Raw genomic sequence first — 113,339 nt, forward strand, 5'->3', positions numbered from 1 at the left:
CCTTGGTGCGGCTGACGGACTGCGCGGTGAACGCAGGTTCTTTCATGGTGACGGGTTTCTTCTTGCGGGCGTACACCATCGGAACGCCCAGCACCATGGCCGTGGCGATGGCGGGCGCGATCCCGCTGACCTCGATGGTCACGATCTTGCCCGGGTTCAGCGGCGCGAAGTGCGCGGCGAACACCTCGCCCATCTCGCGCGTCAGGTGCGGCAGGAGCTGGTGGTTCACCAGTCCGTCCACCTTGAGAATCCCGCCGGGAAGAACCTCGCCCTGCTGCCGAATCGCGTCCACGAGTGCCTGCATGCGCTGAAGTGTACCCGCTGGGGTGGGGCGGCGGCAGGCGACCCGGCCGGCGCGGCAGACTGTGGGGGTGCCTGACCTTCCTGACCTGACCCCTGCCGAGTTGACGGCCTTCGCGCAGCAGTTCGGTCTGGAGCCGTCCCTGACGCGCCTGCCGAGCGTGGGGATCGTGAACCGCGTGTACCGCGCCCGCCGGGCCGGGCAGAACGTGGTGCTGCGCGTGCCCATGCCCGGCGACGAGGAGGACACCCTGACCGAGAGCGTGGCCGTCCCGGCGGCGGTGCGGGCGGGGGTGCGCACGCCGGAACTGCTGGTGTTCGACGACAGCCGCGCCGTGCTGGACGCCCCGGTGACGGTGTACGCCTTCGCGGCGGGCCGCAGTCTGGACGGGCTGGACTGGGGATACGGGGACCCGCGCCTGTCCCGCGCGTGGCGGGAAGCGGGCCGGGCGCTGGCGTACCTGCACGCCGGGGTGCAGGAGGTCCCGGACCCGCACGGGCGGCTGGAGGTGATCCGCCCGCCCGACCCGGCGCGCACGCGGCAGCGGGTGCTGGAGGCCGGGCGGCTGAGCGTGACGGAAACCATCTGGGCGACGGACCTGACCGCGCGCCTGCTGAGCGAGAACCCGCCGCCCGCGCGGCCCGCGTTCCTGCATAACGACCTGCACGCCGGGAACCTGATGGTCCTGCCGGACGGGTCGCTCGGCGCCCTGATCGACTGGGGGGACGCCGGGTGGGGCGACCCGGTCCTGGACCTGAGTTACTCCGGGCCACTGGCCGCGCCGGACCTGCTGGCCGGGTACGAGGAGGTCACGGTCCTGGGCGTGGGCGGCCGCCTGCGTCTGCTGGCCTGCCTGCTGGACAACGCCACCCGTTACCTGACGCGGCAGCCGGAGGCGCACGAGGACAGTGAGTTGTGGTACACGCGTCCGGCCACGGCGCTGATGCAGCTTCTGCGCGTCAGTCCGCGCGTGCCGGAGTGGCAGGAGGCGCTGGTGGGCCGCCGCTGAGGCCGGTTACAGCTCGTTGATTTCGGGTCTGAATCCGACCTGCCGGATGTACTCCAGGTACTCGGGGCCGGTCAGGGCCTCGCGTTTGCCGCTCAGGGCGACGAACATGGCTTCCAGGACGTTCGTGGCGAAGTTGCGGCTGCCCATGCGGGGCGTGGTGGTGATCAGGCGTTTCACGCCGCGCGTCTTCATCCACTCGCGGTCGGCGGCGGTGATGGTCTGCGTGAGGATCGTCTTTCCGCTGAGGTCCTGCGGGGCGTAGCGTTTGGCGTAGTGGGTGTCCCCGGCGATCACGTCCGCCCAGGCGTAGTACTTGGTGCCGTTGCCCTGCACGCTGGTCTCCTGCTTGGCGCCGGTCGGGTAGAACCAGTCCTGCGGGAGTTTGGTGATGACGGGCAGGATCAGGCCCGCCACGCGCCGCAGGGACGCCAGCGAGCGCAGGGGCCGGTCGATGTTCAGGCCGAACACGATGTCCCCGAACACGATGTCGGCGCCCTGTTCGGCGAGGGCCTCGGCCATGCCGAAGCGGTCCACGGCGGAGACCATCAGGACCTTCTGCGTGCGCCAGTTCAGGACCGGGTCCAGCTGCGCGATGGCGTCGCGTTCCAGGGTGTTTTTCAGGCCGCTGCCGTCCAGCACCGGGGTGATGCGCGCCCCGGCGACCAGCTTACGGACGTTCGTGAACGTGTAGCGTTTCCCGCCGGCCAGCAGGTACAGGTCCGCGCCGCCCAGCCCGAAGGCGTCCACGCGGCCGTCGAGCGCCTGGAACATGGCGGCCATCTTGCGGGCGTCGCCGTCCGTGCCGATCCGTTCGATGATGAAGGGCTGGCCGAGCACGGTGGCGGTTTCGCGGGCGTTGCGGGCGCTGCTGCCCAGGCTGACGCTGACGACGTGCTTGTGCCCGGCGGGCGCGGGCTGCCAGCCCTGGAGGGGATCGGTCATGCGGGGCATTCTACGCGTGGGGCGGTCCGCACGTCCGGCCCAGAGGCCCCGCCCGGGCGATCAGCTCAGGCGTCCGGCGTCAGGGTCACGCGCGCTCCCGTGCGGGCCGAGGCGTACAGGGCGTCCAGCACGCGCGCCTGCGCGACGGCGTCGGCGGGAGGGTACAGCGCCGCTTCCTGTCCGCGTGCCGTGCGCTGGAAGTGCGCGACCATGCGCGCGTACCCGTTGGACGGCGGGAATTCCTCGTGGCTTTCCTGGCCGCCCACGTTCAGGTGCAGCGTCACGGGCTCGTGCGTGTGGCTGTGATACACACGGGGCACGTCCAGCGTGCCGAGCGTTCCCACGACCGTCAGGCGGCTGAAGCTGGGGTCCGTCCAGTCGAACGCGCAATCCAGGCTGCCCAGCGCACCGCCGAAATCCAGCGTGCCGCTGAGGGCCACGTCGATGTCGCCCGTTCCGGCCTGCGCCCCGGCGGGGGTCCAGCGGGCGGCGGCGGTCACGGCCTGCGGTTCGCCCAGCAGCAGGCGCATCAGGTTCACGGGGTAGGTGCCCACGTCGAACAGCGCCCCGCCGCCCTGCGCGGCGTTCCAGCGGAAGTCGTCCGGGTTGGTCATGTGGAAGCCGAACGCGCCGTGCACGGACCGCACCTCGCCCAGCGTGCCGCCCCGCACGAGTTCCACGATCCGCAGGATGTGCGGCTGGAAGCGGTACGCGAAGGCTTCGAGCAGCGTGCCGCCCGTCTGGGCCGCCGCGTCCGCGAGTTGCTGCGCCTCGGCGGCGTTCAGGGTCAAGGGCTTCTCGGTCAGGACGTGCTTCCCGGCCCGCAGCGCCGCCAGCGTCCAGGGCAGGTGCGCGTCGTTCGGCAGGGGGTTGTACACGGCGTGCACGTCGGCTGTGATCAGGTCGTCGTACGTTCCGGCGACCCTGACGCCCCACTCCTGCGCGAACGCCTGCGCCCGCGCCGATTGAGGGTCACGCACACCCACGAACGCCACCTCACCGCCCGCCTCGCGGATCGCGGGAATCAGGGCGCGGGCAATGCGGGCGGCGCCCAGCAGCCCCCAGCGGAACGCAGGTTCAGTCATACCCGCAGCCTAGCAGCGGTGGCGGGTGACGGGTGACGGGTGACGGGTGACGGGTGACGGGTGACGGGTGACGGGTGATGGTCAACCCCACTCCCCACCAACGCCCCACCGCCTCCCGCGCGCCGCGCCCCCCAGTCAGCGCTTGCTGAGCAGGTACGCCTTGGGATTGTGGCCGCCACTGGCGACCTGGAAGAGTTCGTGAGCGTTCCATTTCTGCTGGTCGGCCATGACGCGTTCGAACAGGCGGATTTCGTGCGTGATGACGCACAGGCGGCCGCGCTGGCTGGTCAGGCGGTGCATTTCTTTCAGGAAGGCGGGGTACAGGGCCTCGTTGCCGCCGTGCGTGCCGATGGCGTCGCCCCACGGCAGGTCGGCCATGACCAGGTCGAACGAGCGGGCAGGCAGGCCGGTGTGCAGGGCGTCGATGGCGGCCACCTCGATGTCGCGTCCGGCGGCGCGGATGTTCGTCTGGGCGCACGTGACGGCGTCGGGGTTGATGTCCACGCCGACCAGGGCGTCGTAGGGGCCCATCAGGGCGCGTTCGATCAGGAGGGTGCCGCTGCCGCTCATGGGGTTGAAGATGCGGTCGTTGTCGCGCTGCCCGGCGAGTTTGTGGGCGGCGTAGGCGATGGTGGCGTTCAGGCCGCCGGACATGTTGCACTCGCGCCACGCGCGGGCACTCAGGGGGCGGCGGGTGATGCGGGCCAGCACGTCCCAGCCTTCACCCTGCTGCTGCGGCAGGATGCGGATCAGGAGTTCGCCGGTTTCGGGTTCGTGCGGCAGTTGCAGCGCCGTCTGGAGTTCCTCGGCGATGCGCTGCATGACGCTGCTTTCCCGTCCGGCCGCGCCGATACGGAAGGAGGTGTGCCCGCCGACCGCGATGACTTCTTTCAGGAAGGCGGTCAGTTCCCCGAGTTGCTGGTGGCCCAGCAGGCCGCGTGGGCGGGGAACGTCCCAGCCCTGCACGCGGTACACGGCGGTCACGCTTTTCAGGCGGGTCAGGCGTTCCGGGTCGCCGGGGTACCAGAAGCGCGGGCCGCGAATGTCACGGGCCAGCGGCACGGTGTCCAGTTCGGTGGTGGCCACGTGCTCCAGGCCGGCCAGCGCCTCGAGTTCGTACTCCCGCGCCGGGGCGCGGGTGCGGTGATCGACCTTGGGTCGGCTGGTTTTCCGCCCGTAGGGCGAGGCGCGGTCTGTGCGGGCAGGTCTGGGCATAGCAGGACAGTATAGGTCGGCAGCGCGGTGGGGGTGCGCGGGGCGTAGAATCCGGCCACTCTATGACCCGCCCACCCCCGAGCCGTCCCCCTGCAGGTCCATCCGACGCGGCGCGCACTGTTCGCCGCAAGACGCTGTATTCACGCCTGAGTCCGCCGCAGCTGATCGCGCTGTCGTTCCTGCTGGCCATTCTGGTGGGCGGCGTCCTGCTGGCCCTGCCGGTGACCCACGGTCTGAACGAGGACGGCACGCGCCGCTCCGTGAATTTCCTGCAGGCGCTGTTCACATCGACCAGCGCGCTGTGCGTGACGGGCCTGAACGTCATCGATCCCGCCAAGGACTTCAACCGGTTGGGGCAGGTGATCATCATGCTGCTGATCCAGCTGGGCGGGCTGGGCATCATCACGTTCGGCACGTCGTTCGCGCTGCTGTCGCGCCGCCGCGTGAACTTCACCGAGCGGATGCGGGTGGCGCAGCAGGTGGGCGCGCTGAACGCGGGTGGCGTGCTGTCACTGATTCGCAGCATCTTCCTGTACACCTTCCTGATCGAACTGGTCGGCGCGGCGCTGCTGGCGTTCCGGTTCGTGCCGCTGGAAGGCTGGGGGCGGGGACTCTTCTACGCGCTGTTCCACTCGATCAGTGCGTTTAACAACGCGGGCTTCGCGCTGTACAGCAACAACCTGATGAACTTCGTGGCGGACCCGCTGGTGAGTATCGTGGTGGCGCTGCTGATCATCCTGGGCGGCACAGGCTTCCTGGTGCAGCTGAACGTGGTCGCGCACCTGATGAACCCGCGCCGCAACCGGCTGGCGGTGCACAGCAAACTGGTGCTGACCATGATGACGGTCCTGCTGGTGGTCGGCACCCTGACGTACCTGATCTTCGAGTGGAACAACCCGGCCACGCTGGGCCCGCTGGGCTTCGGCGCGAAACTGCTGGCCAGCTTCTTTCAGAGCGTCACGACCCGCACCGCCGGCTTCAACACGCTGGATTACGGCGCGATGGGCCTCACGACGCTGTTCATCAGTATCATCCTGATGTTCATCGGCGCGAACCCTGGCGGGACCGGGGGCGGCATCAAGACCAGCACCTTCTACGTCATGATGGCCAGCGCCTGGAGTATGGTGCGCGGCCGGCGCGACGCGACGCTGTTCCACCGCCGCATCGACACCGACACGATCCTGCGGGCCATGACGGTGGGCCTGCTGAGTATCGGGCTGGTGAACATGATGTTCATCCTGCTGCTGGCCCTCAATACCCGCGCGGACGTACGCTTCGTGAACCTGTTCTTCGAGGCGGTCAGCGCCTTCGGCACGGTGGGCCTGAGCATGAACACCACGCCGCTGCTGAACCCCGACCAGCACATCGTGCTGATCATCCTGATGTTCCTGGGGCGCATCGGGCCGCTGACGTTCGCCGTGGCGTTCAGCCGTTCGGGCTCCGGGGACCTGGTCCGCTACCCGGCCGAGAAGGACATCCTGATCGGCTGAGCCCGGCCCGCCGGACGCCCCTCCCCTTTCCCGCCTCTCGCCCACGCCCGGCAGCGGCCCCGCTGCCCGTCAGATAAGGACTTCCCATGAAAAGCAAACAATGCCTGGTGATCGGACTCGGCCGCTTCGGAACGGCGGTCGCCACGACCCTCTACGAGATGGGCCACGAGGTCATCGCCGTCGATCAGCACGAGGAGAACGTTGAGCGGGTCATGAACCTCGTCACGCACGCCGCCATCCTGGACGCCAGCGACGAACGCGCCCTGCGGACCCTGGGCGTCGCGGACTTCGACGTGGTCGTGGTCGCCATCGGCACGGACGTGCAGGCGAACATCCTGGCCACCATGAACGCCAAGAGCCTCGGCGCGCCGTACGTGGTGTGCAAGGCCATCGACGAGATGGCCCGCCGCGTACTGGAACGCATCGGCGCGGACCTCGTCATCCGGCCCGAGCATGACATGGGCGTGCGCCTGGCGCGGCAGATCGCCACGCCGAACATCGTGGACACCCTGGACCTGGGCAGCGATTACGCCGTCGTGGAAATCGAGGCGAACGAGCGCCTGAAAGGCACGCTGCGTGACCTGAACCTCACGGGCCGTTTCGGGGTGCAGGTGATCGCCATGAGCCGCGCCGGGAAGATCGAGGTCACTCCCGGCGCCGAGGACGAACTGCGCCCGCACGACAAACTGGTCCTGATCGGCACGACCCACGCGCTGGACGAACTGCGCCGCTACCTGGGCGAGTAACGCCGGCGGTGGGGAGCAGGCAGTGGAGAGTGGACCGGAGGCCAGCCACTGCCGGCTCCCCACTTCGTACGTCCTACTGCCGGCCCAGGGCCACGACCATCGCCGCCAGCAGCGGCAGGGTCGCAGCGAGGCCCCACACGGCCCCGGCGCGGGCCACGCCGGGACGCAGCAGGAACAGAAGTAGCAGCGCGGCGACGGCCAGGGTCAGCAGCAGGTACAGGGCGTTCATGCGGGCCAGTGTACGCCCCCACCCGCCGCAGTCAGGGGCTCAGCGTTGCCACTGCGTCAGCGTTGCGCCGGTATCAGCGCTATCCCTGTATCAGCGCTGCGCCTGCGTCTGGGCCTCGTCGAGCGCGGCCCTGGCGCTCATCTTTCCGCTGGTGGCCTTCTGGATGGCGGTTTCCAGCAGGGCCGTCCAGGCGGCGTAGGAGGGCGTGGTGGGGCGCGGTACGGCGCGGTTCATCTGGGCGTGCGCGGCGCGCAGCTGCGGGTTCTTCGCGTACCAGCCTTCAAGCAGGGGCACGGCGGCGCGGCGGGGGGGGGCGTAGGCGGTGGCCTGCACCCAGCTGGCCAGTCGGTCTGGGGCACTCAGGTACTGCCAGAACGCGGCGGCTCCGGCCTGCTCGGCGGCGGGGGTGCCGGCCGGGACAGCCAGGGTCGCGCCGCCCAGCGGGACGGTGCACGCGCCGACCTTCTCGCAGGGGAACGGCGCGACGCCCAGCTTGAACAGCGGGAGTTTGCGCGCGTCGGTCCAGTTGGCGACGCTGGCGAGCACGAACACGTTCTGGCCACGCGCGAAGTCGATGGCGGCGCGGGTGGCCTCGTTCAGGGTGCGGGGCTGCGCCTGAGCAGCGGCGCTCATGCGGGCCAGTTGCGTGAGAGCCTCGGTAGCGTCCGGGCTGTTCAGGCGGGGCTCCTGGCCGCTGCTGAGCGTCCCGCCGCGTGACAGGACGTTCGCCTCGAAGGTCCAGGCGTCGGCGGCGACCACCAGGGGTCGGCGGCCGCCCGTGGCGAGGGCGCGGCTGACGCGTTCCAGGTCCGCCCAGGTGTCCGGGACCTTCTGTTCGGCGTTTTCCAGGATGCGGGCGTTGAACATCAGGACCGGAACGCTGACGTTCCAGGGCAGGCCGTAGGTGCGGCCGCCCATCTCGCCGGCGCGCCACACGGCCGGGTAGAAGTCGTTTCTCAGGGCGGCGGGCAGGGCGTCCACGGTGCGGGTCAGGTCCGTCAGTTGCCCGGCGGCGGCCAGCGCGGGGAACTGCGTGAATTCCAGTTGCGCCAGGGCGGGCGCGCGGCCGCTCTTGATGGCCGCCTGGAGTTTGGGCAGCAGTTCGCGGTAGTTGCCCTGCGCGACCGGCACAACCTCGTAGGTGCTCTGCGAGCGGTTGAAGTCGCGGGCGTAGGCGGCGACGGTGTCTTTCACGCCGGTCATGGCGTGCCAGAATTCCACGCGGACCGGCGCGGCCTGCGCGGAGGCCGGGAGCAGCAGGGTCAGGGTCAGCAGGCGGGCCAGGGAGCGCATGCGCGGAGTGTACCTGCTGAGCCTGATCGGGAACTGCCCGCCGGGCTGACCGGACGCGGCGCGGGTCAGGGCAGCACGGGGTACAGGTCCACGCGGCTGCCGGGGCGCACGTCCTGCCGCGCGGCGATGCCGACGGTGGCCACGTTGCCGCTGCGGGCGCCGAGGCGGCCCAGCAGGATCACGAACTCGGTCACGTCCAGGCCCTGCACGTACTCGCTGGGCACGCCGCGCGTGGTGATGTCCAGAACGGTGTCGCGCACCAGGTCGCTCACCTGTTCCTGCAGGGCGCCGGGCGTGGCGCGCAGGTTCACGGTGGCGCGGCGGATCACCTGATTACCCCGGTACAGCACGGCGTTGGGGCGGGCGTCGCAGGTCAGGTCGACCGGGAACCCGGCGGCGCTGTTCTGCGCGGCGCGGCACTGCACGAAGGTGCTGACGTTCAGGCCGCGCAGTTTGGTTTCCAGGGCGGTGCGGGCCTGCGCGTTCAGACGGGCGCTGGGGGCTCCCCTGGCGCCGCGCGTCTGGGCGCTGCGGGCCGCGTCAGCCAGGAAGGTGTCGAGGTTACGCACGCTGGGGACCACGGCGGCGTACACGAGGTCGTTCTTGGGGTACGCGAGGTCCGTGTTGCGGCTGGCGCTCAGTTCGGCGCGGCTGCTGGAGTACTCGTCCTGCAATTTGCCCAGCGTGTCGCGCGCGGCGGCGAGGTCGCGGCCCAGCGCCTCGTTGCTGGCGCGCAGCTGGGTCTGCTGGGCGCGCAGTTGCGCCTGCTGCGCCTGAAGGGTGGTCAGTTCGGTGCGCACGCGGTCGCGGTCGCGGGCGGCGGCGTCGCGGTCGCTGGTCAGCTGGGTGCGTTCGGCCAGCAGGCGGTCGCGGGTCTGCTGCGCGGCCTGCTGCTGTTCGCGGGCGCGGGCCAGGGCGTCCTGCGCGGCGCTCAGGGCCTGCTGGGCGCTGGTCAGGGCGGCGCCGGCGTCGGCGCGCGAGGCATTCAGGTCGCTCAGCTGGGCGCTGAGGGCCGCGACCTGCGCGCCGGCCTGGGCGGTCTGGGTGCGGGCGGCCTGCTGGGCGGCCTGCGCGACCTTCTGCTGCGTGGCGGCGCGCTGCTGGGCCTGTTCGGCGGCCCGCTGGGCGGCGGCGGCGCGTTCCTGCGCGGTACTGGTTTCCTGTTCGCTCAGGGCGATGCGCGCGGCGAGGTCCACGACCTGCGCGTCGAGCGCCTGGGCGCGCTGCTGGCTGCTGGTCAGTGCCTGTTCGCTCTGCGCGAGCTTCAGGCGGCTTTCCTCGGCGCGGCGCTCCAGCGAGGTGCGGGTGGTGGTCAGGCTGCTCACGCGCCGCTGCAGGTCGGCGGCCTGCTTCCCCAGGGTCTGTTCGGCGGCGCGCGCGGCGTTCAGGTCGGCGCGCGTGCTTTTCAGGTCCCGCTGCGCGGCCTGCTGCTGTTCGCGCAGCGTCTGTGCTTCCTGCTGCGCGCGGTCGCGGTCGGCCTGGGCGCTGCTCAGGTCGGCCTGCACGCGCCCGATCTCGGTGCGCAGCGCTTCGAGCTGGGGGCGCAGCTGGTCGGCCTGGGCGATGGTGTTCACGGCGCTGCTGTTCAGGGCCAGGAACGCGGCGAGGCTGGCGGCGCTGATGCCCATGCCGGACAGCACCGCCACGAGCAGCGCGGTGGTCTTGGGGCGCAGGCCGAACAGGCGGATGTGCTTGCGGCCGGCCTTGCGGGCGATGGTGTCGGCGGCGTAGGCGACCACGCCCGAAAGCACGATCACGAAGGGAAGGAACAGCCACAGCATCTTCAGGGTCTCCGGTGGGCGGCAGCATTTACAACTGGGGTCACGTCAGGGACAGCGAGGGTCACAGTTCGAAGTCGTCGCCCAGGTAGTACTGGCGGGCGTCCTCGTCCTGCGCGAACTGGGCGGGGGTGCCCTCGAACTTCACCTGCCCGTCGAACATCAGGTACACGCGGTCGGTCAGGGCGATGGTCTCGCGGACGTTGTGATCGGTGATGAACACGCCGATGCCCCGGCGGTCGCGCAGTTCGTGGATCAGGCGCTGAATCTCGCGGATACTCTTGGGGTCCACGCCGGTGAAGGGTTCGTCCAGCAGCAGGTAGTCGGGGTCGGTGGTCAGGGCGCGCGCCAGTTCCAGGCGGCGGCGTTCCCCGCCGGACAGCTGGTAGGCGTAACTGCCCGAGAGGTGCGTCAGGCCGAACTCGGCGAGCAGCGAGTCCGCGCGGGCTTCCTGCTCGGCGCGGCTCAGGTTCTGGTATTCCAGGATGGCCAGCAGGTTGTCGCGGGCCGTGAGTTTCCGGAAGGCGCTGGGTTCCTGCGGCAGGTAACCCAGGCCCAGGCGGGCGCGTTCGTGCATGGGCAGGCGCGTCACGTCCCGGTCACCCAGCGCGATGCGGCCCGCGCCGGGGCGAATAAAGCCCACCAGCATGTAGAAGGTGGTGGTCTTGCCCGCACCGTTCGGGCCGAACAGGGCCACGATCTCGCCGGGCCGGACGGTCAGACTCACGTCGCGGACCACGGCACGGCGGCCGTAGTTCTTACCCAGGTGCTCGGCGTGCAGGACCGGGCGCTGCGCCGCGCCCGAAACGGACGTGACCGCCGTCTGAGAAGGAGTCTGGGAGGCGGGAACAGTCACGTCCGCAGCGTACCACGCGCCCCCCATGAACCCCGTGATGAACCCCGCAGGGCCGGCCGGCAGAGTGTGGGCGGGCGCGGGGAGTCCAGGCAGGGGCCAGCGGATTAGACTGGGCGGCATGTTGCTGACGATTGTCGTACTGGATTCCGTGGGTGCCGGCGAACTGCCGGACGCCGCAAGTTTCGGGGATACCGGCGCCCACACCCTGAACCACACCCTGCAGGCCGCGCCCGTGGCGCTCCCGAACCTTGCGGCGCTGGGGCTGGCACAGGTGCCGACCGTGCAGACCGGCGCGGCGACCATTCCGGCCGTGCCCGCGCAGGGGGCCTTCGGGCGCATGCGGGAGGTCAGTCCCGGCAAGGACACCAGCACCGGTCACTGGGAGTTCATGGGCGTGCAGCTGGAGCACGCCTTCCAGGTGTTCCCGGACGGTTTCCCGCCCGAGGTGATGGACCGGTTCGACGCGGCGACCGGCACCGGGCACCTGTGCAACCGCCCGTACAGCGGCACCGACGTGCTGCTGGACTTCGGTGAGGAGCACGTGCGGACCGGCCAGCCCATCGTGTACACCAGCGCGGACAGCGTGTTCCAGATTGCCGCGCATGAGGACGTGGTGCCGCTGGAGACGCTGTACGCGTGGTGCGCCGCGGCGCGCGAGATCCTGCAGGGCGAGTACGCCGTGGCCCGCGTGATCGCCCGTCCGTTCCGGGGTGAGCGGCCGTTCGAGCGCGTGAACGAGCACCGCAAGGACTTCAGCCTGATCCCGCCGCCCACCGTGCTGGACGCCCTGAAGGACGCGGGGCAGGCGGTCGTGGGCATCGGGAAGATTCCGGACATCTACGCGCACCGGGGTTTCACCGAGGAGATCCACACCGACGACAACGCCGACGGCATCGCCAGGACCCTGGATCGGATGCGCCGCGCGGCCGCCGAGGGCACGAGTGGCCTGATCTTCACGAACCTGGTGGATTTCGACAGTCGCTTCGGGCACCGCCGCGACCCGCAAGGCTACAGCGCCTGCCTGGCGCAGTTCGACGCGGCGCTGCCGGACCTGATCGCTGCCGTTCCGGCCGGGGGCGCGCTGATCGTCATCAGTGACCACGGGAACGATCCCACCTGGAAAGGCTCGGACCACACCCGCGAGTACGGTCTGCTGCTGGCGCACCGCGCCGGGGCGGCGGGCGTGGACCTGGGTGAGCGCGCCACCTTCGCGGACGTGGGGGCCACCGCCGCCGACGCGCTGGGCGCGGACTGGACCGGCCCGGGCGAGAGCTTCTGGCCGCTCCTCACGTGACGGCGCCCGGCGACCCTGCCCTGAGCGCACCGGCCGGCCCGCTGTACGCCGCGCCGGAAGCGTTCACGCTGACTCTGACGCTGGGCGGCCGCTACGCCGGCGAGCAGAACTGGACCGTTCACCCGGAACGCAGCGCCGTCGTGGCGCGCGTGCAGACCGACTTCGGTGGCGTGCTGCCCGAGATCCGGCGGGTGCAGACCAGCCGCCTGCACCCCCGGCAGTTCACCAGCCTCGGGTACGCCGAGGGGGACGGTCGGGGCCGCGCCGCCTTCGAGGTGGGCTTCGACCGGCGCAGCGGGCTGGTCACGCTCCGGCAGGGCCGCGACGAGGCCAGCGCGCCCCTGACCACCGACTACCAGGATCCGGTCAGTCTGCTGCTGTGGCTGCGCGCCCAGGTGGCGCAGGCCACCCCGCCGGACGGCGGCGACCCGGCCACGCCGGAGCGCACGCACGCACAACTGACGGGCGGCCGCGTCCTGATTCAGCGGCTGCCGGATCAGGAGATCGCGGGTGTGCCGTGCAGCGGCTTCTACCTGCGGCCCGGCAGCGCGTACGTGTTCGTCGAGCAGGCCGCGCCGTGGCGGCTGATGCGTCTGATTCAACCCACCGATTTCGGGCCGGTCGAGGCGAACGTGTCGGCCGCGCCGGGTCGCCGGGCCGCGCCGACCGGAGCGCCGGAACGCCGCCGCCGCCGCGCCTGAGAATCTGCCCCTTCTTCCCGGTTCATCTGCCCTACCGTCTCCCCTTTTTTCTGGAGTGATCATGCAAGTTCTGCAAGGCCCTGACGCCCGCCGCGCCCTGACGCGCACCTTCAATGACCTGCCCGTCCCGGACGCCGTGCTGGCCCGCATCGAGGCGACCTTCGGCGAGGCGCTGACGCCCACGCAGGTCGTGGAACGCATCGTGGCCGACGTGCGTGAGCGCGGCGACGATGCCCTGCGCGACTGGACCGAGCGGCTGGACGGCGCCCGCCCGGAAGCGCTGGCTGTCAGCGCCGACGACCTGAACGCCGCGAGCGTGCCGGCCGACCTGCACGCCGCCATCCTGACCGCCATCACCCGCGTACGGGCCTTCTACGAGCAGCAGCCCGCGCACGGGTTCCTGAACCACGGGCCCGACGGCGCGCTGGGGCAACTGGTGCGCCCGCTGGCGCGCGTGGGTGTGTACGTGCCGGGCGGACTAGCCCCGCTGATCAGCACCCTGATTCACACGGCGGTGCCCGCGCAGGTGGCGGGCGTGACGGACATCGTGATCACCACGCCGCCCGCCCGTGACGGCAGCGTGCACCCGGCCATCCTGGTCGCGGCGCGCGAACTGGGCCTCACGCAGGTGTACCGCGCCGGGGGCGCGCAGGCCATCGCGGCGCTCGCGTACGGCACGGCCAGCATTCCCGCCGTGGACAAGATCGCCGGGCCCGGCAACCTGTTCGTGGTGATTGCCAAGCGCCTCGTGTACGGCCAGACCGGCATCGAGAGTCTGCCCGGTCCGACCGAGACGCTGGTCGTGGCCGACGACAGCGCCGACCCGCGCCACGTGGCCGCCGACCTGCTCGCGCAGGCCGAGCACAACGGCGCGGAACCCGTGCTCGTCTCGACCAGCCGCGACCTGCTGATGCGCGTGCAGGCCGAACTGAACGCCCAGCTGGAGGCGCTGCCGGAACCTAACCGGGGCTGGGCGCGTGACAGCGTCTCGGCGCGCATGAAGGTCGTGCTGGCCGCCACGCTGGACGAGGCGCTGGAGCTCTCGAACCTGTACGCCCCCGAACACCTGTGCCTGCTGACCCGCGACCCCTGGAGCCTGTTGGGGCAGGTGCAGCGCGCCGGGGGCGTGTTTATCGGCGAGTACTCCATGGAGGCGCTGGGCGATTACGTGGCCGGACCCAGTCACGTCATGCCGACCGGCGGCACGGCGCGCTTCATGAGCCCCGTGAACGTGCGGGACTTCCAGAACATCATCTCGGTCGTGGGCCTGACCGAGGGCACGCTGCGCCGCATCGGGCCGGCCGGGGCGACCCTGGCGCGCGCCGAGGGCCTTGAAGCGCACGCCCGCGCCATCGAGAGCCGCCTGCCCCGCGACCCGTCGTGAGCGCCCCCGCCCTGAGCCCGGCTCCCGCGCGGGTCCTGACGCCGCTGGTCCTGCTGTGCCTGGGCACCGTGTACGTCGTGTGGGGCAGCACGTACTTCGGGATCAAGGTCGCCATCGAGACCCTGCCGCCGCTGGGCATGCTGGCCGCGCGGTTCGGCGTGGCCGGCGCGTTGCTGCTGCTGGTGCTGCGGCTGCGCGGCGCGGCCCTCCCGACCGCGCGGCAGTGGGCGGCCAGCGCCGCCGTCGGCACGCTGCTGCTGGGCGGCGGCACCGGACTGGTCACGCTGGCCGAGCGGGACGCGAGCAGTTCGGTGGCGGCCATGATCATCGCCGTCTCGCCGCTGTTCGCCGCGCTGTTCGGGCGGCTGTGGGGGGAACGCACGGGCGGCCGCGAGTGGCTGGGCATTGCCGTGGGCCTGATCGGCATCGCGCTGCTGAACGCCGGGGAACTGCGGGCCACGCCGCTGGCCGCCGCGCTGCTGGTGCTGGCGCCGCTGTGCTGGACCTTCGGCAGTCAGTGGTCCCGGCACCTGCCACTCCCGCCGGGCCTGATGGGCAGCGCCGCCGAGATGCTGACCGGCGGCGGCGTCCTGCTGCTGCTGAGTCTGCTGATGGGGGAACGCTGGGGCGTACCCAGCGCCGCGAGCCTGTGGGCACTGGCGTACCTGACGGTGTTCGGCAGCCTCCTGGCGTACTCGGCGTACATGTACCTCGTAGCGCACACCCGCCCCGCACTGGCCACCAGTTACGCCTATGTGAACCCGGTCGTGGCGGTCGCGCTGGGCGTCGGCCTGGGCGGCGAGCGGCTGGGCACGCTGGGCTGGGCGGCGCTGGGCATCATCCTGACCGGCGTGCTGCTCGTCGTGTGGCCCCACCGGGCGCCCACAGCCGGGCCGGCTCCTGAGCCCGCCGCCAGTGAGGGCGCGTGAGCGGCGACCTGCACCTGACCGACGCGCGGCCCACCGACCCGGTCAGTCTGGTCGTCCGCCGCCGCATCCGGCCCGGCCGCGAAGCGGAGTACGAGGCCCTGCTGACCGAAGCGAACGCCCTGCTGGCCCGCATTCCCGGCCACCGGGGCACCGGCGTGGTCCGCCCCCCGCCCGGCGAGCAGGAGTACACCCTGCTGGCCCGCTTCGACTCCCTGAGCGCCGCCGCCGACTGGGAGCTGTCGCCGGAACGCGCCGACTGGCTCTCACGCATCGCGCCGCTGGTCGACGAGCACGTCAGTTTCGAGAAACAACCGGGCCTGGACTTCTGGTTCACGCCGCCCGCCGCCGCCCGCCTGCGCCAGCCGCCCCGCTGGAAGATGGCGCTCCTCACGCTCGCCGCCCTGTACCCGGTCAGCGTGAGCACGTCGTGGCTGTTCGGAGAGGCTCTGAAACCCTGGCTGGGCCACTACCCCATGCCCGTGCGGGCGCTCCCGCAGATGATCGTGGTCGTGCTGTCCATGACCTACCTCGTCATGCCCGCCGTGACCCGCTGGGCCACCGGCTGGCTGCGCCGCTAGCCAGACTCCGGGCACGCAAGCAGGCGGCCCCCACCACTGGAAGGCCGCCTGCTCTGGAGTGCGTAGGGACTCAGTTGTGCTGAGCCGCCTGCCACTGCTGCACGCTGGGGGCGGCGTCGGCGCGGGACAGCAGCGCGACCAGCTGGCCGTCCTGATGGGGGGTGATCAGCAGGGTGTGCTCGCCGTACGCGAGGTGCAGGCTGCTCAGGTCACCGCGTTGCAGGTGCAGTCCGGCGGTGGTGGCGGTGGTCAGCAGGAAGCGGCTGTACTTGCCGAACGCCTCTGGAATGGCCTGCCCGGCGTGTGCGCGGGCCTGCCCGTCGGGGCCGTACTGCGCGGCGCCCACGACTCCGTTCAGGGCGACCAGCTGTTCCAGCGGGCTCAGGGCGAGAGCGGGGGCCTGCGGCGCGGCCGGCACCTCGGGAATGGCCGGCACTGCGGGAACGGGCGGCTGTACCGGGGCCTGTTCGATGGCCGGCATCCTGGTTTCTGGCAGGTGGGCGGCCGGCTGGTGCGCTTCTGGCAGGTGCGTGGCCGGGAGCGCGGCGTCTGCGGCGGGGGCCTGGGCGTTCTTGCGGGCGGCCAGGGCGGCCTGCAGGTGCGGTTCGATGGCGGGCAGCAGTTCGGTGGGCGTGAAGGGTTTGCGCAGCACGCCGCACGCTCCGGCGCTGGTGGCGTCGCGCTGGGTCACGTCGTCCACGATGCCGCTCATGAGCATCACGGGCACGTTCACGTGGCGGTCGCCGAGGGTGCGGGCCAGTTCCAGGCCGCTCATGCCGGGCATCAGGATGTCGGCCAGGATCATGTCGGGCAGCGGCTCGAGGTTCAGCAGGGCGTTCTCGGCGCTGTCGGCCATGCGGACCACGTAGCCCTGCGGGGCCAGGATGCGTTCCAGGGCCTTGCGGACGCTGACGCTGTCATCCACGACCAGGATGGTGGTTGGGGCAGGGGTGTGGGTCAGGTCGGACGGGTTCATGAGGCCTCCAGGGCAGAGTTGGGTGAGGTTGCCTGAGAGTGATCAATCTGCACGGCGGCTTCCATCAGCAGGCGGGCGGTGGGGAGTGTGATCTGTTTAGGGTAACTGTTCAGGGCGTCGGGGGAAATCAGGTGGAAGCGGAACTCGCCGGGACCCGAGACGCTCATCAGGTGCGTGGCGGCCTGCGTGGGTGGCATGGTGCCGAATTCCGCGTCGATGATCTCACCCCGGCGCAGCACGAGGTGCGCGGGTTGCGCGCCCAGGTGCAGGATCAGCAGGCCCGTCAGTTGCAGGTCCTGGGTGCACAGCAGCACGTCGGTCAGGCCCAGGGAGGTCAGGGTGCCGTGCAGGGCGGCGGCGTCCGGGTCGGCCCAGCGGGGCGCGGTCAGTTCGCCCAGGCGGGCCAGGGCGCGGGCCAGTCCCTCGGGGACGCTCAGTCCGGCGGGGACGGTCACGTCGTGCGGGCCGCCGTAGCGTTTGGGCAGTTGCGCGCCGGGAATCAGGATGATGGTCTCGGCGCTGGCCGGGTCGTCCCGCAGGATCTCGTGCAGGTCGGCGGGACTGAGGTCCTCGAGATGCGGGTCGATGATCACCAGGTACGGTTTCTCGCGTTCGATCTGCGTCAGGGCGTGGAGGCCTCCGGCGGCGGTGGTGGCGGTCCAGCCAGCCGCTTCGATCAGCGCGGCGTGCGACAGGGCGCGTGACAGGTGCGGCGAGACCACCAGGCAGCAGCTGTCGGAACCTCCCCAGGTCATGCGCTGACCTTCCCGGCGGGCAGCAGCGCGGTCAGGCGGCGTTGCAGCAGGCGTTCCTCGGCGGGTTTGGCGAGGTAGTCGCTGGCACCGAGTTCCATGGCGAGTTGCTGGTGTTTCTCACCGGCGCGGGTGGTCATGATCACGACCGGCAACCCCGTGTGGGCGGGGCTGCTGCGCACGGCGCGCAGGAGCTCGAAGCCGTTCATGCGGGGCATTTCGAGGTCGCTGAGCAGCAGGTCGGCGCGCTCGCCGGCCAGCAGGCGTTCCAGGGCTTCCTGGCCGTCGCTGGCGGTGGTGACGGTGAACCCGAAGCGTTCGAGGCTGCGGCCCACGTGGCGGCGCACGCTGAGGCTGTCGTCGACCAGCAGGATGTGCGCGGTGTCGGTGGGGGCGGCCGTGCGGCGCTCGGCGCGGCGCACACCCCGGGCGCTGGCCTGCGCCAGTCCGGCCGGGTCGAGGATCGCGGCGGGGAAGGCCCGGCCAGCCGCGTCGTTCAGGGTGGTCATGCCGCTCAGGTACTCCAGGCTGCCCAGCAGGGTCCCGGCGGGCCGCAGCACGATTTCCTCGAGGCTCAGGAACTCGTCGACCAGCAGGTGCAGGGTGCCGGCGCCGTTCTCGCCGGCCAGGGCGACGCGGGCCACGTAGCGGACGCTGGCGGGCGCCTCGCCCCACAGGTCGTTCAGGTCCACGCTGCCGGCAGGCGCCTCGCCTTCCAGGACGCTCATGCCCTGCATCTGCGAGGCGAGGATGGCCACGCGCTGCGTGCCGACGCGCATGACCAGCACGTCCGTGATCTGCTGCGCGACCGGGACGTGCAGGGTGATGGCGGTGCCCTGGCCGGGCTGGCTGCGCAGGTTCACGCGGCCGCCCATGCGGGCGATGGCGTCGCGCACGGCGTCCATGCCGACGCCGCGCCCGGCTTCCTGCGTGACCTGCCCGGCGGTGCTGAGGCCCGGCAGGAACACCAGTTGCGCGGTCTGGTCGTCAGTGTACGTGGCGAGTTCCCCGGCGCTGGCGTGCCCGGATTGCAGGGCGCGCTGGCGCAGCGCCTCGAAGTTCAGGCCGCGCCCGTCGTCCTGCACGGTCACGCTGAGGTGGCCGTCGGCCACGCGGGCGCTCACGCTGACCTGCAGGCGGCCGGGTTTGCCGTGCGCTTCGCGCTCTGCCGGGGTCTGCCCGCCGTGCACGGCAGCGTTGGTCAGCAGGTGCAGCAGCGCCTCGCCCAGCGGGCCGGCGTGCTGCGCGTCGATCAGGCTGTCCTCGCCGTGAATGGTGAGGGTCAGGTCGTCGCGGCGGCCCGCCCAGCGGTGCAGGGGCGCGGTGACGCGGCTGACCGGCAGCAGGCGGGCGCGGCTGAGTTCCACGCGCAGCTGGCGGGTCAGTTTTTCCAGGCTGGTCAGTTCGTCGCCCAGCGCGCTGATGCCCTGCGCGGTCTGGGCGCGGATCTCGGTCAGGTCGGCGCTCAGTTCGGTCACGGCGCGCGCCAGGATGTTCAGGTCGTCGTACGTGTCGAGTTCCAGCGCCCCGAAGTCCGCGAGGCGGTCCTGGAGTTGCAGGTCACCGGCCGGGCGGGCCGTTCCCGCGCTGCCCATGCCCGCGCCTGCACCCGTGCCAGTGCCCATGCTGCCGCCGGGCGTCAGGTGGGGGTTCAGGTAACGTTCCTCGAAGTCGCGCACGGTGCGCTGCACGCGTTCGTGCGCGGCGTCCAGGCTCCCGGAGAGCGCCTGCTGCCGCAGGAACAGGCCGTTCAGGCGGGCGCGGCTGGCGACCAGTCCGGCCACGTCATCCAGCATGCCGTCCAGGCGGGCGCTGTCCACGCGCACACTCAGGCGGGTTTCACTGCGGGCCGTGTCGGTCGGGGCGGCCGTGACCGGCAGGGCCGGGGCCTGACCACCCAGCAGGGCGGCCACGCTGGCGCGGTAGGTCTGCACGCGGTCCGTCTGGGAGCCCAGGCGACCCTCGGCGTGAGCCAGGACGGCCTCGGCCACGTTCAGGCCGTCCTCGAGCAGCGGCAGGGCGCGGTCCAGGGGAATGCCGTCCTCGCGGGCACTGGACATCAGGTCTTCCAGGGCGTGGCCGGTGTCCGCGAGGTCCTGCAATCCCACCATGGCGCTGCTGCCTTTCAGGGTGTGAGCCGCGCGGAACAGCGCGGTCAGGTCCGGGGTGTCCGAGTCCAGGCCCTGACGGAGCGCGGCGGTCAGTTCGGCCGCTTCCGGCCCGAAGTCCTCCCAGATGGGCGCGTTGATGACCGCGAAGGGTTGCTCCTCGCGCAGGTCGCTCAGGGCGTCGCGGGCCTTGAGTTCGAAGGGGTGGGCCTTCAGGAGCGCCGTGACGTGCTGCGGGCCGTCCTTGTGCGCGAACATTAGCCCCACGTCGCCTTCGCCCTCGCCGCGCTCGATGCGGTCGAGGGCCATGTTCATGCAGCTCACGGCCCGTTCGAGCACCTCGGTGATCTGCGGAACGGCCGTTTCGGGCAGGCTGGCGCGGCCTTCCATCAGGCGCTCGAGCAGTCCGGCCAGCGCGGCGGTCTGCGGGTAACCGTACAGGCCGGCGGTGCCCTGAAGGCGGTGGCCGAGAACCCACAGGGTTTCCATGGCCTGCAGGCGGGTGGTGGGCATCCACAGGTCGACGGTCGCGTCCTCGAGCCCGGCCGTGACGCTACGGGCGTCCTGCAGGTACGTGGCGGTCAGGTCCGCGTCCAGGGTGACCGGGTTGTAGGGAACGGACGTCATGGCTGGTTTCCTCTCAGGAAGTGAAGTGGGAGAAGCGGACGCGCGGGACCATGCCAGCGGGCGTGGTCCCGGCGGAAGCTCAGTTCGGAAGCTTGAAGCGCGACAGGCTCTGCAGCAGGTTCTGCGCGAGGTGCTGCAGTCGCTGCGCGGCGTCACGGCCCTGCTGCACGCTCTCGTGCGACTGCTCGGCGATCTGACCGATCTGGTGCACCGATTCGCTCACCTGTTCCACGCTGATCACCTGGGCGGCGGTGGCGGCGTTGATTCGTTCGGCGAACTGCGCGGCCTGCGCGGCCAGCGTGCCCAGTTCCTCGATACGCTCCCCGGCGGTCGCGGCGACGCGGTACCCCTGTTCCACCTCGCGGGTGCCGTCTTCCACGCTGGTGACGACCTCCGTGATTTCCAGCTGCACCGTGCGGATCAGGCTGGCGATGCGCGCGGTGGCCTGCGCGGAGGAGTCCGCGAGTTTACGCACTTCGTCTGCCACGATCGCGAAGCGGCTGCCGGCGGCCCCTGCACCGGCCGCCTCGATGGAGGCGTTCAGTGCCAGAAGGTTGGTCTGGCTGGACAGGCGCGAGATGGTGTCCACGATTTCCTGAATTTCCAGCGAGCGTTCACCCAGCGTCTTGATTCGGCGGGAGACGCCCTGCACCTCGCGGCGGATATTCTGCATGCCGTCCAGGGTGCCCAGCACGGCCTCGCGACCCTGCTGCGACGCCGCGAGTGCCTGGCGGGCCGAGTCGGCGCTCTGGCGGGCGGCGTCGGCCATCTCGCGGAAGCCTTCGGTCACGGTCTGCACCTGCTCGGCCACGCGGCGCGTTTCGGCGGTGGTGGTGTCCGCGCCGCGCACGATCTGGTCGGTGGTGCCCAGCATCTCGCGGCTGGCGGAAGTCACGGACGCCGAGGCTTTCTGCACCTCGCCCAGAACGGCGCCCAGCTCGTCGACCATCACGTTGATGGAGTCCACGACGTTCCCCAGCACGTCCTCGGACACGACGCCGCGGCGGGTCAGGTCGCCGCCCGCGATGTCCATGGTCACGTCCAGGAACGAGCCGATGTTGCCCTGCAGGCGCTGCGCTTCTTCACGTTCCGCGACGTTCCTGTCCTCGTTGGCGCGCAGCTGCGCGGTCGCGTTGTTGAAGGTATAGGCCATGAAGCCCAGTTCGTCGCGGGTCTGCACGGGCACCTGCACGTTCAGGTCCCCCTGGGTCAGGGCGCGGCTGGCGCGGGTCAGTTCCGAGAGGGGTTTGACGATGGAGCGCGACAGACGGATCAGCAGCGTGAACGCCAGGATCAGGGCCAGACCGACCAGCGTCAGCGCCAGCAGCAGTTGCCGTCTGGCGTTGTCCACGCGCTGCTGCAGCAGGCCGCCCAGCACTTTGGTGCCCACGTTCAGGGTGGCGGTGCCTTTCAGGGACGCGCCGTCCTCGATGCTGCTGGCGCTGATGCCGTTCAGGGTGCCCTTCTCGACCGATGCGTTCAGGTCGGCCAGGACCGGGGTCAGGGCGTCCGCGAAGGTCTGCGCGGATTTCCCGAGCGTGTCTTCCAGGGCGGGGTTCACGCGCACGGCGCGTTCCACGCTGGACTGGTAGGCGACCAGGGCACTTTCCATCTGCACGTTCAGGCGGCGGATCAGTTCCAGGTAGGCGCTGTCGTCACCGGGTTCGCGCAGGCCCGCCTCGGCGGTCAGGCCGGCCACGTGCAGGCGGGTCAGGATTTCCGGCAGGATTCGCAGCGTGGCGTCCATGGTGAAGAAGGTGTCGGCGACCGGGTCGAGCATCAGGCCCGACTGGGTCAGGGCGTCCTCGATCATGCCGCGCTGGTAGTTGGCGGTCAGGCTGCTGAAGGCCTGCACGATGCTCAGGTCGGCCTGCATGCCGATGGCATCGGGCAGCACCTTCCATTCCGTGCGGAACTCCTCGATGCGGCTGCGGTAGACAGGGTCCACCATGGTTTCCAGGGTGTCCAGCGCGGCGGTCACGGCGGCGGCGGACTTCTCGGCCCGGGCGGCATCCCCTTCGAGCGCGCTGTCCGTGAAGGCGTTCACGTTATTGCTGATGGCGCTGAGCGGCACGAACAGTTGCAGACCGCTCAGTTCGCGCTGAGCGAAGCTGATGTTGCTCTGCTGCCCGGCCAGCATGATGCTCACCAGGATGGTCAGCGGCACGCCGAAGGCCAGTGCGGTCAGCGAGAGTTTCTGACCCACGCGCAGTTGTCCCAGCCAGCCGACACGCTGATCCTGGGCGGTGCGGGAAGGGCGGGACAGTCGGGCAGTCTGGAACTGGAGTTGCATGGGTGAACCTCCGGGGGGAAGGGGCGGCCTGGGGGCAGCGGAGCGGGGGCGGGCAGGGATGGACAGCGGGGCGGCGGGGGCCGGGACGGGTAGCGGGCGTTACTGACCCAGGGAGTCGCGCAGTTCGCGGGCCAGCACGGCCGGGTTCAGCAGCGGGCCACCGGGCAGGTCGATCAGCAGGGCGCTGCTGACGGGCGGGGTGGGCAGGGCCGTGACGCCGAACACCTCGTTGACCAGCAGGGCCACGCGGTCCCCTTCAAGGCTGGTCAGGACCATCAGGCGGGGCTCGTCGGCGGCGGGCGCGCCGGTCAGGAGGGGAGCGAGGTTCACCAGTGGCACGGCGCGGCCCTGCACGGTGGTCAGGCCCAGTAGCAGTGGCTCGCCGTTCGGGAGGGGCGCGACCGGTCCCAGCTCGGCGATGGTCTGCTCTCCCGAGAGGGGCAGGGCCACGCGTTCGCCCTGAATGCGGACCAGCAGCGCGTCCGGCATCAGCCGATCAGTTTGGCGATCACGCCGTACAGCTGGTCGGGCGTGTACGGCTTGACGATGTAATCGTCGGCACCCTGACGCAGGCCCCACTTCACGTCGGTTTCGTTGCCCTTGCTGGACACGAACACGACTTTCAGGGCTTCCATGCCGGGCTGGCGGCGCAGGCCGCGCACGACCTCGTAGCCGTTGCGGCCGGGCATCACGACGTCCACCATCAGCAGGTCGGGTTTGACCTGTTCGGCCACAGCTTCCACCTGCGCGGGGTCGTTCAGGGCCGTGACGGTGTGGGCAGTGCCGTTCAAGGCGGCTTCCATGAACTTCAGGTCGGCGGGGGAGTCATCAACGATCAGGATTCGTGCCATGCAGATTCAACTTCCTTGGGGGGCCGCGCACCGGGGTGACCGGGCGCGTACCGGAAACCATTCCGGGGGAGGGGGCGAAGCGGGAGAACACACAAGCGGGAGGACGGGGAATGTGGGCGCGCGGCCCAGAAGGGGGACAGGGTGAGGTGTGAGCAGGGGGGGTTCAGTCGGCGGCGCTGCCGGCGCCGAAATCCATCTCGTCGAGATCGCCGCCGCGTCCGGCGTCCATCAGGATGCTGGTGACGGCCAGACCGATCAGCAGGAACGACACGACGCCCACGATCAGGGCCAGCAGCGAGGTGTCCACGCCACCGGAGGCCAGTCCGGTCTTCATCTCGTCGACCACGTGGTAGTTCAGGGCGGCCATGCCTGTGTAGTGCATGCCGATTACGGCGGCGCCCATCACGAGGCCCGCGCCGACCTTCACGCCCAGCAGGGCCATGCGGCTCTGACGGGTCACCCACTCGCTGGACAGAAGGCGGAACAGGAAGAACGCGACCATGCTGGCGCCCACGGCGATCAGGACCGAGGCGATCAGCGGGAACCACACGAGCTGCACTTCCGTGCCGGGCATCTGGTAGGCGGCCATGCCGGTGTAGTGCATGATCACGATTCCCAGACCGGCGACCGATCCGGCGGTGGCCAGACGGCCCAGACTCAGAGGTCCGGCGTGCAGGATGCGCAGCGCGGGGTAGATCAGCGCCACGGCGATCAGGCCGGAGAACACGGTCAGGCCCGGGTTGAAGTTGGCAGCCACGTTCACCTGGTAGGCCAGCATGCCCACGAAGTGCATGGCCCAGATGCCGTACCCGAGCACCAGGGCCTGCGCAATCAGCCAGAAGCGGCTGGCGCTCTGACTGAAGTTCTGCCCGGCGCGGCCCGCCAGTTCCAGCGAGACGTACGATGCCAGCGCCGCAATGATGTAAGACAACACGATGTAGGAGCTGTTCCACTGCGCGCTCACCATCTGAGAATGATCCATATGTCGTTCCTCCTTCGTCACGGTTGGCCCACCGTTCAACGTCTCTGAACCATAAACCCAGCGAACTCACATAAAACTTACTGATCCGGAAGGTGATCGGCGGCACAGGCAAACATGAAAAACTGCACTCTCATGATGTGCGGGCGGTCAGTCGCCATTCCGGCGGCCCCGGCCGACACGTGCCCTTCCCTCTCCCCCGCTGCGCTCCTGCCCCGCACAGGTGTGCCGCACCCGCACGGTTACGCCCCGTATGGTGACCTCATGACCTCCTTCCCCCTGACCGACAGGTTCACGGCCGCCCTGGCCCTCGCCAGCCAGTGGCACGCCGGGCAATACCGCAAGGTGCCCACCGGCGAAACGCCGGTCATTCCGTACCTGTCTCACCTGCTGGGCGTGGCATCCATCGCCCTGGAGTACGGCGCGACCGAAGATCAGGCCATCGCCGCGCTGCTACACGACGCCCTGGAAGACGGCCCGGCCAACACCGGACAGACACCCGCCCACCTGCGCGAGCAGATCGCCGGAACGTTCGGAGAGAGCGTCGCCCATCTCGTGGACGACGCCACCGACGACACCCCCGCCCCCGGCCAGCCCAAACGCCCCTGGCCGGCCCGCAAGGCCGGGTACCTGACCAGCCTGCACGGCAAGAACGCGGCCTCACTGCTCGTCAGTGCTTCAGACAAACTGCATAACGCCCGCACCATCCTCGCCGATGTCAGCGTCCTGCCCGCCGACCAGCGCGCCGCGTACTTCGACCGTTTCGGGCAGGGCCACGGAGGCACCCTCCAGTACTACCGCCTGCTCAGTGACCACTACCATGCGGCTCCCTCCGCCCACACCCAGCCACGCCTGCGCGCCCTGCTGGACGAACTCGACCTGACCGTCACCGCCCTGGAACACGCCACCGGCCTGACCAGCAACCAGACCCGCCAGCTGCCGCTGCTGCAAAGTGCTCAGGCACCCCAGTAACTAAGGCATGCGCCGTAGCCCATGCCCGAAACGAAAAACCCCCTCTGGGAGGGGGTCTGTGTGGTGTGCCCGAAGGGATTCGAACCCCTGGCCTTCTGATCCGTAGTCAGACGCTCTATCCAGCTGAGCTACGGGCACATCCTGTTGATTGCTGGCGCTCATTGCCCAGCCGAAAGAGGTTACAGGGTTCAGACGGAAATTGCAAGTAGGGTTGCGGCGTCAGGGCAGGAACACACCGCGAGCCAGAACAGCGAAACCCCCGCGCATGGCGGGGGCTTTCTGTGGTGGTGTGCCCGAAGGGATTCGAACCCCTGGCCTTCTGATCCGTAGTCAGACGCTCTATCCAGCTGAGCTACGGGCACATCCTGTTGGTGCTGTATTCAACGTGCTGGGCGTTGAATGTTGGCGAAGAGGGAGGGATTCGAACCCTCGATACCTTGCGGTATACACCCTTAGCAGGGGTGCGGTTTCAACCACTCACCCACCTCTCCAGTCCGGTTGTCATGTTTTGGCGAGGGGTGAGGGATTCGAACCCCCGGTAGGTTGCCCTACTACGGTTTTCAAGACCGTTGCCTTCAACCACTCGGCCAACCCCCCCTGCATGGCGGGGCGCGCCGTTGCTTAACTCAGGCGCGAGAGGAAGTATATGAGGGGGGGCGCGTCCTGTCAAATGCGGGTCAGGGGCGGCGGCGTAGCAGCGGCAGGGCCAGCAGGGTCAGCGCGGCCAGCGCCCAGGGCCACAACCTGGGGCGGGAGGCGCGGGCCTCGCCGCGCAGCAGGGCGCGCAGGGCGGTTTCGTGCGGGGTGGGTTCGGGGGGCGTGAGGGGGGCGGCAGGGAGGGTCAGGTCGGCGGACAGGGTGTCGGTGCGGTAGGCGTTCTCGCGGGGGTGGCCGCTGCCGGCGGCGAGGTGCAGGCCGGTCTGGCGGAGCTGGTCGGCGGGGCCGTCCTCGACCCAGGGGGTCAGGGCCAGGAAGCCGGGGCGGGGGTCAGTCAGGACGTAACTGCGCGGCTGGGGGGCCTGTTCGGGCGGGCCGGTGATGGCACTCTGGCCGTCGAAGGTGAGGTTCAGGAGGTTTCCGACGACCATGGGGTTCACGGCGTAGCGGATCTGGGCGCTGGTGCTGGTGACCTGCCAGCTGCTTTCCAGCCACGCGACGGTCTGGTCGCGGATGTGGGCAGGGTCGGGCGGCAGGCCTTCCTTGGCGGTCCAGGGGGAGCCGTTCGCGTCGGGTTGTAGCAGGACGGTGCAGCCCTGCGCTTCCAGCGTGCCGATCACGTCGGGCCGGAAGGCGTCGAGGCTGATGGCGACGCCCAGGTTCCCGGCGGGTGTGGGGAACACGCGCATCTCGCGCAGGTCGCCGGGGGTGAGGTCCACGCCGCCCGCCTGCTCGTCGGGGGTGAGGTGGACCTTGTCGGTCACGCCGATCAGGTCGCCGCTGGGGTCGAGAAGGACAGTCTGGTTGGTCAGGATGCCGGGCGCGCGGGTCAGCTGGCGGCCGCGCAGGCGGTAGCGGGGCGTGGGGGCGCTGCCGCAGCAGAGGTACACGCCGTACTCGCGGGCCAGGTCGCGGCAGGTGTGCAGGTACAGGGCGGTGTTCTCGTCGATTCCGGCAAGTTGCAGGGCGCGGATGGGTGACACGCGTTCGCGCAGCAGGATGGGCAGCGTGCGCGGCAGCCTCGCCAGGAACAGGGCCAGCGCCACGCGCTCAAAGGTGCGCAGTCGCAGCGCCCAGCCGCCGCCGCGCAGGACCAGCGGCAGACCGTTCAGTTCGGTCAGGACGACCAGGGTGGGGTGGTCGGCGCTCAGGTGCGGGCGGGCGGATTCCAGCTGGGCGCGCATCCAGCGGCGGAAGGCGTCGGCGTCCGTGAAGTCGCTGGCGTGCCATCTGGGCTGCACGGCCACGGCGCGCACGACCCGGTCCGGGGCGGTGGTGGAGTGGGAGGTCATGTGCCGTTCAGGGTAGCGGGCGGCGCGTGAGATCGCAGCAGGATTGCGCTGTGCGGGGCCGGGCGGAACCCGTAGCATGGAGGGCGTGAGCGGCGAGGCGTCCGGGGCAGACTTCAACAGTCTGGTCTTCACGTGTCTGGGGGACGCGGCCCTGAGTGTGAGCACGCCGCGCGCGCGGGCGCTGCTGGCGGGCCTGCGAGACACGCCGCTGCCGGGGGTGCTGGAGGTCGTTCCGGCGCTGATGAGGCTGACCGTGCTGTTCGATCCGCTGAGGCTGGACGCCGGGCAGCTGGAGGCGGCGCTGCGCGGGCGGCTGGCGGGATTGCGGGAGCAGCCGGACGGGCCGGGCGCGGGCGGCGCCGCGCGGACGCTGGTGGTGCCCGTCGTGTTCGGCGGGGCGGGCGGCCCGGACCTGGAGTGGTGCGCGGCCCACGCCGGGCTGACCGGGGAGGCGTTCGTGTCGGCGCTGTGCGCGCAGAAGCTGGAGGTGGCGTTCCTGGGGTTCACGCCAGGATTCGCGTTCCTGACGGGCCTGCCGCCGTCACTGCGGATGCCGCGCCTGGACGCGCCGCGCGGGCGGGTTCCGGCGGGCAGCGTGGCGCTGGGCGGGCCGTGGGCGGGCGTCTATCCCAGCGGCACGCCCGGCGGCTGGCGCATCGTGGGCCACACGGACCTGAGTCTGTTCGACCTGTCGCGGCCCGAGCCGGTGCCGTGGCGGGCCGGGGACCACGTGCAGTTCCGGGCGGTCATGGCCAGGAGCGCGAGGTGATTGAGGTGATCCGGCCGGGCGTGCAGTCCACCGTGCAGGACGCCGGGCGGCGCGTGCGGGCGCTGGGCGTTCCGGCAGGCGGCGCGGCGGACGCGGCGGCCCGCCGACTGGCGAACGCCCTGGTCGGGAACGCGCCGGAGAGTCGCGCGGCGGGGCTGGAGGTCACGCTGTCCGGCCCCACGCTGCTGTTTCACGCGGCGGCACTGGTCAGCCTGTGCGGCGCGCCGTTCGAGGTGGCGCTGCTCGGCGCGGACGGCGCGGGTCGGCCCTTCGCGCCCTGGCGGGCCGTGCCGGTGCAGGCTGGTGACCGACTGAGCATCGGGGGTACCCCGGCGGGCGCGCGGGCGTTCCTGGCGGTGCGGGGCGGGCTGGACGTACCAGAGGTGTTCGGCAGTCGCGGCACGGACCTGCGCAGTGCGTTCGGGGGCGTGCAGGGGCGGGCGCTGCGGGCGGGGGACCGACTGGCGTGGTCTCCCCTGCCCGGGGTGAGGCCCGCGCGGGCGTTCGTGTCGCCGGAGCTGCGCACGCCGGTCGGGCCGGACCACACGCTGCGGGTGCAGGTCACGCCGGACGCCACGCCGGACCTGCTGGACGCGCTGACCGGGCAGACGTTCACGGTGAGCGCGCAGGCGGACCGCATGGGCGCGCGGCTGTCCGGGGTGGTCGCCGCGCCGCACGACCCGGCGCGCGCCAGTGTGCCGAACGTGCCGGGCATGGTTCAGCTGCCGCCAGACGGACAGCCCATCCTGCTACTACCGGACGCCGGCACGCACGGCGGCTACCCCACGCCGCTGGTCGTGATCAGCGCGGACCTGCCCCGGCTGGCGCAGTTGCGGCCCGGTGACCGCGTGACCCTGCGGCCCGTCACGCCCGCACAGGCCCGCGCGGCGCTGTGGGCGCACGAGCGGGGGCTGCGGCAGGCCGAGTGGGCGCTGCGGCACTGGTACGCGGGGGCCGGGAGCGCTCCTCTATGCTGCGCCCATGCAGATTGATCTGAACGCGGACCTGGGTGAGGGCAGCGCGCACGAGGAGGCGGTCATGGCGTCCGTGACGAGCGCGAACATCGCGTGCGGCGGGCACGCCGGGGACACGGAAACGATGCGGGATTCGCTGCGGCTCGCGGCGCGGTTCGGGGTGGCGGCGGGCGCCCACCCGGGCTTCCCGGACCGCGAGGGCTTCGGGCGGCGTGAACTGCACTTCCCGCCGGCCGAGGTCACGGTTTTCGTGCGCGAGCAGATCGAGGCCCTGAAGGCCGTGGCGGCGCGCGAGGGCGTGCAGCTGTGTCACGTCAAGCCGCACGGGATGCTGTACAACATGGCCGCGCGTGACCCGGCGCTGGCGCGGGCAGTCGCGCAGGCGGCGGCAGACAGCGGCATAGGGCTGTACTTCGGACTGGCGGGCCAGGACAGCGTGATGCTGCGCGAGGCTTCCGCGCTGGGCCTGCGGGCGCTGGGCGAGGGCTTTGCGGACCGGGGGTACGCACCGGACGGGACCCTGTGGCCGCGCGGTCAGGCAGGCGACCTGCTCGGCGCGGCCGACGCGGCGGCGCAGGGCGTGAGGATTGCGCGCGAGGGCCGCACGCGCGCCGTGACCGGGCAGGACATCGCCGTTCCGGCCGGAACGCTGTGCCTGCACGGCGACGGCCCCGAGGCAGCCGCCCTGGCGAGTGAGCTGCGCCGGGCGCTGCAGGAGGCGGGCGTGCAGGTCGCCGCCCCAGCCTGACATGCCGACAGGCGTGACCTCCCAGACGGGGCAGGTCTGCCGGCCGGGCTTAAGAATGTGGGGGGGATGAGGCGGACTGTCAGGACAGAGTGAGAGTTTGCCTGCTTCACTGTCAGGCAGCATGAGACGCCCGCCTCTTTCCCCCAGGGATTCCCTGACTGCCAGTCAGGTGGGCGGCGTGGCCCGCGACAGCCTGGACCGCCGCGCCCTGAACCGCCGCCTGCTGGGGGTGGTGCTGGCCGCGCTGCTGCTGAAGATGCTGTCCCTGCCCATGAGCAGTTTCGAGCGGGCGGCGCTGCCGCTGCTGGCGCTGCTGATGGCCGGCGTGGCCGCCAGCACCCACAATGCCCGGGTGCCGCTGCGGACCCTGCACCTGACCACGCTGCTGGGGGCCTGGGCGTACCTGCTGGGCAGCCTGTGGTTCGTGCTGTTCCGCGTGCCTTCAGAGTTGCAGCTGGTCAACCTGAGTGGCATGGGGCCGTGGATCACGGTGCTGATCGCCTCGCACCTGTGGCTGCTGGGCCGCCAGGACAGCAGGCTGCTGAACCTGCTGGGGCTGGGCGGCGTGGCGGGCCTGACGCTGGTGTACGTCGCCGGGCACGGTGCCTGGGCGTCCCCGATCGTGGGGATGGTCGTGCAGACCCTGCTGGCGTCCACAATTCTGCTGGTCGGGCAGCACAGCGCGGTCCTGCGCACGCTGGGCAATCTGCGGCGGGACCTGCTGGGCGGCGGTCTGCCCGGCGAGCACGATCCGCTGACCGGTCTGCCGGGCCGCCAGGGAACCGAGGACGCGCTGGTCCGCGAGTTCCAGCGGCGGCCCGAGGGCCTCAGCGTGGCCGTGATCGGCGTGGACGGACTGGGAGCCCTTCAGGAGCAGTACGGGCTGGGGTTCACCGAGCGGCTGGTGGCGCACCTGTCCCGCGTGACGCTGGGCGTGGTGCGGGATCAGGATGTGCTGGGTCGCCTGGGGGCAGATCAGCTGGTGATGGTGATGCGCACGCCGGACGCCCGCGCGGCCCGCGCCGCCTGCGAGCGCCTGCGGGTGCGCATCGCGTCCCGTCCGCTGGAGGGCGTGAACCTGACGGTCAGTGTGGGTGTGGCGTTCTACGCCGAGCATGCCGACCCGCAGGCGCTGTGGCAGGAAGCGCAGGACGCGCTGGCATCGGTGCAGGGCAGTTCCCAGAACCGCGTGGCGCTGGGCGTGTGGCACGCGGCCGGTGCGGACGACCGCCCGGATCAGAACGGGAGCGCGCCGCAGGTCTTCCCCGCCTGACAGCAGAGCGGCGCTGAAGCTTGCTGGGGTAATGGAACGGCCCGGTCGTCCGTTCCAGTGGGGTCCGGGTCAGTCTTCGCTGATCGTCACGCCTTTCCAGAAGGCGATGCGGCCAGTGATCTGCCGGGCGGCGTCCTTGGGTGTGGGGTAGTACCACGCGGCGTCGCGGTTGTCCTGCCCACCGACCCGCAGGGTGTGGTAGCTGGCCTCGCCCTTCCAGGGGCAGGTGCTGTGGGTGTCGCTGGGAATCAGGTAGGCGGGGTTGACGCTGTCGGCCGGGAAGTAATGGTTGCCTTCCACGACCACGGTATCTGCGGACTGCGCGATGACCTCTCCGTTCCAGGTGGCTTTCATGCCGCTCAGGGTAGGGGGCCGGGGGCGGGTGGACTGTCAGCGGGGCTGCGCAGTGCCGGCCGCGTGAGGATTCGGTGAAGGTTGACTTTCGGAAGCGCTTCCCTTTGAAATGAAGGTACACATGAAACGCTTCCATACGCTCGGGCGCGCTGGCGCCCTGACGGCCCTCACGCTGTCCCTGTCGGCCTGCAGTCTGTTCAAATCCCCGGTCGAAACCGCCCGCGTCTGGCAGGACGAGGTCATCTACTTCGCCATGACTGACCGTTTCGCAAACGGAAACACCGCCAACGACAACGGCCCCAACCGGGACGCCGGGGACCGCGCCGACCGTACCAATCCCCTGGCGTGGCAGGGCGGTGACTTCGCCGGCCTGAAAGCGAAGATCGACGACGGGTACTTTAAGCGCATGGGGTTCACGGCGCTGTGGATCACGCCCGTCGTGTTGCAGGTGCCGGCCATTCCCGTCGGGGACGGCCCCAACCAGGGCAAGACGTTCGCCGGGTACCACGGATACTGGGCCGAGGATTTCAGGAAGATCGACCCGCACTTCGGGACCCTGGACGAGTACCGCGCGCTGATCGACGCGGCGCACCGCAACGGCCTGAAAGTCATTCAGGACATCGTCGTGAACCACGCCGGGTACGGGGCGACCCTCACGAAAACGAACCCTGAGTGGTTCAACACGCCAGAGGACTGCAAGGCGTCGGGCAACAAGACCACGGACTGCGACCTGGCGGGCCTGCCGGACTTCAAGCAGGACCTCCCGGCCGTCACGGCGTACCTGAACGACTTCGTGAAGTACTGGCGCACCGAGACCGGCATCGACGGCCTGCGGATCGATACCATGAAGCACGTCCCGGACGCGTACTGGAAGCAGTTCTTCGCGGCGGGCGGGGCGGGCGACCCGGCGAAGATCTGGTCGGTCGGCGAGGTGTTCGACGGCAACCCCGCGTACCTGGCGCGGTTCATGGACGAACTGGGATCGCCCAGCGTGTTCGATTTCGCCCTGCACTTCGCGTTCAAGGACCAGATGAGCAGCGCCGGCGGCAACCTCGACCGCGTAGCGGACGTGTTCGCGCAGGACGGCGCGTACCGCGACCCGACGCGCCTGACGACCTTCGTGGACAACCACGACGTGCGCCGCTTCGTCAGTGAGGTCACGGAGCGGGGCGGCACCGCCGCGCAGGCCGCCGAGCGGCTGGACATGGCGCTGTCCACCATGTACTTCTCGCGCGGGACGCCCAGCGTGTGGCAGGGCACCGAGATCGCGCAGGCCGGGCTGGGCGACCCGTACGGCAACACCCTGGGGCAGGGCAACCGCGAACCCATGGACTTTGCGCGGCTGGCAGGCAGCGCCCTGGACGAGCGTCTGGGCGCGCTGGCACAGGCCCGCACCCGCTACCGCGCCCTGACACGCGGCGCGCAGCAGGAACTCTGGCGGCCGAACGGCGGCGCGCCCATCCTGGCGTACCGGCGCGTGGTGAGTGGCGTGACGGGCGCGGCCGGGCAACCGGTGGTATTCGTGGTGAACGGCGGGGATGCGCCCGTGGACCTGAGCACCCTGGGAAGCGGCGGCATTCCGCTGCTGGGCACCTTCGCGGGCGGCGCCCTGACCGAGGTGACCGGGAAGGCCAGCACCCTAAGCGTCAGCGGGGGACGGCTGACCGGCACGGTCCCGGCGCGCAGCGTGCTGGCCGTGACCGCCCAGGCTGGTGCGGGCAGCAGCGGCACCGTGAACCCGGCCCTGCCGGAACTGAGCGGCCTGAAGGTCACGGCGGGCGACGGGGCCGCCGAGCTGAGCTGGACGCCCGCCACGAACCCGGCCGTCAGCGGGTACCGCGTGTACGTGAAAGCGGCGGGCGGCAGCGAACGCCTGCTGAACTTCGCGCCCATTCCGGCCGCGCAGGCGTCGCTGCTGGCGCGCGGCCTGACGAACGAGGCCGCCACGACCTTCCGGGTGGTCACGGTAGACAGCGCCGGCACCGAGAGCCGGGGCGTGAGCGTGACCGGCACGCCCAGCGAGAAGAACACCGTGCCCGTCACGTTCAGCGTGGACGCCCGCAGCCAGGGCAACGGCCCCATTGAGCTGCGCCGCTTCGATACCGGCAGCCAGATCGAGTACCCCATGACGCAGGACACGCGCGGGCAGTGGAAGACCACGCTGAACCTCCCGCTGTTCCGCGAGGTGAAGTTCAAGTACGGAAACGATGCACCCGGCGCGAAGAACAGCGGCTACGAGGGCCCCGGCCAGGGCGACCGCAGCCTGCTGGTGCGCGGCGGCGCGGCGTCCAGCGGCACGTACGACTTCACCGAGAAGCCCGCCCCGACCACCTTCATCGAGGGCACCGTCAATGGGGGGGCCGGGCCACTGGGCGGCGCGCTGGTCGAGGCCAGCAGTCAGCCCGCCGGGGGGCAGACCGGCGCTGACCCATCCCTGAACTACGCCCTGACCTTCCCGGACGGCCGGTACGTCCTGCCCGCCCCGGCCGGAACGCACACGCTGCGGGCCAGCGCGGACGGCTTCGAGGCGGCCACGCAGGACGCGGCGGCCCCGCAGACCGGCGTGAACTTCACGCTGAGTGCCCTGAGCGGCACGGTCGTCGGGAAGTACCGCATCGACGGCAAACTGAATGACTGGACCGCCCCGAAAGCGGACGTGCAGAGCCCCGCCGCCGGGACCTTCGGCGCGGACAACAACTTCCAGAACCTGCGGATCGACAGTGACGCACAGTACCTGTACCTGGGCTATCGCTACCGCGTGGCGGGCAACTCGGCCGTCGTGTACCTGGATACCGCCCCCGGCGGCGCCGCGCAGGCTGACAGCTTCGACGCCTGGAAACGCGCCGCGACCTTCAGCGGAGCCATGGGCGGCGTGGACGCCTTCATTGCCCGCTACGAGAATCAGGCCCCGGAACTGCGGCTGGTGGGCAGCGCGGCGGCCACCAGCGTGGTGGGCAGCGGCGCGTACACCGCCGTGAGCACCGGCACCCTGCCCGAACAGACGGTCGAGATGGCCATCCCCTGGGCGGCGCTGGGCCTCAGCGGCGCGCCGGCCGCCGGCGTGAACGTGGTGGGCGGTATTTTTGGCGGGGACGGGTATGGGGCCGGGGACATCATCCCGGATACGGGCAGCACCCCGGCCGGCGCGAACAGCACCAACTGCGCGGACTCGTGCAGAGCGACCTTTACTGCTCCCGTCCGGGTGCCGTAAGGAAGCCAGGGCCGGCGCGGCCCGTACACTGAAGGAACCTGCGGGAGGTGCGGTCAACGGCCTCCCGCCTTACTTGCTCCGCCCGGGCTGACATTCCCATGACATTCCGGCGGACAATCAGGAGGATTGTCATGGTTCTATCTAAATTCATGCCCAGCAACCCCAAATTCAGCCAGAAGTTCGCTGAAGCCGCCCGCAACGCCCACGCCACCGCCACGGCGCTCGTGGACCTGCTGGAGAACTACACCGACGTGGACGCCAAGGTGCAGAAGGTCCGCGACCTGGAACACGAGGGCGACCGCCTGACCGGCGAGATCACCAACCTGCTGGCCGAATCGTTCATCGTGCCGTTCGACCGGGAAGACATCATCAGCCTGAACAACGAACTCGACGACCTCGTGGACGACATGGAAGACGCCGCGCGCAAACTCAGCCTGTACGGCATCGAGAAACCCCTGCCGCAGATGGCGCAACTGGCCCGCGTGGTCGAGCAGCAGTGCGCGCTGCTGGCCCAGGGCATGCCGCTGATCGAGAACAAGGGACAGCTGGGCGAACTGGCCCGCATCGCCCGCGAGATCCGCGCGCTCGAAGACCAGGGCGACACCATCAGCGACGAGGTCCAGCGTCACCTGTACGACGGCGTGAACGACGTGCCGGGCATGATCCGCGCCATGCGCGGCGGCGAGATCGTGGCCCTGATCGAGGACGCCAGCGATCAGGCGCAGCGGGTCGCCAAGACCGTCGAAAGCATCCTGCTGAAGAACGCCTGAGCGCTGGGACCGGACTGTTATGGATCCCCTGCTGATCGGCTTTCTTCTGATTATTTTCCTGGCGCTGGCCTTTGATTTCATCAACGGCTTTCACGACACCGCCAACGCCATCGCCACATCGGTCGCCACGAAAGTCCTGACGCCCGCGCAGGCCATCACCATGGCCGCCGTCCTGAACGTGGTGGGCGCGCTGGCCGGCACAGCCGTCGCCAAGACCATCGCCACGTCCATCGTGCCGCAGGAGTACGCGACCCTGCAACTGACCGGCGCGGCCCTGCTGAGCGCCATCGCCTGGAACCTGTTCACCTGGTGGAAGGGCCTGCCCAGCAGCAGCAGCCACGCGCTGATCTTCTCGCTGGTCGGGGCCGGGGTCGCTGCCGGCGGGTGGGGCATCATCATTCCCAAGGGCGTGCAGAAAACCGTGACCGGACTGTTCACCAGCCCGCTCCTGGGCTTCATCGTGCCGATCCTGCTGATGACGCTGCTGTCCTGGCTGGTGCTGCGGCACATGCGGCCCCGCACGGTGACTGGCACGTTCCGCTGGTTGCAGATCGGCTCGGCGGCCTTCATGGCCTTCAGTCACGGCGGGAACGACGCGCAGAAGGCCATGGGCATCATGACCTTCGCCCTGAGCGCCTACCTGGGCACGCAGGTCGAGCAGGTGCCGCTGTGGATCATCCTGTCGGCCGCCACCGCCATGGGCCTGGGCACCAGCATCGGCGGCTGGCGGATCATCAAGACCATGGGCTTCAAGGTCGTGGACCTCAAACCCGTGGACGGCTTCGTGGCCGAGGCCAGCGCCGCCGCCATCATCTCCGGCGCGACCGCGCTGGGCATCCCGGTCAGCACCACGCACACCATCAGCACCAGCATCATGGGCGTGGGCACCACCAAAGGCTTCCGGAAGGTCAAGTGGCAGGTCGCCGGGCGCATCATGCAGGCGTGGGTGTTCACGATTCCCGTGTGCATCGCGCTGGGCTGGCTGTTCCACAAGGCGCTGCTGCTGCTGGGCTAAGTGCCGCCTACCAGAAGCTGAAGTTGGGGGAGGACGAGCGCCGTGCGTGCGCCGTTCTCCCCCACTTCCTTGTAGCACCCTTCGGAGCTCAGCGTGGGATGCGTTCGCTCTGGCCGGGGGTGGCCTCGCCACGTAGCAGGGCCGCCAGGACCTCGGCGCCGCGCACCACGCCCAGCGCGGGGCGGCTGAACAGGGCGTTCGCGTCCACGGCCCACACCTGCCCCAGCGGCTGCTGCGGGTCCAGGGCCCGGGCGAACGCGACGTTGTCGCCCAGGCCGTACCCGCAGCACATGACGACCGTCACGTCGGGCCGCAGAGTCTCGATCTGCCCCCAGCTGGCGCGGCCCGAGTCGGTGCCAGCCGCGCCCAGCACGTTCACGCCGCCGGCCCGCTCGACCTGCCCGGGCACCCAGTGACCGCCGTAGAAGGGCGGGTCCGTCCATTCCAGCGTCAGGACGCGCGGCGCGTGCGTGGCGGGCGGCACGGCGTCCCAGCGGGTCTGGGCCTGCGCGGCCAGCGCCCCGGCGCGTTCCGGCACGCCAGCCGCCATCCCGAGCGCCCGCAGGTCGTCCAGAATGCCGCTCAGGTCGCGGCCCTCCAGGCTCAGGACGTTCGCGGCGGGCAGGCAGCCCGGCAGGTACCGCACGGCCGCCTCGATGGTGCCGGGCGTGACGGCGCAGACCTCGCACACGCCCTGAGTGACCACCAGATCCGGGTTCAGAGCGTCCAGCAGCGGTCCGTCCACCTGATACAGCGCGCGGCCCTCGCGCACGGCGTCACTGACGGCCCGGTCGATCTCTGCCTGCGGGGCGGCGCTGTCCACGATGGACCGCGTGAGGACCGGCAGTCCCCGCGCCTGCGGGTGGTCGCAGGAGTGACTGACGCCCACCACCCGCCCGCCCAGACCCAGGTCGAACAGCAGGTCGGTGGCGCTGGGCAGCAGGCTCACGATCCGGGCGGGACCGGACGGCAGGCCGGGCGCTGTGGCGGGCTCGGAACGGGTCATGTGCGTAGCGTAGAGCATCCGCTACGGGCGCAGGGCAGCAGGTGACGACCCTCCTCCGGACAGCGGGCAGGGCCCCCGCGCTGCCGTCCGGGGGCCCTGCTGTCTCGCTGTCTCTCTGTCACTCACGTCTGCCTGCACGCTCTGGCCTTCCCTGCCTCCCGGAGGCTACCTGTCCGGTTCCCGCTCAGGGAAGGGGGCTCAGGGGCGGGTGGTGGTGCTGCTGCCGCTGGCGTCCACGTCGAGGTTCAGGGCGCCCGACAGGCCGCCGATCAGGCTGGCGCTGCCCGTGCCGTCGCTCCCGGTGTTGCTGCCGCTGGCGCTGCCGCCCAGCAGGCCGCTCAGGGCGCCGGACAGGCCCACGTTCAGGCTACCCTCGCTGCTGGTGCTGCCGCCGTCCCGGTCGGTCGTGGTGGTGCTGCCACTGGCGTTCACGCCCACGTTCAGGGCGCTGTCGACCGCGCCGAGCAGGCTGGCGCTGCCCGCGCCGTCACTGCCCTGGGTCTGGCCCGCGAGGACCGTGCCCAGTCCGGCGCCGAGGTTCACGCCGACGCTGCCGGTGCTGCTGCTGGTCTGAGCCGAGGCAGCACCGGCGATCAGGGCGAGGGCGGTCAGGGCGGTCATCATCTTGGTCTTGATCATGGTGGTTCCTCCTGAGACAGATGATGCGCGGGCCGTGTGGCACGACCTTGAGAGGATCGCGGTGGCCCTTGTGGCTTGCGCCGCCCGCTCTCATGACGGCCGGGGCAGGCCGGGCGCCGGAAAGAACGTGTGGCACGCTCACTCCCGCTGACCCCGTACCGCGCACCCGTCTGAGAGAACCGTTTATTTCCGCGCTGCGCGGTGTTTTCAGTGATCCGATCCGGCTCGGACCGCATACGCACCCGCAGAGGAAGAAGGTGCGGGGCCAGTCAGCGGCTGGCCCAGAGTTCCACGAGGCCGCGCAGGGTCAGGGTCTCGTCGTAATGGTCGATCTCGCGGCAGATGCCCTCGATGGTGCGGGCGAAGCCGCCGGTGGCGATGGCAACCGCCGGGCCCGGCAGTTCCGCGCGGATGCGGCGCAGCAGGCCGTCCACCATCTCGGCGTACCCGAAGACCAGCCCCGATTGCAGGGCGTGCGTGGTGTTGCGCCCGATGGCGGTCTGCGGGGCCTGCAACGTGATGCGCGGCAGTTTCGCGGCGCGGCTGAACAGCGCGTCGGCGCTGACCTGCGCGCCCGTGGCGAGCACGCCGCCCAGGAAGCGGCGGCCCCGGCCGATCACGTCGAAGTTGGTGCTGGTCCCGAAATCTACGACCACGGCGTACTCGTGGGTGCTCATGTAGCGTTCCGCGCCGAACAGGTTGCACAGGCGGTCCGCGCCGACCGCGTCGGGCTGGTCGAGTTCCACGTTCACGTCCGGCAGGTTGGTGGCGCTGACACTGAACGCCTCGACCATGAAGTGCCGGCGCAGCGCCAGCCCGTAGTTCTCACCGACGGGCGGCGCGACGCTGCTCAGCACGGCCGAGCGGGGTGCACTGGCCCCGGCCAGCGTGAACAGCCCGTGCAGTTGCAGCGCGAGGTCGTCGGGCAGCACGTCGCGGTTGGTGCGTACGCGCCACGTGTGCGTGAGGTTCAGGCTCTCGTCCGCGAGGCCGATGACGGTGCTGGTGTTGCCGATATCCACGGCCAGAAGGGGAAAGGCGGGCACGCCCCGCAGTGTAGAGCAGCCCGGCGCCGCCCGGCACGCACTGCGCGGAGGTTCGCGCATGAGGGACGGCGGGCGGGGCTGCGTTCACGCCGCTCATGCGGGAGCGGTAGCCTGGGCTTCCACACAACCCGATCACACACCCCGACATCCCCCTCTTCTTTCCCCCACCGGAGGTTGTTTCATGGACGCTGCCCTGCTGTCTGCCCCGCTCGTGCCGCCCACCGCCGCCCTGAGTGCCCGCCCGCCCGTCCCGCCCGCCGAGGCGCAGCGCCTGCGCGACCTGGACCCGCAGGCGTACTGGCTGCACGTGGCGCAGGAACTCACCTGGGACACGCCGCCCACCACGGCGCTGGACGGCACGCTGGGCGATTTCCGGTACTTTCCCGGCGCGACCGGGAACGTCAGCGTGAACTGCCTGGACCGTCACCCGCCAGAGCGCGTGGCCCTGCGCTACGAGCGGGAGGACGGCCTGCGGGAAACCTGGACGTACGGCCAACTGACGGACGGGGCGGCCCGCTTTGCCGCCGCCCTTGAGGACCTGGGCGTGGAGCGCGGGGACCGCGTGGCCATCTACCTGGGGAACGTGCCTGAGGCGTTCATCGCCATTCACGCCTGCTACCGCATCGGGGCGATCTACTCGGTGATCTTCGCGGGCTTCAGTGCCGCCGCCGTGCGCGACCGCCTGGAGGACGCCCGCCCGAAGGTGGTGGTCTGCACGGACGCCACGCTGCGGCGCGGGAAGGTCGTGCCGCTGAAGGCCACGCTGGACGAGGCCCTGACCGGCCTGCCGCCCGCACAGGTGATCGTGGCCCGCCGCGTGAATGCCGATCACCCCCTGCGCGCCGGTGAACTGGACTTTCACGCGCTGCTGGACGCCACCACGCGCCGCGCCGACCCGGTCATGCTGGAGGCGAACGAGCCGGGGTTCATCATCTACACCAGTGGCACGACCAGCAAACCCAAGGGCCTGGTGCACGCCGGGCTGGGCTTCCTGACCGGCGCGTACGCGAACGTGAAGTGGGCCCTGAACCTGCATGGGCAGGACACGTACTGGTGCACCGCCGACGTGGGCTGGCTGACCTTCCCGATCTTCGCGCTGGTGGGAGGGCTGGCGCACGGGGCGACGCACGTGATCTACGAGGGCAGCATCGACACGCCCACACCGGCCCGGCCGTACGAACTGATCGCCGCTTACGGCGTCACGAAGGTCTTCACGGCCCCCACCGCACTGCGAATGCTGCGCCGCGCCGGGGACGACGCCCTGCGCGGCCACGACCTGAGCCGCCTGCAGCTGATCGGGCTGGTCGGGGAACCCCTGGACCCGGAAACGTGGCACTGGGCGCACGACACGCTGGGAGCCGGGAACGTGTTCATCAACAACACGTACGGGCAGACCGAGACCGGCACCGCCTGGGCCGCCAGCATGGTCGGCCTGACCCCCACCCGGCCCGGCGCGTGCGGGCACCCGCTGCCCGGCTACCGCGCCCGGATCGTGCGGGACGACGGCCATGAGGCCGCGCCGGGCGAACTGGGCGCCCTGACCCTGACCGAGCCGTTCCCGTGCCTCGCGCGGACCGTGTGGGGCGACCACGACCGCTACCGCGCCACGTACCTGAGCGACCACCCGGGCGCGTACGCCGCCAGCGACGCCGCCCTGATCGACCACGACGGGCAACTGTGGGTGACGGGCCGCCTGGATGACGTGATGAACGTCGCCGGGCACCGCATCGGCACCATGGAGATGGAAGCGGCGCTGATCACGCACCCGGCCGTGTCCGAGGCGGCCGTGGTCGCCATGCCCGACGACGTGAAAGGCTCGGTGCCCGTCGCGTTCGTCGTGCCGCGCGGCGACGCGCAGGGCAGCCCTGAACTGCAACGCGAACTGGCCGAGGCGGTCGTGAGGGGCGTGGGAGCCATCGCGCGGCCCACCCGCGTGATCGTCACGCCCACCGTGCCCCGCACCCGCAGCGGCAAGATCATGCGCCGCGTCCTGCGCGACCTGCTGATCACCGGTCAGGCGGGCGGCGACCTGAGCAGCCTGGAAAATCCCGACGCCATCGACACCGTGCGGGCGCTGCTGGAGGGGGCTGTGGGGCCTAGGCCGTAGGAACAGCCGCAGAGGCAGTGGGAAGTGAAACGGGCGACCGCCTCACTTCACCACTGCCTGCAACCTACACCTCGCTCAGCTGAAATCCCCGAGTTTCACGGGGATGGAGTACGCGCAGCTGGTGTCGGCCTCGGTGCGCAGCAGGAGATTCACGGTGTCGCTGGCACCCAGCCCGGCCTTCAGGGGTTCGAAGTAGTACACCAGGGTGCCGCTCCAGGTGCCGCCCTCCTGCTTGAAGTCGTTCACGTAGGTGCTTTTCACGGGGGCGACGAGTTTGCCGTCCGCACCTTTTAGGCGCACGAGATACGCGGCGCGGGCTTTCTCGCTGGGGAGGCCCTGCACGGCGACGTCGATGCGCAGCTGACCGTCCGGGAGGCGTTTGCTGGTGAATTCCTCGCTCAGGGCGTCTTTCACGCTGAGGTTCCTGAAGTTGTCGCGGGCGTCCTGCGCGGCGAAGAACAGCTGGTCGGCCTGTCCGCTGGCGGTCAGGGTGACGGGGCGGCTGCCCTTCGCGTAGTCCTGCGGGGCGGCCAGCCAGTCGGTCACGCAGGCGGCGCCGCCGTCGAAGGCGGTCACGGCGTCAGGGCCGGCCTCGAACTGGCCGTCTTTGACCTTCAGGCTGGTGATCAGGTACGTGGGGACCGGGTCGCGGCGGCCGTACGCGCCGTCAATGACGTTCCTGACGGTGGTGTCTTCCAGTTTCGGAACCCAGGCGTGGGCGGGCGCGGCCAGTAGCGCGGCGAGGGTCAGGGACAGGGTCAGGCGAGCGGGTGTGCGGATGCTCATGGGGACCTCCGGGAGAACGTGGGACACAGTGGGGCTGCGTACCGGGCATGAGGGCAGGTGAACGTGACGCGCACCTGACCGGGTTCAGGTTTTGAGGTACACGACGCGGCAGGCCTGCCCGGCCGACCGGAACTGCGCGGCGGCCTCGGCCGGAAGGGTCACGTCCGTGTACACCTTCGAGGTGGGCGCGAAGCGGTTGGGTTGAATGCGGGCGGCCTTCACGCGGGTGATGTTCTTGAAGGCGGACAGTTCCGCCTCGCTGGTCACGTAGGTGTGCAGGTTGCCTTCCTGCACGAGGCTGCTGCTGACACCCTTGATCAGCGCGGCGTCCGGCCAGACCTGCGCGCCGCCCTCGGCGTACACGATGCTGGTCATGTCCCGCTGGAACGCCCCGAGGCCGCGCACGTCGATCACGACCGTGCAGGTCAGGGGCCGCGTTTCGCTGGCCGCGCCGCCCCCGCCACGCGCGACCGTTCCGGCCGCAGCGGCAGGCGCCTCGGACGCGCCGGTCCCGCCGGGGCCGCTGCGGGAAGCTGCGGCGGGGGCCGGGCCGTCCGCGCCGGGCGTGCTGTCGCTGCCCGTGCCGGACGCCCCCCGGCTGCCCTGCGCCGGGGCGGGGGCCGATCCGCCACCTGCCGGTCCGTCACCTGCTGCGCCGCCCGGCGTACGCGGAGCCGCGCTGGCTGCCGGAGTGCTGTCCCCGGCCGCCGGGGACGGAGTTCGCGCCGCCGCGCCGCCAGCGGGCTGGGTGGCCCCCGCCGGATCTGGAGCGGGAGTGGGTCGGGCAGCCTGGGCCGGTGCAGCGGCCGCCGGGCTGGCTGCCGGAGCCGTGGGGGTCGCCGCGACGGGAGCCGCCGGGGCCGCCGCCTGCGTGGGAGCCGGGGTGGTCGTGGGCCGCGCGGACGCCTGCGGGGCACTGCCGGTCGCGTTGCCGCTGTCGGCAGGCCCACTGGCCTGCGCGCGGCTGGGCGCGGCTGGGGCGGGCGCAGTGACGGGCGACGCGTCCGGCAGCGTGGCCCGGGCGGCACTCTCGGCCGGCGTGCCAGTAGGGGCCGGGCGGGACTGCGGGCGGGCCGGGATGGCCGTCGCGGTCGCCGGGTCCGGCGCAGCGGTGGGCCGGCCGGCCGCAGCGCGCGGCGCGGCGTCGGCGCTGCTGGCAGAGGCACTACTGGCGGACGCGGCGTCCTCCCGGCGTGGCAGGGCCGCCACCGATTCGGCCGCCACCGATTCAGCCGGGGCCGCACGAGCAGGCGTGCGGGCCTGCACGGCCGCCTCCGGCGTCTGCGGGTCCGGCGTCGTCACGGCCGGGGTGCGGGCAGGGGCCGCCGGGGCCGGGGCCTCCGGAATGGTCGCCTGGGCACCCGTGGCCGCAGCAGGAACCGGGTCGGATGGCGTGTCCGCCTGCGCTGATGTCTGGGCAGCCACCGGGGCAACCGGTTCGACCGGAGCCGGGGTGATCGGCTCGGGCGCGGCCTGCGCCGGGGTTCCCTGTACTGGGGTTCCCTGTGCCGGGCTGGCCGCCGGGGTCGGCGTGAGGTCGGGCGTGGGGGCCGGGTCTGCCGGGCCGGGTTGGGCGGGTTGCGGGGTGGCCGGGGCCGGACTGGCCGCGCGGGGCGCCTCAGCAGGCGGCGCGGACTCGGGTGGGGCCGGGTCGGGTGTGGCGGCCGGGGTGGGCGCTGGCGTCGGCTGCGGAGTGGGTTCCGCTTTCGCTTCTGGTTTCGTTTCCGGCTGGGACGGCGTCTGCCGGGGGTTCGTGGTTGCTCTGGGCGTGGGTGCTGGCGCGGGGGCCTGCGGAATGGCGGGCGTACTGAGGGGCGTGCTGGCAACTGGTGCGGCCAGCGTCACGACTTCCATGGGGGCGGTCGTCAGGTCTGGCGGCGCGGCGGGCGGCAGGGGCTGGGGGCGCAGCAGCAGCAGGCCGGTCAGCAGGGCCACGTGGACGGCGGCGGCCACCACGCCCGCCCGGACCTGCTCGCGCCGTTCGGGTGAGGACCGGCCGGGGTGCGGGGCGGTGGTCACGGCGCGCCCTCCCCCGCCGCGCCGCCGGGCTGGGTGCCGAGCGCCAGGCGGGAGCCTCCGGCCTGCTTGATCTCGTCCATGACCCGCACGACCGTGCCGTAATTGCCGCGTTCGTCGGCGCGCAGGCCCACCACTCCGCCCGAGGCTTTCGCCAGGGGCTCCAGCGCGCCGCGCAGGCGGGTCAGGGTGGTTTCCTGGCCGTTCAGGAACACCTGCCCGGTGCGGCTGACGCTCACGATGGGCAGGTCCGGGGTTTCCTGCACGGTGCTGCTGGCGCGCGGCAGGTCCAGCGGCAGGGCGTTGTGCCGGGCGCCCAGGTTGCTGGTCAGGAAGAAGAAGATCAGCAGCAGCAGCACGATGTCCACCATGGGCGCGAAGTCGAAGGTCACGGTGTCCGTGTCCTCCCGGAAGCGGCGGCGGGCGGCGCTCACGCGGACCCCACGGCGCCAGCCCTCACGGCGTTCCGCCGAAGCTCAGCGCGACGTCCGGCAGGGGCGCAGCCGGCACGGCCGGGCGGGCCGCCGGCACGGGGCGGGTCAGCCAGCCCGGCAGGTCCTCGCGCACCTGTTCGGCCTGCAGGGCCAGCCGGTCGGCTTTCAGACGCAGGGCGTTGCGGCACACGTACGCGATGATCGCCACGGCCAGCCCGGCCGCCGTGTTGACCAGCGCCTCGCTGATCCCAGTGCCCAGCTGCGCGGGCGTGGGGTTGGTCGTCTGACTGAACACCAGGAACGACCGCACCATGCCGATCACGGTGCCCAGCAGGCCCAGCAGCGGGCCGATCTGCGCGGCGGTGCCCAGTGCGCCCAGGCCGGCGTACAGGCGGGCGTCCTCGGTCAGCAGCGCGGACTGCATGGCGGCCTGCGCGGCCTCAGCGCCGCGGTCGGCGCGGGCCAGTCCGGCCCGCAGGACCTGCGCGGCCGGGCTGGGGTGGGCGGCGCGGTCCACCTCGGCCAGCGCGGCGGCCGGGCCGCTCTCGGCGGTGACGGCGCGGGCGCGTTCGATCAGGGTGCGGGCGTCCGCGCCCAGGCGGGAGAGTGCCTGGGCGCGGGCGGCACTCAGGTACACGACGTACACGGACAGGGCCAGCAGGACCCACAGCAGGGGTCCGGCGGCGCGGAGGAGATCAATGACGTTCATGTGCCCCACGGGTAGCACGCAGGGGCGTGGCAAGCGTGAAAGGGGCGTGCGCGGGCCTCATGAGGGGGGCAGGGCGGGTGCGCGGGGCGTTCACGGGGGTGGCGCGTGTGGTTCTCCGGCCATCACCGGTCGGGCGGGGGCTTCCCCCCGCTCCCACGCCCCAGTGTCGCCCGGCGCCGCATCCCGCCTCCCGCGCGCCGCGCCCCCGCAGAATCCGCAGTGAATCACTCGACTTTAAGGGGCGATGCGGGTAAAATAGGCCCGTAAGTAGGAATCATTCCTAACAAAACCCCCTGATTCCCCAAGGAGCCCGCATGACCCACCAGCTCGAAATCCGCAACCTGCACGCCACCGTCGGCGACACCGAAATTCTCAAGGGCATCAACCTGATCGTCCCCCGCGGCGAACTGCACGCCATCATGGGGCCGAACGGCAACGGCAAGAGCACCCTCGCCAAGGTCATCGTCGGCGACCCCGAATACACCGTCACGCAGGGCGAAGTCCTCGTGGACGGCGTGAACATCCTGGAAATGGAACCCGACGAACGCGCCCGCCTCGGCGTGTTCCTGGCCTTCCAGTACCCCGTCGAGATCCCTGGCGTCACCATCGCCAACTTCCTGCGCCTCGCCATGCAGGCCCGCAAGGAAGAAGGCGAAGAGGTCAGCTTCACCGAGTTCTACGGCAAGCTCCAGAGCGCCCTCAAGACCCTGGAATGGGACGAGAGCATCGTCGAACGCTACCTGAACGCCGGCTTCTCGGGCGGCGAGAAGAAACGCAACGAGATCCTCCAGATGCTGATGCTGGAACCCAACTACATCATCATGGACGAAACCGACAGCGGCCTCGACGTCGACGCCCTGAAGATCGTCTCCAAGGGCGTGAACTCCATGCGCGGCCCGAACCTCGGCGGCCTGATCATCACCCACTACCAGCGCCTGCTGGACTACATCGTCCCTGACAAGGTCCACATCATCCTCGACGGCAAGGTCGTGCAGACCGGCGGCCCCGAACTCGCCAAGAAGATGGACACCGAAGGCTACGACTGGGTCAAGGAACTCGCCACGGCATGAAGATGCAGAAGGCTGAAGGCAGATGGCTGAGGGCCAGAAGCGCTTCAGCAGCAGCTCAAGCCGCGCCTGCGCCATCTGCCTTCGACCATTTGCCATCTGCCCCCTGAAGGAGCACCCCCATGACCATTAATCCCGAAGTCAACGAGATCAACAAAGAGTACGAGTACGGCTGGAGCAACCCCGAACGCTACGCCGTGAAGGCCCCCAAGGGCCTGCGCCGCGACGTGGTCGAGATGATCAGCAAGGCCAAGGACGAACCCCAGTGGATGCTGGACTTCCGCCTGAAGGCGCTGGACATCTTCTACAGCAAGCCCATGCCCACCTGGGGCGCGGACCTGAGCGGCCTGAACCTCGACGAGATCTACTACTACATCAAGCCCGAGGGCGCGAACGCCCGCAGCTGGGATGACGTGCCGGACGACGTGAAGCAGACCTTCGAGCGTCTGGGCATCCCCGAAGCCGAGCGCGCCGCGCTGGCCGGTGTGGGCGCACAGTACGAGTCCGAGATGGTCTACCACAACCTGAAAGAGGAGTGGGAGAAGCTGGGCGTGGTGTTCCTGAGCATCGAGGACGGCCTGAAAGAGTACCCGGACCTGTTCCGCGAGCACTTCGCCACCATCGTGCCCCCCGAGGACAACAAGTTTGCGGCCATCAACTCCGCCGTGTGGTCGGGCGGCTCGTTCGTGTACGTGCCCAAGGGCGTCAAGGTGGACATCCCCCTCCAGACGTACTTCCGCATCAACGCCGAGAGCAGCGGCCAGTTCGAGCGCACCCTGATCATCATCGACGAGGGCGCGCAGGCCCACTACATTGAGGGCTGCACCGCCCCCGCGTACTCCAGCGACTCCTTCCACTCCGGCGTGATCGAGATCGTCGTGAAGGAAGGCGCGCGCTTCCGGTACAGCACCATCCAGAACTGGAGCCACAACGTCTACAACCTCGTGACCCAGCGCGCCGCCGTGTACGGCAACGGCGTGATGGAATGGGTGGACGGCAACCTGGGTAGCAAGGTCACCATGAAGTACCCCGCCTGCTACCTCCTCGAAGAAGGCGCGCGCGGTGAGGTGCTGAGCATCGCCATGGCCGGCCGCGGCCAGCACCAGGACGCCGGCGCGAAGATCGTGCACTTCGCCCCGAACACCAGCGGCACCATCGTGTCCAAGAGCATCAGCAAGGACAGCGGCCGCAGCTCCTACCGTGGCCTCGTCAAGATCTACGAGGGTGCCAAGGGCAGCCAGACGAACGTGGAATGCGACGCCCTGCTCCTCGACGACGAGGCTCGCACCGACACGTACCCGTACATCGAGATCGAAGAGAAAGACGCCCGCGTCGGCCACGAAGCCACGGTGTCCAAGATCAACGACGAGCAGATCCTGTACCTCCAGAGCCGCGGCCTGAGCGAAGACGAGGCGGCCGGCCTGATCGTGCGCGGCTTCATCGAACCCATCGCGAAAGAACTCCCGCTGGAGTACGCCGTGGAACTGAACCGCCTGATCGAACTGGAAATGGAAGGCAGCGTCGGTTGATCTCCCTTCGCCTGCCGGACCGGCCATGACGCGCCGGTCAGGCAGGCAGACGGATTCCATCACCGCTGCCGCAGGGCGACCCCTCCGCCCCTCCGGGGCACCTCCCCTCAAGGGGAGGCTTGGTGTGCCCTGGCTCCCCTCGAGGGGAGCTGGCCGCGCAGCGGACTGAGGGGTTCCCCCCGCTGGAGCAGTCGTGCTCCCTGGGGATGCCCATAACAACGTAATCAAGGAGGTTTCATGACGACATTCAATGATCAACTGGCGCAGGTGCAGGGGCCGGAGTGGCTGAGCGCGAAGCGCAGGGAAAGCCTGGAGCTGTTCACGACGCTGGACGTGCCGCAGGAGAGCGTGGAGGCGTGGAAGTACACGCGCGTGGACGTGGATTTCGACGCGTTGCGCCCTCACGGGAAGCGGGATGTGGTGTCGGACGTGTCGGCGTTGCCGCAGAGCGTGCAGGACCGCCTGACCGGCACGGACGTGGGTGCGTTCCTGGTGCTGGACGGGCCGGACGTGGTGTACCGTACGGAACTTCCGGCGGAACTGACGGCGAAGGGCGTGATTTTCACGGACCTGAAGTCGGCCGTGGAGCAGTACGCAGATAAAGTGCAGCAGTACCTGTACAGCGTGGTGCCGGCGGAAGTGCCGGACGATACGACGATTGCTGCGCCGGGCACGACTCCCAGCAAGAGCCCGGATCCCAGCGAAGGGAAGTTCTCGGCGCTGGCGGCGGCCCTGTGGACGAACGGTGCGTTCGTGTACGTGCCGCGCGGCGTGGAGGTCGAGTTGCCCCTGGGTTCGTTCCGCGTGATGAGTGACGCCGGGACGTACACCGCGACCCGCACGCTGGTCGTGGCCGAGGAGAACGCGCAGGTGACGTTCATCGACGAGCAGGACAGCGAGGCGCTGCCCGGCACGTACGCGATCGGCGCGGTGGAACTGGTCGTGAAGGACGCCGCGCGCGTGCGCTACGTCAGCATTCAGAACTGGGGCGAGGGCGTCACGCACATTCAGCGGCAGCGTGGGGACGTGGGCCGCGACGCGACCCTGAACTCCCTGGTCGTCACGATGGGCGGCACCCTGAGCCGCACGGAGATGCAGTCCTACCTGCGTGGGCAGGGGTCTAACAGCGAGATGCTGGCCCTGTACTTCGCGAACAAGGATCAGCACTTCGATCACTACACCCTGCAGCATCACGCCGCACCGAACGCGTACAGCGACCTGCTGTACAAGGGCGTGAACAACGATTCTTCCGTCGGCGTGTTCAGCGGCATGATCAAGGTGGACCTGGGCGCGCAGAAGACCGACGCGTACCAGAAGCACCGCACCCTGATGCTGTCCAGCGACGCGCGGAACTTCAGCGTGCCGCAGCTGGAAATCAACGCGAACGACGTGCGTTGCAGCCACGGCAGCACCACCAGCCCCGTGGATCAGGAGGCGCTGTTCTTCCTGCGTTCGCGCGGCATTGCCCGCGAGGTGGCCGAGAAGATGCTGGTCACCGCGTTCCTGGAGGACGTGCTGGGCCGCGTGCCCCTGAAAAGCGTCGTGAAGTACATCGAGGGCATCATTGCCCGGAAGGTCGGCGCGGCTTAAGCGTCCCGTTTCCGGCGGCGGTCAGTTCCTGTGGGAGCTGACCGTTTTGCCTTGCTGTGCGGATGTGCCCTGCTGCCGGGCCCGGCCGTCACCACTTGCTGCCGCCGGAGTTGTCGCGGCTGGAGCTACTGCGGCCGCTGCTCCAGCTGCTGCGTTCACTCTTGCGCAGGCTGGACGGGCCGCTGGCCTGTCTCTGGGTACCACTGCGGGCTATGACTGCCAGGGAATTGGCCTCCTGAATCTCCCGTTCCTTCTCCTCGGCGATGTAGACAGCGAAGGTTTCCTCAGTGTGCACGGCGGCGTACAGACGGTCGTAGCGGGTCTGAATCATGGCCGCAGTGGCGAGGTCGTCCAGTCCTTCCTGACGCCACTGCTTCAGTTGACTGTTCAGGTAGGTCAGGCGGGCCAGGAAGGGCTGCGCCTGAGGCCCAGTCTGCTGCCGGGCCTGCCGGAGTACCTCATCAAGCTGTGCCTGTAGCGCGCTCGTGCGTTCGGTGACTTCCGTGATGCGCCGCTCCCGCCGGACGCGTTCCGCCTGAAGGTAACGCTTGAATGCGCGGAATCCGACGGGCGCTCCCCAGGCGAGAAAGACGCCCACCGCCACCCACGCGTACCGCCACGGTGATGGGGCCAGCGCCGGCCCGTCCAGGACAGGTGGCTGGTTCTCCTGCAAGGCCCGTTCCAGTGAGGCCAGCGACTCCGGGTCCGCGAATCCCAGACTGGGTGCCAGGGCACGCGCCCGTACCAGCGCGGCGCGTGCGGCGTCCCACTCGCGGGCGAAGGCCTCGGTCATGGCCAGCAGGTAGTACGCTTTGGGGTCGTCCCCCTCGGCCAGCAGCACGTCGGCCAGCAGGCCCCGCGCGGCGGCCGGGTCGCGCAGCATGACCTGCTCTATACGGCCGGGCGACTCGAAGGGCACGCCGAGTTCCTGCTCGTCCCACTGCGGCAGGGTCTGGGCGCGGCTCAGGGTCACGCGGGCCTCCGGGAGTCTCCCCTGCCGGGCCTGAATGCGGGCCAGCAGCAGCAGGGACCGCGCGGATTCCGGGTGGGCGGCCGACGCGGCGCGGGCGGCCGTTTCCGCGTCGGTCAGGCGGCCCGCGTTCATCAGGACGATCACCTCGTCCGGCGTGAGCAACTTCGCGGCCACCTGAACGCTCCGGGCCACCTGCGCGGCCTGTGGCGGTGGCACCAGGGTCACCCCGGCGCCGGGCAGCACGAGGGCACCCGTGAACAGGAGAGTCAGGATGAGCTGGGGCAGGCGCTTCACGCTCCGTACTGTACGGCCCGCCGGGCCCGCACGCCGCCTACACTGACGGAATGCGCGCCTCTGTTCCCGGCGGACTACTTCAACCCTCGTCAGCCCGATGAGACTTTTGCCGCCCAGGCAGAAGCGTTTGCCGGGCGGGGGTGGTCGGTGTCCACCTGTGCCCTTGATGGTGACCAAGTGTTCCGGCCGGCGCTGATGCCGGGCGAGACGGTGCTGTACCGGGGTTGGATGCTGGACGGTACCGGGTACCGGGCATTTGTGGATGCCGTGGAGGGGGCGGGTGCGTGGGTGATGACCTCGCCAGAGGCGTATCTGGCGGCGCATCGCCTTCCGCGCTGGGCGCCGCTCCTGGAGGACGTGACGCCGGAAACGGTGTGTTTCACGGACCTGAGCGACCTTTCGCCCCAGTTAGAGCAGCTGGGCTGGGACGGCTTTTTTGTGAAGGACTTCGTGAAGTCACTGAAGACCGGCGCGGGCAGCGTCATCACGCGCTCTGATCAGATCGGGGAACTGCTGGAGCGCATGGCGCACTTCCGGGGGCAGATTGAGGGTGGGGTGTGCGTGCGCCGCGTGGAGGATCTGGACCCGGCGTCGGAGGCGCGGTTCTTCGTGAGGGCGGGCCGGGCGTTCAGCGCGGACGGTGCGAGGGTGCCGGAACTGGTTCGCCTTGTGGCGGGGCGCATCCCATCACCTTTCTTCTCTGTGGATATCGCCCGGCGCGCGGATGGTGTGTGGCGCGTGGTGGAGGTCGGGGACGGGCAGGTGTCTGATCTGGTGGGCTGGACGCCGGAGCAGTTCATGACCGTGTGGGAAGGCGCGTGATCCTTACAGTTCGATCTCGCCGTCTTCCTCGCCCCACCAGTTCACGCGCCGGGCTTTCACTTCGATCATGGTCAGGCCGGGCGTGTCCAGGCCTTCTTTGAACCACTGCGTGAGCTGCTCCTGCCAGTGCTCCTGCATGGCGTCGCGGTCGGTGGTCAGGGTGGCTTCGCCCTGCACAGCCACGAACAGGAATTCCTTCTCGGCGCGGAAGTTCAGTTGCACGTGCTTGTTCTTCCCGATGTCCCTGGCGGTGCGGGAGTCCGCCCAGGTGAAGAAGTAGCTGGTGCCGTTGTACTCGACCTCGCCGTTGTTGCTCATGGGTCTGGAGGCGAGGCGGCCGTAGCTGGTGACGGTGGTCATCAGGCACAGGTCCAGGCCGCGCATCTTGCGGGCCAGCTGGGTCATCTTCTGGTTGGGCATGCCTGCCACGCTACGCGGCTGGGTGTGGCGGGTGGTGGGGCGGGATTCATGGAGCGGCGAGGCGGCCTTCATGCGGCCTTGCGCGGCCGGTGCGTTTGCGGGTGTGCGTGCACTTTGTGGGGGCAGCGCGGGGTATCAAGGGCGCATGCGACTGAATCACCTGAACCTGAGCGTCACGGACGTGCCGGGCACCGTTTCACTCATGGAAACCTTTTTCGGGTTTGCGCGTACGCCGGACATGCCGGTGAACGAGCACATGGCGTTCCTGCGCGGCCCGGACGGATTCCTGCTGTCCATGTTCCGCGCGCGGGACGTGGCGTACCCGAAGTCCTTTCACGTGGGCTTCCTTCAGGACACGCCCGAGCAGGTGCTGGCGGTGCGGGAGCGGCTGCTGGCAGCCGGGTTCACGGTGCCGGAACCGCAGCGGAATCACGGCCGCCTGACGTTCTACTTCGACGCGCCGGGCGGGTTCGTGATCGAGGTGGAGTCGTTCCTGGGGGAGTGATAAGGACTCTGATCGAATGAGTTGCAACAACCGTTTGGTCGGCGTTCGGATCAGCGCAGGCGCAGGTTGGGGGGCGTCGGGTCGCCGTCCTCTCCGGTGCCTAGTTCCAGGGTCAGGTCGTCCACCGTGCCCGGCTGCCGGGTGGCCTGCACTGTCCCCAGCCCGTCCATCAGGGTGCCCAGCCGGACGAGGTGCGCCAGGGTCAGGTTCGGTGCGCCGACATTGCTGTCCCACATCCGGGCGTGCAGGTCGCCGAACATGCCGCCGTTCTCGATCAGGATGTGCGGTGATTCCAGGTAGTACGGCAGGTGGAAGCGTTCGTTCAGGCTCCTTTCCTGCTCGCGCAGCATCTTGCGAACGGCGCTGAAGGCGCGTGAGAGCAGCATGTCAGGCGGGCCGGTCAGGATGACGGCGCGGGACGAGACGTAAGCGCCGCTGCTGCGCACGATGATCTGCACGCTGCCCCCCTGTTCGGCGGGGCTCAGGTCGTCGCGCGGTCCGGCCGGGAACTGGATCTGCACGCCGTCCAGTTCGGTTTTCAGTGAGGTGACGGTCGTCCGTCTGCGTTCAGCGCGTTCGGAAACGGCGTTCAGGAGCGCGGTCACGGCGTGCAGGGGGGTGCGGGCCGGTGCCGTGCCAATGACGGTGAAGCGTGTCAGAGAGGGGGCTTTTTTGGTCCGTGCGCCCAGTCCGGCCGCCCGCAGGCGCGCCCAGTCCTGCGGGTCGAATTCCGCCTCGGTGCTCATGGTAAGGCTCTCCAGGCCGCCCGTGACGAGCAGGGCCAGGTCGGTGTTGAAACTGTTGTTCGTGTGCTGCACGTACGACGGCCAGTCGGGGTAGAGCGCCAGTCCGTACTCCTGGCCCAGTTCGCCCATGACCAGGGCGTACAGTTGCGCGGGTGTGCCGTCCGGCGCGGTCCAGCTGGCCCGCAGCAGCCGGTCCGGTGGGAACGTCTGCCAGGGTGTGGCCGCCATGAAGCGCGCCCCGGCCTGCTGGAAGGCCCGGACGGTCGCGTCGTCGGCGTCTGTCAGGAAGGCGCGTGGGGCGTAGGCGGCCTGCTGGTCCATCAGTCCGGTCGAGACCTGCGCGGTCATCTCTGCGAACATTTCGTCGATTTCCGGCATGGCCTGCTGGTTCACCTGGATGTCCAGGTCGGTCAGCATGTCCGCCAGGACCGGGGCGAGCGCCGCGTCGGGCGTGATGATCAGGCGGGGCCGGGCGGGCACGCCGGCGCTGGTGCCGTCCAGCATGGCGTCCAGCACCCCGTCCAGCACGTCTTCCGGGCTGGCGTCGGGAATGATGTCGGTGGTCAGGATCTGCCCGGTGACGGCGTTCAGGATCAGCGTGACGCTGGGCATCCCCTCCTCGGGTGGCAGCAGGCCCGGCAACTCGCGGCTGGTCACGATCCACACGAGGTTCAGGTCCAGTGGCAGTGCGCGCAGGGCGTCGAGGTCGAAGTCCCCGTCGTCAGCGTCGAAGAACGCGGCAGCGAGCGGCGAGTCGATCCGGATGATCGCGTCGCCCGTGTCCGGTTCTACGGTCACGGGGGGGCCGTCCCGGTCCGGTCGTCCCCGGGTGGGTGTCCCGGTTTCCGACGTCCGCGCCTTCTTGGGGGTGGTCTTCGGGGCGCTGGTCTTCTCGGCTAAAGCCTTCTGGGCCGGGCTCTTCTGTGCCGAGCCTTTCTGGGCTGCGGGAGTCTTCCCGGCCTGCTCGGGTGCCTCGGCGGGCGGCCAGTCGTCGTCGTTGCCGCCCTCGTAGGCGCACACGCCCATGCGGGGTGAATTCACGACCGGAAGTTGCTCGTCCCGTGTCTGTTCGCCGTGCCGGTCGCAGTACAGCGTGGGCTGGCCGGTCAGGTCGTCGTACTCCCAGCTGTGCGCCCACCGGGCCGGGGCGCCGCACTCCTGGCAACTCAGCTCGGGCGGCAGGTTGCGGGCCAGCAGGCGCACGGTGTCCCTGGCAGTGGTGGTGACGGGTTCGCGCGCCTGCACGGTCAGTTTCAGGTTCGTGCTGCTGCCGAAATCGTAGGTGTAGTCGAAACGGTCTCCGGCCCCCAGGCCCAGCGCCTCCAGGGTCGGTTGTTTGCGTTTCCGGCGCGGGCGGAATGGATCGAAGTCGTCGTGGTCCTCCTGCGGGCCGATGGAGAACTCACTGAGGTGCCCGCAGCATTCCAGCCAGATGCCGCGCAGGAATCCGTCCAGGTCGTCCAGCGTGGCGCTGGCAGGCACCTCGACGTCCAGCCAGTACCGGGAGTTGGCCGCCGTGATCCGCAGGCGGTAGCCGTCGCGCGCTTTCACGCGGTGCAGGGGCCGCTGGGGGCAGGTGTCGTGGTGCCGGGTCATGGTGGCCTTGGTGCCAGTGAAACCGCAGGCCCGGCACATCCCACGCGACTGAGGACGACGTGCTGTCATGCGACCAGTGTAGCCGCCCGACTGAACGCCGTCTGCGCCGGAGCGTCCTGCCAGCCGGGCCCCGTAGGACGCTTCACATGATCTTCGTGGGCGCGCCTGCCTCGAACGCGATAATGCTCAGGTCGGTGATCCCCAGGGCGTGGACGGCGGCAACGGCCTCACCCACGCCGGGCAGCGCGAGGTGCGTGTGCATGTCCTGCATGGAGTCCCAGTGTTCCGTGATCAGAAAATGCCCGGGTCGTTCCAGAATCTCGGAGACGACGTACAGCTGGCAACCGCGTTCCTGACGCGTGGCCTGCGCGATCTGGGTCAGCAGGACGCGGACCTGTCCGGTGTGTTCAGTGGGGGCGCTGAGGGTGCCGTGGGAGATGATCATGGGTGAAACCTCCTGAACGTCTGGGGGATGGGTTGTGGGGTGGGTGCGGGTCTCACCATACGCCCTTTCCTGGGCGTGTATTCCGGGTGTGCGCGGGCGGCGCATACTGGGCCGCATGAGGCGGGCGGCGTGAAGGGTCGGCGTGTGCGGGTGGCGGGACTGGTGCTGGGCGTGGCGGCCGCCGTGCTGGCCCTGAGCGGGTGCGCGCAGGTGCGGTACCTGACGCAGGCGGCGGGCGGGCAACTGGACCTGTTGCGGCGGGCGCGGCCGGTCGAGGCGGCCCTGGCGGACCCGGCCACGCCGCCGGAGGTGCGGCGCAAGTTGCGGCTGGCGTCGGACGTGCGGGCGTTCGCGGTGGCGCCCGAGGCGGCGGGCGGGCTGGGCCTGCCGGATCACGGGTCTTTTTTGAAGTTCGTGGATGTGGGCCGTCCGTTCGTGGTGTGGAATGTGTTCTCCGCGCCGGAGTTCAGCGTGACGCTGGACACGTCGTGTTTCCCGGTGGCAGGCTGCGTGGGGTACCGGGGCTACTTTGCCGAGGCGGGCGCGCGGGCGTACGCGCAGGAGCGGCGCGCGGCGGGCCGGGACGTGAGCGTGGGGGGCGTGAGTGCGTACTCCACGCTGGGGTACCTGAACGACCCGCTGCTGTCCACCATGCTGGCGTACCCGGACGCCACGCTGATCCGCACAGTCATTCACGAGCTGGCGCACCCGGGCCTGTACGTGGCGGGTGACACAGTGTTCAACGAGTCGTACGCCACGGCGGTCGAGGAGGAGGGCCTGCGGCGCTGGCTGGCCGCGCACGGCACGCCGGAGCTGCGCGAGCAGGACCGGGCGGCGCAGGCGCGGCAGGCGGGGTTCGAGGCGCTGCTGCTGGACGCCCGCGCGCGCCTGGAGGCGCTGTACGCGCAGCCGGAGCTGCCCGACGCTGACCGGCGCACGCGGAAGGCGGCGCTGCTGGCGGACCTGAACGCCCGCTACGCCACCCTGAAGGACTCGTGGGGCGGGTACGCGGGGTACGACGCCTACTTCGCGCGCGGCGTGAACAACGCCTCGCTGGGCGCCGTGGCGGCGTACGCGACGATGGTCCCGGACTTCCAGGCGCTGCTGGCGAGGGTAGGTGGGCACCTCCCGGCATTCACCGAGGGGGCGCGGGTGTGCGCGCAGAGGCCGCAGGCCGAACGCGCCGCGTGCCTGCGGGGTTCCTGACGCGGACTGCCGTCTGTTTCGTTAACAACCCGGGACTACACCGGGTTGCCAACTCCACGCCCGGAATCCGTTCGGCTCCCACTCGCTCTGCGGCACAGCTCTACGAGTCCGCTCGGATTGCAGGGTTTCTGCAAACCATTCAACCGGAGTCCGTCTGACGCGTTCATGAGAGGCGACGGGTCCTGGCCAGCCGTTTGCGCGTTCCCAGGCGGTTACGGGCGTGAGGGTGCGCACGCATCCGCCTGCCGGGCCGGATGTGTTAACGCGTGCGGCCTGCTGCGCCGGGTCCGTGCGTTCTGAGGGCGGGCAGGTGAGGGCACGCTGGCTGCCCGCTGAGGCGCGTGAGGGGTTTCACGGCTGCCCCTGAGCGGAGCTGGGGGGCGCAGTTGAGCGTTCACGCAGGGAAAGCGCAGGTCCGGCCCGCATGGTAGGGGGCAGGAACGGCCGCGACTTCGCTGGCCTGTTCACTTTCCCGCACTGACCCGCTTCCGGCGGGCGCTGCCTGTCAAGAGGTGCCTCATGCGTTCCACTGAAACCACCCGCGTTGTTCCCGTCCGCTCCCGTTCCCTGCTGGGTCTGCTCACCGTGGGCCTGCTGGTCGGCGCGCCCGCCTTCGCGCAGACCGCCCCGGTCACCCCGACCCCGCCTGACGCGCCGGTCACGCAACCCGCCCCGGTCACCCCGCCCCTGCCGGACCTGGGCCTGCCCGCCACCACCCCCGCCCCGCAGGACGCCCCGCCACAGAGCGAGCCTCCCCAGAGTGAGCCACAACAGAGTGAGCCGCAGCAGGGTGAAGCGCAGCAGCCCGGCACTGAGGCGCCTACGCCGGACCCCACCAGCACGGACGGCGCTGCCCCAGTGGCCCCGGCCGACGCCGCTCCCATTTCGGCGGCCGGGGTCAGTTCTTCCTTGCCAGCGCCGGGCAGCGTGAAGGTTCCGGAACTGCCGGGCGCGGCCCTGCTGAAAACGGTGCAGACCGTCCTGGGCGAGACGCTGATCTACAGCGCGGGCACCCAGGGCGCCCTGCCGCGCACGGTCGAGGCCCTCCAGGCCGCCGGGTACTCCGTGCAGGACGGGGCCGCCACCAGCGCGGACCGCGTGACACTGCGCCGCGCCGGAGACGACCGTTCCTTCGAGCTGAGCGTGCGGGAGCAGGGCGGCATGACGGTCGTGTCCCTGGCCCGCCTGCCCGGCCAGGACAGTACGGAAGCCCCCGCTCCGGAAGCCGCACCCGCGCCCAGCGATCCTGCGGCTGAGCCTGAGACCGCGCAGCCGGACGCGGCACCGACTCCCGCCGTGAGCACGGAGGAGGCGCCCGCACCCGACAACTCAGCGCCGGACAGCCCGGTGGACGCCCCAGTGCCTGAGCAGCCCGGAGTGGTACCGCCCGCTCCGGCCCCCACGCAACCCTGATGCCGGAACACGCGGCCTGAACGACGCACACTGAACAGGGCATGACTCTTCTAGCAGTCATGCCCTGTTCAGTGTGGTGCTCTGGAGGTGGTGCCCTGGGGTCAGTACTCGATGCTCTTGACCTTGTACTTCATCTGCTTGCCGTTGTCGAGGTTGACCACGAAGGCCTCGCCTTTCTTGCGGCCCATCAGTTCCTTCCCGACGGGGCTGTCCTCGCTGACGCGCGGCAGGCTGCCACCGGTGACGGCGGCTTCGGGGGCACTGACGACCTGCACCTTCATGTCCTTCTTGGTGGTCTCGTTGCCCAGCATGACGATCGCGCCGAGTTCCACGCGGCCCTCGTTCTCGTGGTCCTCGATGACGCTGGCGCGGGCCAGGGTGTCCTCGAGTTCATCGATGCGCGCCTCGATGTTCATCTTCTCGCGCTTGGCGTCTTCCAGGCCGGTGTCCTCGGTATCCGAGCTGGTTTCCATCTGCTCTTGCAGGATGCGGGTCGCCTCGGCAAGGCGCACCATTTCCTGATCAAGGGATTTCTGAAGGCGTTCAAAACCTTCACGTGTGAGCTTCACCTGTCTGGTCGCTTGTGCCACTCTAGGCCTCCGTTGCGCCGCCGGGTGTTCCGGCGAGGACTCATGAACTGATGGGGTTGCGCTGCCAGGGTTCCGGATCGGATTGGGTAAGAATCAGCGCGCATTCTGCCACACACCCTCCCCCCTGACAACGGCGTGTCCCAGGATCAGGCGGCGCCCGGCCGCAGCGGAGGCTGAGCCGGGCGGGCCATGCGGGCGGTCAGGAACGTGAAGAAGGCGAGCAGGACGGCCAGCAGCAACAGGAACGACGGTACGGCCGGCGCGCCCCAGCGGGCGAACAGCCCCCCCAGCAGTGCCGGGGCGATCACGCCGCCCAGCGACCCGGCCACCAGTAGGAACGGCACCAGCCGCGCCGAAAGGGTACGCGTCAGCCACGCCAGGGTCGTGCCGAACACCGGGGCGAGCGCCAGCCCGGCCAGCAGGTGCGCGCCGGCCGCCAGTTCCGGGCGCAGCGCGGCGGCGGCGCACACGGCCAGCGCGGCGGCACACAGCAGCACCACCCGCGACGGTTCCCAGCGGGCCGCGAACACGCCCGTCAGGACCCGCCCGACCGTCAGCGCGCCCCAGAACCCACTGAGGATCAGCGCGGCGCCGCCCACGCCCACCTCGGTCAGGTACCGCACGGTCCACGCACCGTACCCGGCTTCCAGGCCCACGTAGCACGCGATCAGCGCGGCGAACAGCGCGAACTGCGGTCCGGGCCGCGCCGCACCCGCCTGCGCCGGGGCGGTCACGATGTCCGGCACGCCCCACACGCGGCCCGCCACGAACGTCGCGGCGCACAGGGCCACCACCACCAGGAACGGCCCGCCCAGCCGCCCCCCCAGTTGCGCGGCGTCCACGCCGGCCGCGCCCACCCCGGTCAGGCCCGCGACCAGCAGCGGCGACACCATGCTCCCCACCCCGAACACCGCGTTCACGAGGTTCACGGGCCGCGCGCCCACGCTGGCGTAAGCGGCGTTCAGGCAGGCGCTCACGCCGCCCAGACCCAGTCCGCCCACGAACGCCGAGACGACCGCCACGCCCCAGAGCGGCGCGAACACCACGCCCAGCATGCCCAGCGCCAGCACCAGCAGACTGAACGACACGCCCGCCCGCACACTGACGCGCCGCAGGGCCGCGCCCACCAGCGGCGGCGCGATGGCAGAGCCCAGGAAGTGCGCGCTGGCAATCAGGCCCACCACCGCCGTACTGACCCCGAACCGCGCCTGAAACACCGGGAACGCCGGGCCGTACATGGCCTGCAAGAGCCCCAGCGTGAAGAACGCCGCCGTTCCCACCGCCATCATGGGCAGTGAAGCCCGCGCACCCGCCTGAACCTTCCCGGAACCACTCACGCGAGGGACGCTATCACCCGCCGCGCTCCGCACCGCGCGGCCCACCTAGAGACACCCCTTAACCTTCCCGGCTCAGGGGTGCGGGGCCGTGCGGGTCAGCGGGACGTGCAGGTCAGCGGGGCAGCGCGACCAGCGCGAAGCGCCACTTGTTCGCGGCCGCGTTCGTCTCGTACCACTCGTACCCGATGCTGCCGCCCATCAGGGCGGGCAGGCCGTCGATGCGGAAGGCGATGTCCGCGTCGGCCGTGGCGGACTTGCCGAGCCAGTCGCGGTACGCGCGGACCCGTACGGCGCCCAGGCCGAAGCCCTCGGCGGGCGGCAGGCGGTACGTGAGGCTGGCGTTACTGGACCGCGCCCGGCCGAAGCCGAAGTCCCCGATGGCGGACTCCCCCATGACGAAGCGCTCGAAGTGCGAGGCGTCCAGGTTCAGGCCCGCTGCCAGCGGCACCCCGATCACGGCTGTCACGTCCGCGCTGCCCTGCGCTTTCCCCTGGGTGGGGAAGGCGTACACGCGAGCCGTGGAGTACAGGCCGGTGTTCACCTTGCCGTAGGCCCGGCTGTAGCCGCCGCTGACCTCGGTCTGGGTATACGCGGCGGTCACGTCGCCCTGCTGCGCCACCCCGACGTTGTTCAGGAACCGCACGCGGCCCTCCCAGACCTGCGTGGCGTACCCGACCGTGGCGTGCGAGTGAGACGCGCCGCCCTGCACCAGCGCGCTCCACTGGAGACCGCTGCCGGGAGCGCTGGTCAGTTCGGCCTTGGGCACGTTGTAGAACCGGCCCAGCGCGGCGCTCAGGCTGCCGAACTGCGCGGTCAGGCCGTAATCCCAGTAGGTGGGGGCTTTCAGCAGCGTGAAGCGCACGTCACGGTCCAGCGGGAGCGGCAGGTACCGCACGCCGAACCCGTCGGTGGTGGACGCGATGAACTGCGTGCTGCCGAAGCGGTTCAGGTAATCGGAGGGCAGGCGGAACCCGCTGAGCCTGGGGGCCGGAGCGGGGGTGGTGGGCTGGGCCGGGTCCGTGGCCGTCTGGGCCGAGGCGACCGCGCCCGGCAGCGCCCCTAGGCTCAGGGCCAGGGTCAGGAGACGGAACAGGGAACGGGGAGCCACAGGGGCAGGCAGGGAGACAGGAAGAAAACGCACCCGCCCATCCTGCCTGCTGACCCTGAGTGCCGTCAAAACCCCCCTCATGAGGGAGGCTCATGCGCGGGGGGCGGTGCCGGGCGGTTCAGTGGCGGATGTTGACGATGGTGACGCCGTGCCCGCCCTGGTTGGCTTCGGCGTCGTGGAAGGATTCGACTTTCTTGTCGCCCTTGAGGTACTCGCGCAGCAGGCGGCGCAACACGCCCTGGCCCTTGCCGTGCACGACGCGCAGCGGGCTTTCCTTCAGGGCATGGGCCTCCAGAACGGCGGTTCTGAGTTCCTCGACGGCTTCCTCGACGCCCATGCCGCGCAGTTGCAGTTCGTTCTGGAAGGTGCTGACGGCGACCGCTCCGGCGAAGGCGTTGCGCGGGCCGCGCGTTCTGGGGGCCGTGACCTTGGGTTCCTGTTTGAGGCGCACGTCGCGGCGTTTGACGCCGACCTTCATGACGCCGAGTTGCACGACCAGGTCGTCGCCGCGCAGTTCGAGGACCTGTCCGGCGGCGTTGTAGGCGGGGACATCCACGCGGCTGCCCACGCGGATGGGGTCGCCGCGTTCCTCCCGGACGATGGGGGCGGGGCGGGCCTTCTGCGCCGAGACGCGCAGGTCGCGGAGTTCCTGCATGACGCGCGGCCGGGCGCTGTCTTCCTGGGCGCGGGCGCGCAGGGTACGGACGCGTTCGATGGCGTCGGCGTACAGGGATTCGGCTTTCTGGCTGGCCTCGGCCAGCATCTCGTTGCGGCGCAGTTCGAGGGTTTCGCGTTCCTGGCGCACGCGGCCCAGTTCGGCCTCGGCGTCGCGGCGGGCGGCGGCGGTGCCTTCCAGCTGGGCGCGCAGGTCCTCGCGTTCGCGTTCCAGGCCTTCGAGCATGCGTTCCATCAGGCCGGCGTCGGGGCCCAGCAGATCCTCGGCGCGGCGCAGCACGTCGGCGGGCAGGCCCATGCGCTGCGCGATGGCCAGCGCGAACGACCGGCCCGGCTGGCCGACCTGCAGCACGTAGGTGGGGGCCAGGGTGTCCACGTCGAAGCCCATGCTGGCGTTCTTCAGGCCGGGTGTTTCCAGCGCGAACAGTTTCAGGGGCGACAGGTGCGAGGTGATAATGCCGCGCGCGTCCTGCGCGAGCAGCGTCTCGATCAGGGACTGCGCCAGGGCCGCGCCCTCGTTGGGGTCGGTGCCGCTGCCCAGCTCGTCGACCAGGACCAGCGTGTCGGGCGCGGCGTGCCGCAGCACGTAGCGCAGGTGCTTGAGGTGAGACGCGAAGGTACTGAGGCTCGCCTCGATGCTCTGCTCGTCGCCGATATCGACCAGCACGTCGCGCACCACGGGAAGTTTCGCGCTGGCGGCCGCGACGTACAGGCCGCACTGGTGCATCAGGACCGCGAGTCCCAACGTCTTGATGGTGGCGGTCTTGCCGCCCATGTTCGGGCCGGTGATCAGCAGCAGCTTCGTGTCGCCCAGCGTCACGTCGTTCGCGACCGGATTCTCGATCAGCGGGTGGCGCACCTCGCGCAGGTCGTAGGTGCCTCCCACGGAACTTTCCGGGCGGTTCAGTCGCCAGTCGCGGGCCAGCCGGGCCTTGGAGGCGATCAGGTCCAGTTCCCCGATGGTCACGAGCGTCATAGGCACGTCCGCGTCGCCGGCCAGCAGGCCCGAGAGTTCCGTCAGGATGCGGCGCACCTCGGCTTCCTCGTCGAGGATCAGGCGGGTGAGTTCGTTGTTCAGCTGCGTGACGGCGGCCGGTTCCACGAAGTACGTCTGCCCGGTCGCACTGGCGTCCACGATGATGCCCTGAACCTGCCCCACGCGGCTGGCCTGCACGGGCAGCACGTAGCGGTCACGGCGGATGGTCACGATGTGCTCCTGAAGCACGTCCGACCACTTCTCCAGCGTGGCGGTCAGACGCTCGCGGATGCGGCCACGCAGCGGCTCGATGCGCTTACGCAGGTCGCGCAGGCGGGGGCTGGCGTCGTCCCGCACCGCGCCGTCACGGTCCAGGGCGCTCAGGACGCGGCGCACCAGTTCACTGTGATCGCCCAGCCCGGTCGCCACCTCACGCAGCGGCCCGCGCGAGTTCACGCCGATGGCCCGCTTGACGGTCATCGCGCCGTCCAGCGAGTACGCCGCGCTCAGCAGTTCCGAACCCGACAGCACGCGGCCCTCGGCGGCGCGGGCGTGCAACTCGCGGATGTCGTGAATCCCGCCGAGGCTGAGGCTCACGCCGAACAGCGCGTCCTCGACCTCGTCGAGTTCCCGCGCGATCCGCTCCGGGTCGTCCGAGGGCCGCAGCGCACGGGCGCGCTCTGCGCCCAGCGACGTGGCACTGCGCTCGGCCAGCGCATCGAGAACACGGGGAAAATCAAGGGCGGACAGGGCGCGGGCATCGAAGGACATCTCAGCAAGGAGCATACCGGCCCCGCCCCCCCAACACCGTGCGCCGAGTGGCTTAGAAAGCCTTATCTCAATTCAGGCCAGCCCACCATTCAGGCCAGCACGCAGTTCAGGTCAGACCCGCCGCGCGTTACCCTGCACGCATGAAACTCGCCGAGGCCCTGATCGAACGCGCCGACCTGCAAAAACGCGCCGCGCAACTGGAAGAACGCCTCGTGAAGAACCTGCTGGTGCAGGAAGGCGAGGCCCCCGCCGAGGACCCACAGGCCCTGCTGCGCGAATTCGCGGAGGTCGCCGCGCGGCTGGAGGCCCTGCTGCCCCGCATTCACCGCGCGAACCTGCGCGCCACCCTTCAGGACGGCCGGACCCTGACGGACGCCCTGACCCGGCGCGACCTGCTGGACCTGCGCCTGCGGGTGCTGCGCCGCGCCGCCGCGACCGCCAGCGACCGCCCCACCCGCTACAGCAACAGCGAGGTCCGCATCCTGTCCGCCATTCCCACCCGCGAGTTGCAGGTGCAGGTGGACGCCCTGGCGAAAGAACGCCGGGAACTGGACACGCAGCTGCAACAGGCAAACTGGTTGACGGACCTGCCCGAATAAGCCCACACTGCCGGTCGGGAGCGTCCGCGCGGGCGGAGACCTACCTCGCAGCGGGGAAAAGGCTGCACCCCTGAAGACGCCGGGGCGGCGTCGCCGGACCGACCGGCCCCACCGGGCACGCCCAGCACACTGCACCCCTCACCCGGCACCGCGCACCCCTCACTCCCACGGCCTCGACGCCGGGCGCTCCCCCCAGATTCCCAGACCCCCAGCTTCCCCGCCCCCCCGCCAGCCTCCGCACGCCGGAGCGGCGGGGGACTTCACTGCCGCGCGGCGTCCAGCGTCGCCGTGAAGGCGCGCGGGTCATCCACGTGCAGGCTGACTGCCTGCGTCACCTGCGGCCGCCCCAGGAACCCGTACAGGGTGACGGGCCGCGCAAAGCGCAGCATGACGTTCGCGCGTGCCTGACGGTGCAGGCGCAGCACACCCGCCTCGCCGGGCGCGGCCGCCTGCACCTGAGCAACATCGCTCAGGGCCACGCTGCCCGTCCAGAGCAGGCCGACGTTCAGGTGCAGCCGCTCGCCCAGCACCACGCCGCGCCCCCGCAGCGCCCGCAGGTGCCCCGCGCACCACAGCACGCCCAGCGCGTTCACCAGCAGGTGCACCAGCGCCGCCCGTTCATCCCGCGCCGCCAGCATGAAGTGCACCGGCACGGCCTCCATGACGCTCAGGAAGATCAGCAGCGTGAACGCCGCGCCCGCCCCTGTGGACGACCGGAACGCCGTGCCACTCGGACCACGCGCCCTGCCCAGCAGGTGCGCCCACACGGCCCCCTCCCACGCCAGCCACGCGCCCAGGCCCGAGCGGGGCGTCACGCGCGACCACGACACGATCCGTCGCTCCAGGCCCTCCAGCCGCACCGCGCCCGCCGGGAGGGGCCGCGTCAGGCCGAACGCGACCACGCCCAGCCCCACCAGTCCTAGCGCGGCCGCCACCGGCCACCACCCGCGCGACAGCGGCAGCAGCAGCCACGCCACCAGCACACCACGCGCCAGCACCCACGCCAGCGCCTCCGGGTGCCGCTCGCCCCGCAACCTCGTGCGGGACGCGATCAGCGCCGCAGTCACCGTCAGGTCGAACAGGGCCAGCCCCACCAGCCACGGCCGCACCTCCGGCGGCACCCACTCCGCCATCAGGAACACCAGCGCCACCGTCACGCCCGGCAGCACCCACTCCGCATTCAGCCGAAACCACGCCCGCCCTGCCACCGGAACTGCCAGCATCACGACCCCCCTTCAGGACGCCCGGAAACAGGCTCCTGCACGCAGTTGAAGTACGCCCACCGTACCCGGCGAGAGGGACCGGATTGTCCCGCCAGTCAGTCCGGCGCGCCCTCCCCTTCTCCGTGCGCGTCCCTCAACTTGCGCCAGCGGTCGGCGACACGGGCCTCCCAGCCTTCGCCGGTGGGGGCGTACAGGTCGAGTTGCACGCCGTCCGGGAGGTAGTTCTGGTTGAAGCTGCCTTCGGGGTCGTCGAAGTAGTACGCGTAACCCCGGCCGTAGCCCTGCTGGCGCATGAGGGCGGTGGGGGCGTTGCGCAGGTGCAGCGGGATGGCGAGGCTGCCTCCGTCGGGTCCGGCGCCCTCGCGGACGGCGTTCAGGGCGTTCTTCCATGCCACGTACACGGAGTTGCTCTTGGGGGCGAGGGCGAGGTACACGACCGCCTGCGCCAGCGCGAGGTCGCCTTCGGGACTGCCCAGGAATTCCACGGTGTCGCGCGCGGCGATGCACAGCCGCAGGGCCTGGGGGTCGGCGAGGCCGATGTCCTCGGCGGCCATGCGCACCACGCGCCGCGCGACGTACAGGGGGTCGGCGCCGCCCTCGACCATGCGGGCCAGCCAGTACAGCGCGCCGTCCACGTGGCTGCCGCGCACGCTCTTGTGCAGCGCGGAAATGAGGTTGTAGAAGTCCTCGCCGTTCTTGTCCATCTGCGGCAGGTGCCGTCCGAACGCCTCGGTGATCGCGTCGGGCGTGACGGGGTTGGCGAGGGTGCTGGCGACTTCCAGGGTGCTCAGGGCGCGGCGGGCGTCGCCTTCCGCGAGGCGGGCGAGCAGGTCCAGCGCCCCTTCCTCGGCGGTCACGCCACTCAGGCCGCGTTCGTCGGTCAGGGCGCGTTCCAGCAGGCCGCGCACCTCTTCCGGCTTCAGGGCTTCGAGGACCAGCGTGCGGGCGCGGGAGCGCAGGGCGGGGTTCACCTCGAAGCTGGGGTTCTCGGTGGTCGCGCCGATCAGGGTCAGCAGGCCGCTCTCGACATGCGGCAGCAGGGCGTCCTGCTGCGCCTTGTTGAAGCGGTGGATCTCGTCGAGGAACAGGATGGTCTTCTGGCCCCGGCCGCGCAGGCGTTCAGCCTCGGCGGTGGCGTCCCGCACGTCCTTCACGCCCGCCGTGACGGCCGAGAGCGGAATGAAGTGCGCGCCGACCTCTCCGGCCAGCAGGCGGGCCAGGGTGGTCTTTCCCACGCCGGGCGGCCCCCACAGGATCAGGCTGCCCAGCCGCCCTGATTGCAGCACGCGCGTCAGCGGTCTGCCGGGGCCGAGCAGGTGCGTCTGCCCCACGACCTCTGCGACCGTGCGGGGCCGCAGGCGTTCAGCGAGGGGAGCGGGCGGGTCGAACAACGTCACGCCCGCAGGATACGGGCGGGCCGGTTGGGGAATTGAGGCGCGGTGCGGGGTGCGCGCCCCCCCACCCACGGCGCACAATGACCGCATGGACGAACAGACCCTCCGCCACCAGATCGAACTTGCCGACCTGCCCGCCGGGGTCCACGTGACCCAGGTGCCCGGTGCAGGCGTGGTCCTGCGCGCCACACACGGCGAGGAACGCGGCCTGGAAATCCAGCTGACCGACGACGCCGAGCGCATGTACGGCGAGGGCCCCGCCGTGGCCACCGCCCTGGCCCGACTGAAGCAGGCCGCCCAGGCAGGTCTGCCCGCCTGCCGGACGGACGGCACCTACGAACGGCTGGTGTTCGTGGGCGACTGAACCGGCCGGGCCGCTGTCAGGGTGCCAGCCATGCGGGACGATGGGTGGCCCGCGCGGAAGGCTGCGCGCCTATCCTGCCCTGCATGACGGACATTGCAGAGCGGTACATCCGGCTGGCGCACGCCATCGACGCGCACTCGGAGGGCTTCATTGACGGGTACGGCGGCCCGCAGGAGTGGGCGGTCCGGGAGGCCCGCGACCCGCAGGCCCTGATGGCGGAGGCGTCGGCGTTGCTGGCGGACGTGGCGGGTGTGTCGGAGGAGGCGCGGCGCGAGTGGCTGACCGTGCAGGTGCGGGCCATGCACACCATGACGCGCCTGCTATCCGGCGAGGCCATCGCGTACGCCGATGAGGTGCGCGGCCTGTACGACATCGAGGCGCGCCGCGCGGACCTGGGTGAACTGGACGGGGCGCTGCGGGCGCTGGACGCCGCGCTGCCCGGCAGCGGCTCCCTGGTCGAGCGGGAGGAGGCGCTGCGTTCGCGGGTGGCGGTGCCGCGCGGGGACATCCTGCGGGTCGCGGCCCCGATCCTGGCGGAGTTGCGCTCGCGCGTGTCGGCGCGCTTCGGACTGCCGGACGGCGAGGATTTCAGCATCGAACTGGTGAATGACCGGCCCTGGAGCGGGTACAACTGGCCGCTGGGGAACCTGAAACAAGAGTTTCCACAGGCGAGGGAATAGCGACCAGCACGAAGGCCCAGGAGGCAGGGGCTTGAAATTCCCCGGTCTCATGGGCCTTTATGCGAAGTGACTATGCCTCGCATCCCCAGCCTACCGCACAGCATCATCACCGCTCAGCTGAACCGGGTCACCAGCCTCAGTGGCCTCATCCCCTACAGCACCCTGTGTAAAAGTGCCATCTCCAAAGAGATGGCGCGGGACTCCTTCGCCTCCACGGAGGACTTCAAGCGTCGAGCCAGGAACGCGCCGGAGGGCGCGTTCCTGGCCATTGATTTCGTCATGGTGCCCCACGCCGGACGGACGATGGAAGGCGTGAACTACCACTACAGCGGTCAGGCCCAGACCCGTCTGGGCCATCAGTTCACCTCCGCGGCCCTGGTCAGGTTCGGTGAAGATCCAGTTCCGTTGCTGGAGCGCTTCAAGGTTTCCCAGGCCCTGCATACAGAGCGCTATCCTTACCGTACAGCGACTCAGGAAATGATCCACGTCGTCCAGGATTGCCTCGCGGCGGGCGTCCCCATGGCGGGTCTCCTCCTGGATGGGGAGTTCGGGCGGGACGCGGCTGTGACCTTCAGTCGCGAGCATCAGATTCCGGTATTGATCCGTGCCAAAGCCAATATGACCGTGCAGTTCGAGGGTGAGGGACTCACCCTCGGTGCGCTGAGTCGGCAGTTCCCTCCAGAACGCTGCCACCTGTACGCGGAGTTCGGGTGGCGTGTCCGTCGATTGTCGGTCACCCGTGAGGTCGGTGGGTTCGATGTCCTGATCGTGTGGCGCAAGGTGCACGGGGAGTGGACACGGTTTTTCCTGTTCAGCACGTTTGGTGGTGACGTCACGGTTCGCTCACTGCTGCGGGCCTGGAAGGCCCGCTGGGGAATTGAGGTGATTCACCGGTTCTTCAAGCAGAACCTGGGACTGGGACGCTGTCATTGCCGGACGATCCAGGCGCAGGAGAACTGGGTGTGGTGCGTGGTGGAGGCCTTTCACGCGGTGTTACGGGTGCGTAGGGAAGTACCGGGAATGACGTGGCGGGCCGCACAACGGCAGGCAGCTCAGAATGCCGAAAAGTACGTCCTGACCGGGATGGAGCAGGACGGCCCCCTGCTTGACGCCGCGTGACACGACATCAGCAGGGAAGTGGAAACTCTTGCTGAAAAGTCGCATCGACATCAACACGGACCTGCCGGTGCTGCTGCCCGCCCTGCCGGACCTGCTGGCGCACGAGGGGTACCCCGGCCACCACACCGAGCACGCCACCAGGGAGGCCGGGCTGGTGCGCGGGCGCGGCTGGCTGGAACACAGCATTCAACTCATCAACGCGCCGGAGTGCGTGGTGTCGGAGGGAATCGCCGTGAACGCCCTGCGGGCCGTCATGACGCCGGACGAGGCAGAGGCGTGGCTGACCGGGGAACTCGCCGCGCTGGCCGGGCTGGACGCGGACGACATCCGCGCGTTCCTGGCGGCCACGCAGGTCAAGCGGGCGCTGGGCGGCGTCAGCGGCGAGGCCGCCATGCGCCTGCACGCCGACCACGCCCCGGAAGTCGAGGTGCTGGAGTTCCTGCAAACGTACGCCCTGGCCAGCGAGGCGCGCGCCCGGCAGTCCCTGCGCTTCATCGGGAATCCCACCTTCCGGTCGTACATCTTCACGTACTCGGTCGGCGGTGACCTGGTGCGCCGGGCGACTGAACGCGGCGGCAGCGACACCTTCGCCCACCTGCTGCGCGAACCCGTCACGCCGGGGCAACTGGCCGCCATGGGCCAGTAAGGGAGGACGTGGGGAGTGGAACGGTGGCTGGCCTGCCGACCCGCTCCCCACCTCCTGCGACCCGCGCGTACCGCCTCCCCCCCTCCTGGCCGCCGGGCGCTACACTCGCGGGTATGCCGCTGGATTCAGGCTCTGTGCTGGTGGGTCGTTACGACCTGCTGGATCTGCTGGGCGAGGGTGGAAGCGCGCGGGTCTTCCGGGCGCACGACACGCTGCTGGGGCGGGACGTGGCGGTGAAGGTGCAGCACGCGCACGTGCCGCCCAGTGACCGGGAACGCTTTCTGCGGGAGGTGCGGACGCTGGCACGCCTGACGCACCCGGGCGTGGTGCCGGTGCTGGACCTGGGAACGGAACCGGAGGGTGAGCGGCCGTTTTTCACGATGCCGCTCATGACGGGCGGGCCGGTGACGGCGCTGGGGCCGCTGGAGGACGCGCCGGGGCCGCTGGGGCGCTTCCTGACGGCGGCGGCGTTCGTGTCGCGGGCGCTGCATTTCGTGCATGCGCGGGGGATCACGCACCGGGACCTGACGCCGGGGAACGTGCTGCTGGACGATTCCGGGCTACCGCGCCTGATGGATTTCGGGCTGGTGGCACTGAGTGAGCACACGCGGCAGCTGACGCGCAGCGGCGTGACGCTGGGCACCCCGGCGTACATGGCGCCCGAGCAGGCGCGCGGGGTGGGCGTGGGGCCGCTGAGTGACCTGTACGCGCTGGGCGCGGTGCTGTACCGCGTGGCGTGCGGCAGTCCGCCGTTCGTGGGGGACAGTGATCAGAGCGTGCTGTACCAGCATGTGTACGAGGCCGCGCCGGACCCGCGTGACCTGAACCCGGCCGTGCCGGACGCGGTGGCGCGGGTGCTGCTGTCGCTGCTGGCCAAGCGGCCCGAGCACCGCCCGGAAAGTGGCGAGGCGCTGGCGCACCTGTGGGCGCTGGCACGGCGGGACGTGTGGACCACGCACGTGCGCGGCCAGTACCGGGGCGGACGCACCCGGACCGGGGAGCACCCGGACGGGCCGGCGCGCGTGGCGGGCCTGCGGGAGGTCTGGAGCGTGCCACTGCCGGGCGAGGTGACGTGGCCGGCCGCCGTGATGGGCGAGGCGGACCTCGTGGCGGTAGGCACGCGTGGCGGGCAACTGGTGCTGACGCACACGTCGGGCCGTCCGTTCGCGACGTACGCCGCGCGGGATGAGGTGACGGCCCCGGCGACCTTCCAGGACGGGCACGTGCTGTTCGGCGCGTGGGACGGCACGCTGCGCCGCGTGGACCTGCACAGCGGCGCGGAAGTCTGGATTCACCGGGCGCGGGCGGAACTGACGGGCGCGCCCACGCTGTGGCAGGGGCAGGTGCTGGCCAGCAGCCGCGACGGGCACCTGTACGCGCTGGACGACGCGACGGGCGAGTTGCGCTGGGCGTACCGGACGGGCGGGCCGGTGGCGGCCAGTCCGCTGGTGTGGGCGGGCGCGGCGCTGATCTGCGACGAGAACGGCTGGCTGCACGCGCTGGACGCCCGCAGCGGCACGCCCATGTGGAAAGTTGAGATCGGGACGGTGCACGGCACCCCGGCACTCCTGCCGACCCGGCCGGGCGAGGCGACGCTGGTCGTGGCGACCTGGGAGGGCGAGGTGCACGCCCTGGCGCTCAGCGCGGCGGGCGGGCGGGTCACGCTACGCAGCGGCGAACCGACCCTCTGGACGTACGACCTGGAAGACGAGGTGTGGGCGTCCCCGGCCCTGACCGGCGCGGACCGCGAGTCGGGCGTGGCGATCCTGGCCGGGTGGGGGGGCGTGGTGCGGGCGCTGCGCCTGTCGGACGGCGAGGACCTGTGGTCGCACACCATGGAGGGCCGCGTGACGGCCAGTCCGGTCATCAGCGCCGGGATGGTCTTCCTGGCGTCCGAGGCCGGGGAGTTGCGGGCGCTGGACGTGCGCAGCGGGGCCGTGCGCTGGTCGCACCGGGAGGCGCAGGGCGTGCAGGCCACGCCACTGGCGGCGGACGGCACGCTGTACGTGGCGTTCATGAACGGCACGCTGCGCGCCTACCGCAACGCGCCGCTGGGGCCGCCGCCCAGCGCTCCGTCCGGCCTGATCTGACGCAGAGGCTGTCCGGCACATCTCTGCGAGTCCGCTCGGGTTGAAAGCTTCTGCAAACCTTTCAACCGGAGTCCGTATCACACGGGGATGACATTTGCTTTAACACAGCGGCCTACACTGAACGCAAGACAAGGGAGTGGACGGCCCCGCCGGGCCGCTCCGGCCCACCCTGGAGGAAGTCATGCCCAATCTTGGTCCCGGTGAACTGATCGTTATTCTGCTGGTCGCGCTGGTCGTGTTCGGCCCGCGCAAACTGCCCGAACTGGGCAAGAGTCTGGGCGCCGGCTTGCGCGAGTTCCGCAAAAGCACCCAGAGTCTCAAAGATGGCCTGGACGGCACCCTGAACGACGGGCCTCCTGGCGCGGCTCCGGTGCAGACCATTCACGCGCCGCAGGCCGTGGCCGTTCCGGCGGCCCAGGCGGCCGCGCCCGCCAGCGACGTGCAGCCCGCGCCGACGCCAGTTGCACAGACGCCAGCCGCGCCGTCCGCCACCGTGCAGGCCAGTAACGTGGTGCCGCAGCCGGTCGCTCCGGCGCCGGCCGTGTCGGTCGTCAAGGAGAACACGCCCGGCTGAGCCGCCAGGGTCACCGCGTCCCCACCGGGCATGCCGCGCATGGTCGTGGGGACGCTTGCTGTCAGGAGGCTCGCTGTCAGGGGCTCGGTTGTCAGGGGTTGGGTGCTGACAGCCGTGCGGCGGTGCGGCATCTGCAACGGTTCTGTCAGGCGGGTTTGCTACGCTGGCCAGCGTGAACTTTTGCACAGTCCGTGGGGGCCGCTGATGCTGGCCCGCGCCCGCAGTGTCGCGTTGATCGGCGTGGACGCCGTTCCGGTCGAGGTCGAAGTGGACGTCTCGCCGGGCCTGCCGGCCTTCACGGTGGTGGGGCTGCCGGATCAGGCGGTCAGCGAGGCGCGTGAGCGGGTGCGGGCCGCCGTGCGGAACGCGGGCCTGCCGTTCCCGGCGGCGCGCATCACGGTGAACCTCGCCCCGGCGGACCTGCGCAAGGAGGGGCCGCTGTACGACCTGCCCATCGCGCTGGGGCTGCTGGCCGCGCAGGACCTGCTGCCGGCGGCGGCGCTGGCGGGCACGCTGGTGGCGGGTGAACTGGCGCTGGACGGCAGCCTGCGGCCCATCTCGGGCGCGGTGAATCTGGCGCTGCTGGCGGCGCAGCTGGGGTTGCCGGCGCTGCTGCCCCTGGGGAACGCACCCGAGGCGGCGCTGATCGAGGGCGTACCGGTGTTCGGGGCGAGCACCCTGGCGGAGGCGGCCCGGCACCTGGGCGGCTCCCACCCGCTGCCGGTCACGCCTCCGCCGGAGGCGCAGGTGCTGGAGGACACGCTGCTGGACCTCGCGGACCTCAAGGGCCAGAGCGGGGCGCGCCGGGCGCTGGAGATCGCCGTGGCGGGCGGGCATAACCTGCTGATGGTCGGGTCGCCCGGCAGCGGGAAGACCATGCTGGCGCGCCGCGCGCCGGGTCTGCTGCCGCCCCTGACGCGCGCCGAGGCGCTGGAGGTCACGCGGATTCACTCGGCGGCGGGGCTGCTGGCGTCGCGGGGCCGCCTGAACCTGGGCGCGCCGTTCCGAGCGCCGCACCACACGGTCTCGGATGCCGGGCTGATCGGTGGGGGCGGCGTGCCCCGGCCCGGCGAGGTCAGCCTCGCGCACCGGGGCCTGCTGTTCCTGGATGAATTTCCGGAGTTCAGCCGCAAGGCCCTGGAGACGCTGCGGCAACCGCTGGAGGACGGCACGGTCGTGATCAGCCGCGCGCGGGCGACCGTGCAGTACCCGGCACGCTTTCAGCTGATTGCGGCCATGAACCCCTGCCCGTGCGGGCACCTGGGCGACCCGGAGAAGGCCTGCGTGTGCACGCCGTCCGAACGGATGCGGTACGCGGCGAGGCTGTCGGGGCCGCTGCTGGACCGCATCGACCTGACCGTGCGGGTGCCCCGCCTGACCGTGGAAGAACTGACGCGCGCGCCCGAACCGGAACCGAGCGCCCCGGTGCGCTCACGGGTGGCGGCGGCCCGCGAGCGCATGCTGGACCGGCAGGGGGGCAGGAATGCCGACCTGGGTGGACAGGCCCTGCGGCAGCACGCGCCGCTGGCCGCCGGTCCCGAGGGCTTTGCGCGGGCCGCCGCGAAACAACTGGGCCTGACCGGGCGCGGGTACGACCGCCTGCTACGCGTGGCCCGCACGGTCGCGGATCTTGCGGGCAGCCCCGACATCCGCGAGGCGCATCTGGCCGAGGCGGTCACGTACCGGCCGCGCGACCTGGGCACCGGCTGACGCGACCCGCATGGAGCACAGAAGTGAGCGGCACCGGAGATTCACCCCAGGTGCCGCCCACTTCTGTCCTGCCGGCTTATTCTTCGCTGCTGTCGCGGTTGACGGTGCCCGTGCCGTCGTCGGGGCCGCTGCCTTTCTCGATCAGGTCGGCGGGGGCCACGGCGGCGATCATGCCGGTGGTGTTGGCGTTCGCCACGGCCGGAATGACGGCCGTCTCGTCGCGGCGCAGGCTTTCGCCCTCGCGGGAGTCGTTGATGAGGTTGCCGCTCTCGCGTTCGATGTCCTCGACGCTGCGGCCCAGGGGGGTGGTGTCGTGCAGTTTGTCGGTCATGCGTTCAGTCTGCGCCGGTCACCTTCAGGCGCGGTGAGAGGCTTCCCGGGGCGGCCTTCATGCGCCGCGCGGGGCGAGGTGCCGCTGGGCGCGGTTCGGTATGCTGGCGGGCAGGGAGTCTGGCTGGCTGTGGCCGCAGCGTCCCGCACCGGCCTTCCGGACCGGTTTTACAAGGAGTGACCATGACACAGCGCCAGAGTGAACGAGCCGTGCAGACCCTGCAGGGCATTGGAATGACCGCCGCCCCCCTCACGTCCCTGGAGCGCGACGAGGCGCTGTTCGTCCTGACGGCCGACACCCTGCTGTTTCAGGACGCCGACGGCACGCGCCGCGTGACCCTGCGGGACCTGACCCGCATTCACAGCGATCAGGAGGGCACGCTGCGGGTCGAGACTCCGGCAGGCACGGCCCTGACGGCCAGTCTGCTGGGCTTCGATCCGGCGGAGGTGCAGGCGTTCTTCGGGCAGGTGCGGGACGCCACGGCCCGCGCCAAGGAGCAGCCGGTCACGCCGCTGCCGTCAGCGGACGGTCCGAAGACCTTCAGCCCGGCCGCCGCACCTGCCCCGGCCTCCACTCCGGCCCCGACTCCGGCACCGATTCCTGTGCCCACTCCGGCGCCCGTACCTACGCCGGCACCCACGCCCGCACCCACCCCGGTTCCGGTTCCCGCGCCTGCCCCGGCACCCGCTCCAGCTCCGGCCGAGCCGGTCGTGATCTCCTCCTCGACCTTCTCCCCCACCCGCGCCCAGCCGGAGAGCCGCCCGCAGCCGGACCCCCGCCCGGTGCCGGATCTCAGTAAACCCCGCCCTTCAGCGCCCGCGCCCGTGGCGGCCGAGCGGCAGCCGAACCCGGTGCCCGCTCCTGCCGCCGCTCCGGTGCCGGTGCGGGCCGAGGTGGCGGGTGTCCCCCTGCGCGGCGCGGCGTCGGCCGTGGCGGTGCTGGCGCAGCAGGCCGATGCGGTCGACGGCCTGACGGGTCGCCTGCGGGTGCTGGGCGCGGTGCTGTTCGTGGCGTCGGTGGCGCTGGCGTTCTTCCAGTTCTCGGGCGGAGAGCCGCTGGCGGCGCTGTGGACGCTGCTGGCCGGCGGGGTGGGCACCATTGCCCTCATAGCGCTGGCGGATATCGCGCGGCTGCTGGTGTCGCTGGCGCGCGCGTCGAGCGCCTCGAGCGGGGTGATGGATGTCGAGTGAGGACACCGGCGCGGCGCAGGACGCGCGTGACCTGCTGATCCGCACCGTGCAGATCGCGTCGCTGTCCGGGCAGGAGGGGCCGGTGGCGGACTTCCTGAGCGGTTGGATGGCCGCGCGGGGCTTCACAGCGCGGGTGGATGAGGCCGGGAACGCCGTGGGCGAGCGTGGCAGCGGTCCGCTGACCGTGGCGCTGCTGGGGCACATGGACACCGTGCCGGGCGAGATTCCGGTGCGGGTGGACGAGGCGGGCGTGCTGCACGGACGCGGCAGTGTGGACGCCAAAGGACCGCTGTGCGCGTTCATGGCGGCCGTGGCGACCCTGCCGCCCGGGGCGCTGGCGGCGGCGCGCTTCGTGGTGATCGGCGCGACCGAGGAGGAAGCGCCGAGCAGCCGGGGCGCTCGGCACATCCGGGAGGTCCTGCAGCCCGACGTGGTCCTGATCGGCGAGCCGAGCGGCTGGGAGGGCCTGACGCTGGGCTACAAGGGCCGGCTGGTCGTGAAGGCCGGGGCGCAGCGCGAGAACTTCCACACGGCCGGCGAGGGCAGCAGCGCCGGGGACGACCTGACCGAGGCGTGGTTCCGCGTGCGCGCCTGGGCGGCCACGGCGGGCGAGGCGGGCGGCGTGTTCGGCGGGGTGCAGGCAACCGTGCAGGACATCACGGCCGGCACGGACGGCCTGACGCAGCAGGCGCGCGGCACCTTCGGGTTGCGCCTGCCGCCCGCCGTGAGCCCTGAGGAGGCCGAGGCGACCATCCGCGAGTTGCTGGCCGACCTGGACAGCGTGACCCTGACCTTCACCGGCCATGAGAGCGCCGTGCGGCATGCCAGGGACAACGCGCTGACGCGGGCCATGCGGGTCGCGATCCGCGCGCAGGGTGGATTGCCCGTGTTCAAGGTCAAGACCGGCACGAGTGACATGAACGTGGTGGCCGCGCACTGGCCGGTGCCCACGCTGGCCTACGGGCCGGGCGACAGCGCGCTGGATCACACGCCCGAGGAACGCCTGGATCTCGCGGAGTACGACCGCGCCGTGGCCGTGCTGCGTGAGGCCCTGACGCGACTGGCGACCGGCTGGACGGCCAGCGTGGGCACGGACGTCCGGCCGGACTGACGGACCGGTCAAGCCGGAATGTCTTCCGGTTTTTCTCACGTCAACGGCGGCGCGGCACGTCACGCTGCCCGGTGACCCATGGACCCCATCCTGATCCTGCTGATTCTGTTCGTTGCCGCGCTGGTGCTGTTCGCCACCGAGTGGCTCCCGGTGGACGTGACCGCGCTGGGCCTGCTCTCGGCGCTGCTGCTGCTGGGCCTGCTCAAGCCCAGGGAGGCCTTCGCGGGTTTCGGGAGCGACACGGTCCTGACCCTGGCCTCACTGTTCATCCTGACGCGGGTGCTGCTGCGCGCCGGGGTGATCGAGTGGATCGGCGTGACCCTGGCCCGCCGTTCCAGGAACGCCACGGCCACGCTGCGCGCCCTGCTGGGCACCGTGGCGGGCGTCAGCGCCTTTACCAGCAACACCGCCACGACCGCCGTGTTCCTGCCGGTCGTGGCGGGCATGTCCCGCCGCGCCGGGATTCCCGCCAGCCGCGCGCTGATGCCCCTGGCGTTCGCCAGCATCCTGGGCGGCACGGTCACCGTGATCGGCACGAGTACCAACCTGGTGGTGTCGGGCGCGCTGCCCGGCGCGGGCCAGAAACCACTGGGTTTCTTCGAGCTGGCCTGGGTGGGGTTGCCGGTCGCGGTGGTTGGCCTGGCGTACCTGTTCTTCATCGCGCCGCGCCTGCTGCCCGCCCGTGACGCTCAACTGGAAGAGTCGTTGCGGGCGTACCTCGCGGACCTGACGGTCGTGGCGGGCAGTCCGCTGGCCGGGCAGACCCTGCGGGAAACCGGACTGGGCCGCGATCACGGCCTGACCGTGGTGGCCGTGCGGCGCGGCGAACAGGCCACGCAGTACGGCCCGGGACCGGACTTCCGGGTGCAGGAGGGCGACACCCTGACCGTCGAGGGGCCCACCGAGCGCATCCTGGCCGGCAAGAGCACGCTGGGCGTGATCAGCAAGAGCGAGCAGAAACTCGGGCAGGACGAGGGCGGCGCGGTGCGGCTGGTCGAGGCGGTCGTCATGCCCGGCTCGCCACTGCTGGGCCGCACCCTGAAAGAAGCGCGGTTCCGCGAGCGGTACGGGGCGTCCGTGCTGGCCCTGCACCGCCGCGCGCGGAACGTCGAGCGGCTGGGCCGCCTGCGCATTCAGGTGGGCGACGTGCTGATGGTGCAGGGCGGCGCGGACCGCATCGATTCGCTGGGCGAGCATCTGGTCGTCCTGGGCGACCTGACCGAGCGGCAGCGGGACCTGCGCCGCGCGCCCCTGGCCCTGCTGCTGTTCGGCGGGGCCGTGATCCTGGGCGGGCTGGGCGTCGTGCCGCTGGCCGTGGCGGTGGTCGTGGCGGTCGCCCTGAGCCTGATGTTCCGCCTGATCACGCCCGAGGAAGCGTACGGGTCGGTGGAGTGGCCGGTGATCATTCTGGTGGCGTGCATGCTGGCCTTCGGCACGGCCTTCGAGGACAGCGGCGCGGCCCGAGCGCTGACCGGCGCGCTGGCCGGCGTGCTGGAACCGCTGGGACCGTACGGACTGCTGGGCGCGCTGTTCCTGGTGACGGTGCTGCTGACGCAGCCCATGAGTAATCAGGCGGCGGCGCTGGTCATGCTGCCGCTGGCCATCGGGACGGCCAAGGCGCTGGGGTACGACCCGCGGCCCTTCATCATCGGGATCACGGTGGCGGCCAGTAACTCGTTCATCACGCCGCTGGAACCGTCGTGCATGCTGGTGTACGGGCCGGGGCGGTACACCTTCATGGATTTCGTGCGGGTCGGGTCAGGCCTGACGGTCGTGACCTTCGTGGTGGCCCTGCTGATTATTCCGCGCGTCTGGCCGTTCTGACGGCGCCGCGCTGACACTCCCGCGCACTAGGCGGAGGCGGAGAGGTTGACCCCGTCCGCCCCCGTGCTGTGCGTGCGCCTCTGTACGGCACCGGCCCACGCTGCCCCGGTTGAACCTGACGCCGGGGTCTCTGCTGCGGTTCAGATGAACAGCGGCGCGTCGGGGTCGTCGGGCAGGGGGCGGCCCTTGCGGGCCATCAGCGCGGCCGTGGTGCCGATCCCGATGATCGCGCCCAGGGCTACCACGATCAGTGCCCAGGTCATCAGGACGTGCGATTGGTCAGGATTGCGGTCTGAAACCATGCACGCAGCATATCAGCCCCGCGCGGCACGCGGTCCGGCCGGGTCCGGGGGGCCTGAACGCCGGGCCGCCTCTATCCCCGGTCGGTGGCTGCCGGTGGGGTGCGCGGTTCGCTGGTCGGGGTGGTGGGGGTGGTGGGGGCGGGCGTGCGGGGCAGGCGGCTCCAGAGCGCGGCGATGGCCACGGCGCCCAGCGCGGCCAGGGTGATCAGGCCCAGGCGCGGCCCGAGCGGGCCGGTGCGGCTGATCAGGCTGCTGGCGATCAGGGCGCCGGGGGGGCCCATGCCGACCAGCACGAAGGAGTACAGGCTCATCACGCGGCCGCGCAGGGCGTCGGGGATGGTGAGTTGCACGCTGCTGTTCGCGCTGACCAGCAGGGTCAGCATCCCGAACCCGCAGGCGGCCAGGACCGGGAACGCCAGGGCCGGGCCGGGCGTGAAGGCCAGGGCCACGGCGCTGAGGGTCAGGATGACCGCCCCGATCCGCAGGTTCCGCAGCGGGTTGGGGCGGCTGGCCTGCCACAGCGCGCCGGCCATCGCGCCGATGCCGAACGCGGCGGACAGCGCGCCGAAGGTGGCCTCGCGCGCGTCAAACACCACGCGGGCGTAGTAGGGGATGATCACGTTGAAGTTGATGGTGGTCAGGCTGAGCGCGCCGACCAGCAGCATGACGTTGCGCACGGCGGGCGTGCCGCGCACGTAGCGCAGGCCCTCGCGGACGTCCTCGGCCATGCTGCCGCGCGGGCCAGCGTCGCGGGCCGGGAAGGGCAGCGTGGCGATCACGTACAGCACCACGAAGAACGACGCGACGTTCAGGTAGAACGGCAGGGCCAGCCGCGAGATGTCCCCGGCGTTCCCGCCGGCCAGCAGGGTCACGCCCAGCGCGGCGATCACGCCGAACAGCGCCTGCCCGACCGTGCGGCTCACGTTGAACGACAGGCTGTTCAGGGCCACGGCGTTCGGCACGTCACTTCTGGGCACGAAGTCCACGACCATGCTCTGCCGGGCAGGCATGTCGAAGGCGTTCGCGCAGCCCGACAGGAACGCGATGACCATCACCAGCGGCAGCGTGACCACGCCCAGGTGGGTGGTGACGGCCAGCGCGGTGGCGGTCAGGAGCAACGTGACCTGGGTGAGCAGCAGCACCCGGCGGCGCGGCACGCGGTCGATCACGGCCCCGGCGAACAGCGAGAGCAGCAGGCTGGGCATGAACTGCGCGGCCGTCACCCAGCCCAGGGCGCTGCTGCTGCCGCCCGAGAGTTCCAGCACGAGGTACTGCTGCGCGGTGGCCTGCATCCACGAGCCGGTCAGGGACAGCAGCTGCGAGAACCAGTAACGGCGGTAGTTGGGGTGGCGCAGGGCGCTGAAGGTCCGGGCGCGCCACGCCTGGGCGCGGGTGATCACACGGGTCACCATACGCCCGCTGCCGCGCGCCGCACGGCCGGCGTGCCCTCCGGCGGCCACCCCAGCGGGACACGGGCCGGGCCAGGTTGAGGCGAAGGTGGGGGCGCGGGGGCATTGGCAGGGGCCGGGGCGGCGTGTTACGGTGCGCTGATCAAGTTCGCTTCATGCTCACTTCACGGTTCACGCCTCAAGGTTGACGGTGGTTCCGCCCGGCCGTTTCAGGCCACCCGCCTCCCTCGCCCCTGTCCTTCCGGCCCCTGCGAGTCCTGACCCATGCCTTCCCTGCCAGTCCACCACCCCGCCCGCCACGTGCGCCGCACCTCGCTGAGCGCGCTGCTGTCGGTGCTGCTGGGGGCCTCGGTGGCCGCCGCGCAGGGCAACCCGCCGTCAGCAGGCCCGCTGCCGGGCAGTCCGGGTGCGCCCGCCACTTCCCAGCCCGCGCCCTTCCCGGCGGACCTGCGCGGCCTGGGCAGCGTGACGGTGCAGCCGGGCGACACGGCCTTCAGTCTGGCGCGCCGGGCGGGCCTCAGCGTGGAAACCCTGCTGACCCTGAACGGCCTGGGCACCCCGGATCTGCGGGTCGGGCAGGTGCTCCGGCTGCGGACCGAGCCGCCAGCCGCGCCGCTTCACCGCGTGCAGTCCGGCGAGACGCTGTACGCCCTGGCGCGCCGCTACGGCGTCAGTGTGGACGCCCTGCTGGCCGGGAACGACCTGCCGCCCGGCACCGTCCTGAAGGTCGGGCAGGTGCTGCGGCTACCGGCCGGCGCGCACGATCAGGGCGCGCTGCCTTCCCCGCTGCCGGCACCGGCCGCCGCGCCCCTGCCGGCCGGTGTGGGCGGCTCGCCGTTCCTGCCGGGCGTCCCGCCGCAGGTCGCGCCAGTCCTGCACCCCGCCCAGGAGATGCCGCGCGTGCAGAGGGACGGGCCGCCCGACCCGGCCAGCACCCAGGGAACGCTGGCGGGACCGCCCGCGCGCGACTGGCGCGAGGCGGCGATGACCCTGCTGGGAACCCCCTACCGCTTCGGGGGCGAAACGCCAGGCGGAACGGATTGCAGCGGCTTCGTGCGGCTGGTCTTCACGCCGCTGGGCGTGAATCTGCCGCGCGTCAGCGCCGATCAGGCGCAGGCGGGGCGGCCGGTCGCGGACCGTGACCTGCTCCCTGGCGACCTGCTGTTCTTCGACACGGAAGGTCAGGGGCGCGTGTCGCACGTGGGCATCTACCTGGGCGGCGACGAGTTCGTCAGTGCCAACAGTTACCAGGGGAGGGTCAGCGTGGACCGCCTGCACAGCGACCGGTACTGGGGCCCCCGCTACCTGTGGGCGCGGCGCGTCCTGGAAGGCCCGGCCGCCCTGGCCCGCTAGGACGGTCGCGCGGGGCGTTCAGCTGTCGGTCAGTTCGTCGGTGTCCAGAATGGCCCGGTACTGTTCGAGGTTCTCACCCTCACCCAGTTCCCGCGCGATCTTCTCGATGGCCAGGCGCACGACTTCACTCTTGCTGATCAGTCGTTCCGGGCTGGACAGTTCATAGGCCGTGCGGGTCAGCAGGGCGTCCTGTTCGTCGCTGATGACCACCTGCAGGCGTTTACGTTCCTTCTTGGGCATGCCTCTCCTGAAAGGGACCTCGCCTGAGTCTGGTCTGGCAGGCCGTGGGCGGGGTCGTCCGGGCAGCGTAGCACGGCACCTGAGTGCCCTCAACATGAAGCTGACCTGAGTGTGATCCTCTTCAGACGCCCCTGCGCCGGTGCGGCTCATCCCCCGGCGCGCGGCAGCCTGTATGGTCAGTCTGGACACACCGTGAGCACGATGTGTAACATGCACCTGTGCCGCGCCGAGCCGGACGGTGACGTTCCTGGCCTCCGCGCGCCCTACCCCAGCTGACCCCGTGAGCCTCCTCACGAAAGGAAGAATCCCATGCAACTGACCCCACTGCACGTCCAGGGCGGCCGCCAACTGAGCGGAGAAATCACCGTTCAACACAGCAAGAATGCCGCGCTGCCCATCATCGTGGCCAGCCTCCTGAGCAGTGAAAAGGTCACCCTGCACGGCATTCCGCGCCTCAGTGACGTCAGCACCATCCTGGACCTGCTGGCCCACATCGGCACGCAGCACGCCTGGGTGGGCGAGAACAGCCTCGAACTGCACACCCCCGAGATCCTGAACACCGACGCGCCCTACGCACTGGTCAGCAAGATGCGCGCCAGCTTCATCGTCATGGGCCCCATCCTGGCCCGCGCCGGGCACGCGACCGTCTCCATGCCCGGCGGCTGCGCCTGGGGACCCCGCCCCGTCGACCAGCACGTCAAGGCCCTGCGCGCCCTGGGAGCCCAGGTCAGCGAGGACGGCGGCAACTTCGAAGCGACCCGCCAGGGCAGCCTGAACGGACAGTTCATCTTCGAACTGCTGACCGTGGGCGGCACGCACAACGCCGTCCTGGCCAGCGTGCTCGGTGACGGCGTGGTCACGCTGGAGAACGCCAGCATCGACACCGACGTGGTCGACATGATCGAGTTCCTGAACAGCCTCGGGGCCGACATTCAGGGCGCTGGAACGAACACCATCACCGTGCGCGGCGTCAGCGCCCTGCGCGGCGGCACGTATACCGTCATTCCCGACCGTATCGAGGCCGGCACGTTCATGATGCTGGCCGCCGCCACCCGCAGCCGCCTGATCCTGAACAACGTACGCCCCGACCACCTGCGCGCCGTGACCGGCAAGTTGCAGGAAATGGGCGTGGACATCCTCGAGGACGGCACCCGCATGATCGTGGACGCCACGAACCGCGAACTGAGCCCCGTGAACCTGACCACCCAGAGCTACCCCGGCTTCCCCACCGACCTGCAACCCCAGATGAGCGCCCTGCTGGCCACCGTTGCCGGCACCAGCGTCGTGCAGGACCCCGTGTACCCGGACCGCCTGACGCACGTGGCCGAACTGAGCCGCATGGGCGCCAACATCACCGTCAGCGGCTACACCCAGGTCATTCAGGGCGGCCCACTGCACGCCGCGCCCGTCAAGGCCGCCGACCTGCGCGCCGGGGCCGCGCTGTTCATCGCGGGCCTCACCTGCGAGGGCGACACCATCATCGACGGCGTGCAGTACCTGAACCGCGGCTACGAACGCCTCGCCGAGCGCCTGCGCGGCATCGGCGGGAACGTCACCCAGAACGACCAGAGCCTCGCGCTCGCCATGGACTGAACCGCCCCGCCGGAGCACGCCCCACCACCTGACCGTGGCGGGGCGTGTTTCATGGCAGTGGCCTGAACTCCACGTCCGGAATCCGTCTCACGGCAGTTTTCAGCTCTGCTCGATTCAGAGATGTTGAGCATGTCCCTCAACGCCTCTGAATTCTCCTGTCAGACCTCGCCGCCCCAGTCCGTGCCGTGCGCGCGCCACGCGGCCTCGATGTGCGTCAGGACGTCCAGTGGCAGCGGGCCTTCCTGCACGACGCGGACGTTGCGTTCCAGGTTCTCGATGCTGGCGGTGCCCACGATGGCGCTGTGCACGCCCGGCGCGTAGGCGCTGAAGCGCAGCGCGAACTGCGTCCAGTCCAGTCCGGCGGCCTCGCGCACGCCGTTCAGGTCGAGCAGGCCCAGCCGCTCCCAGTACGTTTCGGCGTAGTCACCGGCCGGACGCTGCACGAAGCGCCACGCGGCGTTCGCGATGGGCCGCTTGGCGATCACGCCCAGCCCTGCGTCGTGCGCGGTAGGCAGCACCTGATGCCGGCTCCACTGATCGGCGAGGTTGACGCTGGTTTCCAGGCTGCCGAAGCGGCCGGACTGCGCGGCCCAGGCCAGGGCCTCGTTCTCGCCGCTGTACGCCGCCACGCGAATCAGGCCAGCGGCGCGGGCGTCGTCCAGTGCGCCCAGCAGGTCCTCGCGGCGCAGCGTGTCGGGCGGGCAGGAGTGCAGGTGGAAGATGTCGATCCAGTCGCAGCGCAGCCGCGTCAGGGCCTGCTCGATGCCCAGGCGGATCGCCTGCGGTGTCCAGTCGTCGGCGCCGTCCGCGCCGTATCCGCCCTTGCTGCTGAGGATGAACTCGTGCCGCCGGTACGACAGGTGCCGCCCGATGCGTTCCTCGCTGAGGCCGTAGCCGCGCGCCGTGTCGATCAGGGTCACGCCCCGGTCCACCGCGCGGTTCAGCAGCGTGCCCACGTGCTCCTCGGTCAGCGCCGCGTCCCCGATCTGCCCGGCCCCCAGGCCCAGCGCCGAGACGCGCAGGCCGGTCGTTCCAAAGTCCCGTTGCTCCATGCCCGGCATTCTGCACCTGCCAGCGTCAGGGGACGCTCAGTTCCGCCCGGCCTTCCTCCTGCGCGCGGAACTGCAATTCGTACAGGTCGCGGTACAGGCCGCCCTGCGCGATCAGTTGCGCGTGGGGGCCGTCCTCGACAACGCGGCCCGCATCGATCACCACGATCCGGTCCGCGTTGCGGATGGTGCTCAGGCGGTGCGCGATCACGAAGGTGGTGCGGCCCTGCATGAGGCGTTCCAGCGCGGCCTGCACGAGGGCTTCGGATTCGTTGTCGAGGGCGCTGGTGGCCTCGTCGAGGATGAGGATGCGGGGGTCTTTCAGGATGGCGCGGGCGATGGCGACCCGCTGGCGTTGCCCGCCGCTGAGTTTCACGCCGCGTTCCCCGACGACCGTGTCGTACCCGTGCGGGAAGGCGCTGATGAACTCGTGGGCGTTCGCGGCGCGGGCGGCGGCCTCGACCTCGTCGGGACGCGCGCCGGGGCGGCCGTACAGGATGTTCTCGCGGATGCTGCCGCTGAACAGCAGCGTCTCCTGCGGCACGAGGCCCACCTGGGCGCGCAGGTCCGCCAGGGCGTAGTCGCGCACGTCCCGGCCGTCAACGCGCAGGGTGCCGCCCGTGACGTCCCAGAAGCGCGGGATGAGGTTCACCAGGGTGGTCTTCCCCGCCCCGCTCGGCCCGACCAGGGCGACGACCTGCCCGGCGGGCACGTCCAACGTGACGTCGCGCAGCACGGCGGCCCGCGCCCCCTCCGTCTGATCGCCGTCGTACGTGAAGGACACGCCGTCGAACGACACGCGGCCCTCGGCGCGGGCCAGCGGGGCGGGCTGCGCGGGCTGCGGCAGGTCGCTGCGTTCGTCCAGCAGTTCGAAGATGCGGCCCGACGCGCCCAGCGCCTCCTGGAACTGGTTGAACACGCCGGTCAGCGCGACGACCGTGCCGCCCACCTGAAGCGCGTAGAACAGGAACGTCACGAGGTTCCCCGGCGTGAGGCTGCCCGCCATGACCAGCCGCCCCCCGTACCACAGCACCACGGCCAGCGCGCCGAAGGTCAGGAAGCTCATCACGCCCGCCATGAGCGCCTGCAGGCGGGCGCGTTTCAGCGCGGCCAGGAAGCTCTGCGTGACGCCCTGCCCGTAGCGGCCCTCCTCCAGGCTTTCGGCGGTGAAGCTCTGCACGACCCGCACGCCGCTGATGGCCTCCTCGGCGCTGGCGTTCGCGCCCGCCACGGCGTCCTGCACCTCGCGGCTCACGCGGCGGATCCGCCGCCCGATCGTCACGGCCGTCCCGATCACCAGCGGAATGACCGCCAGGGTCAGCAGGCTCAGGCGCGGACTGGTCGTCACGAGCAGCACCACCGCGCCCACCAGACTCACGGACTGCGCCGCCAGCTGCGCCAGCGCCGTGCTCGTCACCGTCTGCACGGTACCCACATCCGACGTGAGGCGGCTGGTCAGGTCCCCGGTCTTGTGCTCCCCGAAGAAGCGCGGCGAGAGCGTCAGCAGGTGCGAGAACACCGCCCGGCGCAGGTCCGCCACCACGCCCGCCCCCACCCGCGACAGCAGGAACGACTGCGCCGCCCCGAACAGCGCCGACAGCGCGAAGATGCCCAGCAGCGCCACCACCGTCCGGTCCAGCTGCGACGTGTCCGTGGACCCGACCTTCAGGAACGACGCGTCAATCAACCGCCCGAAGAGCGCCGGGAACACCAGATTCAACCCACTGGAGATCAGCGTCGCCACCACACCCACCGCGAACACCCACTGGTACGGCCGCGCGAACGCCAGCAGGCGCACCAGCTGACGCGGATCCCGCTTCACGCGCGGAGCATCCGGACTCAAAGGAACTGCAGGGCGGCCAGGACGGGAGAACATACCCACAGCGTACGCGGGATGAGGAGTGCCCTGTCGGGAGAAGGGAGTGGGAAGGGCAACACAGCTGCTTCGCAGGACCCCTCAGTCAGCTGCGCTGACAGCTCCCCTCAAGGGGAGCCAAGAACACCGCTTTTGCAGAAGCTAAAAAAGTCGAACCTTCTGGCTCGCACCAAGAACTCCTGCCCCGCAACCGTCGTGGCAACCAAGCCCGTCGTGCGCGCAGCGCGCGGGGCGAACGCGGCGAAATCGGAGGATGGCGTGTGCGGCGTGGCCGTCCCCGCCCCACACCCACCGACCAAGCACGCGAAATACCTGCCCAGTGCCAACGAAAGCCCCCCCTGCCCCCCTGGGGTAGGGGGCTGGGGGGTGGGGAACCTTACAGCAATCAGCCAATCAGGCCAGAGCCGTTTCCGGAGCCGTGTACGGCAGCTCGAAGGCGTCTGCCACGCCCTGGTAGGTCAGTTTGCCCTGGTGGGTGTTCAGGCCGAGCATGAGCGCGGGGTTGCGGTGCAGGGCGCTGGGGCCGTGGTCGGCGAGCAGCAGGGCGTACGGGAGGGTCTGGTTGGTGAGGGCGAAGGTGCTGGTGCGGGGGACGGCGCCGGGCATGTTGGCGACGCCGTAGTGGATGACGCCGTCGACGACATAGGTGGGGTCGTCGTGGGTGGTGGCGTGGATGGTTTCGACGCAGCCGCCCTGGTCGACGGCGACGTCGACGATGACGCTGCCTTCGGGCATGAGTTTCAGCATGTCGCGGGTGACGAGGTGGGGGGCTTTGGCGCCGGGGATGAGGACGCCGCCGATGAGGAGGTCGGTGGTGGGGAGCAGGTCGCGGATGTTGGCTTCGCTGCTCATCATGGTGGTGATCTTGCCGAAGAAGACGTCGTCGAGGTACGCGAGGCGGCGCTGTGACACGTCGAGGATGGTGACCTTGGCGCCGAGGCCCATGGCCATCTTGGCGGCGTTGGTGCCCACCACGCCGCCGCCGATGATGGTGACGTGGCCGGGTTGCACGCCGGGGACGCCGCCGAGGAGGACGCCGCGTCCGCCGACGGGTTTCTGCAGGTGGTACGCGCCGGCCTGGACGCTGAGGCGGCCCGCGACCTCGCTCATGGGGGTCAGCAGGGGGAGGCTGCCGTCGTCGAGTTGCACGGTTTCGTAGGCGACGCCGGTGGTGCCCGCCGCGAGCAGCGCGTCGGTGAGGGGGCGGTCGGCGGCGAGGTGCAGGTACGTGAACAGCAGCAGGTCGGGGCGCAGGTAGTGGTACTCGCTCTGGATGGGTTCCTTGACCTTCACGACCATCTGCGCGGCCCAGGCTTCGTCGGCACTTCCCAGGGTGGCGCCGGCGTTGACGTAATCCTGATCGGCGATGCCGCTGCCGAGGCCGGCGCCCTGCTGGACGGTGACGGTGTGGCCGCGCCGGACGAGGGTGGCGACGCCGCCGGGGGTGAGGGCGACGCGGTTTTCCTTGACCTTGATTTCTTTGGGGAGTCCGATGTGCATGGGTGTGACCTCGTTGTCCGTGCAGGTGTCTCCTGCCGGTGGTGTGCTGCTTCTTGTGACGCAAGATTAACAGTTGGCGACGCAATCAGGATTGCCCGCACGTGCCCTTTTGGGGCCGTACCCCGCAACCGGGTTGCGTAGCTTTGCTAGAATGCGCTCCATCATGTCTCAGAATATTCTCGATGCGCTGGACCGGCAGATTCTCGGCATCCTTCAGCGGGACGCCCGCATTCCGAACACGGAACTCGCCGACGAGATCGGCCTGACGCCCGCCCCGACGCTGCGCCGCGTGCGCCGCCTGGAGGAGGAAGGCGTGATTCAGCGGTACGTGGCGCTGCTGGACCCGAAGCTGGTGGGCCGGGAGTTGATGGTGATCGTGCGCGTCACGCTGGACAAGCAGACCAAGGCAGGCTTCGAGGAGTTCGCACACAAGATGCAGGAGCGCCCGGAGGTGCTGGAGTGCTTCCTGTGCCTGGGGGACATCGATTACCTGCTCAAGGTGTGCGTGCCGGACCTGGACGCGTACCAGCATTTCCTGGTGAACACCCTGGCTGCCATTCCCGGCGTGCGGAACACGGCGAGCACCATCGTGGTCAAGCAGGAGAAGCACACGACCAGCCTCCCGCTGGAGTGACGGAAACCGGGGCGGGGTGCCGTCTTCAGGACGATCTCATGGGCGTTATGGAACACTGCGGGTATGCCCTTTCATTCCCTGAACGGTCGTTCCCTGACCTGCGCGGCGCTGCTGGGTGCCGTCCTGTCCGCCTGCGCGCCTGCCGCCACCCGCGCCGCCGTGCCCGTCACGGCTCCGGCCACGCCTCAGACCGCTGCGCCCGCGCCGGCCCCCGCCGCACCTGTGGTGTCGTTCGAGGCCATGCCGTTCCTGTCGGACGCCCCGGTGCGCAGCTTCCAGGCTGCGCCGCCCATGACCATCGACCCGGCCCGCCGGTACCGCGCGATCCTGAAAACCTCGCAGGGTGAGGTGACGCTGGACCTGAACGCCAAGGCGTCCCCGGTCGCCGTGAACAACTTCGTGTTCCTGGCCCGCAACCACTTCTATGACGGCACGCGCTTTCACCGGGTGATCGACGGGTTCATGGCGCAGGGCGGCGATCCGTTCAGCGCGGACCTCGCCAAGCAGGGCGTGTGGGGGACCGGCACGCCCGGGTACAACTTCAGCGCCGAGATCATGAACGGCCTGCGTTTCGACCGGGCCGGGGTGCTGGGCATGGCCCGCTCGCAGAGCCTGAGTTCGCAGGGCAGTCAGTTCTTCATCACGGTCGCCCCGGCGGACTTCCTGAGCGGGCAGTACACGGTGTTCGGGCAGGTGCTGGCCGGTCAGGACGTGCTGGATAAACTGAACCGCACGTACTCGGGCAGCGGTCCCATTCCGGGCGCGGTGGCCGAGGCACTGATCAGCGTGCAGATTCTCCAGTCCCGCTGATCCGGGCACCTGAACCGTGGGGGGCGTGGTCGGCGCGCGGCTATCGTGCGCGTCCGCACCCTCTGCCCGGCGGGGCGCTCTACACTGGGGGGATGCGTTCACGTCCCCTCCTTTCTCCTGTGCTTCCGCTTGTGGCCGCCGGTGTGGCGGCGTGGTACCTGCGCCGCGTATACCGGTTCCGCGACCCGGTGCGGTTGCCGCAGGCCGGGCCAGGCGACGCCCTGAGCCCGGCCGACGGGACCGTGAGCTTCGTGCGGCGCGTGCAGGCCGGGCAGGTGGAGCAGGTGCGTGTGCCGGACCTGCTGAACGGACCGGACGCGAGTGGACCGGGTGCGGGCGACGGGTGGCTGATCGGGGTGTTCGTGGGGCCGCTGGACGTGCATTACGCGTACCAGCCGGTATCGGGAGCCGTGACGCACGTGGCGCGGCGGGACGCGGCGGCGGGCAACGTGCCGCTGGCCGGGGCGGGCGCGGCGCTGGGATTCCTGGCCGGGCGCGCGGCGGACCTGCTGGTCACGCGCGGCGCGCTGGAGAACGCCCGCCTGAGCAGCGTGACGGCCACGCCTTTCGGTGACGTGACCCTGACGCTGGTCGCGCCGGGCCGGGGCCTGCGCGGCGTGAGTTACCAGCGAGAAGGGGACGAGGGCCGCGCGGGCTTCAAGGCGGCATTCATGCAGGAGGGCGGGCTGGCGCTGCTGCACCTGCCCGCCGCGTTCACGCCGTCCGTGGGAGTGGGTGACCGGGTGACGGGCGCGCAGACTGTGGTCGCCTCGGCCCGCAACTGAACAGGGCCGCAGGTCCGGCCGCGCGGCATGCCGCCTCCAGCTCTGCCTCCGACTCTTTTTCACTTCACGCCTTTACTCTTCACGCCCGGTTGAACCGCAGGGAGGAACACCGCCGTTGACGCAGGACCGACACACAACCCAGCCGGAAGGTCAGGCGGAACGAGCTGCGCAGCGCACGGGCGAACGGCTGGTTGCCGAGCGCCGCGTGCGGGCCGTCGCGCAGGCCGGCGGGTACGGCACGGAGTTCGCGTGGGCCGGGAGCGTCCCGACTTTCGTGACCTTCGAGCGTGGCGTGACCGAAGCGCAGACTGACACGCGCGCCGGCGTGACCGTGGAACGCTACCCCTTCGAGAAGCTGGAGGCGTGGCGGGACTGGGAGAGGGCGCGCACCGAGGCCCCACTGGCGCTGCTGGCGACCAGCCGCGTGACGTACGACCCGACCGGCGGGTACGGCCGCATTCAGCGGACCCTGTGGACCCTCAGTGACGCGCAGCGGGCCGCGCACCGCGCCGACCTGCTGAATCAGGCGGCCGGGCAGTTGCAGGCCGCGCGGGCCGCGCACACCGGCCCCGGCCACGGCGTGCAGGAACAACTGCTGGCCCTGGCCGACGCGCGCAGCGCAGCGCTGAACCTGCTGTACCCGGCCCTGCTGACGTGGCTGCACCTGTGGCCGGAATTCGAGATTCGCCTGCCGCACGCGTGGCGGGCCTCGGCGGGCCTGCGCTTCCCGAAAGCCGTGTACCGCCTGGAAGCCCTGTACGGTTTCGGCGGCGAGGAGGAAGCCCGCCGGGTGCTGCTGGCCACGCGCGGGCTGGGGCTGGTCGAGCAGGAACGCCGCGCCCGCGCCGCCTTCCAGGCCGGGTACTACGACGGCGCCGTGCGGTACCTGCGGGACGAGGCGGCCCGCACGCACCGCGCCGATCTGAGCGGCTGGATGCACCTCACGCCCGCCCGCCGCGAGAAGCTGGGCACGCTGCTGGGCGTGACGCGCGCGCCGCTGGGTCCGGCCGCGCTGAGCCTCGCGCAGGAGCTGCTGGAAGCAGTCCGCGAAGGCGAGTAGAGGGGTTAATGGAGGATGGTTGATGGATGACCCCTCACCACACAGAGCAGGGCGAGCCGATCCACTGGCTCGCCCTGCTCTGCGTGCTGGGGTTACGCGCTGGGCGTGTCGGTGTCGAGCACCTTGCCGGTGCGGACGGTGACGGTGCGTTTCTGCGCGGCCTCGCTGCGGGGGACCCTGAGGGTCAGGGTGCCGTGTTCCAGGTCGGCCTCGACGCGGCTCAGGTCGTAGCGGGCGGGGATGTTGAAGGTGCGGGCCAGGGTGCCGTGGGCGCGTTCGACGCGGTGAGCGGTGCGGCCTTCCTGGCGGGCGTAGGGGCGGGTGGCCTGCACGGTCAGGGTGTGGTTCTCAGCTTCGATCTGCAGGGTATCGGGGGTGACGCCGGGCAGGTCCAGCGTGAGTTCCAGGCCGTGGTCGTCCTCGTGAACGTCGACGGGCGGGGCGTAGCGGGCCGGGGCGCTGGCGGTCTGGCCGAAGGCGCGGTCCATGCGCTGGGCGAGTTCTTCAATGTCGCGGAAGGGGTCGAATCGCATCATGTGGGTTCCTCCTGGGGACTGGAAGCGCACGCACCATACAGAACATCTGAGTGCCTTGCGCTCAACTTCATTCATAGTAAAACCTGAGTGCCATCATGTCAAGTTTGATGCGCCCTGAATCCGCCCTCCGGACTGGACACCCCTCCCCCGCCCCATGACACGCCCGCGCGCGCGGTGTTACACTTCGTCAGGCCGCGCACGGCACCCGTCTGCCCGCGCCCCCGCAATCCCAACCCAATTCGTCCTTTCCCGGCAGTCCCGTGAGGCTGCACCCGCCCCGTGAGGCAGGAGAAGGAGCACCATGTCCACACCCACGCACCGTCAGCCCAAGCTGAACGGCCCTTTTTTTATGGACCCCCGTTCCACGCACCCCGTCCCGGTGAGCGCATGACACCCAAGGCCATCATCCTCACGCCCGACGAGGTCCGCCGCGCCCTGACCCGCATCGCGCACGAGATCATCGAACGCAACAAGGGCGCCGAGAACCTCGCCCTGATCGGCGTGCACACGCGCGGCATCCCCCTGGCCCGGCGCCTTGCCGAGAAACTCAGCTCCCTGGAGGGCGTGGACGTGCCCACCGGCATGCTGGACATCACCCTGTACCGCGACGACCTCAGTGAAGTCGCGCAGCAGCCCATCATCCGCGAGACGCAGGTGCCGTTCGACCTGCGCGACCGCCGCGTGATCCTGGTGGACGACGTGCTGTACACCGGCCGCACCGTCCGCGCCGCGCTGGACGCCCTGATCGACCTCGGCCGCCCCGCCGGGATTCAGCTGGCCGTGCTGGTCGACCGGGGGCACCGCGAACTGCCCATCCGCGCGGACTACGTGGGCAAGAACCTCCCCACCGCCGCCACCGAGGTCGTGAAGGTCAAGTTGCAGGAAACCGACGACGTGGACAGCGTGGAACTCTGGGACATGGAGGCGCTGCGATGACGCCCGCCCCCATGAACAGCCCCGCCAGCATGGGCAGCCACCCCCGCCACCTGCTGGACTTTCAGGACTGGACGCCCGAACGCCTGACCGCCATTCTCGACAACGCCGACACCATGCTCCAGGTACTCGACCGGCCCGTGAAGAAAGTCCCGGCCCTGCAGGGCCTGACCGTGTGCAACGCGTTCTTCGAGAACAGCACCCGCACCCGCACCAGCTTCGAACTGGCCGCCCGCCGCATGAGCGCCGACGTCCTGACCTTTGCCGCCGGGGCCAGCAGCGTCAGCAAGGGCGAATCCCTGCGCGACACCATGGAAGTCCTGACCTCGTACAAGGTCGACGCGTACATCGTGCGCCACCACGCCGCCGGAGCCGCGCACCTCGTCGCGCGCTACAGCGGCAAGCCCGTCATCAACGCCGGGGACGGCCGCCGCGCCCACCCCACCCAGGCGCTCCTCGACGCGTACACCATCCGCCAGGAGTACGGCAGCCTGGAAGGCAAGACGGTCGCCATCATCGGCGACATCCGCCACAGCCGCGTGGCCCGCAGCAACGCCGAACTGCTACCCAAACTCGGCGCGAAGGTCGTCCTGTGCGGTCCCGCCCCGCTGCTGCCCGCCGGTCTGGGCGCGCTGCCCGGCGTGACCCTCACCACCGACCCCCGCGAGGCCGTGCGCGGCGCCCACGCCGTCATGGCCCTGCGCCTGCAACGCGAACGCATGAGCGGCGGCTTCCTGGGCAGCCTTCAGGAGTACGCCGACACCTACCAGGTGAACGAAACCCTGATGCAGGAAGCCGAGAGCGGGGCGGTCGTCCTGCACCCCGGCCCCATGAACCGCGACCTGGAAATCAGCGGTGACACAGCCGACGGCCCGCGCAGTCGCATTCTGAAACAGGTCGAGAACGGGCAGGCCATCCGCATGAGCGTCCTGTACCACCTGCTGGTCGGACGGAACTGAAGGGCGAGGGGACAAGCATGATCACGATTACGAACATCAAGCGCGTCGGGTCGGACAAGACCGAGAGCGTCACCATTGAGGGCGGCCTGATCAAGGGCTGGAACCTGCCTGAAGAAGGTCAGGTCATCGACGGGCAGGGCGGCACGGTCGCGCCCGCGCTGATCGAGCTGCACGCGCACCTGCGCGAGCCGGGGCAGACGGAGAAGGAAGACCTCGCCAGCGGTCTGGCGGCGGCAGCGGCGGGCGGGTACGGCACGGTGGTGAGCATGCCGAACACCAGTCCGGTCGTGGACGACCCCGCCATCGTGCGGAGCCTGATCGAGAAGGCGGCGGGCCTGGGCTTTGCGCGGCTGCGTCCGGCGGCGGCGCTGACGAAGGGCCAGAAGGGCGAGGAACTGGCCGAACTGACCTACCTGAAAGAGGCGGGCGCGGCCATGTTCACGGATGACGGGCGCACGAACGAGAACGCCCGCACGCTGCGCCTGGGCCTGGAGACGGCCGGGAGCCTGGGCATGGTGATCAGCGTGCACGCCGAGGACGCCAGCCTGCGCGCGGACGGCGTGATGAACGAGGGGCCGGTCAGTGAGGCGCTGGGCCTGCCGGGAAACCCGGCCTCGGCCGAGGCGGCGCGTGTGGCGCGGGATATCGAGATCGTGGCGGGCCTGCACGCGCAGGGCGTGCCCGCGCGGCTGCACATTCAGCACCTGAGCACGGCGCGCGCGCTGGACTTGGTGCGGGCCGCGAAGGCGCAGGGTCTGCCCGTGACCTGCGAGGTCTGCCCGCACCACCTGACCCTGACGGACGAGGCGCTGCGGAGCTTCGACGCGATCTTCAAGGTCGCGCCGCCCCTGCGCACGCAGGCGGACGCCGATCACCTGCTGGAGGGTCTGCGGGACGGGAGCGTGGACTGCCTAGCGACGGATCATGCGCCGCACACCCGCGCGGAGAAGGAACGCGACCTGCTGGACGCACCCAGCGGCATCGCGTACATCGAACTGGCGTTCCCGCTGATGTACACCCGCTTTGGCGAGACGCTGGGCCTGGACCGCATTCTGGATCTGATGACCGCCGCGCCCGCCCGCGTGATGGGCTGGGCGGAACCCACCCTGGACGCCGGGCAGAAGGCCGATCTGGTCGTGCTGGACCTGAGCACCGAACGCCCCGTGAATCCCGCCGATTTTAAGAGCAAGGCGAAATTCACCCCCTGGGCCGGGGAAACGCTGAAAGGCTGGCCCGTGCTGACCGTCGTGGACGGCCGGGTCGCGTACCAGCGGTAACGGGCACACGGCTGGCCGGGCGCGGAGAGATTGCCTCCGCGCCCGGCTGCCGTTCAGCGGTCCAGGCGGAAGATACGCAGGTCGTCGTTCTCCTCGCCCTGAATCAGGTCCGTGAGGAGGCGGGCGGCCTGCACGCTGTACGTGATGCCGTTCCCGCCGTACCCGAGCGCAAACAGCAGGCGGTCGCCCTTCTGCCGGGGGCCGATGTACGCGAGGCCGTCCTTGGTCTCGCCGAAGGTGCCGGCCCACGCGAAGGCCGTCTCGGCCTGCAGGTGCGGCAGGAGCTTGCCGAGTTTGCGTTCCAGTCGGCGTTGCTTGCCGGGCAGGGCGCGTTCGCGGCGGGCGGGGTTGTGGTGGTCGTCGTCCTCGCCGCCGATCACGACGCGGCCGTCCTGCGTGGTGCGGGCGTACAGGTACGGGCGGGCCGTTTCCCAGATCAGGCAGCCGGTGGGCCACAGTTCCCCGTCGGTCTGCTCGATGGGCTCCGAGGCGAGGGCGTAGGAGTTCTTGAGGATGGCGAGGCGCCGGCCGAGGAACTTCTCGGCCTCGTACCCGGTGGCGACCACGACCCAGCGGGCCTGGATCTTTGCGTCCCGGTCGGTGTGCGCCGTGAAGTCGCCCCTGCGTTCGTCAAGGCGCGTGACCTGCGTGCGGTCGTACACCCGCGCCCCCCGCCCCTGTGCCCGCTGAAGCAGGTGCTGCGCGAGGCGGTACGGGTCGACCTCACCGCCGTCCGGGCTGAACAGCGCGGCGGGCGCGGTGATCCCGAAGCGGGCCTTCAGGGTGCGGGCGTCCAGGTGTTCCACGTTCAGTCCGGCGCGGGTGCGGGCGGCGTGCTCCTGCGCGAGCATGCGGGCGTCCCGACGGTTACTGGCGTAGTACAGACTGCCGCGCTCGCGGAAGCCGCAGTCGTCGGGCAGTTCGGCCGTCAGGTCGCGGACCATCCCGATAGCCTCGCGGCACAGGTGGTAGGCACGCTCGGCGTCGGCCTGCCCGGTCATGGGGATCAGGTCCATGAGGTTCGTGTCGATCTCGTACTGGAGCAGGGCGGTGCTGGCGCTGGTGCTGCCGAACGCCACGTCGCGCAGGTCGGTCACGACGACGTCCAGCCCGGCGGCACTCAGGCGGTCGGCGAGCAGCGCGCCCGTGATGCCCGCCCCGATGACCAGCACGTCGGCCGTCTCATCGGCGCTCAGGGGAGGATAGGTGTGCATGAGGCCGTTCGTGAGAGGCCAGAAGGCGCGTCCGCTGCGGAGATCCATACCCCTGATTCTGCGGAGGCGGGGCGGGGCGCGGGTGGGCGCGAGGCTACGGTTCTGCGCGGGGGACGTTCAGGATTCGTTGCGGAACGCGGGTTTATTTCTCTGGCAGGTCGGGTTTCGTGCCCCGGAAGGCGTCGGCCTTCGCGCTGCCGGGCAGGCGCACGACCTGTCCGGTGCGGGCACTCTCGTACAGGGCGTCCATGATCACGTGGTCCTGCACGCCTTCCTCGCCGGGCGTCCAGGGCCCGCGGCCGCTGCGGATGCACCCCGCGAAGTGATCGAATTCCAGCGTGAACTGGTCGTACTCGGGGAAGGCCGGTTCGTGCGTGCCGTCCTCGCTGCTGATGCGGAGTTTCAGGCCGTCGTACGGGAAGGCGGGATCCATGGTCAGGCTGCCTTTCTCACCCATGACGCTCAGTGTGGTGGTCTTGTGCGCGGCGTAACTCGTCTGAATGGTGGCGCTCATACCACCGGGAAAGCCCAGCAGGGCGCTCATGGACGCCTCGACCTCCCGGAAGCGCGGGTCACTCTCGGGCTGGTGCTGCGTGGCGAACACCCACTCGGGTTCCTGCCCGGTGATGAAGCGCAGGGTATTCAGGCTGTAGATGCCCACGTCCGGCAGCGGCCCGCCGCCCGCCAGGTCGCGTTTCAGGCGCCACGCTTCCGGGTCGTCCTCGACCTGCGCGTGGATGGAGTGCAGTAGCCGCACCGGCCCCAGCGTGCCGCCCTGCACGGCGTCGCGCGCCGCCCAGTGTTCCGGGGTGTACTGGCAGCGATACGCGGTCATCAGGAGTACCCCGGCCTCGCGGCAGGCGTCCACGATGGCCTGGGCGTCCTCGGCGTTCACGCCCAGCGGTTTCTCGCACAGGACGTGTTTGCCCATGCGGGCGGCGCGGGTGGCGTACTCGCGGTGCAAGCTGTTCGGCAGCACGATGTACACGGCCTGCACGTCGTCGCGGTTCGCCAGTTCGTCGAACTGCTCGTAGGTGTAGGCGTCCCCCTCGCCCAGACCCAGCGCGCGCGCGAAGCCCTGCGCCTTGTCCGCCTCGCCGCTGACGAGCGCGGCCACGTAGGCGTGCTCGCTGGTGCGCGCGGCCGGAATGAGTTCCTGGGAGGTCAGCTTGCCGATCCCGACCAGAGCGAAACCTACCCGCTGGTCCTGCGCGTCGGGCACTTTGATCTGCGGTTTCATACGGACTCCGATTGAATGGTTTGCAAAAACCGTTCAATCCGAGCGGACGCGAGTGGGAGCAAAGAGGATTCCGGGCGTGGAGTTGGCAACCTGGTGCCCTGCCGGGTTGTTAACGAAACAGACGGAATCCGTATCAGAGGCATGCCCCACCGTACGGGCCCGCCCCCACGGTCGGGTGGGGGCGGGCCTTGCGGTGTCCTTACGGCTTCAGAAGAAGCGGCGTTTGCCGGATTTCCCGACGGCTTTCTGGGCGCGGGACAGCAGGGTATCGATGATGCGGTCGCGTTTGCGGGCGGTGGCGTAGCGGCCGCGCTGTTTCTGCCGGGCCTTCACGAGCAGTTCCAGGACGACGGGAGCGGCGGCCAGAACGAGGCCGAGTTTGCCTTTCGAGGAAGTCTTCACGCCACTCATTACGACAGATTGCAGAAGAAAGTTGCTGAGGAGGGACTCAGGTTCCTTTACCTCCGCTTGCGGGCAGCGGGCCGGGGTGTCCGGCGGATCGAAACGCTGCCCGTCCGGCCACCCGGAGGCGCTAGGCTGGGGCATGACTGCAATAGGTGACCGGGTGGAGGACCTCCGCACGCAGCTCGTGGCGTGGCGGCGGCACCTGCACATGAACCCCGAGGTGGGCTTCGAGGAGCACGAGACGGCCGCGTACATCGAGGCCGAACTGCGCAAGATGCCGGGCCTGAGTGTCTCGCGCCCCACCGCGACCAGCGTCCTGGCCGTCCTGAAGGGCGGGCAGCCGGGCCGCACCGTGCTGCTGCGCGCCGATATCGACGCGCTGCCGATTCATGAGGAGAACACCTTCGAGTTCGCTTCCAAGACCCCCGGCGTGATGCACGCCTGCGGGCACGACGGGCACACCGCGATCCTGCTGGGCGTGGCGGCGCTGCTTTCGCAGGACGCGGCGAACGTGCCGGGCGAGATCCGCATGATCTTCCAGCACGCCGAGGAGATCGGGCCGGGCGGCGCCGAGGAACTGGTCATGAACACCCCGCTGATGGACGGCGTGGACGTGGTCACGGGCCTGCACCTGAACAGCCAGCTGCCGGCCGGCGTGGTGGCCGTCAAGCCGGGGGCGTTCATGGCCGCGCCGGACATGCTGGAACTCACGATCCGTGGGCGCGGCGGGCACGGCGCGCACCCGGAGGAAGCTGTGGACCCGATCGCGGTGGGCGCGCAGGTCGTCACGAACCTTCAGCATGTGGTGAGCCGCATGGTGGCCGCGCAGGACGCGCTAGTGGTCAGCATCACGAAGTTCACGAGCGGCACCACGCACAACGTCATTCCCGACACGGCCGAACTGATGGGCACGGTACGCACCTTCGACCCGGCGCTGCGGGAGCGGGCGCCGCAACTGATCGAGCGGGTCATCAAGGGCGTGTGCGACGCGCACGGCGCGACCTACGAACTGCGGTACGAGTTCGGGTACCGCCCGCTGATCAACACGGACTGGGTGGCCGCGCAACTGAAAGACATCGCGCTGGACGTGGTGGGGGCGGACCTGTACCGGGACGCGAAACCCACCATGGGCGGCGAGGACTTCAGCGCGTACCTGGAAAAAGCGCCCGGCGCGTACTTCAACGTCGGCTCCGGCAGTGACGGGCAGGACAGCCGCTGGCCGCACCACCACCCGCGCTTCACGATCGACGAGGCCAGCCTGGAAACCGGGGTGCGGATGCTGCACGCCGCCGCGCTGCGCCTGACCGTCCCGGAGTGACCGTGCTGCCCGACGCGATAGCCAAGGAAATCATTGCCGACCACCAGCGCCGCCCGCGCCACACCGGGCCGCTGGACGGCATAGAGGGCGTCACGCTGGACAACCCGGGCTGCGGGGATCAGGTGACCGTCTGGGCGGACGTGAAAGGCGGGCGGATCGCGGCCCTGACCTTCACCGGGAAGGGCTGCGCGATCAGTCAGAGCAGCGCGAGCCTCATGACGGTTGCCCTGACCGGGAAGACCGTGGAGGAAGCCCGCGCGCTGGCCGCCCGCTACCGCGCGATGGTCATGGGCGAGGAGCCGGGCGACCCGCAGCTGGGCAATCTGGAACTGGGTGACCTGCTGGCCCTGTCAGGCGTCAGCCGCCTGCACGCGCGGCGCAAGTGCGCACTGCTGGCGTGGCGGGCGCTGGAGCAGACCCTTGAGGCTTCCACACTGGGCTAAGAGGATTCCGTCTGTTGCGTTAACAACCCGGAAATACGCCGGTTTGCCAACTCCACGCCCGGAATCCTCTTAGCTCCGCTCGGATTGAACGGTTTTGGCAAACCATTCAATCGGAGTCCGTATGACAATGGGCTGAGCCGCACCCCGCCCTTAGGGGTGAGCGCGGCCGGTGACCGGGGGCTGCGCCAGCTGGTCGGGGTGATCCAGTACCCGCACGAACACGTCGGTCAGGAACGGATCGAACTGCGTGCCGGCCCCGTCCAGAATGATGACGGTGGCCTGCTCGTGCGGCATGGCGGCCTTGTACGGGCGGGCGCTGGTCAGGGCGTCGTACACGTCGCACAGCGCGAAAATGCGGGCCAGCAGGGGAATCTGCTCGCCGGCCAGCCGGTCCGGGTACCCGGCGCCGTCCCAGCGTTCATGGTGGTGGCGGACCACCTGATGCGCCTGCGGGTGCAGGAACGGAATGCGGGCCACGAGCTGGGCGCCCAGCGGCGCGTGCTGCTCGACCACGACGCGCTCCTCGGGGCTCAGGCGGCCGGGTTTGAGCAGCACGGCGTCCGGGATGCACAGTTTGCCGATGTCGTGCAGGGCCGCGCCGTGCCGCAGGGCCGTGCGTTCCTCTTCCGGCAGGTTCAGCGCCTCGGCCATGCGCAGCGCGAGGTCCTGCACGCGCGCCGTGTGCCCCTGCGTCTCGAAGTCCCGCGCCTCGAGGGCGACGCCCAGGGTGTTCAGGGAGGCTTCCAGGGTGGCGCGCAGGTCGGTCAGGTGCGCGCTGCGTTCCATGACGCGCGTGCCGACACTGGCCAGCATGGACGCCAGCGCCTCGTCACTGGCCTGGAACGGCCAGTGCAGGGGCCGCAGCAGGCACAGCACGCCCAGCGGCTCCTGCTGGCGCGACAGCAGCGGCACGGCCATCAGCGCGCGGCGGGAATCGTCGAGGTGCGGCGGGCGGTACGCGGCGGGGGCGTCCATCAGGTCCGCCACGCGAATGATCTGCCCGCTCTGCACCGCCTGCCAGGACACGCCATGCCCGCGTTTCAGGTCCACCGGCAGGGCGTCCCAGTCGGCGTTGATCCCGGCGCGGGCGGCGCTGACCAGCATGTCGGTGGCGGGGTCGTAGCGCAGCAGGATGCTGTAACTGGTGCGCATCAGGTCGTGCGCCGTGTCGGTCAGGTGCGAGGCGATCTCCTCGTCGGTCAGGCTGCGGCTCAGGTCGCCGTGCAGCAGCGCCAGCTGATCGAGTTCCCGCCAACGTTCCTGAAGTTGTAGCAGCGCCGCGACCTGCTGCGCGAAGGTGGCGGCGTCCTCGATGACCTGCGGCGTGAACACCGAATCCGACGTGAACGAATCCAGGTTCAGGTGCGCGATCACCTCGCCGCCCAGCAGGACCGGCACGCAGAGGTTCACGCGCAGCCGCTCCCGCCGCCCCAGCCGCTCGAAGGTATGGCTGTGCCCCTCGGCCGCGCCGCCGTTCGCCGCCTGCCAGACCTGCTGAAGCTCCGCGCCGCGCACGGCCCGCGGCTGTCCCGCCAGCCACGCCTGCGCGCCCCGGCCGTACCAGTTCAGCTGCGACTGCTCGCTCAGGAACGTGCCGCGCAGTCCGTCCGGGTACCCGTCCACGGCGCACACCCGGAAGCGTTTGCCTTCGCGGATGTTCAGGCTGGCGGCCTCCACGCCCTCCACGTTGATCACGGCCAGTCGCAGCAGGTCCTGCCAGTCGGCGTCGGTCAGGGCGCGCCGTTCCGAGAGCAGCCGCATGGTGGTCCGCTGCGACTGCCACAGCGAGTACCGGGGGCGGATGTCCGGCGGCGATTCCGACGTCTGCGTGGCGGGGCGACCCTGCCGGAACAGACCCACCACCACGCGGTTGCGGCCGTTCGTCTTGGCGAGGTACAGCGCCTCGTCCGCGCGGTGCATCAGCTCACCGGACGACTCGTGCAGCAGCCGCGTGACCAGCCCGGCCGACAGGGTCAGGCCCGACCAGGGCAACTCGCCGGGTTCCGCCAGGCGGCCCTGAATCCGCTCGACCAGCGTGCGGGCCGGGGCCTCGCCGCCCACGTTCAGCAGCAGCGCGAACTCCTCGCCGCTCAGGCGGTACGCGGCGTCCGGGGAGACATCCTGCATGACCTGCCCGATGTACCGTAGCGCCCGGTCCCCGGCGGCCATCCCGTGCCGTTCATTCAGCGACCGGAACCCGTCCACGTCCAGCAGCACCAGTTGCGCGCCGGTCTCCAGCCGCGCCAGATCCTGATTGAAGCGGTGGCGGTTCCCCAAGCGGGTCAGGTCGTCGGTGTTCACCTGCCGCTGCAGTTCGGCCTGCGCGCGCAGCAGCCCCAGCCGGGTGTGCAGCAGCAACTGCACCAGCCAGGACGCCCCGGTATGCAGCGCCAGCATCAGCAGGTACGTGGGCAGCGCCGACAGGCCCGGCGGCAACGGAATGAAGAACAGCGGCAGCCCCACCCCCAGGTACGGCAGCGGCAGGTGCCACGGCCGGGGCTGGTACAGCGGCGCCCGCAGGTTCCGGCGCAACAGCGCCGACAGGCCCAGCACACTCAGGGTGTTCAGCAGGTTCACCACGCCGCCCACCTCGGATTCCAGCAGGCGCAACACCACCACCGGCAACGCCACCAGCGCCCCGCCGCCCAGCCCGTACCGCAGGGTCAGCATGGCGATCGGCACGTACCGCAGATCGATTTTCAGCGGCCCGAACGACTCGGTATTCAGGACCAGCAGCACCGACGCCACCGCCGCCACCGCCAGCCGCAACGCGTGATCCGACAGTCGGTCCCGCGCTGGCCACTCCCGGTAGGTCAGGCTGAACAGGAACGCGCAGGTCAGCAGCAGGCACAGATTCAGCAACACGGCACGTTCCCCCCACCTGCACAGTACCGGTCCCCGACTTACATCCTTCTTGCGGCCCGCACCACCGGGGCTTCATGAGACGCGGCCCAAACCCCACACAGCACAGACCGCGCCGGGACTTGACGTCAACCGGCGCGGTCAGGAGGAAGCGTGGCTCAGCGGGAGCGCAGGGTGGTCTGCACGGCGCTCATGAACTCCGCGCGGGTGCGCGGGTCGCTCTTGAACAGTCCGCGCATGGCGCTCGTACTGGTGCTGCTGTTCTGCTTCTGCACGCCACGCATCGCCATACACAGGTGCACGCCCTCCATGACGACCGCCACGCCCTTCGGGGCAAGCAGTTCCTGCACCGCGTCGGCCACCTGCGTCGTGATGCGCTCCTGCACCTGCAGGCGGCGGGAGTACAGGTCCACGATCCGCGCGAACTTACTCAGGCCCAGAATCTGCCCGTCCGGAATGTACGCAATGTGCGCCCGGCCGTAGAAAGGCAGCATATGGTGCTCGCACATGGAGTAGAACTCGATGTCCTTCACGATCACCATCTCGCTGCCATCGGCGGCGAACACGGCGTCACCCACGGCCTCGTGCAGCGTCTTCTGGTACCCGGCGGTCAGGAACCCCCAGGCTTTCGCCACGCGGTGCGGCGTTTTCAGCAGACCCTCGCGCTCCGGGTCCTCCCCGATGGCGCCCAGCCAGCTGTGGGTCAGGGCACTCAGGCCCGGCACTTCCTGCTTCTCATCAGCGGCGCTGATCACTGTTTCAATCGTCAAGGGGGTTGCTCCTTCTCACGCTCCCCGGTCCGGGGGCATGAACATGAATGCCGCGAGTGTAGGCCGTAGCCCCTCGCGGCAATTGTCAAAAAAGATTCAGGAACCCCCCACAGCCCTCCCGGACGTGAGGGAATCTCCAGCCGCCTCCCGGCTCAGGCGGGAACGGACCCGGAGGCCCTCCCGCCCGAAGTCCGGTTTACTTCCAGCTGACCTCGCCGTACGTCTGCTCGCGGGCCGGACCGGCCGAGAAGATCACCACGGGGCAGTTCACGGTCTCCTCGATCAGGTCCAGGTACGCCTGCGCCTCTTTGGCCAGGGTCGCGCGGCTGTCGGCGCCCTCGGTGGTCGCCCAGCCCTTCATGCGTTTCATGACCGGTTGACCGTCCGCGTCGTAGCCCACGCAGACCGGCACCTCGTCCAGACCCGCCAGGACGTCCATCTTGTTGATGACCAGCCCGTCCAGGCCGTTCACGTCCACCGCGTACTTCAGCAGGTGCAGGTCCAGCCAGCCCACCCGGCGCGGACGGCCGGTCGTCGTGCCGAACTCGTCCCAGGGTTTGCTGCCGTCGCCGCGCAGGCGCAGGATGCCCGCCTCGTCATGCACCTCGGTCAGGAACGGCCCATGCCCGACGCGGGTGTTGAAGGCCTTCGCCACGCCGTACACCTTGTGAATGGCCTTGTGGTTCACGCCCGCCCCCACCAGAATGCCGCCCACCGTGGGGTGGCTGCTGGTCACGAAGGGGTACGTGCCGTAGTTGAGGTCCAGCAGGGTCGCCTGCGCGCCCTCGAACAGCACGTTGCGGCCGTCACGGATCGCGGCGCGCAGCTGCTCGCCCGTATCCTGAATGAACGGTGCGAGCGCCTCGCGGGTCGGGGCGAGGGACTCCATCGCCACGTCCACGCTCGTCCAGCCCGCGTCGCGGGTGCTGTTCGGTTTGGCCTCCAACAGACGCTCGATCCGCTCGCGCAGCACGCCGTCATCCAGCAGATCACCAAAGCGGATGCCCACGCGGCGCGCCCGGTCCGCGTACGCCGGGCCGATCCCGCGCCCCGTGGTGCCCACGAAGTCCTTACGGCCATCCACGAACTTGTGGTGCGGCAGCACCAGATGCGCCCGGTCACTGATGCGCAGGTCCGGGTTCAGGCCACCCGCGATCAGGTTCCGGCGTTCCTCCATGAACTTGTCCGCGTCAATGACCATCCCGTCACCCAGCACGCTGACCGTCCCGTCATGCAGCACGCCGCTGGGCAGCAGATTCAACTTGAACGTCTGCCCCTTCGCCGTGACCGTATGCCCGGCGTTCGCGCCGCCCTGATACCGCACCACGAACTCGGCTTCCGGCGCCAGGAAATCCGTGATTTTCCCCTTGCCTTCATCGCCCCACTGAGCGCCAACAATCGCAATTCCAGGCATTCAAGCCCTCCACGCCACACGCACAGACTTGCTCCCCTTACCCACACCCCACCAGGAGGTCAGAGCAAAAAAAACACGGCGCGCAGCACCGTAACTCAGTGTAAACGAACCGCCCCGCCCGGACGCAGGACATGTTTACCAGAGGCGGACAGGTGCCGGGCAGGCGGCCCGCGCAACTACGCGCCCTCCCCCGTCAGTGTGAGGATCAGTCTTCTGGGGCCGCCGTGGTCGCGGTGTTCGCAGAGGTACACGCCCTGCCACGTGCCCAGCGCAAGGCGTCCGGACTGCACGGGCAGCGTGAGGCTGGGGCCCAGCAGGCTGGCCTTGATGTGCGCCGCCATGTCGTCCGGTCCCTCCAGGGTGTGCGCAAAGGGTTCCCAGCCGTCCGGGACGGCGTGATTGAAGTACGTTTCGAAGTCGTCCCTGACGTCCGGGCTGGCGTTCTCGTTCAGGGTGAGGCTGGCGCTGGTGTGCTGAATGAACACGTGCAGCAGCCCCGCGCGGGTGCGGGCCAGTTCCGGGACGGCCGCCGTGACCTCCCGCGTGATCAGGTGAAAGCCGCGCCGCCGCGCGGGCAGGGTCAGGGTGTGCTGGGCCCACATGGGGTTCAGGGTAGCGGGCCGGAGCCAGCAACGGGTGGGGCGACTCCTTTGCCGCTGTTTAACCGTCGGGGCGCACCGTGAGGCATGACGCCGACCACACCCACCCGCAAGCCCGTGAAAGGATTCGATGCCCGCCGCGCGACCGCCACGCTGCTGCTGCTGACGGGCAGCGTGTCGGCGGGCCTGACGACCTTCTGGCTGGGCGGCCGCGCGCAGCCGACAGCGGCGGCCAGCAGCAACACGAACGCCCAGTACACAGGCGATTCGTACGCAGGTGACTCGTACGCGAGTGATTCCTACACGGATGACGACTATGACGTCGCCACCCAGGACAGCAACGCGGGCGGCAGCACAAGTGATTGGGCGCAGGCCGCGCCTCAGGGCAGCACCTACGCCGCGCAGCCGCAGGCCCGCACGCGCGCGACCACGCGGGGCTCGTGATGACGGCCCCCCTCGACCCAGCTCCCCTCGACCCGGTCAGCCCGGACCTGACCCTGGCCGCGCTGGGCACCCAGGTACGCGCGCAGGGACGCGGGGCGTTCGCGGCGCTCCGTGAGGTCCGCCGTCTGGAGGCCGTCCTGACCCGCTTCCGGCCGTCACCGCTGACGGAACTGAATGCCAGGGGTGAACTGCGAGGCCCGCCCGAGGATCTTCGGCTGGCCGTGCAGCACGCCCTGGACGTGGCGCGGCGCACGCGCGGCCTGATCACGCCCGCCGTACTGGACGCCCTGGAAGCCGCCGGGTACACCGCCGCCCCCGGAGACACGCCTGCGCGTCCCGCCGCGCCCATCCCGGACCTGAGCGCGCTGGAGGGCGTGACCGTGCAGGACGACCTGATCCGCCTGCCGCGCGGCGTGCGCCTGGATCTGGGCGGCACGGCCAAGAGCTGGATTGCCGCGCGGGCCGCCCGGTTTCTGCGCGGCGACTCGCTGCTGGACGCCGGGGGTGACCTGCACCTGAACTTCACGCGGCCCGGCACGCTGGCCGTCCGCACGCCCCCGGACGCGCCTCCCGCCTTCCTGAACGTGGGCGCGGGCGTCAGCGGCGTGGCGACCAGCAGCGTGGTGGCGCGCGCCTGGGCGGGCGGGCACCACCTGATCGACCCGCGCACCGCCCGCCCCGCCGCCGCGCCCTGGACGCAGGTAACGGCCCTGACCGGCCGCGTGACTGTCGCGGAAACACTGACGAAACTCGCGCTGCTGGGCGCAGACGACCTGCTGCGCGACCTCGCCCCGGCTGGCACGCAGTTGCTGGCCTTCGATCACGCCGGTCACGCGCACCACTGGCAGGCCGGCCGCTGGACCCGGAGGGCCGCATGACCACGCACACCCCCATCCCCACCCCCCAGCGCCCCGCACCACCCCGCACGCCCACCCGGCGGCCCAACAGCGTCCTGGACGACGCCCACAACACCACCCTGACCGCCGGACTGCTGCTGATCTTCGGCCTCGCGTACCTCGCCTGCTGGCTGCACCTGGGGCCGCACACCCTGGCCTGGACCCTGAACCGCGCCACCGGCACCGTCGCGTACCTGCTGCTGGCCGCCACGACCGCCACGGGCGCCCTGCTGGGCAGCCGGTACTCGCCCGCGTGGCTGACCCGCGCGCAGCAGGCCGGGTGGCACGGCGTGACCAGTGGCTTCGCGCTGACCCTGGGCATGGTGCACGGCCTGCTCCTGACCGTGGACGCCACGTACCCGCAGTCGCTGCTGGCCGTCCTGATTCCCGGCGCGAGCAGCGTGCGGCCCCTGCCAGTCGCGCTGGGCACCCTGGGCGCGTACCTGCTGGCCCTGGTGATCGTCAGCACCCGCGCCCGCCGACACCTGAACCCCCGCGTGTGGAAGGCCCTGCACCTGAGCGCGTACCCCGCCTTCGCCCTGCTGACCGCGCACGGCGTCACCGCTGGCAGCGACCACCTGGGCGCGCTGTACGCCACGTCCGTCGCGGCTGTGGCGTTCACGTTCGGCCTGCGCCTGCTGGAAGAAACCAAGAAGCGCCGCCCACCCCGCTCCACCGGATGACAGGCCACCCGGTAGAGCAGACCGGTCAGGCTGCCAGAGCCGGGCATTCCTCACGCGCCGCAGGTAGCGTCTGGGGGATGCGCGCCCCGTCCTCCGTTCGCCTGACGCCCCCGCTCACGACCGTCGTGTTGACTGTAGGCATGACTGCCTCCGCTGCGCTGGCTGCCCCTCCGGCCTCACCTGCCGACCCGGCCCCCTCGGTCATCACGGTGCCCGTCACGGTTCCCCTGGCGGGCGTGCAGCGCGCCGCGAACGCCCGCGTCCCCCTGGAATTCGCACGACTGGACGAACAACGCTCCTACCTGGGCGGCCTGCTGCGCGTCAACCTGACCGGCACCGTCACGCGTGCCGGGCACGTGCAGGTGCACGCCCTGCCGGACGGCTCCGGCCTGCAGATCAGCGTCCCCATCCGCGCAGCCTTCCGCGCCGAACCGGGCGGCATCGGCTCATTCCTCGCGCGGGACTTCGGCGGCGAGGCGACCGTCACCCTGACCGTCATACCGACCATCACGCCCGACTGGGAAGCCGCTGTGACCATCAAAGGCAACCACGCCTGGACGGACCCCCTGAGCGTCGAACTGACCCAGGGCGTGCGCGTCAGCGTGCAATCCCTGGTCGACGCCCAGGTGCGCGCGCAACTGGACACCCTGGCCGCGCAGGTACAGACAGCCGTCCGTGAACAGGCCCGCCTGCGCCAGCGCGCCAGCACCCTCTGGACGAAAGCACAACACCCCTGGACACTCCCCACCCCCGACCCCGCCTACGCCCGCGCCACCCCCCTCACCCTCAGCGTCACCCCCTTCCAGTTCACGCCCGACGCCCTGAACGTCACGCTGGGCGCCCAACTCCGCCTGGACGCCGGACTCGGCCAGGCCCCCCCACAACCCACGCGGCCCCTCCCCCCCCTGCACCACACCAACACCCTGACCCCTACCGTTCACCTGCGAGTCCCCACCCACCTCCCCTACCCCGAACTGTCCGCCGCCGCCACCCGCGAAGCCGCCCGCCGTACCCTCACCCTCCCCGTCCCCACCTCACCCACCCTCAGGGTCACCCGCGTCACCCTCCGGCCCACCGGCACCGACCTGACCGCCACCATCAACCTCCAGATCACCGGCCCCCTCGGCCTCACACTCAACGCCACCACCGACGTCCGCGGCACCCCCACCCTCGACCCCGCCACCCAGACCCTCACGCTGAAGAACCCCACCGTCACCACCCGCCGCCAGGGCCTCACCGGGCGCGCCCTCGCCTGGCTGGCCGACACCCGCGCCCAGACGTACATCACCCAGGCCGCCCGCATCGACCTGAACCCCCACCTGAACACTGCCCTCACCACCCTGCAACGCCGCCTGCCCTTCACGCCCGCCCCCGGCATCACCCTCGCCGGACAGATCACCACCCTGCGCCTCACCAGCCTGAACGTCACGCCCGACGCGCTGATCATCACCACCGAAGCGACCGGGGCTCTCGGGGCTCACGTTCAGGTGGAATGAGGGGGGGATGGAAGGTGGGCGCCTGCGGCGGGCTTCCCCACCCCCCAGCCCCCATCCCCAGGGGGGACGGGGGAGCCAGCGTTGCACTGGGCAGGGATTTCGTGGGCTTGCGTGAAACGTAGTCGACGAGATCGATTCCTGCTCACACGCCATCCTTCGATTTCGCGGCGTTCGCCCCGCGCGCTGCGCGCACGACGGGCCGCGTTGCCACGACGATTGAGTAGCCGTGTGGCTTGGTGTGTGCGGGAAGGTTCTACTTTTTCGGCTTCAGCTGAAGCATGGTTTTCAAAATAGATCAGCAGCTGTCATCAGGTGGCCCTGCCACTGACCGCAGACTGCCACCGGCCGTCGTGCGCGCAGCGCGCGGGCCTTCCACCGGGCGCGACAGGATGGCGTCGAAGCCGGACACGCCACCGCTCAACACAAACCCGCCGCGTCAGTCGAATCTCTTGCCCAGTGCAACGCCTGCTCCCCCTGCCCCCCTGGGGTAGGGGGCTGGGGGGTGGGGAAGCACACGGAAAGCCCGCCACCCCCCAGCCCCCCGCACAGAACAGCAGCCTGTTAGCCTGGGTGCATGACTGATCACCCGAACTGGACGTCGTTGATCGAGGATGAGGTTCAGCCGTGGGAGACGCTGGAGTCCCGGCAGCTCGTGTCGGGGTTCCGCACAGTGTTCGAGGACCGCGTGCGGCTCCCGAATGGCGCGGAGACCACCTATCAGTACCGTCCGCGTGGGCCGCGTGCGGTGTTCGTGTTGCCCGTGACGGCGGCGGGTGAGGCGGTCCTGATCCGTCAGTACCGCTACCCTCTGCGCGCGACCGTCACCGAGGTCGTTGCGGGTGGCGTGGAGCGCGGCGAGGACCTGCTCGCGGCGGCGCGGCGGGAACTGCACGAGGAGGTTGGGGGTGTGGCGGCGGAGTGGGTGTCGCTGCCGGGCTTCTACCCGCAGCCGAGTATCAGTGGCGTGATCTTCTACCCGTTCCTGGCGCTGGGCGTCACGTTGGGTGACATGCATCACGAGGACACCGAGACCATCGAGCGGGTGGTGGTGCCTCTGGCGGAGGCGTACCGCCGCCTGGATGCCGGGGAGATCCTGGACGGGTCGAGCAGTCTGGCGATGTGGCATGCGCGGGCGGTGCTGGTGGGGCGGGGGCTGCTCTGAGCGTGGTGGGTTCGGATCTGCCGGCGCCGTTCGTGACTCTGGCAGGGCCGCACCGTTGGGATGCGGTGATCGAGAACAGTGAGTTCCTGGCGTTCGCGGATCGGGCGGATTCGCCGGAGGGGGCGCTGGCTCAGCTGGGGGTGTTGCGGGAGCGGTACCCGGACGCGACGCATCACTGCTGGGCGTACCGGATTGGGGGCGCTTACCGCTTTGGTGATGATGGCGAGCCGGGCGGCACGGCGGGCGGGCCGATCCTGCGGGCCATTGAGGGGCAGGGGGTGGATCACGTGATGGTGGTCGTGGTCCGTTTTTATGGTGGGGTGAAGCTGGGGACGGGCGGGCTGGCACGGGCGTATGGGGGCGGGGCGGCGGAGTGCCTGCGGACGGCGGCGCGGGTGACGGTGCGGGCGCGGCGGGCGCTGCGGGTGTCAGTGCCGTTCGAGTTTCTGGGGGGCCTGTATCACCTGCTGGGGTCGCTGGACGCGGTGCGCGGTGAGGAGGCGTACTCGGGGAGCGGGGTGTCGCTGCGCCTGGAGGTGTTCCCGGAGGATGTGGGTGGTGTGGTGGCGGGGTTGCGGGATGCGTCACGGGGGGCGGCGGAGGTTGTGGAGTTGCCGTGGGGTGATACAGACTCCGATTGAATGGTTTGCAAAAACCATTCAATCCGAGCGGACGCGAGTGGGAGCAAAGAGGATTCCGGGCGTGCAGTTGGCAACCCGGTGCCCTGCCGGGTTGTTAACGAAACAGACGGAATCCGCATGAGGAGTGACGACCTGACTGGCGGGCTGACTGGCGGGCTGACTGGCCGGGCGGTTGGGGTGCGGGGAACGCGCTAGCATGGGCGCTTGATGAGTCGGGGGGCGGGGACGTTGATCACGCTGGGGGACCTGCATCTGGGGTCGTTCCGGAAGGTGAAGTCGCTGCTGCTGCTGGTGTTCGTGTCGTTGGAGGGACCGGCGCCGCGCCGTCAGCTGGCGGCGCTCCTGTGGCCGCGTGCGGCGAAACCGGAGGTGAGCCTGCGGGTGGCGCTGCACGCGCTGCGGGAGTTCGATGCGGGCGCGCTGGGCGGCGAGGAGCGCCTGTCGGGGGGCGCGGCGTGCGACGCGGCGGCGCTGCTGACGCTCCGGGGTGAAGCGGTGTGGGAGGCGTACGCGGGGCCGTTCCTGCATGGCGTGAACCTGCCGGACGTGTCGGGGGAGTTCGAGGAGTGGGTGCTGGCGCAGCGGGAGCGACTGGCGCGGCACGTGCAGGATGAGGCGTTGCGGGTCGCGGAGGGCAGTGAGCCGGGGCGGGCGGCGGTGTGGGCGGAGCGGGCGCGGGGCGTGGCGGGCGCGCCGCCGATGGAGCCGGGCGTGCTGGCGCGCCTGCTGCCGCTGACGCTGCCGGGCAGCGCGCTGGAGGCGGAGGTGCGCTCGGAACTGGCGGAACTGACGGCCGGGGCACCCGCAGAGGCGCGCGGTTCAGGGAAGGCACCCGCTCACCGCATGCTGGGCCGCGAGGCGGAACTGGACGCGCTGCTGGCCTGGGCGGCCGCGCCGGGCGGGGGGGCGGCGGTGGTGGTCGGGCCGGGCGGGATCGGGAAGAGCACCCTGACGCGCGAGGTGCTGCGTGAACTGACGCGCCTGGAACGCCCGGTGACGCTCGTGAATGCCGAGGGCGCGCAGTCGGACGCGGACGTGGCGGTGCGCGTGGCGGCCGCGTGCGCGCCGGGCCGGCCGGTGCCCCAGGGCTTCGGGTTCCTGCGGGACGTGCTGGGCGCGGGGTCGGTGGTGCTGCTGGACGGCCTGGACGCCCTGGAGGACCTGCCGGGCCTGCTGCTGGCCCTGCGGCAGGAACTGCCGGACGTGCGGTGGGTGCTCACGAGTCGCCGCGCGCCGCGCGGCGGGCTGGACGGCGGGCTTGACGGGGGGGCGCTGCTGCTGCCCCTGGCGGGCCTGGGGCAACCGGCTCCGGAGGCGGACGTGACGCAGATTGCGGCGTCGGGCGCGGCGCAGCTGTTCGTGCGGGAGGCGGGGCGGGTCCGGCGGGACTTCACGCTGGGGGCCGGGAACGCCGCCCTGATCGCAGGCATCACGCGGCGTCTGGCGGGGCACCCGCTGGCGATTGCGCTGGCCGCGTCGTGGCTGCGCGTGGAGGACCTGGACGCCGTGTACGCCCGCGTGCTGCACGAGGCGGGCGCCCTGACGGCGGCGGGCGGCGACAGTGACGGGCGGCGGGGCCTGAACGTGGTCGCGCAGCGGTCCTGGGACCTGCTGCCTCCGGGCGCGCGGGCGGCGGCGCTGCGGCTGAGTGTCGCGCCGGACTTCGATCCGCTGCACGCGCCAGCGCTGGGCGTGACGCCCGACGAGCTGGACACGCTGCTGACGCACTCGTTCGCGGAGGCGTACCTGCCGGGTTCGGAGCGGCTGCGGCTGTACCCGGCGCTGGGGGGCCTGCTGGCCGGGCAGGGCGCGCAGCACCCGGACCTGATGATCGGGGCGCGGGAGGTGCACGCCGCGCATTACCTGGGGTGGTTCACGGCCCGGCCACCCGAGGACCCGGCCGTGGACGCCGAGCGGGAGAACATTCTGATCGCGTGCCGCGCTGCCCTGACGCTGGGCACGCTGGAAGCCGCGCACGCCGAGCACCTGCTGGCCCACCACGACCGCCGGGGCCTGCACGGGTCCGGCACCGAGACCTTCGCGGCACTGGCCGACGACGCCGAGGACGCCCAGGCGCCCGCACAGGTGCAGGCGGCGTTGCAGGTGGCGTGCATGTGGCTGGCCTTCGGCGCTGGGCGGCTGCTGGACGCGCAGACGCTGGCGGGTCAGTTCCTGGCCGGGCCGCTGGCGGCGGACGCAGCCAGCCGCATGAAGGTGCTGAACACGCTTTCTGTCGTGCGGGCTACGCAGGGACAGGTTCAGGTATCGGTGGACCTGCTGGGGCAGGCGCTGGCGCTGGCCGTGGAACTGGGCGACCGGACGCGGCAGCTGTACTACCGACTAAACCTGCTGACGCACCTGACCTTTCTGGGCAACGCGCCCGAGTTGCGCCTCCAACTGACGGCGCTGGAGGCGCAACTGCCGGACCTGCCCCCCATGCTGGCGTGGCAGGTCCGGCAGTCGGCGCTGGGCCTGCGCGTGTACCTACCCGCGACGGATGAGGAACGCGAGGCACTTCTGGTCGAGGCTGGGGCGCTGCTGGACGCTGGCCGGACCCTGAACGTTCAGTCCATGGAATTTTACGGGCATGAGTTCCGGACGCGGCTGGCGCTGCACCTGCGCCGCTGGCGGCAGGCCGAGGGCTGGCTGACCGAGTGGAGGGCGCACATCGCCGCCTCCGGGCAAGTGCCGGACGAGACCAGCCTGACCCTGATGGACACCGAACTGCACTACGCGCGGGGCCGCACGCCGCAGGCCCGGCGCAGCGCGCGGCTGGCACTGCGGGCCTCGGAACGCAGCGGGAATCCCTGGCAGGTGCTGGAACTGCTGCTACTGAGCGCCCGCGACCTGAGTGCCCGCGATCCGGACGGCCTGCGGCGCTGGCTGCTTCAGGCCGCGCAGGCACAGAACGTGCACAGCCAGCAGCGCACGCAGGCCGGTGCACTGCTGCTGGAACTGTTCGGGCCGCAGTCACAGGTCCCGGCGGATACCCTGGACTTCCCGGCGGTGCGCGGCTGGCTCACCGGACAACTGGGAGGAAACTGAAGTCAGGGCCCCAGCTGTGGGGGCGGCCACCTGACGTCCGGCTCACCGGTCCCGGACGGCGGATCCATACCCTGCTGCGCGGGTTCGAACATGGCGGGCTGGGCGTCGCTGGTGCCGCTGGCGTCCAGGCCCGGCACGTAGTACAGCGGCCAGCCCCGGTAGACCATCTGGTCCCAGGGGCGCTGCGGGTCACCGGTGCGGGACTGCGGCTTGATGTCGGCTTCCAGGGTGTCGGGCAGTTGTTCGGGCGTCAGGACGGGCATGGGCACGTACTGCGTC

At 70.6% G+C, this 113,339-nt stretch carries 103 protein-coding genes and 4 tRNA genes (2 of these 107 cut by a window edge); 53 read left to right on the forward strand and 54 right to left on the reverse strand.

Going from position 1 to position 113,339, the window contains the following annotated elements; translation table 11 throughout:
* Positions 1-304 carry the 5' portion of a xanthine phosphoribosyltransferase gene (gene xpt / locus M8445_RS02220; RefSeq protein WP_273989349.1) on the reverse strand. It extends 278 nt beyond the left edge of the window, so the window shows 304 of its 582 coding nt (coding positions 1-304); the start codon lies at positions 302-304; the stop codon falls past the left edge of the window.
* Between the two features lie 67 nt (positions 305-371).
* Here xpt and M8445_RS02225 point away from each other — a divergent pair, with 67 nt between their 5' ends.
* Positions 372-1,310 (forward strand): phosphotransferase family protein, encoded by a 939-nt coding sequence (locus tag M8445_RS02225; protein ID WP_273989350.1) that lies wholly within the window; start codon positions 372-374, stop codon positions 1,308-1,310.
* Between the two features lie 6 nt (positions 1,311-1,316).
* On the opposite strand, the gene M8445_RS02230 is transcribed toward M8445_RS02225, so the two are convergent.
* From M8445_RS02230 to M8445_RS02240, 3 genes are all read right to left on the reverse strand, one after another.
* The gene (locus M8445_RS02230) at positions 1,317-2,252 is read right to left on the reverse strand and encodes a quinate 5-dehydrogenase (RefSeq protein WP_273989351.1); all 936 of its coding nucleotides are present in this window, start codon (positions 2,250-2,252) and stop codon (positions 1,317-1,319) included.
* Between the two features lie 65 nt (positions 2,253-2,317).
* Positions 2,318-3,337, reverse strand: a complete 1,020-nt coding sequence (locus tag M8445_RS02235) for a Gfo/Idh/MocA family protein (protein ID WP_273989353.1) — start codon at positions 3,335-3,337, stop codon at positions 2,318-2,320.
* A gap of 135 nt (positions 3,338-3,472) precedes the next feature.
* Positions 3,473-4,552, reverse strand: a complete 1,080-nt coding sequence (locus tag M8445_RS02240; RefSeq protein ID WP_273989355.1) for a methyltransferase domain-containing protein — start codon at positions 4,550-4,552, stop codon at positions 3,473-3,475.
* Positions 4,553-4,614: 62 nt separating this feature from the next.
* Between M8445_RS02240 and M8445_RS02245 the strand changes: the two genes are divergently transcribed.
* Both M8445_RS02245 and M8445_RS02250 read left to right on the forward strand, forming a co-directional pair.
* Positions 4,615-6,042: a TrkH family potassium uptake protein gene (locus M8445_RS02245; protein WP_273989356.1), complete on the forward strand. Its 1,428-nt coding sequence runs from the start codon at positions 4,615-4,617 to the stop codon at positions 6,040-6,042.
* Between the two features lie 86 nt (positions 6,043-6,128).
* A complete protein-coding gene (locus M8445_RS02250; RefSeq protein WP_273989358.1) occupies positions 6,129-6,788 on the forward strand; it encodes a potassium channel family protein in 660 nt (219 codons plus the stop codon).
* Positions 6,789-6,861: 73 nt separating this feature from the next.
* Here the strand turns inward: M8445_RS02250 and M8445_RS02255 are convergent, their stop codons facing one another.
* From M8445_RS02255 to lptB, 4 genes are all read right to left on the reverse strand, one after another.
* Complete coding sequence (locus tag M8445_RS02255; RefSeq protein WP_273989360.1) at positions 6,862-7,017, reverse strand: hypothetical protein; 156 nt, start codon at positions 7,015-7,017, stop codon at positions 6,862-6,864.
* A gap of 90 nt (positions 7,018-7,107) precedes the next feature.
* Positions 7,108-8,310, reverse strand: a complete 1,203-nt coding sequence (locus tag M8445_RS02260; protein ID WP_273989362.1) for an ABC transporter substrate-binding protein — start codon at positions 8,308-8,310, stop codon at positions 7,108-7,110.
* A gap of 65 nt (positions 8,311-8,375) precedes the next feature.
* Entirely contained in the window at positions 8,376-10,091 is a 1,716-nt protein-coding gene (locus M8445_RS02265; protein WP_273989363.1) for a DUF3084 domain-containing protein, read from the reverse strand.
* Positions 10,092-10,152: 61 nt separating this feature from the next.
* Positions 10,153-10,869 (reverse strand): LPS export ABC transporter ATP-binding protein, encoded by a 717-nt coding sequence (lptB, locus tag M8445_RS02270; protein WP_273990811.1) that lies wholly within the window; start codon positions 10,867-10,869, stop codon positions 10,153-10,155.
* A gap of 193 nt (positions 10,870-11,062) precedes the next feature.
* Here lptB and M8445_RS02275 point away from each other — a divergent pair, with 193 nt between their 5' ends.
* From M8445_RS02275 to M8445_RS02295, 5 genes are all read left to right on the forward strand, one after another.
* Positions 11,063-12,238, forward strand: coding sequence for a phosphopentomutase (locus M8445_RS02275; protein WP_273989364.1), 1,176 nt, complete (start codon positions 11,063-11,065; stop codon positions 12,236-12,238).
* Positions 12,235-12,939 carry a hypothetical protein gene (locus tag M8445_RS02280; RefSeq protein ID WP_337961607.1) on the forward strand — a complete coding sequence of 235 codons (705 nt, stop codon included), beginning with the start codon at positions 12,235-12,237 and terminating at the stop codon, positions 12,937-12,939. Before M8445_RS02275 ends, M8445_RS02280 begins: the two co-directional genes overlap by 4 nt.
* A gap of 61 nt (positions 12,940-13,000) precedes the next feature.
* The gene (hisD, locus tag M8445_RS02285) at positions 13,001-14,323 is read left to right on the forward strand and encodes a histidinol dehydrogenase (protein ID WP_273989365.1); all 1,323 of its coding nucleotides are present in this window, start codon (positions 13,001-13,003) and stop codon (positions 14,321-14,323) included.
* Positions 14,320-15,252, forward strand: coding sequence for a drug/metabolite exporter YedA (yedA, locus tag M8445_RS02290; RefSeq protein ID WP_273989367.1), 933 nt, complete (start codon positions 14,320-14,322; stop codon positions 15,250-15,252). Before hisD ends, yedA begins: the two co-directional genes overlap by 4 nt.
* A complete protein-coding gene (locus M8445_RS02295) occupies positions 15,249-15,830 on the forward strand; it encodes an antibiotic biosynthesis monooxygenase (RefSeq protein ID WP_273989368.1) in 582 nt (193 codons plus the stop codon). Before yedA ends, M8445_RS02295 begins: the two co-directional genes overlap by 4 nt.
* Positions 15,831-15,900: 70 nt before the next feature.
* On the opposite strand, the gene M8445_RS02300 is transcribed toward M8445_RS02295, so the two are convergent.
* From M8445_RS02300 to M8445_RS02330, 7 genes are all read right to left on the reverse strand, one after another.
* The gene (locus M8445_RS02300) at positions 15,901-16,806 is read right to left on the reverse strand and encodes a response regulator (protein ID WP_273989369.1); all 906 of its coding nucleotides are present in this window, start codon (positions 16,804-16,806) and stop codon (positions 15,901-15,903) included.
* Entirely contained in the window at positions 16,803-17,561 is a 759-nt protein-coding gene (locus tag M8445_RS02305; protein ID WP_273989370.1) for a DUF4388 domain-containing protein, read from the reverse strand. The genes M8445_RS02300 and M8445_RS02305 overlap by 4 nt, the downstream gene beginning before the upstream one ends.
* Entirely contained in the window at positions 17,558-20,293 is a 2,736-nt protein-coding gene (locus tag M8445_RS02310; protein WP_273989371.1) for a hybrid sensor histidine kinase/response regulator, read from the reverse strand. Before M8445_RS02310 ends, M8445_RS02305 begins: the two co-directional genes overlap by 4 nt.
* A gap of 79 nt (positions 20,294-20,372) precedes the next feature.
* The gene (locus M8445_RS02315) at positions 20,373-22,586 is read right to left on the reverse strand and encodes a methyl-accepting chemotaxis protein (RefSeq protein WP_273989373.1); all 2,214 of its coding nucleotides are present in this window, start codon (positions 22,584-22,586) and stop codon (positions 20,373-20,375) included.
* Positions 22,587-22,685: 99 nt separating this feature from the next.
* Positions 22,686-23,075: a chemotaxis protein CheW gene (locus M8445_RS02320; protein ID WP_273989374.1), complete on the reverse strand. Its 390-nt coding sequence runs from the start codon at positions 23,073-23,075 to the stop codon at positions 22,686-22,688.
* Positions 23,075-23,437 (reverse strand): response regulator, encoded by a 363-nt coding sequence (locus M8445_RS02325; protein WP_273989375.1) that lies wholly within the window; start codon positions 23,435-23,437, stop codon positions 23,075-23,077. The genes M8445_RS02320 and M8445_RS02325 overlap by 1 nt, the downstream gene beginning before the upstream one ends.
* A gap of 163 nt (positions 23,438-23,600) precedes the next feature.
* Positions 23,601-24,419: an MHYT domain-containing protein gene (locus tag M8445_RS02330; RefSeq protein WP_273989376.1), complete on the reverse strand. Its 819-nt coding sequence runs from the start codon at positions 24,417-24,419 to the stop codon at positions 23,601-23,603.
* A 261-nt stretch (positions 24,420-24,680) separates the two neighbouring features.
* On the opposite strand from M8445_RS02330, the gene M8445_RS02335 reads away from it, so the two are divergent.
* Positions 24,681-25,388, forward strand: a complete 708-nt coding sequence (locus tag M8445_RS02335) for an HD domain-containing protein (protein ID WP_273989377.1) — start codon at positions 24,681-24,683, stop codon at positions 25,386-25,388.
* Between the two features lie 61 nt (positions 25,389-25,449).
* On the opposite strand, the gene M8445_RS02340 is transcribed toward M8445_RS02335, so the two are convergent.
* The 5 genes from M8445_RS02340 to M8445_RS02360 form a co-directional block, all read right to left on the reverse strand.
* Positions 25,450-25,526 (reverse strand) — tRNA-Arg (locus M8445_RS02340).
* A gap of 147 nt (positions 25,527-25,673) precedes the next feature.
* A tRNA-Arg gene (locus M8445_RS02345) sits at positions 25,674-25,750 on the reverse strand.
* A gap of 41 nt (positions 25,751-25,791) precedes the next feature.
* Positions 25,792-25,879, reverse strand: a tRNA-Ser gene (locus tag M8445_RS02350).
* An 18-nt stretch (positions 25,880-25,897) separates the two neighbouring features.
* Positions 25,898-25,985 (reverse strand) — tRNA-Ser (locus M8445_RS02355).
* An 80-nt stretch (positions 25,986-26,065) separates the two neighbouring features.
* Positions 26,066-27,337 carry a nitrilase-related carbon-nitrogen hydrolase gene (locus tag M8445_RS02360; RefSeq protein ID WP_273989379.1) on the reverse strand — a complete coding sequence of 424 codons (1,272 nt, stop codon included), beginning with the start codon at positions 27,335-27,337 and terminating at the stop codon, positions 26,066-26,068.
* Between the two features lie 85 nt (positions 27,338-27,422).
* Here M8445_RS02360 and M8445_RS02365 point away from each other — a divergent pair, with 85 nt between their 5' ends.
* The 4 genes from M8445_RS02365 to M8445_RS02380 all read left to right on the forward strand — a co-directional run bounded on the left by M8445_RS02365 (position 27,423) and on the right by M8445_RS02380 (position 31,101).
* Positions 27,423-28,106 carry a 5-oxoprolinase subunit B family protein gene (locus M8445_RS02365; RefSeq protein WP_273989380.1) on the forward strand — a complete coding sequence of 228 codons (684 nt, stop codon included), beginning with the start codon at positions 27,423-27,425 and terminating at the stop codon, positions 28,104-28,106.
* The gene (locus M8445_RS02370; RefSeq protein WP_273989382.1) at positions 28,103-29,098 is read left to right on the forward strand and encodes a 5-oxoprolinase subunit C family protein; all 996 of its coding nucleotides are present in this window, start codon (positions 28,103-28,105) and stop codon (positions 29,096-29,098) included. Before M8445_RS02365 ends, M8445_RS02370 begins: the two co-directional genes overlap by 4 nt.
* Entirely contained in the window at positions 29,088-29,828 is a 741-nt protein-coding gene (gene pxpA, locus M8445_RS02375) for a 5-oxoprolinase subunit PxpA (RefSeq protein ID WP_273989383.1), read from the forward strand. The genes M8445_RS02370 and pxpA overlap by 11 nt, the downstream gene beginning before the upstream one ends.
* 121 nt (positions 29,829-29,949) lie before the next feature.
* Positions 29,950-31,101 carry a GGDEF domain-containing protein gene (locus M8445_RS02380; RefSeq protein ID WP_273989384.1) on the forward strand — a complete coding sequence of 384 codons (1,152 nt, stop codon included), beginning with the start codon at positions 29,950-29,952 and terminating at the stop codon, positions 31,099-31,101.
* Between the two features lie 69 nt (positions 31,102-31,170).
* On the opposite strand, the gene M8445_RS02385 is transcribed toward M8445_RS02380, so the two are convergent.
* A complete protein-coding gene (locus tag M8445_RS02385) occupies positions 31,171-31,455 on the reverse strand; it encodes a DUF427 domain-containing protein (protein ID WP_273989385.1) in 285 nt (94 codons plus the stop codon).
* 121 nt (positions 31,456-31,576) lie between these two features.
* Between M8445_RS02385 and M8445_RS02390 the strand changes: the two genes are divergently transcribed.
* From M8445_RS02390 to M8445_RS02400, 3 genes are all read left to right on the forward strand, one after another.
* Positions 31,577-34,666 carry an alpha-amylase family glycosyl hydrolase gene (locus tag M8445_RS02390; RefSeq protein ID WP_273989386.1) on the forward strand — a complete coding sequence of 1,030 codons (3,090 nt, stop codon included), beginning with the start codon at positions 31,577-31,579 and terminating at the stop codon, positions 34,664-34,666.
* Between the two features lie 131 nt (positions 34,667-34,797).
* Positions 34,798-35,436, forward strand: a complete 639-nt coding sequence (locus M8445_RS02395; protein WP_273989388.1) for a DUF47 domain-containing protein — start codon at positions 34,798-34,800, stop codon at positions 35,434-35,436.
* Between the two features lie 19 nt (positions 35,437-35,455).
* The gene (locus M8445_RS02400; protein WP_273989389.1) at positions 35,456-36,451 is read left to right on the forward strand and encodes an inorganic phosphate transporter; all 996 of its coding nucleotides are present in this window, start codon (positions 35,456-35,458) and stop codon (positions 36,449-36,451) included.
* 88 nt (positions 36,452-36,539) lie between these two features.
* On the opposite strand, the gene M8445_RS02405 is transcribed toward M8445_RS02400, so the two are convergent.
* The 3 genes from M8445_RS02405 to M8445_RS02415 form a co-directional block, all read right to left on the reverse strand.
* Positions 36,540-37,457, reverse strand: coding sequence for a TroA family protein (locus tag M8445_RS02405; RefSeq protein ID WP_273989390.1), 918 nt, complete (start codon positions 37,455-37,457; stop codon positions 36,540-36,542).
* Positions 37,458-37,655: 198 nt separating this feature from the next.
* Positions 37,656-38,096 (reverse strand): hypothetical protein, encoded by a 441-nt coding sequence (locus M8445_RS02410; RefSeq protein WP_273989391.1) that lies wholly within the window; start codon positions 38,094-38,096, stop codon positions 37,656-37,658.
* A gap of 269 nt (positions 38,097-38,365) precedes the next feature.
* On the reverse strand, positions 38,366-39,142 hold the full coding sequence (locus tag M8445_RS02415; protein WP_273989392.1) for a type III pantothenate kinase: 777 nt from the start codon (positions 39,140-39,142) through the stop codon (positions 38,366-38,368).
* A gap of 181 nt (positions 39,143-39,323) precedes the next feature.
* Between M8445_RS02415 and M8445_RS02420 the strand changes: the two genes are divergently transcribed.
* Positions 39,324-41,249, forward strand: a complete 1,926-nt coding sequence (locus M8445_RS02420; RefSeq protein WP_273989393.1) for an acetate--CoA ligase — start codon at positions 39,324-39,326, stop codon at positions 41,247-41,249.
* Between the two features lie 75 nt (positions 41,250-41,324).
* Here M8445_RS02420 and M8445_RS02425 read toward each other — a convergent pair whose 3' ends face one another.
* From M8445_RS02425 to M8445_RS02440, 4 genes are all read right to left on the reverse strand, one after another.
* Complete coding sequence (locus M8445_RS02425) at positions 41,325-42,035, reverse strand: hypothetical protein (protein ID WP_273989394.1); 711 nt, start codon at positions 42,033-42,035, stop codon at positions 41,325-41,327.
* An 84-nt stretch (positions 42,036-42,119) separates the two neighbouring features.
* On the reverse strand, positions 42,120-44,054 hold the full coding sequence (locus M8445_RS02430) for a hypothetical protein (RefSeq protein WP_273989395.1): 1,935 nt from the start codon (positions 44,052-44,054) through the stop codon (positions 42,120-42,122).
* On the reverse strand, positions 44,051-44,485 hold the full coding sequence (locus tag M8445_RS02435) for an ExbD/TolR family protein (RefSeq protein WP_273989396.1): 435 nt from the start codon (positions 44,483-44,485) through the stop codon (positions 44,051-44,053). The genes M8445_RS02430 and M8445_RS02435 overlap by 4 nt, the downstream gene beginning before the upstream one ends.
* 22 nt (positions 44,486-44,507) lie before the next feature.
* Complete coding sequence (locus M8445_RS02440) at positions 44,508-45,194, reverse strand: MotA/TolQ/ExbB proton channel family protein (protein ID WP_273989397.1); 687 nt, start codon at positions 45,192-45,194, stop codon at positions 44,508-44,510.
* A gap of 314 nt (positions 45,195-45,508) precedes the next feature.
* Between M8445_RS02440 and sufC the strand changes: the two genes are divergently transcribed.
* The 3 genes from sufC to sufD all read left to right on the forward strand — a co-directional run bounded on the left by sufC (position 45,509) and on the right by sufD (position 49,380).
* Positions 45,509-46,264, forward strand: a complete 756-nt coding sequence (sufC, locus tag M8445_RS02445) for a Fe-S cluster assembly ATPase SufC (protein ID WP_273989398.1) — start codon at positions 45,509-45,511, stop codon at positions 46,262-46,264.
* A 119-nt stretch (positions 46,265-46,383) separates the two neighbouring features.
* On the forward strand, positions 46,384-47,790 hold the full coding sequence (gene sufB / locus M8445_RS02450; RefSeq protein ID WP_273989399.1) for a Fe-S cluster assembly protein SufB: 1,407 nt from the start codon (positions 46,384-46,386) through the stop codon (positions 47,788-47,790).
* Between the two features lie 237 nt (positions 47,791-48,027).
* Positions 48,028-49,380: a Fe-S cluster assembly protein SufD gene (sufD, locus tag M8445_RS02455; RefSeq protein WP_273989400.1), complete on the forward strand. Its 1,353-nt coding sequence runs from the start codon at positions 48,028-48,030 to the stop codon at positions 49,378-49,380.
* Positions 49,381-49,468: 88 nt separating this feature from the next.
* On the opposite strand, the gene M8445_RS02460 is transcribed toward sufD, so the two are convergent.
* Positions 49,469-50,647 carry a tetratricopeptide repeat protein gene (locus M8445_RS02460; RefSeq protein WP_273989401.1) on the reverse strand — a complete coding sequence of 393 codons (1,179 nt, stop codon included), beginning with the start codon at positions 50,645-50,647 and terminating at the stop codon, positions 49,469-49,471.
* Between the two features lie 177 nt (positions 50,648-50,824).
* On the opposite strand from M8445_RS02460, the gene M8445_RS02465 reads away from it, so the two are divergent.
* Entirely contained in the window at positions 50,825-51,469 is a 645-nt protein-coding gene (locus M8445_RS02465; RefSeq protein ID WP_273989402.1) for an ATP-grasp domain-containing protein, read from the forward strand.
* Positions 51,470-51,472: 3 nt separating this feature from the next.
* Here M8445_RS02465 and M8445_RS02470 read toward each other — a convergent pair whose 3' ends face one another.
* Positions 51,473-51,889, reverse strand: a complete 417-nt coding sequence (locus tag M8445_RS02470; RefSeq protein ID WP_273989404.1) for a pyridoxamine 5'-phosphate oxidase family protein — start codon at positions 51,887-51,889, stop codon at positions 51,473-51,475.
* A gap of 145 nt (positions 51,890-52,034) precedes the next feature.
* Between M8445_RS02470 and M8445_RS02475 the strand changes: the two genes are divergently transcribed.
* A complete protein-coding gene (locus tag M8445_RS02475; protein WP_273989405.1) occupies positions 52,035-52,394 on the forward strand; it encodes a VOC family protein in 360 nt (119 codons plus the stop codon).
* Positions 52,395-52,444: 50 nt separating this feature from the next.
* Here the strand turns inward: M8445_RS02475 and M8445_RS02480 are convergent, their stop codons facing one another.
* Both M8445_RS02480 and M8445_RS02485 read right to left on the reverse strand, forming a co-directional pair.
* Positions 52,445-54,805: a DUF6930 domain-containing protein gene (locus tag M8445_RS02480; protein WP_273989406.1), complete on the reverse strand. Its 2,361-nt coding sequence runs from the start codon at positions 54,803-54,805 to the stop codon at positions 52,445-52,447.
* Between the two features lie 73 nt (positions 54,806-54,878).
* A complete protein-coding gene (locus tag M8445_RS02485) occupies positions 54,879-55,181 on the reverse strand; it encodes a putative quinol monooxygenase (protein ID WP_273989409.1) in 303 nt (100 codons plus the stop codon).
* A 129-nt stretch (positions 55,182-55,310) separates the two neighbouring features.
* Between M8445_RS02485 and M8445_RS02490 the strand changes: the two genes are divergently transcribed.
* Both M8445_RS02490 and M8445_RS02495 read left to right on the forward strand, forming a co-directional pair.
* Positions 55,311-56,387, forward strand: coding sequence for an aminopeptidase (locus M8445_RS02490; protein WP_273989410.1), 1,077 nt, complete (start codon positions 55,311-55,313; stop codon positions 56,385-56,387).
* Between the two features lie 519 nt (positions 56,388-56,906).
* Positions 56,907-57,800: a hypothetical protein gene (locus tag M8445_RS02495; protein WP_273989412.1), complete on the forward strand. Its 894-nt coding sequence runs from the start codon at positions 56,907-56,909 to the stop codon at positions 57,798-57,800.
* A gap of 101 nt (positions 57,801-57,901) precedes the next feature.
* On the opposite strand, the gene M8445_RS02500 is transcribed toward M8445_RS02495, so the two are convergent.
* From M8445_RS02500 to M8445_RS02515, 4 genes are all read right to left on the reverse strand, one after another.
* Positions 57,902-58,390: a GreA/GreB family elongation factor gene (locus tag M8445_RS02500; protein WP_273989414.1), complete on the reverse strand. Its 489-nt coding sequence runs from the start codon at positions 58,388-58,390 to the stop codon at positions 57,902-57,904.
* 146 nt (positions 58,391-58,536) lie between these two features.
* Positions 58,537-59,727 (reverse strand): MFS transporter, encoded by a 1,191-nt coding sequence (locus M8445_RS02505; RefSeq protein WP_273989415.1) that lies wholly within the window; start codon positions 59,725-59,727, stop codon positions 58,537-58,539.
* 112 nt (positions 59,728-59,839) lie between these two features.
* Positions 59,840-60,835 (reverse strand): hypothetical protein, encoded by a 996-nt coding sequence (locus tag M8445_RS02510; RefSeq protein WP_273989416.1) that lies wholly within the window; start codon positions 60,833-60,835, stop codon positions 59,840-59,842.
* Between the two features lie 118 nt (positions 60,836-60,953).
* Positions 60,954-63,257, reverse strand: a complete 2,304-nt coding sequence (locus tag M8445_RS02515) for an endonuclease MutS2 (RefSeq protein WP_273989417.1) — start codon at positions 63,255-63,257, stop codon at positions 60,954-60,956.
* A gap of 140 nt (positions 63,258-63,397) precedes the next feature.
* Here M8445_RS02515 and M8445_RS02520 point away from each other — a divergent pair, with 140 nt between their 5' ends.
* Entirely contained in the window at positions 63,398-63,856 is a 459-nt protein-coding gene (locus M8445_RS02520) for a DIP1984 family protein (protein WP_273989419.1), read from the forward strand.
* Positions 63,857-64,116: 260 nt separating this feature from the next.
* Here the strand turns inward: M8445_RS02520 and M8445_RS02525 are convergent, their stop codons facing one another.
* Both M8445_RS02525 and M8445_RS02530 read right to left on the reverse strand, forming a co-directional pair.
* Complete coding sequence (locus tag M8445_RS02525) at positions 64,117-65,079, reverse strand: hypothetical protein (protein ID WP_273989422.1); 963 nt, start codon at positions 65,077-65,079, stop codon at positions 64,117-64,119.
* 95 nt (positions 65,080-65,174) lie between these two features.
* Complete coding sequence (locus tag M8445_RS02530; protein ID WP_273989423.1) at positions 65,175-66,476, reverse strand: replication-associated recombination protein A; 1,302 nt, start codon at positions 66,474-66,476, stop codon at positions 65,175-65,177.
* Positions 66,477-66,561: 85 nt separating this feature from the next.
* Between M8445_RS02530 and M8445_RS02535 the strand changes: the two genes are divergently transcribed.
* From M8445_RS02535 to M8445_RS02565, 7 genes are all read left to right on the forward strand, one after another.
* Positions 66,562-66,837, forward strand: coding sequence for a hypothetical protein (locus tag M8445_RS02535; protein WP_273989425.1), 276 nt, complete (start codon positions 66,562-66,564; stop codon positions 66,835-66,837).
* Between the two features lie 83 nt (positions 66,838-66,920).
* Positions 66,921-67,517 carry a hypothetical protein gene (locus M8445_RS02540; RefSeq protein ID WP_273989427.1) on the forward strand — a complete coding sequence of 199 codons (597 nt, stop codon included), beginning with the start codon at positions 66,921-66,923 and terminating at the stop codon, positions 67,515-67,517.
* Between the two features lie 72 nt (positions 67,518-67,589).
* Positions 67,590-68,636 carry a transposase gene (locus M8445_RS02545; protein WP_273988203.1) on the forward strand — a complete coding sequence of 349 codons (1,047 nt, stop codon included), beginning with the start codon at positions 67,590-67,592 and terminating at the stop codon, positions 68,634-68,636.
* 28 nt (positions 68,637-68,664) lie between these two features.
* The gene (locus M8445_RS02550; protein ID WP_273989428.1) at positions 68,665-69,282 is read left to right on the forward strand and encodes a hypothetical protein; all 618 of its coding nucleotides are present in this window, start codon (positions 68,665-68,667) and stop codon (positions 69,280-69,282) included.
* 113 nt (positions 69,283-69,395) lie between these two features.
* Positions 69,396-71,372: a serine/threonine-protein kinase gene (locus M8445_RS02555; protein ID WP_273989429.1), complete on the forward strand. Its 1,977-nt coding sequence runs from the start codon at positions 69,396-69,398 to the stop codon at positions 71,370-71,372.
* A gap of 181 nt (positions 71,373-71,553) precedes the next feature.
* Entirely contained in the window at positions 71,554-71,946 is a 393-nt protein-coding gene (gene tatA / locus M8445_RS02560; RefSeq protein ID WP_273989430.1) for a twin-arginine translocase TatA/TatE family subunit, read from the forward strand.
* Positions 71,947-72,150: 204 nt separating this feature from the next.
* Entirely contained in the window at positions 72,151-73,656 is a 1,506-nt protein-coding gene (locus M8445_RS02565) for a YifB family Mg chelatase-like AAA ATPase (RefSeq protein WP_273989431.1), read from the forward strand.
* Positions 73,657-73,732: 76 nt separating this feature from the next.
* Here the strand turns inward: M8445_RS02565 and M8445_RS02570 are convergent, their stop codons facing one another.
* Positions 73,733-73,987 carry a hypothetical protein gene (locus M8445_RS02570; protein WP_273989432.1) on the reverse strand — a complete coding sequence of 85 codons (255 nt, stop codon included), beginning with the start codon at positions 73,985-73,987 and terminating at the stop codon, positions 73,733-73,735.
* 182 nt (positions 73,988-74,169) lie between these two features.
* Between M8445_RS02570 and M8445_RS02575 the strand changes: the two genes are divergently transcribed.
* The 3 genes from M8445_RS02575 (at position 74,170) to M8445_RS02585 (ending at position 78,112) form a co-directional block, all read left to right on the forward strand.
* The gene (locus tag M8445_RS02575; protein ID WP_273989433.1) at positions 74,170-75,177 is read left to right on the forward strand and encodes a hypothetical protein; all 1,008 of its coding nucleotides are present in this window, start codon (positions 74,170-74,172) and stop codon (positions 75,175-75,177) included.
* The gene (locus tag M8445_RS02580; protein ID WP_273989435.1) at positions 75,167-76,288 is read left to right on the forward strand and encodes a [LysW]-lysine hydrolase; all 1,122 of its coding nucleotides are present in this window, start codon (positions 75,167-75,169) and stop codon (positions 76,286-76,288) included. Before M8445_RS02575 ends, M8445_RS02580 begins: the two co-directional genes overlap by 11 nt.
* A gap of 78 nt (positions 76,289-76,366) precedes the next feature.
* Positions 76,367-78,112, forward strand: coding sequence for an SLC13 family permease (locus M8445_RS02585; RefSeq protein WP_273989436.1), 1,746 nt, complete (start codon positions 76,367-76,369; stop codon positions 78,110-78,112).
* A 140-nt stretch (positions 78,113-78,252) separates the two neighbouring features.
* On the opposite strand, the gene M8445_RS02590 is transcribed toward M8445_RS02585, so the two are convergent.
* Both M8445_RS02590 and M8445_RS02595 read right to left on the reverse strand, forming a co-directional pair.
* Positions 78,253-78,414 carry a hypothetical protein gene (locus M8445_RS02590; protein WP_189064298.1) on the reverse strand — a complete coding sequence of 54 codons (162 nt, stop codon included), beginning with the start codon at positions 78,412-78,414 and terminating at the stop codon, positions 78,253-78,255.
* Between the two features lie 71 nt (positions 78,415-78,485).
* On the reverse strand, positions 78,486-79,814 hold the full coding sequence (locus M8445_RS02595) for an MFS transporter (RefSeq protein WP_273989439.1): 1,329 nt from the start codon (positions 79,812-79,814) through the stop codon (positions 78,486-78,488).
* 273 nt (positions 79,815-80,087) lie between these two features.
* Here M8445_RS02595 and M8445_RS02600 point away from each other — a divergent pair, with 273 nt between their 5' ends.
* The gene (locus tag M8445_RS02600; RefSeq protein ID WP_273989441.1) at positions 80,088-81,176 is read left to right on the forward strand and encodes a C40 family peptidase; all 1,089 of its coding nucleotides are present in this window, start codon (positions 80,088-80,090) and stop codon (positions 81,174-81,176) included.
* Between the two features lie 18 nt (positions 81,177-81,194).
* Here the strand turns inward: M8445_RS02600 and M8445_RS02605 are convergent, their stop codons facing one another.
* Positions 81,195-81,416, reverse strand: a complete 222-nt coding sequence (locus tag M8445_RS02605) for a transcriptional regulator (protein ID WP_273989442.1) — start codon at positions 81,414-81,416, stop codon at positions 81,195-81,197.
* Positions 81,417-81,725: 309 nt separating this feature from the next.
* Here M8445_RS02605 and murA point away from each other — a divergent pair, with 309 nt between their 5' ends.
* Entirely contained in the window at positions 81,726-83,009 is a 1,284-nt protein-coding gene (gene murA / locus M8445_RS02610; RefSeq protein ID WP_273989444.1) for a UDP-N-acetylglucosamine 1-carboxyvinyltransferase, read from the forward strand.
* A gap of 158 nt (positions 83,010-83,167) precedes the next feature.
* Here murA and M8445_RS02615 read toward each other — a convergent pair whose 3' ends face one another.
* The 3 genes from M8445_RS02615 to ald all read right to left on the reverse strand — a co-directional run bounded on the left by M8445_RS02615 (position 83,168) and on the right by ald (position 87,434).
* Positions 83,168-84,061, reverse strand: coding sequence for an aldo/keto reductase (locus M8445_RS02615; protein WP_273989445.1), 894 nt, complete (start codon positions 84,059-84,061; stop codon positions 83,168-83,170).
* Between the two features lie 25 nt (positions 84,062-84,086).
* Positions 84,087-85,934, reverse strand: a complete 1,848-nt coding sequence (locus M8445_RS02620) for an ABC transporter ATP-binding protein (protein WP_273989446.1) — start codon at positions 85,932-85,934, stop codon at positions 84,087-84,089.
* 393 nt (positions 85,935-86,327) lie between these two features.
* Positions 86,328-87,434 carry an alanine dehydrogenase gene (gene ald, locus M8445_RS02625; RefSeq protein WP_088247026.1) on the reverse strand — a complete coding sequence of 369 codons (1,107 nt, stop codon included), beginning with the start codon at positions 87,432-87,434 and terminating at the stop codon, positions 86,328-86,330.
* Positions 87,435-87,597: 163 nt separating this feature from the next.
* On the opposite strand from ald, the gene M8445_RS02630 reads away from it, so the two are divergent.
* From M8445_RS02630 to M8445_RS02645, 4 genes are all read left to right on the forward strand, one after another.
* Positions 87,598-88,068 (forward strand): Lrp/AsnC family transcriptional regulator, encoded by a 471-nt coding sequence (locus M8445_RS02630; RefSeq protein WP_273989449.1) that lies wholly within the window; start codon positions 87,598-87,600, stop codon positions 88,066-88,068.
* 63 nt (positions 88,069-88,131) lie between these two features.
* Positions 88,132-88,878 (forward strand): peptidylprolyl isomerase, encoded by a 747-nt coding sequence (locus tag M8445_RS02635; protein ID WP_273989450.1) that lies wholly within the window; start codon positions 88,132-88,134, stop codon positions 88,876-88,878.
* Between the two features lie 92 nt (positions 88,879-88,970).
* Positions 88,971-89,663, forward strand: a complete 693-nt coding sequence (locus M8445_RS02640; protein ID WP_273989452.1) for a phosphatidylserine decarboxylase — start codon at positions 88,971-88,973, stop codon at positions 89,661-89,663.
* Positions 89,664-89,778: 115 nt separating this feature from the next.
* Positions 89,779-90,723 carry a hypothetical protein gene (locus tag M8445_RS02645; protein ID WP_273989453.1) on the forward strand — a complete coding sequence of 315 codons (945 nt, stop codon included), beginning with the start codon at positions 89,779-89,781 and terminating at the stop codon, positions 90,721-90,723.
* A gap of 92 nt (positions 90,724-90,815) precedes the next feature.
* On the opposite strand, the gene M8445_RS02650 is transcribed toward M8445_RS02645, so the two are convergent.
* Positions 90,816-91,259, reverse strand: coding sequence for an Hsp20/alpha crystallin family protein (locus M8445_RS02650; protein ID WP_273989455.1), 444 nt, complete (start codon positions 91,257-91,259; stop codon positions 90,816-90,818).
* Positions 91,260-91,646: 387 nt separating this feature from the next.
* Here M8445_RS02650 and pyrR point away from each other — a divergent pair, with 387 nt between their 5' ends.
* Genes pyrR through M8445_RS02665 form a run of 3 tightly spaced genes read left to right on the forward strand, consistent with a single transcriptional unit; the run spans position 91,647 to position 94,428 of the window.
* On the forward strand, positions 91,647-92,195 hold the full coding sequence (gene pyrR / locus M8445_RS02655; RefSeq protein ID WP_273989456.1) for a bifunctional pyr operon transcriptional regulator/uracil phosphoribosyltransferase PyrR: 549 nt from the start codon (positions 91,647-91,649) through the stop codon (positions 92,193-92,195).
* Between the two features lie 29 nt (positions 92,196-92,224).
* The gene (locus M8445_RS02660) at positions 92,225-93,151 is read left to right on the forward strand and encodes an aspartate carbamoyltransferase catalytic subunit (protein WP_380091522.1); all 927 of its coding nucleotides are present in this window, start codon (positions 92,225-92,227) and stop codon (positions 93,149-93,151) included.
* A 17-nt stretch (positions 93,152-93,168) separates the two neighbouring features.
* Positions 93,169-94,428: a dihydroorotase gene (locus M8445_RS02665; RefSeq protein ID WP_273989457.1), complete on the forward strand. Its 1,260-nt coding sequence runs from the start codon at positions 93,169-93,171 to the stop codon at positions 94,426-94,428.
* 53 nt (positions 94,429-94,481) lie between these two features.
* Here the strand turns inward: M8445_RS02665 and M8445_RS02670 are convergent, their stop codons facing one another.
* From M8445_RS02670 to M8445_RS02680, 3 genes are all read right to left on the reverse strand, one after another.
* Positions 94,482-95,690, reverse strand: a complete 1,209-nt coding sequence (locus M8445_RS02670) for an NAD(P)/FAD-dependent oxidoreductase (RefSeq protein ID WP_273989458.1) — start codon at positions 95,688-95,690, stop codon at positions 94,482-94,484.
* Positions 95,691-95,784: 94 nt separating this feature from the next.
* Positions 95,785-96,882, reverse strand: coding sequence for a Gfo/Idh/MocA family protein (locus M8445_RS02675; RefSeq protein WP_273989459.1), 1,098 nt, complete (start codon positions 96,880-96,882; stop codon positions 95,785-95,787).
* Positions 96,883-97,089: 207 nt separating this feature from the next.
* On the reverse strand, positions 97,090-97,284 hold the full coding sequence (locus tag M8445_RS02680) for a hypothetical protein (RefSeq protein WP_273989460.1): 195 nt from the start codon (positions 97,282-97,284) through the stop codon (positions 97,090-97,092).
* 142 nt (positions 97,285-97,426) lie between these two features.
* Between M8445_RS02680 and M8445_RS02685 the strand changes: the two genes are divergently transcribed.
* Positions 97,427-98,605: a M20 family metallopeptidase gene (locus M8445_RS02685; RefSeq protein ID WP_273989461.1), complete on the forward strand. Its 1,179-nt coding sequence runs from the start codon at positions 97,427-97,429 to the stop codon at positions 98,603-98,605.
* A 2-nt stretch (positions 98,606-98,607) separates the two neighbouring features.
* Complete coding sequence (sufU, locus tag M8445_RS02690) at positions 98,608-99,048, forward strand: Fe-S cluster assembly sulfur transfer protein SufU (protein WP_273989463.1); 441 nt, start codon at positions 98,608-98,610, stop codon at positions 99,046-99,048.
* Positions 99,049-99,198: 150 nt separating this feature from the next.
* Here the strand turns inward: sufU and M8445_RS02695 are convergent, their stop codons facing one another.
* The 4 genes from M8445_RS02695 to M8445_RS02710 all read right to left on the reverse strand — a co-directional run bounded on the left by M8445_RS02695 (position 99,199) and on the right by M8445_RS02710 (position 104,696).
* On the reverse strand, positions 99,199-101,913 hold the full coding sequence (locus M8445_RS02695; protein ID WP_273989465.1) for a sensor domain-containing diguanylate cyclase/phosphohydrolase: 2,715 nt from the start codon (positions 101,911-101,913) through the stop codon (positions 99,199-99,201).
* Between the two features lie 155 nt (positions 101,914-102,068).
* Complete coding sequence (gene folE, locus M8445_RS02700) at positions 102,069-102,680, reverse strand: GTP cyclohydrolase I FolE (protein WP_099748226.1); 612 nt, start codon at positions 102,678-102,680, stop codon at positions 102,069-102,071.
* Between the two features lie 196 nt (positions 102,681-102,876).
* Positions 102,877-104,094 carry an adenylosuccinate synthase gene (locus tag M8445_RS02705; RefSeq protein ID WP_273989466.1) on the reverse strand — a complete coding sequence of 406 codons (1,218 nt, stop codon included), beginning with the start codon at positions 104,092-104,094 and terminating at the stop codon, positions 102,877-102,879.
* 176 nt (positions 104,095-104,270) lie between these two features.
* A complete protein-coding gene (locus tag M8445_RS02710) occupies positions 104,271-104,696 on the reverse strand; it encodes a secondary thiamine-phosphate synthase enzyme YjbQ (protein WP_273989468.1) in 426 nt (141 codons plus the stop codon).
* 84 nt (positions 104,697-104,780) lie between these two features.
* Here M8445_RS02710 and M8445_RS02715 point away from each other — a divergent pair, with 84 nt between their 5' ends.
* The 7 genes from M8445_RS02715 (at position 104,781) to M8445_RS02745 (ending at position 113,060) form a co-directional block, all read left to right on the forward strand.
* The gene (locus tag M8445_RS02715) at positions 104,781-105,137 is read left to right on the forward strand and encodes a hypothetical protein (protein WP_273989470.1); all 357 of its coding nucleotides are present in this window, start codon (positions 104,781-104,783) and stop codon (positions 105,135-105,137) included.
* On the forward strand, positions 105,137-106,015 hold the full coding sequence (locus tag M8445_RS02720; protein ID WP_273989482.1) for an FAD:protein FMN transferase: 879 nt from the start codon (positions 105,137-105,139) through the stop codon (positions 106,013-106,015). Before M8445_RS02715 ends, M8445_RS02720 begins: the two co-directional genes overlap by 1 nt.
* Entirely contained in the window at positions 106,012-106,716 is a 705-nt protein-coding gene (locus M8445_RS02725) for a ferric reductase-like transmembrane domain-containing protein (protein WP_273989483.1), read from the forward strand. Before M8445_RS02720 ends, M8445_RS02725 begins: the two co-directional genes overlap by 4 nt.
* Before the next feature lie 140 nt (positions 106,717-106,856).
* Positions 106,857-108,212: a DUF4403 family protein gene (locus M8445_RS02730; RefSeq protein WP_273989485.1), complete on the forward strand. Its 1,356-nt coding sequence runs from the start codon at positions 106,857-106,859 to the stop codon at positions 108,210-108,212.
* Between the two features lie 574 nt (positions 108,213-108,786).
* Positions 108,787-109,374 (forward strand): NUDIX domain-containing protein, encoded by a 588-nt coding sequence (locus M8445_RS02735; RefSeq protein ID WP_273989488.1) that lies wholly within the window; start codon positions 108,787-108,789, stop codon positions 109,372-109,374.
* A 2-nt stretch (positions 109,375-109,376) separates the two neighbouring features.
* A complete protein-coding gene (locus M8445_RS02740) occupies positions 109,377-110,015 on the forward strand; it encodes an IMPACT family protein (protein WP_273989489.1) in 639 nt (212 codons plus the stop codon).
* A gap of 207 nt (positions 110,016-110,222) precedes the next feature.
* Positions 110,223-113,060, forward strand: coding sequence for a hypothetical protein (locus M8445_RS02745; protein ID WP_273989491.1), 2,838 nt, complete (start codon positions 110,223-110,225; stop codon positions 113,058-113,060).
* Positions 113,061-113,062: 2 nt separating this feature from the next.
* On the opposite strand, the gene M8445_RS02750 is transcribed toward M8445_RS02745, so the two are convergent.
* Positions 113,063-113,339 carry the 3' portion of a hypothetical protein gene (locus M8445_RS02750; RefSeq protein ID WP_273989492.1) on the reverse strand. The gene runs 188 nt beyond the window's last position, so 277 of the gene's 465 nt are visible here — the last part of the coding sequence; its start codon lies off the right edge, out of view — the gene reads right to left on this strand; its stop codon occupies positions 113,063-113,065.

Source organism: Deinococcus aquaticus, assembly GCF_028622095.1.
Taxonomy (GTDB): domain Bacteria; phylum Deinococcota; class Deinococci; order Deinococcales; family Deinococcaceae; genus Deinococcus; species Deinococcus aquaticus.

Coding starts and splice junctions, on each gene's coding strand:
- M8445_RS02230 (WP_273989351.1), bottom strand. CDS start 2,252: ATGACCGATCCCCTCCAGGGCTGGCAGCCCGCGCCCGCCGGGCACAAG.
- M8445_RS02235 (WP_273989353.1), bottom strand. CDS start 3,337: ATGACTGAACCTGCGTTCCGCTGGGGGCTGCTGGGCGCCGCCCGCATT.
- M8445_RS02240 (WP_273989355.1), bottom strand. CDS start 4,552: ATGCCCAGACCTGCCCGCACAGACCGCGCCTCGCCCTACGGGCGGAAA.
- M8445_RS02245 (WP_273989356.1), top strand. CDS start 4,615: ATGACCCGCCCACCCCCGAGCCGTCCCCCTGCAGGTCCATCCGACGCG.
- M8445_RS02250 (WP_273989358.1), top strand. CDS start 6,129: ATGAAAAGCAAACAATGCCTGGTGATCGGACTCGGCCGCTTCGGAACG.
- M8445_RS02255 (WP_273989360.1), bottom strand. CDS start 7,017: ATGAACGCCCTGTACCTGCTGCTGACCCTGGCCGTCGCCGCGCTGCTA.
- M8445_RS02260 (WP_273989362.1), bottom strand. CDS start 8,310: ATGCGCTCCCTGGCCCGCCTGCTGACCCTGACCCTGCTGCTCCCGGCC.
- M8445_RS02265 (WP_273989363.1), bottom strand. CDS start 10,091: ATGCTGTGGCTGTTCCTTCCCTTCGTGATCGTGCTTTCGGGCGTGGTC.
- M8445_RS02275 (WP_273989364.1), top strand. CDS start 11,063: ATGTTGCTGACGATTGTCGTACTGGATTCCGTGGGTGCCGGCGAACTG.
- hisD (WP_273989365.1), top strand. CDS start 13,001: ATGCAAGTTCTGCAAGGCCCTGACGCCCGCCGCGCCCTGACGCGCACC.
- M8445_RS02300 (WP_273989369.1), bottom strand. CDS start 16,806: ATGAACCCGTCCGACCTGACCCACACCCCTGCCCCAACCACCATCCTG.
- M8445_RS02305 (WP_273989370.1), bottom strand. CDS start 17,561: ATGACCTGGGGAGGTTCCGACAGCTGCTGCCTGGTGGTCTCGCCGCAC.
- M8445_RS02310 (WP_273989371.1), bottom strand. CDS start 20,293: ATGACGTCCGTTCCCTACAACCCGGTCACCCTGGACGCGGACCTGACC.
- M8445_RS02315 (WP_273989373.1), bottom strand. CDS start 22,586: ATGCAACTCCAGTTCCAGACTGCCCGACTGTCCCGCCCTTCCCGCACC.
- M8445_RS02320 (WP_273989374.1), bottom strand. CDS start 23,075: ATGCCGGACGCGCTGCTGGTCCGCATTCAGGGCGAACGCGTGGCCCTG.
- M8445_RS02325 (WP_273989375.1), bottom strand. CDS start 23,437: ATGGCACGAATCCTGATCGTTGATGACTCCCCCGCCGACCTGAAGTTC.
- M8445_RS02330 (WP_273989376.1), bottom strand. CDS start 24,419: ATGGATCATTCTCAGATGGTGAGCGCGCAGTGGAACAGCTCCTACATC.
- M8445_RS02335 (WP_273989377.1), top strand. CDS start 24,681: ATGACCTCCTTCCCCCTGACCGACAGGTTCACGGCCGCCCTGGCCCTC.
- M8445_RS02360 (WP_273989379.1), bottom strand. CDS start 27,337: ATGACCTCCCACTCCACCACCGCCCCGGACCGGGTCGTGCGCGCCGTG.
- pxpA (WP_273989383.1), top strand. CDS start 29,088: ATGCAGATTGATCTGAACGCGGACCTGGGTGAGGGCAGCGCGCACGAG.
- M8445_RS02380 (WP_273989384.1), top strand. CDS start 29,950: ATGAGACGCCCGCCTCTTTCCCCCAGGGATTCCCTGACTGCCAGTCAG.
- M8445_RS02385 (WP_273989385.1), bottom strand. CDS start 31,455: ATGAAAGCCACCTGGAACGGAGAGGTCATCGCGCAGTCCGCAGATACC.
- M8445_RS02390 (WP_273989386.1), top strand. CDS start 31,577: ATGAAACGCTTCCATACGCTCGGGCGCGCTGGCGCCCTGACGGCCCTC.
- M8445_RS02395 (WP_273989388.1), top strand. CDS start 34,798: ATGGTTCTATCTAAATTCATGCCCAGCAACCCCAAATTCAGCCAGAAG.
- M8445_RS02400 (WP_273989389.1), top strand. CDS start 35,456: ATGGATCCCCTGCTGATCGGCTTTCTTCTGATTATTTTCCTGGCGCTG.
- M8445_RS02405 (WP_273989390.1), bottom strand. CDS start 37,457: ATGACCCGTTCCGAGCCCGCCACAGCGCCCGGCCTGCCGTCCGGTCCC.
- M8445_RS02410 (WP_273989391.1), bottom strand. CDS start 38,096: ATGATCAAGACCAAGATGATGACCGCCCTGACCGCCCTCGCCCTGATC.
- M8445_RS02420 (WP_273989393.1), top strand. CDS start 39,324: ATGGACGCTGCCCTGCTGTCTGCCCCGCTCGTGCCGCCCACCGCCGCC.
- M8445_RS02425 (WP_273989394.1), bottom strand. CDS start 42,035: ATGAGCATCCGCACACCCGCTCGCCTGACCCTGTCCCTGACCCTCGCC.
- M8445_RS02440 (WP_273989397.1), bottom strand. CDS start 45,194: ATGAACGTCATTGATCTCCTCCGCGCCGCCGGACCCCTGCTGTGGGTC.
- sufC (WP_273989398.1), top strand. CDS start 45,509: ATGACCCACCAGCTCGAAATCCGCAACCTGCACGCCACCGTCGGCGAC.
- sufB (WP_273989399.1), top strand. CDS start 46,384: ATGACCATTAATCCCGAAGTCAACGAGATCAACAAAGAGTACGAGTAC.
- sufD (WP_273989400.1), top strand. CDS start 48,028: ATGACGACATTCAATGATCAACTGGCGCAGGTGCAGGGGCCGGAGTGG.
- M8445_RS02470 (WP_273989404.1), bottom strand. CDS start 51,889: ATGCCCAACCAGAAGATGACCCAGCTGGCCCGCAAGATGCGCGGCCTG.
- M8445_RS02475 (WP_273989405.1), top strand. CDS start 52,035: ATGCGACTGAATCACCTGAACCTGAGCGTCACGGACGTGCCGGGCACC.
- M8445_RS02480 (WP_273989406.1), bottom strand. CDS start 54,805: ATGACAGCACGTCGTCCTCAGTCGCGTGGGATGTGCCGGGCCTGCGGT.
- M8445_RS02485 (WP_273989409.1), bottom strand. CDS start 55,181: ATGATCATCTCCCACGGCACCCTCAGCGCCCCCACTGAACACACCGGA.
- M8445_RS02495 (WP_273989412.1), top strand. CDS start 56,907: ATGCGTTCCACTGAAACCACCCGCGTTGTTCCCGTCCGCTCCCGTTCC.
- M8445_RS02515 (WP_273989417.1), bottom strand. CDS start 63,257: ATGTCCTTCGATGCCCGCGCCCTGTCCGCCCTTGATTTTCCCCGTGTT.
- M8445_RS02520 (WP_273989419.1), top strand. CDS start 63,398: ATGAAACTCGCCGAGGCCCTGATCGAACGCGCCGACCTGCAAAAACGC.
- M8445_RS02525 (WP_273989422.1), bottom strand. CDS start 65,079: ATGCTGGCAGTTCCGGTGGCAGGGCGGGCGTGGTTTCGGCTGAATGCG.
- M8445_RS02535 (WP_273989425.1), top strand. CDS start 66,562: ATGGACGAACAGACCCTCCGCCACCAGATCGAACTTGCCGACCTGCCC.
- M8445_RS02540 (WP_273989427.1), top strand. CDS start 66,921: ATGACGGACATTGCAGAGCGGTACATCCGGCTGGCGCACGCCATCGAC.
- M8445_RS02545 (WP_273988203.1), top strand. CDS start 67,590: ATGCCTCGCATCCCCAGCCTACCGCACAGCATCATCACCGCTCAGCTG.
- M8445_RS02555 (WP_273989429.1), top strand. CDS start 69,396: ATGCCGCTGGATTCAGGCTCTGTGCTGGTGGGTCGTTACGACCTGCTG.
- tatA (WP_273989430.1), top strand. CDS start 71,554: ATGCCCAATCTTGGTCCCGGTGAACTGATCGTTATTCTGCTGGTCGCG.
- M8445_RS02565 (WP_273989431.1), top strand. CDS start 72,151: ATGCTGGCCCGCGCCCGCAGTGTCGCGTTGATCGGCGTGGACGCCGTT.
- M8445_RS02570 (WP_273989432.1), bottom strand. CDS start 73,987: ATGACCGACAAACTGCACGACACCACCCCCCTGGGCCGCAGCGTCGAG.
- M8445_RS02575 (WP_273989433.1), top strand. CDS start 74,170: ATGACACAGCGCCAGAGTGAACGAGCCGTGCAGACCCTGCAGGGCATT.
- M8445_RS02580 (WP_273989435.1), top strand. CDS start 75,167: ATGTCGAGTGAGGACACCGGCGCGGCGCAGGACGCGCGTGACCTGCTG.
- M8445_RS02585 (WP_273989436.1), top strand. CDS start 76,367: ATGGACCCCATCCTGATCCTGCTGATTCTGTTCGTTGCCGCGCTGGTG.
- M8445_RS02590 (WP_189064298.1), bottom strand. CDS start 78,414: ATGGTTTCAGACCGCAATCCTGACCAATCGCACGTCCTGATGACCTGG.
- M8445_RS02600 (WP_273989441.1), top strand. CDS start 80,088: ATGCCTTCCCTGCCAGTCCACCACCCCGCCCGCCACGTGCGCCGCACC.
- M8445_RS02605 (WP_273989442.1), bottom strand. CDS start 81,416: ATGCCCAAGAAGGAACGTAAACGCCTGCAGGTGGTCATCAGCGACGAA.
- murA (WP_273989444.1), top strand. CDS start 81,726: ATGCAACTGACCCCACTGCACGTCCAGGGCGGCCGCCAACTGAGCGGA.
- M8445_RS02615 (WP_273989445.1), bottom strand. CDS start 84,061: ATGGAGCAACGGGACTTTGGAACGACCGGCCTGCGCGTCTCGGCGCTG.
- M8445_RS02620 (WP_273989446.1), bottom strand. CDS start 85,934: ATGTTCTCCCGTCCTGGCCGCCCTGCAGTTCCTTTGAGTCCGGATGCT.
- ald (WP_088247026.1), bottom strand. CDS start 87,434: ATGCACATCGGACTCCCCAAAGAAATCAAGGTCAAGGAAAACCGCGTC.
- M8445_RS02630 (WP_273989449.1), top strand. CDS start 87,598: ATGTCTCAGAATATTCTCGATGCGCTGGACCGGCAGATTCTCGGCATC.
- M8445_RS02635 (WP_273989450.1), top strand. CDS start 88,132: ATGCCCTTTCATTCCCTGAACGGTCGTTCCCTGACCTGCGCGGCGCTG.
- M8445_RS02640 (WP_273989452.1), top strand. CDS start 88,971: ATGCGTTCACGTCCCCTCCTTTCTCCTGTGCTTCCGCTTGTGGCCGCC.
- M8445_RS02650 (WP_273989455.1), bottom strand. CDS start 91,259: ATGATGCGATTCGACCCCTTCCGCGACATTGAAGAACTCGCCCAGCGC.
- pyrR (WP_273989456.1), top strand. CDS start 91,647: ATGACACCCAAGGCCATCATCCTCACGCCCGACGAGGTCCGCCGCGCC.
- M8445_RS02660 (WP_380091522.1), top strand. CDS start 92,225: ATGGGCAGCCACCCCCGCCACCTGCTGGACTTTCAGGACTGGACGCCC.
- M8445_RS02665 (WP_273989457.1), top strand. CDS start 93,169: ATGATCACGATTACGAACATCAAGCGCGTCGGGTCGGACAAGACCGAG.
- M8445_RS02670 (WP_273989458.1), bottom strand. CDS start 95,690: ATGGATCTCCGCAGCGGACGCGCCTTCTGGCCTCTCACGAACGGCCTC.
- M8445_RS02675 (WP_273989459.1), bottom strand. CDS start 96,882: ATGAAACCGCAGATCAAAGTGCCCGACGCGCAGGACCAGCGGGTAGGT.
- M8445_RS02685 (WP_273989461.1), top strand. CDS start 97,427: ATGACTGCAATAGGTGACCGGGTGGAGGACCTCCGCACGCAGCTCGTG.
- M8445_RS02705 (WP_273989466.1), bottom strand. CDS start 104,094: ATGCCTGGAATTGCGATTGTTGGCGCTCAGTGGGGCGATGAAGGCAAG.
- M8445_RS02710 (WP_273989468.1), bottom strand. CDS start 104,696: ATGTGGGCCCAGCACACCCTGACCCTGCCCGCGCGGCGGCGCGGCTTT.
- M8445_RS02715 (WP_273989470.1), top strand. CDS start 104,781: ATGACGCCGACCACACCCACCCGCAAGCCCGTGAAAGGATTCGATGCC.
- M8445_RS02720 (WP_273989482.1), top strand. CDS start 105,137: ATGACGGCCCCCCTCGACCCAGCTCCCCTCGACCCGGTCAGCCCGGAC.
- M8445_RS02725 (WP_273989483.1), top strand. CDS start 106,012: ATGACCACGCACACCCCCATCCCCACCCCCCAGCGCCCCGCACCACCC.
- M8445_RS02730 (WP_273989485.1), top strand. CDS start 106,857: ATGACTGCCTCCGCTGCGCTGGCTGCCCCTCCGGCCTCACCTGCCGAC.
- M8445_RS02735 (WP_273989488.1), top strand. CDS start 108,787: ATGACTGATCACCCGAACTGGACGTCGTTGATCGAGGATGAGGTTCAG.
- M8445_RS02745 (WP_273989491.1), top strand. CDS start 110,223: ATGAGTCGGGGGGCGGGGACGTTGATCACGCTGGGGGACCTGCATCTG.